This window comes from Serratia aquatilis, from assembly GCF_044865145.1.
Taxonomy (GTDB): Bacteria; Pseudomonadota; Gammaproteobacteria; order Enterobacterales; family Enterobacteriaceae; genus Chania; species Chania aquatilis.
This window is the reverse complement of record NZ_CP173186.1, coordinates 3,738,435-3,853,777: the sequence shown is the minus strand read 5'-3', so window position 1 is coordinate 3,853,777 and position 115,343 is coordinate 3,738,435. Positions and strand designations below refer to the sequence as shown.

Here is a 115,343-nt window from a genome sequence, read left to right as displayed (position 1 = left end):
ACCACTGGTGCTACCGCTACGTTTGAGAACGGCCCGAACATCACTGCCGATGGCAACATGAAAAACCAGGCCACCGTTAACCCGGCGAGCAACGTAGAAGTTCAGCTGCTGGATGCGAATGCGCAGGCAATCAACCTGGCGACCGATACCGTGGTCACCAATATCACTAACCAGGAAGGTACTCTGCAGTTCTACGCACAGTATTTCTCTAAAGACGGTAACGCTTCTGCCGGTCAGGTCAGCTCACACGTTGAGTTCTCTATGAACTACAACTAATTCCTTTTCGGGTGGGGATACCCGGTTTCGGGTATCCCCTTCTTGTTTAAGGGCGTTGGTCATTCAGTGCCCTTAAACAAGAAATTAATCACGTTCCATAGCCTATTACCTATTGCTTTATCGGAGAAATGCCCATGTTTGCAGGCCTTTTAAATGTACTCACTCCTCGTCAGACCCGTCGCACTTTTATGACGAGCCTATTGGCGATGGCAGTCAGTACCGCTGCTTATGCCGCAGACTCGGCTTCTCCAGAACTTGCACAGTTCGATCCTGGCTTTATCCGTGGCCTCAGTGGTCAGGCGGCGGATCTTTCGCGCTTCAGTAAAGGCAACGCGCTCACGCCAGGGCACTATCGCTTTGATGTGTACGTCAATGAGTTATGGGTCGGGCGGCAGGAAGTTGCGGTGACGCATACGGTTCCTGAGGCCAACGTCTCCTATTGCTTTACGCCAGAGCAGGTTCTGCAATGGGGGTTGGATGCCAGCAAGCTTCCTGACGCGACCGCAGCCAAGAAAGCATTGAAGGACGCGGCCTGCTTTGACGCCGAGAAATTCATTCCCGGCTTCCAGCTCAGTGCCAACACTGGCGAACTGATGCTAAACCTGACCGTGCCCCAGGCCTTTATCGGTTCACGCCGTGGCGTTGTGGCCCCCGAACTCTGGGATCATGGTGTCACCGCCGGTTTCGTTGGTTATAACTTGAATGCTTTCCATACCCAGACCCGTGATGCTGGTGACGTGACCCAGTATTTTGGTGGCTTTAACAGCGGCGTTAACCTGGGGAACTGGCGTCTGCGCCACAACAGCAGCTATACCGGCAGCAGCAGCGGGGCAAGCCGTTATCAGTCGATCAGTACCTATGCGCAGCGTGCGGTGGCACCGCTCAGGGCCAATCTCTCCGTGGGGCAGTATTTCACCCCCGGTGATCAGTTTGACAGCGTGCCGTTCACTGGCGTGCAGTTGACCAGCGATACGCGCATGAACCCGGATACCGAGAACGGTTTTGCCCCGGTCATCCGTGGCATTGCCAACTCTAATGCCAAGGTGACCGTGCGCCAGGGCAGCAATGTGATTTACGAAACCAGCGTGCCGCCGGGTCCGTTTGCCATTGACGACCTGCACAGCACCGGTTACTCCGGCGATCTGCATGTGACCATCACCGAAGCGGATGGCCAGACCCGCAGCTTTACCGAGAGCTATGCTGCGGTTCCGCAGATGTTGCGGCCGGGTGTGTCACGCTTCAATGTTACCGCAGGGCGCTATCGCGACAGCCATCTTGACGACACCCCGAGCTTTCTTCTGGGGACGTGGCAACACGGGGTGTCCAACCTGCTGAGCGTCAACACCGGCGGTATCGTTGCCGAACACTATCAGGCATTGCAGGGGGGCTTGGCATTCAATACGCCCGTGGGTGCGTTGGCGCTGGACATTACGCAATCTCGTGCGACCGGTCTGAATGCTAATGGCAGCGGGATAGATGAGCAGATGCAGGGGCAGAGCTATCGTGCAACCTACAGCAAACTGCTGCCGGAGACGCGCACCAACTTTACCCTGGCGGCCTACCGTTTCTCGAGTGACGGCTACTTGAGTTTTGGGGATTTTGCGCAGGCCCGCAACACACAGGCACCAGCGTTTGACGAAGCAGGAAGCCCGCCGGGGATCAGCGGTGAGCGTATCGAATCTGCTCGGCCACGTAACCGCTACCAGTTGAACATTAACCAGCCATTGGGTGAGGGCTACGGCAACCTGTTCTTCAGCGGTTCGGCACAGAACTACTGGAACAACGAGGGCGGCACCAGCACCACGTTTCAGGCCGGTTATGGTAACAGCTATCGTTGGGGCAGCTTCAACCTCGGCGTCAGCCGGACGCAGGGATCGACAGGCAAGTCGGATACGCAGTACCTGGCCAGCGTGAGTATCCCGTTAGGCAGCCAGTCGCGGGCACCGATGCTGACCACCGCGCTGAACTACAGCGACAAGAACAACACTACGGCACAGACCACGTTGAGCGGTACTGCCGGAGAAAACAGTCAACTGAGTTACAACGTTTACGGCAGCAGCACACGCGCTGACAGCCACGGAGCCCATACCGTGGGGGGCAACGTACAGTACAGTTCGCCGTATGCGGTGATGAACGCTGGGGCCAGCAGTGGCAATAACAACCGGCAGTTGAACCTGGGGTTGAACGGCAGTGTGGTGGCGCATCCTGGCGGTGTCAACTTGACGCAATACCAGGGGGAGACCATGGCGATTGTGCAGGCCAAGGGGGCCGAAGGGGCAACCATCAGCAACAACGTGGGTGCTGCCATCCAGAAGAACGGATACGGGGTGGTCTCCGGGCTGATGCCTTACCGCCAGAATGAAATCGCGCTGGATCCGAAAGGGACGTCACAGAACGTGGAGATCCTCGGCAGTTCGCAGCAGGTGGCCCCCAGCCATGGTGCCATTACGATGTTGAAATACGAGACCGAAACCGGTGCGCCGGTGATGCTGCAGGCCACCCGCACGGATGGCAAGCCGATCCCAGTGGGTGCCGAGGTACTGGATGACCAAGGGAAATACCTGGCCATGGTGGGTCAGGGTGACCTGATATTTGCCCGTGGTTTGGCACCGCAAGGGCGGTTGGTGGTGAAGTGGGGGCAAGGAGCTGGCCAGAGCTGTTCACTGCAGTACCGCCTGCCAGCAGGCTCGGCGAAGCAGCAAGACTATCAGAAAGTCACCACCCAGTGCGCGGTGAAGTAAAGCGCTGGTGCAGTTGAGGCCGCTCTGGGCAGGTATGTTTACCCAGAGCGGCTATTATTTAAATCAGAGTCTGTAAAAGCCAGCGTAGTTGGCGCTAACCGTAACGGCAGCGAGGATGTTTAGTGCGGTGTGGAGCGCCAATATGGCAAGTGAATAGCCCTAACGGCATAGGCAGGCTCTAAGCAGGTAGTAGTTTACTCATATTACCCTTTTTTGGATGAGATCAATCATGAACAGAACGCGGATTATTACCTTTCTCTCTGTCTTACTGTGCAGTTGGGTGTTTCAGGTGCAGGCCAACATCGTCATCTCTGGTACCCGGCTGATTTACCCTGCCAAAGAGCGGGAAATTACGGTCAAAACTACCAACATGGGTAAAGAACCCTCGTTAGCTCAGGTCTGGATTGATCGTGGAGATCCGAACGCCCGGGCAGACAACGCCAATGCGCCGTTCCTGGTTACGCCACCGCTGGTGCGGATTGAGCCGGGCAAGGGGCAGGCATTTCGCGTGGTGTTTACCGGTGAATCGTTGCCGAAAGATCGCGAGTCGCTGTTCTGGTTTAACCTGCTCGACGTGCCGCCGTTACCGAAGGACGCGGATGCCAACGTGATGCAGGTGGCTTATCGGACACGCATCAAGCTGTTCTATCGCCCAGACGGGCTCGCGGGGAACCCGGTGAAAGCGGCGGAGTCGCTGACCTGGACGCGGGGTGCTTCGAGCAAGGGCGGTACGGTGTTGCAGGTGCGCAATAACAGCGCGTTTTATGTTTCGCTGGCGTCGGTGAGCCTGAAGAGTGGCACAACCAACGTTAAAACCACCGGGGGATACACCATTGCCCCGTTCAGCACGCAGGACGTGACGCTGAAAGGACCGGGCACGCTGCCTGCGGGGCAGGCTGACCTAGCCTACAGCTGGGTTAACGATTATGGTGCGGCCGTCGAGCAGAAAAGCGCGCTAAAGCTTTGATGAAATAAAGTGCAAAGTACGGAAATGGATACTCAGATGATGATAAATAAGAAACCAGCCGCCAAACTAACGACATGGCTGCTGTGCACGATGGTGTTGGTAGCCATAACTGCGGGCCGAGCGAATGCAGCCTGTGCCCCCGTACCGGACATTGCGATTACGCTCCCTCCCCTGACGTTTGATGGCCCGGCTGATGGTCCTACCATCGGCCAACCGATAGGCGTTAATTGGGGGTGGCAAAAGAGCACGCCTAACTATTTTTCCGGCTGTCGTGTAAAAGAAATCATTACGATCCCGTCGAGAGCCAATATTATTTCAGGCATTACCTATACTGAAAATGGTGTTACTTACCCGATATTTGGCACTAATGTTCCCGGTATCGGTTTAATTGTTGGCTTAAAGCCAACAAATGATCCGAGCTACAAACCACTGGTACGGCCGATACTGTATGTCTTCATTGGGGATTCTTTTGGTGTTGGGATCGACGCTCAGGCTAAGCTAATCGTTGTCGGGCAGTTAAAGGCGGGAGTTTATAATATTGCCGATGACTCTTTAGCCATAATACTCGGGTCTGAGGGTAAGGATGAAATTGGTGGAAGTTTTCTGAAGCTAAACCCAACCACACTGACCATCAGGGCCAGAACTTGCCAGCTGAGTAGCGCTGCAGTGCAGAATGTCACATTGCCTCCGGTTGCTAAGAGCCAATTCTCGGGCGTAGGGTCCTCGCCTAACGTTGGGCAGAATTTTATCGTATCGACCCAATGTGAAGAGGGGGTAAACCTGTATGCCACCATGACGGATGCCACCAATCCCGCCAACACAGGGAATATCCTCACCCTTGGCGAGGGCACCACGGCCTCTGGCGTGGGGGTGCAAATCCTGCGCAACGACATCCCCGTCGCCTTTGGCCCAGACTCTTCGGCGGCGGGAAATCTGAATCAGTGGTATATCGGTTCTGCCAACAATACGGGGAATGACCTCTTTGCCATCCCATTCCGGGCCAGATATGTACAGACGGATACGAATATGACAGCTGGCGTAGTGAAGGCGAAAACCACCATTACTTTCTCTTACCAGTAACGGGAAAATTACCAGAATAACAATCGGCAGATTTCAAACTGATAAAGTGGAAGTTGGCAAGGGAGGTGTTCTCCCTTGCTGTAAAGGTTGTTTGTAAAAATTAATAACATTTTTATTAGAAAAATCCCAACCACTAATGGTGGGTTTAATTCTATTCTCTTACTCCACTATTTAACAATATACCAACGCAGGCTGTTATTTATTGCGCTGGAAGAGACATAGGCTTGATGGTTTTTAACTAACTGCATTAGATAACGTCGAGAAGCATAAATATCGATACCACAGTAATCAGCAATATGACGCGTTTTGGGCCACAGTTCTGGAGAGGGCAATGTATCGGAAGCATCCTCATCGCTGCACAAACTCTGTAAAGCCAGCAAAACTCGGCTTAGCTTTTTATCGTGATTAGTATGATTTTTCATGATTAATCCTCCTTGAGATTGATTCTTATTCTTGCCTCTACCACGTTGTGACGTAAGAAGTGCAAACACATATCTCCTCCCCCATTACCAAGCCAAACATGCCAGGGCAATCTCTAACCCTGGTGCAGATTAGCACATCACTTTTTTCATAATGTCGATGTCTAATGTCGCTAATTTAATTTTTGCTGGCAAAAAACACTGTAATCATAATTTTAGCGACCTTTAAGATCGCTAAAACTTAAAAATAAATATGCAAATAGTTTTTTATATTAAAATCAGATCTTACTCATAGAAATGTCTTTTATAAAAAAACATGACATGTGATAATTAAACTCCTTTTATTAAGAATGTTCTCATTTTTGAATTAATACCTCTGTAATCAGTGCTCTCTGTAGAGAACCTTATTTTTTTGTTGTCTTGGTTGTTTGAATTTTCTTAGGTTGGTTTCTTAGGATGATTTGTTGGGAGTAATGTAAATATGCTGTTGGAATTATGATGGTGTGATATATATACTCGTCATACTTCAAGTTGCATGTGCGTTGGCTTTCCTCACTCACCCCAGTCACTTACTTGAGTAAGCTCCTGGGGATTCGTTGCGTTGCCGCCTTCCTGCAACTCGAATTATTTAGAGTATAGTGCCAAATTGGTTTCGATAACTCATACGCGTTGACGAGTGAGTGGGTTTAAATAACCTATGAAATGAATCAATAAAGGGTTGCATATAGAGTACTTTGAGTTTTAGCGAGTTGAGTTCGAATAGTCTTTGAAAAGGATTATTCGCACTACACTCTGTAATAGGCGTCGAGGGCTTTTCCTAATGAAACGTCTTAAAAAGGAAGAATGTTAATGAATAAGATGATCCTGTCTGTTATTGCTGCAGCTGTTATGTCTGCTGGCGCTGCTCATGCTGCCGACGGCGTTGAGAAGAAGATTGCTATTGTTGCGACAATCAACGATGCCATCTTTGTTTCCAAGCCTGATGGTCATTCCTGGTATGATAAAGAAGAACTGAGCGCCACGAATTACAAGCAGCTCGAATTTGCCTCTAACGATCTGCCGGTTCGTATTTACACTACTGACGATGAGGTAAATGTCTCTCTGGTTGAACCATTGATAGTAGCGCGTGCTGATGGGGCTCAACTGTCTGATGTGACTATTACTTTTGCTGGTAAGCCAGTCGTTCAGGGAACTCCAGTGAATATTAAGCAGACCACCATAGCACCGGGCGGTTATGACAATATTTACACTCTGAAGATCAACGCCAAGAGTCCAACCAATGTTGCCGCTGGCGCCAGCAAAAACGGTCAATACCAGGGTGAATTGGTGATGCTGTTTGAACCGAAGGCATAATCTGATATAGAGCACGGTATTTTATTAATATCATGTTATATCATGTTATGGAATGGGAATAGAGTTATGGAATTAACTCTATTCCCCCCTTTTGGGCGCTATATATCGAGTGCGTAATGAATTTGATCTGCCCTCAATGCTAAACAGATTCTGTAACTTGAAAGTCTAACGAATATTATAAAGCTCTCATTCATTATTTATGTGTCATGGCTGATTTACCATCCTATCCCCTATTAGTACTTGGTTGTTGTGTGCCGACAACCGATGTGGCGAAGGCGATATCTTAATTTATGGAATGGACTCTCATGGCCAACGTTATCCACAGATGGGCGCCAGGCTTGTTACTGTTGACGACAAGCTATACCTATAGTGCCCAGATTGAATACCAGGTGCCGGCTGGTTTTTCCGAGGCTGAGCAAGATGAGTCAATGCAATTTTTGGCCACTCTGGATGGAAAAGCGTTACCAGGGGCTGTCAGCTGGTCAGCCAAGCAGAACCGCCTGGCCTTTGACGAAGAACTGTACCGGCAGAATGGTATTTCTGCAGATCAAGTGGCTCTACTGAATAAAGTCCTGCAACAAATCCCTTACGCGGTGTGCCCGAATGGTTGTGACTATACCGTGAGTGGTCAGACCGTGACGCTGGACAAAGTTAAGCAGTCACTGACCATCACCGATGGTAAACAACGTTATATCCAGCCCCAAACCATGATGGGTTTTATCCATAACCAATCGCTGGATGTACGCACAGCCTCCAATGAGTATCGTGCGCTATCTGCACATGGTGAGGGCTTTTTGGGGTTGCCAGCACAGTCTTACGGTTATTTGAGCTGGTACCACAATGACAGCAAAGATTCCAGTATCCGCACTAAGGACCAAGGCGTCAGTACCTGGTTCTTGCAAAAAAACTTCTCTACCACCTACCTACGCAGTGGGCGACAAGATAGCCGGGATAGCGCGGCTGGCAGCGTCAGCACCTCACTAAACCCGAGTTTTGATCAATTTATTACGCTGGCTAGTCAGGATAATCTTAAACGGGACAATCAGTCTGCTGGCAAGCTGGTGCTGTTTGCCACTGCTGATGGAGATTATGAGTTTTACCGTGATGGACGGTTGATTCGCCGCTTACCGGCGGTGATTGGCCGCAACGAAATTGATTACAACCAGTTACCCGGTGGCTTCTACAGCGTAGAGATCCGCTTGGTGGATCGGGCCGGGCAACTGGTTAGCAGTGAGCAGCAGCAAATAGCCAATATCAATTATGGCGGTGGGAATGGTTGGTACCTTACGCTTGGAAAGGAGCTCGATACACAGCAAAACCTGCTCAGTGCCGGGGTGAGTTTCCACACCAACTGGTTTGCCGCCAGCAGCACCTTGCTCAAGGGAGCTGGCAAAGCGTGGGCTACCGAGCACAATCTGACCCGACCTATACAGGTTGCAGACGTTGAGGTGACGCCGACCATCGGGGTGATGGCGGGTGAAAAACGTATGGGGGGATATGGCAGCCTCAGCGCCGGCAACCTTAATTTGGGCTATCTGACGGTTTCTCAATACCAGAATACTGCGGTCTCAGAATTCTATAATGCCAGTAACAGTAGAACAGCGTCCTATGCTCGCCAGTTTGGGCCAACACGGCTGGCCTACCACTACAGTCTCTATACAAATAGTGAACGCCACCAGTTACAGAGCTCATGGAACTGGCGAAACAACGGCGTTTGGGCGGTCATTACCGCCGGGGTACAGAAGGGCGGATATAACAACGGCAATAATAATTATGGGGTGTTCTTGAACACCACTCTGATGCTGGATCGCAATACCGGCACGCTTAACGCTGCCTATAACAACGGCAAATTGTACACAGGCGGTAGTTACACGCGCGATTTTGAAGACAACTTCGGCACCACCTATGCCGGTGTGGATTTCAGTGATGCGGGGCGTGCCAACAACGTGGGGCTTAACGTACGGCGCAGCGGCACCCGGGGGGATGCGTCGGTTCGGCTGGGTAGTGGTGAGCACATCACCAACGGCGGTTTCAACTATAACGGCATGGTTGCGGCGAGCAAGGAGGGGATCGCACTCGGACGGGTTAGCCCAAGCGGCGCGGCAATGCTGGTGAAGACGCCTGAACTGGGGGAAATCCCTTACGGTTTCAGGGTTGAAGGCCACCCGGTAGCAGGTGGAGGAACCTACGCGGTGCCGTTGGTCAGTTATCAGGATGTCACCTTTGCCCGCGCGATGACGGTAGATCCTGATGTCGATATGAACATTCGTTTACCAGCCAATGTAGTGCGCGCCCATCCAGGGCAGGTCTACCCGGTAAAGGCCGATGTTGAGATGAACCTGCTTTACAACGGCTTTATGGTCGATAACCAGGGGGATCCGGTTAGCGGCACATTAGCCGAGACCGGAGATATCGTTTACCCCAACGGGTTATTCTCGATAGCGACTTCAATGTTGCTTAAAGAGGTTACGGTAAACGGTAAACAGGGGCGCTATCGCTGCGATCTGAGTAGAACCAAAGAGAAAAAATTCGTTTGCGTGACCGATTAACAGCCATTAAGGCTGATTCCATTGTGCGTTGCTAAAGTTGTAACGCGTTTTAATGAACGTATGAAGGTGTGCATGACCATGAAACAGATAACAACCCTATTACATTGTACTTTGCTGGTCGGAATGATAGCGCTGAGCGGAGCAGTTCAGGCAGACGGGCAACTGATGGTCATGCCTGCCCGCAGTACCGTAGAAGGGCTGCAGAATCGCACGGTACAGGTAAGCAACCTTGGTGATAAACCTCTCTATTTGCAGGTAGATCTGCAGCGTGTTGAAAACCCAGGTGAAACTCCGGAACGCAAGACCGCGATTGGCAATATTGCTACACCGGGCATGATGGCCAACCCTGCCAAGCTGACGCTAGGGCCGGGGCAGAAACGTGATATCAACCTGGTTGCATTACAGTCACCAGGCCGGGAAACGCTGTATCGGCTCTATATCGTCCCGGTCTCCAGTATCAAAGTGGTTGGTGATGAGAGTAAAGACAAGATCAGTGCGCCGGTGACCTTTGGTGTTGCCTATGGCGTGCTAGTACACCATCTGCCTTCCAGTGGTGAGCAGAAGCACGGTTGGAGCCATCAGTGTACTGCTGAAGGAATGCAATTGACGGCGACCGGTAATGTCCACACCCTGTTCAGTAATTTGCAGGCAACACCAGCAGGCAATGTCCCCAAGGCGCTAAAAGTTTTTCCGGATACGCCGCGCGTATTTCCGTTGAAGACCTTGAAAGGCCAAGCAGAGGGTAAAGCGTTTGATATCCGTTGCCCATAAGAGTATCGCGCTGTTGCTGTGTGCTCTGCCGTTCGGTGGGGCGCAGGCGTTGATTGATATCAGCCCGAAGATTCTTGAGATGCGCGATGAGAAAGCGGAGGTGCGGGTCAGTAATACCGGTGATACCCCCGAGTTTGTCACCGTCACGTTGTATCTGGTGACCAACCCGGGTGTTCCTGCGGAGGACGAACAGCTTATTCCTCTGGGCATAGTGAAAGATCCGCATTTGTATGCGGCACCGTTCAAGTTGTCGTTAGCACCACGTCAGGAGAAAAAGGTGCAGTTGCAGACCTTAACCCGGCCAGTGAAGGAAAAAGTGTACCGGTTGGCGGTGATACCAGAACAGAAAGTGAACGTGAGCGGTAGCCAAAGCGGTGTGATAGTCGTCGGCCTCGGGTTCAATGGCCTGGTGCGTCAATTACCCTCCCGCCAGGCTGTGACTTGGCAACATCAATGCGGGGTAGGGGAGATAACCTTGGTGGCAACCGGCACGGTGCGAGTCGAGTTCAGGGAACTGATGATTAATGGCAAAGGCGCGGATGACTTCAATGTTTATCCTGACGCCCCACGCCAGTTGGCGGCACGAAGAGTAAGCGGGGAGGTAGAAGGGAAACCTTTCAACCTGCAATGCGATCCAGACAAGCAACAGGAGTGAATCTCATGAGGATGTGGCGGCAGATAGCTGGGGCATTATTGCTAGGCTGGGGTAGCTGGGCCGGTGCAGCAGATATTCCACTGGGCGGCGTGCCGGTAAGTATTACGTTAACCAATCTCCCAAAAATCACCGTCGAGAAACCAGGTGGCGGATGGTATGACACGCTGGTGCTAAGCAATAGTGTGGGCAGTGACACGTCGCGCTATCAGGTACAGGTGCCCATCCAGGTCAGCATCCGCTATGAGCGAGAGTTTACCGTTTCACTGGTGCAGCCGCTGGTACTTGAACATGAAACCAATGCGTCGCTGGCGTTCACCACCGAGCAGGTAGGCTTTGGTGCCGACGGCACAGCCTTGCAGGCTCTGAGTGCGACGCCGCAGGTATTCAGCAACCCACCGCTGGTCGGCGATACTTCAACGGGCAGTTATCTGCTATCGGTGTCCGCACGTCAACCGGCGGGTGTTCTGGGCAGCATTGCTGGTCATTACGTGGGCAATCTGGTGTTGATGTTTGAAGTGAAAGTTTGAAACCAAGTAGGCTGTGTCGCTAAATTGCACGCGAGCGCCGCTGGCGTGCAATTTAGGGGTGCAACCCAGACACACCTAAATCCGTAGGCAATACCACTTATGCGTTAAAAGGGATGATGGTAACCGTTTAATGCAAGATTGAAAGAGGAAGTTATGAAAGTAATTTCAAACCTGTTCAGACTGCTGATGGCGAGCCTATTGGTCTTGGGGACACCAGTATGGGCGGGTATTACCTATAATGCCAGCGTTAGCGATTGTGCTGTTATCAAGCTTAGCCCCACCCAGTGGCGAGCAAAATTTACTTATAAAATTGTAGAGGACTCCAATATCGATTCATGGCCAAATGTTTTTTCTATGGTTCAGCCCAGATTAAACTCGGCTGGGAAAGCCGATCCCGTAAACACAGTAGTGCTGAACTACTCGAATCTACAATTCAGCAAACCATCGATAAAATTAGGTACTATTTATCTGGCACAACTTTTTTTTGAGGGCAATCCCGATCCTGAAGTGATCAAAGAGACCTCAACGGTCTCTATAGATTTCACTACCGACACCGGCGGTTACCCTGCTTTACGATTATTAGTCCGCTTTTACAGTTATCTGGTCCCCTACTATATAGCTACAAGTGGTTGCTACTCTAATAACGAAGAGCTTCCCCCGATTGAAGAAATTGACCCGCCAGAACCAGCATTCCAGCTGAAATCAGCCGCCTGGGAACTGGATACGGTGGATACGGGGGATTTGCCGGAAACGACGGCCCCAGGTGAGGGGTATACCGCAGCAATAAAGAATGTTGCCAACAATAATTTGTGCGTCAGCTACGTCACAGCCGGTGTCAAAAACAAGAACTATGCCTTGAGCGTTACCAACGGTGCCAGCCAATATGGCGGACGGAACCTGTTTGTGATGAATGGCCCTGCAGGCAGCCAGTTGCCATACAATTTACGATTGATAAGTAATGATGGTGTGGCGGGGAAAGACTTTGCTTTCCCGAGCGGCAGCGCAAAATACATTACGCTCTCACAAGCGGCAAGCAGCGTAGAGAAAAGGAGCGAGATGTGTTGGACGCCGCAGGTGAATTTATTTAGGAGCAGCCAGACCAAAGGGGGGCTGCATATGGATACGGTGAATTTTATTATTACTCCTCAGGCGTAGGAATTTAGGTTTATCCCATCCTTTCACAACCCTACACCTCGGAAGCGCTTTTGGGGCGCGACCCGCAGGGCTGGGGCCATTTGTACGCATTGCTGTGTTGTTCGCCGCTTATTTGGTCCACCAAACCTCACGGCTCACGCCTGGCTCTGGGTACAAATGGCCACTAGCGGTGCTTGCGTTCAGTTAAGGGACACAGTCTAGGCTGGGTAACAGGTTGACTACATCAAACCTGGGTGACAATTGCGTTGACACTTCGCGAGTGATATGGGGAATAGCTGCAATGAATGACGGAATTTATTACGTTTCCTTCTTCAGTAATAACCAGGATTTTGGAACCGGGACTATTGTTGTGAAGGATAAGAAAGTTAATGGTGGTGATTATGGTTTCACCTACCGAGGGCATGTGAAAGGCTCAGTGCTAACCCTGCATATTTTACAGCATGACCGCGGCGTGAGTTCTTTTTATGCCGGGATGACCTCCTTCCATCTGATTCTCGATATCAAGAAACTCGGCAACGATTACGTGCTGCAAGGCGGCGTTGAGGGGATGCCATCGACCGGTATAAAAATTCAAGCCAAGTTTATCGGGGATATGGTTTGATTACCTGCTAAATAGTTACTCCTATTACCGCTACACTTTTGTCATATCCTCATCGCCCTTCAAACTGCAGCGGGGTTGGCTGCCCTACGGGCAGCGTAAACGCTGTGCAAATCTGCTCCCGGTTGGTTTATCGCTAGGCAGTGTCCCTTAATTGTCTGTGGTGCCGTCGCAGACCCAAAAGCCCGTCAGCGGCGCTCGCGTGCAATTGAGGTACACAGCCTAGGCCGCTTTCCGTTCCTCAGTCCGGTTGGTGATTAATCCGTTCGTTTAATGCCAACCAAGCTTCCCAACGTGATCTTCCACACACTGCCTTTTTTCAATATGAAAGCGTAATTTACGCGCTTCATCAATAAAATTTAAATTTTATTAAGATTTATCTCATTATATTTTTGTTGTTTTATGAGACTTATCCTAACGGCATTGTACTGCTCAATCTGTTTGGTGATTTATCCGCTCGTTCAATACCGGCTAAGCTCCACTAATGTGTCCTTTTGCACCTTTTTTACAATATGAAAGAATTTTTTTACGCATCACCTCTCTTTTTATTTTAAAATTACTTAAGATTTATCTTATAATGTGTTGAGTTATTAATGGGATTTTTCTGTTTATTTTTATACAGGCGATCGCTATTTGAGCATTTATTTTGTGATTAAAGTTACAATGATTAAAGCTTTTCCTCTTTAATTTCTCACAACTTTCCAAGTAATACATGATAATGATAGGGCCACTGAAAACGACTAAGAGTGACTTTAATTGATGCTTATCTACTCTCATTAATTGTGTGCAAGTTTGTAATAAAAATCTTAATTTAAGTGGGATTGATTAAGTGATAATTTCCTGTTGAAATAAAAAGCTGGAAAGTGTCGCGCCATTAAGCGTAAATATTAAATGAGAATGATCTTATTATGGTTTTTGGGGTTTTTATGGCAAAGATGAGCCTTTTATTTAAATTGTCTTTTAAAGAATAAGGTTTTTTGCGACAATTATTCCGCACTCAAGGAGAGAGATATGATGGACTATTGCTTAATAAAGCCATGCTTTATAAATTCCATGTATTGCAAGGAAAACGAATAAAACCATCACTATGTTATTTAGTAGTGGTGATTTATCTTGGCTAAGATAAGTCCGTACTATTATGGCTTAATATTTTTCTTAATTTATCGGATGGAGTGCCAGATAGTTTTCTGGTATCCCCTTTTGTGCGCAAAGGGGAAGGAAAGGGATGCCTTCTTTTTAAATAAACCGAAAGGATGCAGCTTGGTTTAGCCATAGCGTCACCGACAGTAAATGGGGTCTCACATATAGACGGGGACTCTGTTCATAACTTCGGGGCAGGCTTAATCGGGAACACTCGTTAATTAACGTATTTTAAGGACAAAGCAGAAATGAAATTAACTAAACTTGCACTGGCAGCAGTATTGGCTTTTGGCGTGACCTCTATGGCAAACGCTGCTGGCGGTGGCGGTAACGTGAACTTCAAAGGTTCTATCATTGACGCACCTTGCTCTATCGCGCCAGAGAGCCTGAATCAGGAAGTTGACTTTGGTGCCGTAGCTAATACCGCATTGGTTAACGGCGGTACTTCAGCAGTACAAACCTTTAAAATTAAATTGCTTAAATGCGATATAACCAGCGTTCCGGTTAAAAACAAAGTTAAAGTTAAATTTACTGGTGCAAAAGGTGGAGCAGCTGGTGACAGTGATGAGCTGCTGGGGATCACTGGTGATGCCAAGGGTGCAAGCATCGCGATGTTTGATGGTTCTAACCAGCCAATCAAACTCGGCGTAGATACTGGCGTCACTGATCTGATCGCCGGTGACAACACCCTGAATTTCTCCAGCGTTCTGAAAGGTCATACCGGTACCGTTCTGGCTGATATCAAAGAAGGCACCTTCACTTCGATAGCAACCTTCGCTCTTACTTACCAGTAATAGCCGGTATTGCGTGATTGAAACTGCTGCATGCGAGCGATCGCATGCAGTATTCTGCGCACGCAAAGATGACAGGAGTCTGGAAATGCCAGGGAAAATGTTTGGCGTGATATTGCTGCTGACTTGGAGCCTTCAGGCTTTGCAAGCTCAGGCAGGTGCCTTGTTCGAGATGCGTGGCGCGATCGTCGCTACCGCCTGCGATATTGATACAGCCAGCCAGTACCAGACCATCAATATGGGAACAAGGACCGTTGAGCAACTGATGCAGGATAGTGCCGCCACAGCACAGCCTTTCAGTTTGAAACTGGTCAATTGCGTGCTCGCCCACCGTGACAATCGAGCCTTGAGCCATCAAGTGTTTCAAGTCACCTTTTCTGGTCGTGAAGAGGGGGGGCATTTTGGGCTCGAAGAGCCGGGCCGTGGCGTGGTGTTGATGCTGGCCGATCGCACAGGCAATACGGCAACGCCGGGAGTGCCGCTACCTCCCCAACCCATGCAGCCAGGCGAAACCGAATTGCACTACCGTGCCAGCCTGAAGCCGCTGGGGTCTTCGGTGCAAACCGGGGTATATCGCGTATTGGTCCGCTATCACCTGGATTATTACTGAGTGCCGCAGGCCAGCCTGTCGACCACTTATGCCAATAATCAGGGCGGGCAAGCCGTTAACATATAAAGGTCAATGGATAATGATCACTCCCCCTTCCAAAGCACGGGCTCCGCGTACCCGTCTGTTAACGCTACTGATCGCACTAGCGCTGCTGAACGGCCAAGCTGTTTATGCACAGCCCATCGAATTCAATAGCGAAGTTCTCGATTTGCAGGATCGTTCCCAGATCGACCTGGATCGTTTTTCCCGTGCTGGCTATGTGATGCCGGGCGACTACCGCCTGGAGGTCAGAGTCAACCAATTAACGGCATTGCCGGAACAAACCATCGTATTTTATCCCTCTGAACAGGATCCCGAGGATAGCGAGCCCTGCTTACCGCCAACGCTGGTGGAAACCTTGGGGCTCAAGCCTGAAGCCTTGCGCCAACTCCGCTGGTCGGAAGGGGGGAAATGCCTGGTGCTTGGCAGTATGGAGGGCCTGACTGCGCGTGCCGATCTGGGCGCAGGCTCACTCTACCTCAGCGTCCCACAGATTTACCTCGAGTACAGCGCTGCGGATTGGGACCCGCCGTCACGCTGGGATGAGGGTATTCCCGGTCTGCTGTTGGACTACAGCGTGAATGGGCAGGCTCAGCGCCAGACTAATGATAATCGGGTACAGAAAGGCTACAGCCTGAATGGCAGCGGTGTCGTGGGGGCTAATGCCGGCTCATGGCGTTTACGCGCCAGTTGGCAATCAGCTATCAACCACCAGACTGGATCGGGCGAGCCTACCACTCAGAACTTCGACTGGACCCAATATACCGCTTACCGGGCGTTGCCTAATCTGGGTGCGAAACTGACGCTGGGTGAAGACTTTATGAATTCCAGCATTTTTGATGGTTTCCGTTTTGCCGGGGTGGATCTGGCCACCGACGACGCGATGTTGCCGCCAAACCTGCGCGGCTATGCCCCTGAGGTGAGCGGCGTGGCGCGTACCAACGCGCGGGTGGTGGTCAGCCAGCAGGGCCGTGTGCTGCAGGAAACCCTGGTCGCGCCAGGGCCATTCCGCATCCAGGACCTGAATAATGCGGTGACCGGGCAACTGGATGTGAAGGTGGAAGAACAAGATGGTAGTGTTCAGAGCTTTACCGTCAGTACCGCCAATATCCCTTACCTGACTCGCCCTGGCCGGGTGCGTTATCGCCTCTCTGCCGGGCGACCCACCGATTTTAGACATCACCTGGAAGGGCCGGCCTTTGCCAGCGGTGAGTTCTCCTGGGGGGTGAGCAATGGCTGGTCTCTATATGGCGGCCTGATTGGTGGAGAGAAGTACAACTCCCTGGCGATGGGGATCGGGCGTGATCTGATGGCGCTCGGCGCACTCTCTTTTGATATCACGCGCTCCAGAGCGGATTTACCCGGCCAGATCGTGCTGGCGGGTAACTCATTCCGGCTCAACTACGCGAAACGCTTTGACGAGATTAACGGCCAGCTCTCTTTTGCCGCCTATCGCTTCTCAGAGCGTAACTTTATGAATATGAACGACTACCTGACGTTACGCAATCGCGGTGAGCGCGAGCAAAGCGGCAAGGAACGCTATTCCGCCGCCTATAACCAACCGTTCGAACAGCTCGGTGTCAGTGCTTCCCTGAATTACAACCATGATACCTACTGGGATCGCGGCTCAAGTGACTACTGGGGGCTGTCGCTGACACGTTACTTTGACCTCGGGAAGTTGAAAAACATTAGCCTGTCTCTGACGGGTTACCGCAACCAGTTTAACGGCAAGCAGGACGACGGCATGTACCTGTCGCTTTCCATGCCGTGGGGGAATGCGGGCTCGATAAGTTACAGCGGCACAGTGGACCGGCGGGACAATACCCACCGGGTGACCTATGCGGATCAGATCAACGATCGCAGCCACTATCAGGTCAGCAGCGGTTGGAATCGCCAAGGCGGGCTGGTCAACGGCTATTTCCGTCATGATGCGGACTGGGCGCAGATCAACGCCACGGCGGGAAGCCAACCGGGCAGCTATACCTCGGTAGGGCTCGGGGTACAAGGGGGGATCACCGCCACCCGCGATGGGGCCGCCGCGCACCGCGTCTCCATGTCGGGGGGGACCCGCTTGCTGGTTGATACCGATGGCGTCGCGGGTATCCCGATCCGTGGCTACGGCGCAGTGCTGAAGAGTAACCGTTATGGCAAGGCGGTGGTGGCCGATATCAACAACTATTACCGCAATCAGGTGAACATCGATCTTGATCAGCTCCCTGAGAATGCGGAAGCCTCGACCTCGGTGGTCATGGCGACGCTGACGGAAGGGGCGATCGGCTACCGTAAGTTTGAGGTGATCGCCGGTGAAAAGGCGATGGCGGTGATACGCCTGGCCGATGGACGCATGCCGCCGTTTGGCGCGCAGGTCATCAATCATAAGCAGCGAGAGGTGGGCATTGTTAACGATGGTGGCCAGGTTTACCTCAGCGGTATCGAGCGTGGCGAGCGGATGACGGTGCATTGGGACGATCGTGCGCAGTGCGAGCTGACGCTGCCGTCGGCACTCCCCTCTGCCCTTGACCCGACAGATTTGTTGCTGCCCTGCCGGGAGTTATCCGGCGGTGCACCTAACGATTTGGCCGCAAGGCAAAACAATCCAGAGAAAAGCGAATAATGAGACATCAGATGAAAAGCGTGAAGGCAAGAAATATAGGGCTGTCTGGCGTGGTGCTGTATGCCCTGGCAACCACAGCGGCGCAGGCGGCGATCGCCTTAGACCGTACCCGGGTGGTGTTTGAGGGAGATAAGCAGTCCGTCAGTCTGAACATCAGCAATGACAACCAGCAACTGCCTTACCTTGCCCAGTCGTGGTTGGAAGATGAACATGGTAAGAAGGTGAGTTCTCCGCTGACGGCGCTGCCGCCGGTGCAGCGCGTTGAACCGGGGGCCAAGAGCCAGGTGAAGGTACAGACATTACCGGCTGCGGCTGCGTTACCGCAGGATCGGGAGACGCTGTTTTACTTCAACCTGCGCGAGATCCCGCCCAAAAGTGAGAAAGCCAACACCTTGCAGATAGCCTTGCAGACGCGGGTCAAGTTGTTCTATCGGCCCAAAGCGCTGATCAAAACAACGACAGAGATGGCAACACCGTGGCAGGAGCAACTGACGCTGACCAAGCAGGGCGATCGCTACGTGGCCAACAACCCGACCCCTTACTACATCACGGTGGTAGATGCCTCAAATCGCAAGGATGGGGTCAGTGCTGGCGGGTTTGAGCCGGTGATGCTGGCACCGAAGAGCAGTGCGCCATTGGGCGGCAATCTGGCGTCACTGGGCAATAGCCCGGTGCTGACCTATGTCAATGATTATGGCGGGCGGCCCACGTTGAGCTTCCGTTGTGACGGCACCCAGTGCCAGGTGGTCCCGGAGAAGAAGAGCTGACGGTGGCAACAGGATGTACGCCACTATCTGGCCGACAAGGAGAGAGACTATGCAGCAGGATAATCCGGTGTTGACATCGGCCAATGGCGGCGGATGGAAAAAGGTGGTGTGGATGCTATTGGGGGGGCTGACGTTCTGGTCGCAGGCGCTAATGGCCGATCAGGCTAATCTGTCGCTCAGGCTGACCATTTATGCTCCCCCTAGCTGCACTATCAACAGCGGTTACAGCGTTCCGGTGGATTTCGGTAATGTGCTGAGTACGCAGGTTGATGGTGTCAATTACAAGAAAGTGGTTCCCTACAATTTGAGCTGTAGCAACCTGACAGGTGCGGTGTCGATGTCGCTGTCTGGCGGCACTAATTTTCCCAGTGGTGCGCTAGGTACTTCTCTCCCCGATCTGGGGATTGCGTTCTATACGGACAGTACCAAGTGGAATTTGGGCGAGAGCAGGAGTTTCAGCTACAACAGTCGGCCAACAATGTATGCGGTGCCGATCAAAACCCCGGGTGTCACACTAACCACCGGTGGTGACTTCACTGCGGGGGTAACCCTTGTCATCAACTACAACTAACGGGAGCTATAGGATGAAGCAGATAGCATTTATTGCTCTCTTGTGGGGAGGGATACTCAGCAGCCTGAACGTGCAGGCCGCCCAGACGACGGCCTACGTCTCCCTAAAGGGAAAACTGGTTATCCCGGCGGTATGTACGTTGCAGATGAGCAATAACAACATACATTTCGGGGATGTTCTGAGCACGCGGATTGATGGCGTCAATTATCAGCGTAAGGCAGTTGGCTACACCCTGGCCTGCGACAGAACGCCGACAGGTACGCTAACGATGACCCTCACCGGTACTCCGGCCGGTTTTACCGGTGGGAGTGGCGCGCTAGGTACTTCTCTCAACAATCTGGGGATCGCGTTTTATAGCGGCAGTACCCGGTTAACGCTGAACAGTGCTATGGCGTTCAGCTATACCAATCAACCAGCGTTATACGCCGTACCGATCAAAGCGACCGCAGCAACGTTCAGTTCCGGTGGTTATTTCTCGGCCGCCGCAAACCTGGTCATCAACTACAACTGAGGAGCGCAACGGATGAAACGAAAAACGACGGTACTGCTCCTGACAGGGTTGCTGATAGCGATGCCAGAGACACGGGCAACACAGGAAACCAGCGCATTCACTCTTGATGGTTATTTGATTCTGCCGCCTGTCTGTACGTTGAATAATAACGCGCAGATAGAGGTGCCGTTTGGCAATGTCGGGGTACGTAAGGTGGACGGTGTGCAGTATAAAAAGCCCATCCCTTATACCTTGGTATGCACCGGCGATACCAGCAAACCCTGGACGGTGAGCCTCACCTTTACCGGGACTGTGGCACCGTTTGCGACGGATAACGCTACGCTGTTGGCCAATTCGCCGCAGAATGGTAACCGGCTGGGGATCAAGCTGTTACGTAATGGGGTGGCGCTACCGCTGAATACCGCGATTACCATCGATCCGGCCAGTCCTCCCACGCTGGAAGCGGTACCGGTAAAACAGCCGGGCAGCACGCTGCTGGCGGATCCGTTTAATGCCACCGGCACGCTGCGTGTAACCTACCAGTAAAGGACAAGATTGATGAACGGAAAAATGAGCTTCAGGCGTTACTGGCTTGCCACTACGCTGTTGATATTAAGCGCTTCAGGCCATGCCGAGAGTGTCCGCCTCTACGGCACGCTGATTGCCGACGCCTGCCTGATCGCCCCTGGGGATGAAACGGTGGAACTGAAGTTTTTTGACGTTCGGGATAGGGATCTGTATGCCGACACGCGTGCTCCGAGTCAAAATTTCGACATACGGCTGACCGAGTGTGACCTGACGCTGGGTAACGTGGTGAAGGTAAAACTGTCGGGTACCGAGAGTACGGAACTTCCCGGCATGCTGAAACTGGACGCTGGCAGCGTGGCCTCCGGGGTGGTCATTGGGTTGGAAACGGCATCAGGCCAGCCGCTCGCTCTCAACCAGGGCCAAGCGTCCTATACGCTAACAGCAGGAACTAATCAACTACGCTTGCGTGCCTATATTCAGGGGGAACCAAGCGCGCTGGCGGGGCGCACCATAGGTATCGGCCCGTTTAACGCAACGGCCACTTTCACATTGGATTATGAATAAGGTGATTCCATGGCAGGAAAATTTTTAACAAGAGTGCACAGTAAAGCACTACTACCCCGTTGTTTTACCAAGAGTACGTTAACCGGTTTGCTACTGCTGCTGGCGATGTGCGCCAGCGAGCGTTCAGCCCAGGCGGGTCTGCGCATTGAGTTGGTCCCGGCCTACCCGGATACTAGCAGTGCTAGAATCACCGGCAATATCAATGATCTACCGTCGTTGACAGGGGACCTTATAAACAATGGGGTATATTTTTATAGTATGGGTAATGGAGGGGTCTCTGTCCCGGGATATGAGTCGATTGTTGTCAACTCTTACTTTGGCTCGATTAGAAAGCGTTATTCATTTAGACGAATTACTAACAACATAACCTGTCCTACCAACGCACAAGCTTGGCGCAATTATGCAAACAGCGTCTTAGGCTCGCTGACCCTACCACGCGAAGGTATTTACGGTGACGTGGGAATTAGTTTGTTGAGTTTTCATATGACTTGCAGCATGGTTAGTAACAACATCCACTACATTATGGACGTATTTGTGCGTAGCCCCGGTTATGATATTGAAGTTATCAACCCGCCAGCCCCCAACTCGGTTTGTAGCCTGAATGGGCAAAATATGTCTTTGGATTTTAACTCTACCTCACTGAATGTGAATGGTTTGAGTCAAAGCCAAAATCTTAACGTTTCTTGCACCACCGGCACCGCCAAAGACTACAACCTGCGCCTTACCGGCAGTAATGTCACCGATGGGCGGCTTAATTTTGGTAATGGAGTTTCGGCACAGATTTACCTCAATGGCACGGCGGTGAGCGCCAATGCGGCAACGGGTATCAGGCTGAACGGCCTGACCAACAGAACCGTCTCTGTGAGGGGGGATTTGGTGGGAACTGCTTCCGGGGCCGGGGTGACCAATGCGTATGCTGTGTTGATCCTTGATGCGCTGTAAACTTTAGACGTTCTTTGCACCGAGCCTTGAGTTACCTATGTGCTGGACGTTCGCCATTATGTAGTTTGAGGCCAATCAACGGTTAAAACAGTTCTACTCATCGTATACTGGGGGGCACTAATGAACAATACAAAGGGACACCAGACGGGATTCCCAATTACTGCCCCCACATATGCATTTGACCGGGGTCATTTATTTACTCAATGTTTTACTAAAAAACCATCCTTACGGTTCATTCTATCCCTCATCAGATGCTATAAGTTCTGCGCTACACCAGCGTAAACTATTTTTAACCGAACATGGGCTCACATAGGCTTTCTTTCTTTCGACCAGTTTGATTAAGTAATAGCGCGCGACATAAATTGAAATGTCACAGCATTTCGCAACATCGCGGGTGCAGGGCCAAAGTATTTTGGGTGGTAGAGTTCCCTGTGCACATTCGCGAAGACATAACGCGCGTAAGGCAATCCGTACATTATTTAACTGAAGGTTTTGCTCCGGATTAATGTAAGTCATATTATCCCTCTTTTTATAACGACTATTGTTACAATTTCTTTGAACTATTACAGGTGTGGAAACGACGGGAAAAACGGGTGCTCACAACTTGATAACTAAAATGCCGGCTGACAATCGCCGAACTATCAGTAAACCTTGATGCCCGACGATAATTTTATTCTTCATACAGATAACAACGATTAAGATTTCAGTCATAATCAATATTAAAAACCAGATTCGAGCGAACCTCTCCCGTGCTGATGGTATCCAAGTACTGGTAGAACCGCGCGAAGTATTTCAAGGTGATATGGTGTACTTGATTGTCAGCTAATGTGCCAATCAACTGGGGTTTTCCCAATTCTAGAGGAGTCTGATCTTCGTTTAACACTTGGACTCCTACCCCCTGAGCTGCCTGACTCCCCGTATTCTCGTTAATCAGTACGCTATCTGCCGCAGTAGTTCCGGGTGCCAAAGTACCATCGAAAGTCATCTTGATATCTACGGAACCCGACAGGCTAACCCCGCCGCTGCACTGCAGTTTTAGCTCAAAGTTGCGCCCACCAGCGAAACTACCTTTGCCAGTCAGTTGATTTTGGCGGATGGTACCGATATCAACTCGCTGGTTCTTCCCGCCGCTCACCAGGCAAGATGGGGAGACAATCGTCAAGGCATCGGCGCTGAGAGATGTCGTTAGCGGTGGGTTATCGTCCTCAATGTAGCCGTAGCTGGTATAGGGGCCGCTAGCGACGCGGCCACTGCCGGTGACGGGGGCCGTTTTTATCACTTCGAGTATAAACGTTGTCGATTCAAGCCAGACTTGATAACGGGGTTCGATGTTCGTGATCATTCGCACTCCTGGATAAGTGAGTACGTACCCACTTCCCGTCCTACGTTTAAAACGCAGGCCAATGCCTGGTATGTTGGTAGAAAAAACTTTGTCACTCAGTTCCTGCATACCATTACCGATCACTTTAGAAGCAAAAGGATTTGGCCCTAGACAGAAGTACATGGGGGCACTCTTAGCCAGATACCATTCACGATAGGCTAGCACACTGCCAACCGGAGCATTTGGTTGTACCACTACCTGACCAATATTCATATCCAGGTTAATCGATGGTTCATTCTCATAGCGTGTGCACTCCGCATGAGCTAGAGCACCAATGAATAGCGGCAGTATTGCGGCTAGAGAAAACAGCTTACCTATCGACATATTGCCTCCTGATCCACGGCGTTTTTCAGATTGACACTACACTGGCCACTAGCCCATTTAACCCACACTGGGTTAGCCTGCTCGTCATTGATAAATAGCATGCTGCCTTGACCGACAATGCCGATGGTTTTCCCCTGTTTATTAACCACGTTGGCACCAAATGGCAGGTTATTTCCGCCTGGTAGCACGGCGTGCAGCGTTCGATTTTTCTCCACCCGGGTAGTGAAATTGACCTTTACCACGCTGTTTTCATAGGGCACGACGTTAGCCACGGTCTTATCGAATACGATGTCATCGTCGGCGCCTTTCGGATCAATCTCGACCGCATTGACCCGATAAGGGCGCAGATACGGCAATATGGCGTACCCTCTACTATCAATACGTGTGCCAGGTACGCCGGGTAGTGCTGCGCCCTGGGCATTCTTGGCTTCAATCAGTGCAACGGTATTTCCCGTTTCCGGTGACAAAGTGATCCCGCCTTGATGTACCAGCAGAGAGCCACTGGCGCTTACGCCAGTTTGGCGGTAACTGTTGCCCTGGCCAAAATTAGCCGCCAACGTGGCTTTGGGGTTACGGTAAGTGCCATTGAGGGCAAAGCTATGGTTGCCAGAACGGCTGGATGACTGATTAACGCCATAGCTGAACTCATTTTCATTACCAAGGGCTCCGTTCAGGCCTATCTGAGCATTATTGAAACGTGAGTTGGAAAACATCGCGCCAGAAGTCAGGCTTGCGCTACTACGCTCGCCGAATGAGAGTGGGTAGCTGAAATTGAGTGATACGCGCGTCTCTTGGCCACGGTTACCAAGATAAGAGGTATAGCTGCGCTGCAACGCAACCGAATAAGAGAGACGTTTCCATCCATTGTTGTAACTCAGTTGATACTGCTTCTCTGTATCGTTTCTATTCCAGTAGTGTGAAATTCGGCCATTGAAATAGAGCCCGCCCCAACCATCGGGTAAACTCTGGTTAAGGGTATAGCTCAATCCATATTTTTCACGTGCAAAGGTACTGGGATTTTTTCCCCGTCTCGGGTTATTAACAATCTGCAAGGCGTCGTTGAGCGAAAAGTAGTTCTCTGTTGCATAGCGGTAAGCCGCCAGCACGACGCTGGTTTGGGTACTTGGAAACATTCGGTTAAAGGTGACTCGATAACTTTGCCCGGAATAGGAGGACTTATCTGAGAAAACCGCACTATTTTTCAACGAGGTATACGACTGAATAGCATCCAGTGATAGCGCCCCGAAAGAGGTATTAAAAGCACTACCCAGTAGGTATGCCTGGTAGTCATTAAACGCAGTCAACCCGGTATACCCTGTGAACAGATTATTAACGCCATATTGATAATGAAACTGAAACAATGTTGGCTTGTTATGCAGACTTGGTTCATCCGTTTTACCGACAACAACGGTATAGCGGCCCATTCCTGGGCGCAACAGTTGAGGCACCGAGGAGAAAGGCACGCTGAATTGACGAATCGAACCATCCGCCTCTTTAATCGTCACCTCCAGATCGTTACCGTAACCGGAAGGGTAGACGTCGTCGATGATAAAAGGGCCTGGAGATACCTGAGTCTGGTGTATCACCGAATCATTCTGCCGCACGGTAACTAACGCGTTACTCATGGCGACGCCGCGGATCTCCGGTGCATAAGAACGCATACCGTCAGGCAGCATATTATCGTCGGTGCCCAAGCGCAGACCGCGCAAACTCACGCTGTCAAAGAACTCGCCACTGGTAAAAAACTGACCACCGGTTAAGGTTGATTTTATTTGTGGTAACGAACGTTGAAGATAAGTCTGATTATTTTGCCAATGGGTGCCATAACCCTCTTGAGCATTCAGGTTCCCAACGTATTTGAGCAGCCAGCCATTGTAGCTAAACTTGGAGTTGATCCCTAAATAACCACTACTGCTATTACCATCAGAAGATGTTCTATTACGGTTATAGTAGTTAGCCATATAAGACAGATTCAATGCTGGAATTCCTTTTTCCCAATGTTCGGGTGATACATAGCCCGCGTATTTACGATCCTCATACAGCTGGGGAACGGAAATATCTACCCGCAGTTCTGATATGTTAAACGTATCGTTAACCGTTTCATCTTGCCGCCATTGCGACAGGTAACCACAGAAATCTGCCTGTTTTGCCAATGATGCGTTGAGCTTACTTGCGGAGATGCCAAATCTTTCAAGCATGGCAGCAGAATAACAAACACCCAGTTTGTTGTTATCTGAACGCCGCTCAACCTTCATCTCATAACGGCCTTTCCAATTACCGTTGGTATAGACATCAATGGAATAGGCACCCTCAAAAATGGCAAAGGTACTGAATCTTGAAAGGTCTATTTTATCTTTTTTACCGATAATGAAATCATCGTTGAATTGATAAGATTCTTCCTGCGCTGCCAAAGCTGAAAAAAATGGATAAACCAGCCCCACCATCATTATGGTCGCGCATAGCGGGCACATCTTCTCGGCCGAAAATGTCAGCTTTTCCATTGTGTAACTCCCTACTTTATTTTATCCGGCTACTGACAGAGACAGTGGCTCCATAGTCATTGACGTTTTTTATTAAGATATTGTCTCCACTCTTGAATGCCGCGACGGGTGTGACCCGAGTTGTCGAGAGCGGTGGAGCGACGACGGTTTTACCCAGCAGAGATTTATTATCCGCCTGAAGAATACGCGTAATAGTGATATAGAAAGGCGTTGGATTATTAATCGCCAGTTCTTCTCCTTGCTTGGATAACACCAACAGCTCTGGTGCGGCATCACGATCCCCCAGCCCTGTTGGCCGGTAAATAAATTTAAAGCGTGAGCGAATAGCCAACTGCAGGGAATTATTCCCATGCGTCTGTGCGCTGGTGGGCGTCGGCGGTATTTCCAATAGATTCAACCACCAGAGCTGCTCCCGATCGCCAAGCAGGCCGTTACGATTGGGCAGACGGACCCGCAAGGTCTGCCCGCTTTTACCATCTACCCGTGAGATTGGTGGGGTAATCACAAAAGGGACGGAAATATTGTCTGGGGTTTCTCTGGCATCCCCTTTATCCAACCAAACTTGTGCTACCGCTGGGCGATCGGCAGTATTGTTTAATTGGATAGTGATTTCTTTTTCATTACTAGGGAATATAAAGCGAGTACCATTGACAATGATGTTATTAGCATTCACTTGAAAGCTGATAATAAAAAAAATTGATATGATGCGTAATAGCATAGGTACCTCAACATGCTTTCAGAGTAGCACACGTTATCAAAGCAGCCGGTTAAGGCCGCTTTTTACTCGTCATACTTCAAGTTGCATGGGTGTTGGCTACGCCCGTTCACACCAGTCACATAGTTGTCTATGCTCCTGGTGATTCTCGGACTTGCCGCCTACATGCAACTCGAATTATTTAGAGTATTGAAGATAAGGAATTATTGGTAAACAATTTCGTAGGTAGCGTAACTGTTTAACACACCCGGAGTGACAGTATTTGGTGTATTAGTCGCATAGCCTACATAGTAGGTAAATCGAGCACCTTTATTACCAAGAATGTTCGTGTCTATATTCACGGATGTTGACGGTGGTGTTAATGAACCCGGAATGATTTTGGTCCCAGAAAGGGAACTGTTCCCTCTGGTTGCCAAAACTAATTGAATATCTTTGGCACCTGTGCTTTCGGTATTTGCCAGATATCCCTGCTCGACACCTGTCGCTCCTGTTAGCAAGTTCCCCCCGGTCCAGGTTACAGCGAGTTGATCGCCATCCATGTAATCACCAAGCGCACCATTAACAGACTGGCAGTTGGTAACATCAATGGTGAAAGGCTGTGCTTTCAAAAATGTGTTTGCTGCGGCGCCTTTAGCTTCTGTCAGGCTGATCGGGGGTAAATAAACATTAGCGTCACTGCCTTGGCCATTAACGGAAATTTCGCAGGAAACATCAGTTACTTTGCCATAGAAGTTAATGTTCCCCCCACCGACATTGTCTGTTGCAGCGTAAGTTGACAGAGAAAGGGTGGAACATATCATCATCGGGAAAAGGACTTTTTTCATAATTTGGCCTTTTTGGTTATAGTGAATTAAAAACAACATCGTCCACAGTGGACTATTAAAAATAGTCCACACATATTCCAAGCAACAGGCTAATACAGCATTCTCATTCACGATATGAGCGATTCAGCAATCGTAAATGGTAAATGTGTAATAACTCTGTAACTCGAAGTAATATCGATATATACCCTTCATACTTCAAGTTGCATGGGTGTTGGCTTCATCTGTTCGCACCAGTCACATAGTAGACTATGCTCCTGGCGACTCTCAGACTTGCCGCTTACATGCAACTCGAATTATTTTGGGTATACAACGAAACAGCAGAGTACTGTTTGATTGTATTGCTCCTCAAGGTTCGCCATATATACTCGTCATACTTCAAGTTGCATGTGCGTTGGCTTTCCTCGCTCACCCCAGTCACTTACCGGAGTAAGCTCCTGGGGATTCATTGCGTTGCCGCGTTACTCGGCCCAAAATAGGGCCTCGCCCCTACGGGGCCAGCGCAAGCGCTGTTCAAAAACGCATTGCGTTTTTGTCCTGCAACTCGAATTATTTAGAGCATAGATGGCAAGCCTTTTTACCTTAAGCTGGTTTTGCAATATTAGGCTGTGTCCCTTAACTGCCTGCGTCGCTCATGTTCAATTGAGTGATACAGCCTACTATCCTGTAACCGCCAGGATCGGGAAATTGCCCTCCACATCAGGATCGGGCAATTGCATCGACTTTCTTGTCAATGAAGTATCTAGCCAAAATATAGGCTCTGCCGCGATGAGAAACGACAAGCCTGTGAGGATATCCGTATCACGTTAGGAATATTCTATACTCACCATACTTCAAGTTGCCCTGGTGTTGGCTGCGTACGGCTACTCTACCCGGCCACGGGTCTTGCCCCTGCCGTATAGAATGCCACTCGAATTATGTAGAGTATATTGTGCTTTTTGCTCTTGCCTGGTTTGTGCCGCTCAGGATGCTTAACTGAAAACTTCACACCACAAGCTCCACTTAAAATAAGTGCTTATTACTTATTAATCATGCGTATTTAATAGCCACTTACCATTGAAGCAGAACTGAACTGCTACGTACCAAAATATAGGACGATTCAAATTAACAATCATCCTGATAGGTTGAGCTTGATTGGAGTATATAGCGATAGTTTGCAGGTGGTAAATTAAAATTTCAATAGCTTGCTAATTGTTACTCACGAGATTTTAACTCTGGTTACTTGAATTTAACAAGGTTTTTAATCTGAAAATTGTTTTTTTTAAAAAATTTAAAATTGAAAAAATAGAATAACATCTCGAGATAGATTGTTTCTTGTATTGAAATTGTTTGTTTTCTGAATAGAAACAATTCGCTAGAGAGGATATAAAGCAGCCTGACTGCGAGGCCTTGAGGAGTGTGGTTAAAAAGGCTGGAGTAAGATTTCTTCCTCCCGATAGCTTGTAAAAAATAGAGGAGTGACGGGTCGGATTTTTCTTAAATCATCGCAGCAATGGGCTGGTCAGTCTGTGAGGTACTGCAAATTATGTGATGGAGACCAGGGGGCTGAAGCATGTTATCGATCATTGTGTTTCCGTCTTGCTGGCCTCTGAAGACTGGAGTTTAGTGATGATTGCTCGGGAATTAGGCTATGTCCCTTAACAGCTCATGAGTGCCGCTGGCGGTCATGAGCGCACAGAGCAAGGCGTGAGCCGCGAGGTTTGGTAGACCAAATAAGCGGCGAACAACGCCGCAATACGCGCAAATGGCCCCAGCCCGAAGGGGCGCGCCGCCAAAGCTCGTTCTCTGGGGGATCGGGCTTGAACTGAGCGCAACTATGTCCTTCGCCCTTCGCCTTGATAACGGGCTTTTGGGTCTGCGACGGCACCACGGGCAATTGAAGACATAGCCTAGTGTAATCTAAACCGTATTGTCAGAAAAAGGTTAACATTAATGATATTGAAATAACCTAAGCACCTCAAGTCGGTAATATTTTTTTAACTAATAGGTTTTTTAAATTTAAATAGTTTTAAATTATCATTAGATGTAAAAATTATCAGAGAATGGGTTATCAAAACTCAGTCTCTTTGTTTATATTTTGCTGTGGTGTATCCTGCTAAGGTTAAAAGTAAATTGAGATTATTCCTGCGCTAAAACTTTACTTTTGCAAACCAAAAAAATAGGGTTTTAATCAAGAAAAATTTCAGGTTAAGTTCTTAAGATACCGTATTGTTTTTTACTTATATATACGTTATCGGCATTTCACATGCATGATTTTTAAGTTATCTTTATGTTTTTAATGGCTTTTTAAAACTTACATCATCTGATTTTTTCTTAAGTGCATTTATTTTATTAATTAATGTATTAAAGGTTTTAACTGGTATGGTTTATTGGGGGCAATAAGGTTACAAAACGATGTTTGATATATTTTATAGGGATTATCCTAAAAAATAAGTACATAAAACCCCATTGATGTTTTTTCCATATTTCTGGTTTAAAATTCTATTTTTATTAATTTTATGATTTTTTATTCCATTTATTGTAGTTTAATGGTTGTTTTTTGTGTTTTGTTGCTTTTTGTAAATGTCATTTGTAGGGGTTTAATCTTTTTCTTAAAAAGCGATAATCATCAGGCGGCCTAAAGCTCGTAGGGAAAGAATGACTTGAAGAAGAGGTGGAGCTACTAATAGCTTTATCGGTTACTGGAGTTCATTACTATGAAGGAAACAACTTATGGTTATCGCATTGGTGAAGACATTCAGGTTGATGTTGAGCTAGGGGTTGTCGCGAGACTCTATACCTCCCGAAAATTAAAATTTTATTCAGCGGAGGCGATTTTTCTTGGTGAAACACCTATGCAACTCCTTGTCTATTTACTGGAAAGAGTGGAGCGAGAGGTCGTGCTTTATTCTGATATTTTACATCATATCTGGGACGACCGTGGCTTGATTTCTTCTTATAAAGGTCTCAATAAAGTCGTTGCAGAATTAAGGGAAAAGTTAAAAAACCTCGGGTTGGAAGATGATTTTATTTCTACGGTAAGAGGCAAAGGATACCGATTAAAAACTGCCAATGTTAAACGGCTATACACTAAGTCTATAAAGAGCAAAAACTCACAATTAATAAGTGTTATGTAAAGGTGAGTGGCAAAATAAAAGAAGTGCACCTCTGCAGTGAGGGATTACCTCTCTAGTTTGAGTTTTCACCATAGTGCTGCGAGCGTTTTGTCTTTTGTCCGTCCGCAATAATTGAGGATATACAGACATGCACCCCACGCAAGGGAATTTTTCAATGAGAAAATCAATACGTCTTTCGGTTATCGCCTCATTACTGATGGGCAGTGGTGTGGCACTGGCAGCAGTTATGGAAGGGAATAGTCATTCAGCCTCTTTATCGGCAACACGTATTTACACCGTTCCGACAGACAGCAGTCTATATCAGTTAGCGCTACAAAGCGGTATTTCGGTAGTGGAATTGCGCAAACTGAATAAAGGCAGCCTTGATCGCCGTGACAGACTGAATACAGGTGAAAGTTTATTACTCCCTATCAATTCGCCTCTATTTCCCGCTGAAGATACCAGTGGGGTGATTGCCAGTGACCTGCCTGAATTGGGGATGGGGAATGCTCCGCTACCGAAAGACGGTGTCAGTGCAGCCGAAATGAAAACGGCAGGGGCTGCACAATTTGTCGGGGCACAAAACTGGAACACCATGACCGGTGAGCAGGTGAAGAGTCAGGCAGAGGGGTGGGCTAAAAACCAGGCAAAAAACCAGGTGGTGGCACCGGTACAAAGAGAAGCTCAGGACTTCCTGGGGCAGTTCGGTAAGGCACAGATCAATATTGCTGTCGATGATAGAGGCAGCCTCAAGGGGAGTGGCGGTTCGCTGTTCAGCCCCTGGTATGAAACTGACAACGTGCTGGCGTTTTCTCAGGTCGGCATCCACGGTCAGGATGGCCGCACCATCGGTAACGCGGGGGGCGGGGTTCGTTTTGAACAAGGCGACTGGATGTGGGGCTATAACGCCTTCATCGATCAGGATATCAGCCGCAGCCACACCCGAGGCGGCATGGGGGCAGAGTTGTGGCGTGACAACCTGAAGCTGGCGGCCAACTACTACCATCCATTGAGCAATTGGAAAGATTCCAAGGACTTTGATGATTATCTTGAGCGCCCAGCTAAGGGTTTTGATGTCCGCGCTCAGGGCTACCTTCCCGCCTATCCACAGTTGGGGGCTTCGCTGGTTTATGAGCAGTACTACGGCGATGAGGTAGCGCTGTTCGGTAAGGACAATCTGCAAAAGGACCCAAGCGCGGTCACCGCTGGAGTGGATTACACCCCGGTTCCACTGCTGACGCTCAAGCTCAACCATAAATCAGGTCAGAACGGCCAGAAAGAAGGCAAGGCAGACCTGCAGCTTAATTACCAGATTGGTACTCCGCTGGACAAACAGCTTGACCCGGATCGTGTTGCTCAAGCGCGCAGCCTCAAGGGTAGCCGTTACGACCTGGTGGACCGCAATTACGACATCGTTCTGGAATACAAGGAAAAGGACGGGGTATTCGATCTTGATCTCTCTTCCGTGCCGGGTGATCTGCTGGAAGGAGATAGCTACATGATGCAGCCGCTGGTGAGCAGCAAGTACCGGATAACGGCAGTGAACTGGAATGGGGATGTCATTCCGCTTTCGGTCATGGCCACGGCGGGTACTGATAATCCGCAGGGGTGGACCATCAAGCTGCCAGCTTGGGACTCTGCTCCGGAAGCCACCAACCTATACCACCTGTCTGTCACGCTGACGGATGAGAAAGGGCGCCAGGTCACTTCCAATACCGTTGAGGTTGCGGTGGGCCAGCAGCGCCAAGCCAAACTTGAGGTGGAGAATGGTGCGAGCAAACCGGCTACCGGGCTGGAGAGTGATGCGGTGCAACTGGTGACCTATCTGACCAACCATTTGGGTGAAGCGATCAGCGATCCGGCGTTAGCGCCGAGCTGGGTGATGAAGGACGCCACCACCGGGGCAACGGTGAAGATCAGCGAGAACTGCGCCAGCGACGCGGATGGCAAGGTGCAGCAATGCGTCAGCCTCAAGAGCGACCGTATCGAAGAGCGTGCAGGGGTGAATTATCACGTCAGGGAACTGGTGAGTACGTTGCCAGGGCGTTTCATTATCGCCACCGACTTGGGCAGTTACGGCATGACCACACCACAGGAAATCACCTTTAGCGCCAGTAGCACCATGCCGGAAGTCGTACGGGCAGAAATTCAGGATCCGGACGGCGCTGACATTCTGACGGCCCAGACCAGCCCGCAGATCGGGGTGACCTATACCGTGAAGCTGTTCAACGCGGCTAATGAAGATGTAACTGCCAGCTTCCCGCCGGAAACGCTGCATTGGGCATTGGATGGTAATGCCGGGGCGGCAGGATGCGATGTCACGCTGACCGACCATGATACTGGCGTAACGGGCTACACCTTTATACCGCGTCTGAATGGTAGCAGTAACAGCGGGGTAGCCTGCGGTGATCAAGGCTTTGGCCTGAAGGTGCTGTATTGAGGTTGTTACTCCCGGTTCGGTGAAGCTGGGTATGGCCCGCGACGTGACGGGAAACCATGGAAAGAATAATGACACTGGCTCTGCGCTGAACAGGTAAAGGACGGGAAATGAAACAAGACAAGAAATCGCCACAGGGGCTTGCACTAAAACCGATAGCACTAGTGTTGATGCTCGGCATCGGGATGGCTGGTACTGCCTGGGCAGGTAGCACACCCACAACTTTGGCGGTGAGCGGGAAGTCACCGGTACTGGTTGCTCCCTCCAACAGTAATACGCCACACAGCGTAGATTTCAGCGGGACCTATGCCCGGGCAGAAGTGTTGTCGACGGGTGACACCATAGTGATGACCTATCGCCATGACGACAGTGACGGTGACGAGGATGACTCGCTCTCAACGGTGGTATGGAGCTATACCCCGGCCGGTGGCGGTGCCGAAGTCACGATAACCCCAACCAGCAATGTGCCTGCCATCGGCAGCACACCGGGTACGTCAACCATCACGATCCCTTCAGAGGCATTGGGTGCCACGGCGATCAAAGTAGAGATCTGGGAGCAGTCGAAGACCGGTATCCCACTTCGCGGCCAGCAATCCATTGTGGTGCTGGACACCAGCAAGGGGAGCGCAGCAGAGGGCGGCGGGGGTACAGCGACTCTGCCTGGGCCAATCGCGTTGGGGAGTTCCACCACCGGTATTGCTGGAGGGATATTCCTGGCGTCTGACAACCCGAGTGCGGGCAGTGGCGCGGCGGACTATTCACGCACCGAGGGCAATAACCCGAAAGTGGGCGAAACCTATCTGTTCCGTGCCTGGCAAGACGTTAATGGAAATGGAGTTTGGGACGAAGGAGAGAAAGACGTAACGGCCAATCTGAGCACCATAAGCTGGAAGCTGGATGGCAGCAACACCACGGCTGCGGGCAGTAGCACCCCGGTCACGTTGAGTAACCACATTATTTCTGGCGCGACCGCTGACAGCTATAGCGTTCCGGTCAACAGCCTGTCTGGTTCCGGTGCCGTTTCGGGGGACCAGGGTTTTAGCCTGAAAGTGGATTTTAACTAAGGCGTGCGTCTGCTGGAAAGGACCACTGCCACCATTTACTGATAATCCAAGGAAAAGAGAACGATGCACAATAAGAAACACTTTACATTGAAAAAACTGGTTCTGGCTTTGGCGATAGCCGGCTACTCCATGAGTAGTGCCTATGCGGTACTGACTGCACCGACGGGAACCGTTCAAGGGCGTGTTCCGGTACTGGTTTCTCCGTCTGACAACTCTAAAGAGCATGCAGTGGACATTAGTGGCACCTTTGCCACCACCGGCAAATTAGCGACTGGGGACACCATTACCCTGATCTACAAATACACCGATAGTGACGGGGATAATGATGCCTCCACAACCCGAGTGACGTGGTACTACGTTAAAGGTGGAACGGAGTCCGAGATTGCGACCAGCAATGTGGTCAACACCAATGCCTCAATTGTTGGTGGTAACGGGACCAGCGTACTGACGGTGCCGGGTGCAGCCCTTGGCGCTGAAGCGATAAAAGTAGTGATTCAGGAATACTCTGCGTCGGGTGATCCAAGAACAGGTGAAACCATCACCGTGGCAGACGTCAGCAACAATAGCACCGGTGGGGAAACGACTGTACCGCCAGGAACAGTTGAACCAGGTACCAACGTGGTTCCAGGTATTTACCTGAGCACTGATACCGCGTTTGCCAACAACCTGATTGGCAGCTCGGCGAAACTGGATGTCGGCAATACCTATGTGTTCAAACTGTGGGATGGCGCAGCGGTGGGCACCACCGACCTGACCAGCAGCGTTTCTTACAACTGGCGTCTGGTGGGAACCAGTGCGACGGATAACATAACCGCTCCTGCAGCTGGCTTTGCTACACCAGCAACGGATGCCAACTTCACTGTGCCGGTAAATGCCGCCGGAACAGCGATAACCGGTTCTGTTGACGGCGTACAGGGCTTCAACCTGGCTGTGGATTACAACTAATCCCCAGGCAATACACGGGCGGGTTTCCCTGCCCGCGTATTGTACAGCCTTTCCCTGAGTGCCAGCCTGTCAATTTGACGCTGAGGTAGAGTTTGTAAGCCTGTCAGAAAGGAAGAACAGAGAATGAGAAAAACGATAGAGGCCCCGGCGAAGAGCATACCTGGTGTGATGTTAAAAAAGAGAAGGGCTATCAACCTGCTGGTTACCGGCCTGATGGTGACGTTACCGGCACAGGCAATATTAACGAACAGAAGTGGCCAGATTCAGGGGCGAGCACCTGTCGCCAGTGGTAATGTGTTTATTCTATACCCTGATGGCACCACCAAGGTGAAGGAGGGCGATATGGTTGGCCTCTCGCAAAAGCCGAATGAATTTAAAGCATCAGCTGACACTTCAGCGATCGTTGCTACTGATGCTGATGGGGACACCGGATTACAGCTAGTGCCGAGGATCCCTGGTGCAACCTTAAGCTGGACGTACAACAATGTTGCGTTGACGGCAGCGCAGCTCAATGCGCGTTTTGATGCGCAATTTGCCGGTAAAACCTTGAGTGTAGCAGCCAATGTGCCTGTAACCGCGAGTTCAACTACCGGTAACCCGAAGACATCCGGTGAGAAAGTCCTGGCCAGTCGCTATACGATTAAAGTTCCAGTTCTGGCAGCGCAAATAGTCACACACCTCTCTGCCAATGGCGAGAATCGGGGGGTATTTACCACTACTTCTGGTTTCCCGACCCACGGTTTTGTTGGCGCAACGTTCCAGATTTATGCTGAAAGTAATCAGGCTAATAATGCCAATTATAATTGGGTATCCAGCCATCCAACGTATGCGCAGGTTGATGCTGCGGGTACTGTGACCTTTAAGCAGGATTTCCCTAGCCCGGCGCCAACCATGGTGATCACGGCGACGCCGAAAACTGGCGGGGGAGCGAGTGCGATCAGCTACAGCTTTAAAGTCAGCAAATGGTGGAAAAATCTTGGCACAACCTTGGTGACATGGGAAGCCGCAGGGAAAGCCTGCACCGATAATTTCGGTGCCGGATACCGGATACCTAACGATGTATATAATCCAAGTTCACGTGCGAACAATAATGTTATTAAAAACGGTACGCTGGTTACAGGCGAATTTACCGGGCTTCACGCAGGCACCAATGATACCACCGGGGGCAATAGACGTACGGTAGGAATGCTGGTAACCGAGTGGGGGTTCCTGAATAAATACAGTAATGGATGGGTGGAAATGCCATATTATTATGGTACCTATGGTTATCACAGCTCAATGTCACGCCTTAATCTTGGGAGTTCTAAAAATTACTTTATGATGACTGAAAAAGGTTTATGGCTCACTTATGCTGAGTCGATTAATGCATCATGGGAAAAGACTAACTTCCTTGCCTGTGTGAAGCAAATTTAAATGTTAGCTCATAAAGGCGCCGCAGTATTCATATTTTCATCAGCAAGTTTGAGTGATTGCCTAAATGCCATGGATGTTGTTTTATAGGTAATCAATAAAAGTCCATCCCAACGCAGGATGGAGGTGTGAAAGCAAAGGACAGTGTTAATTAAAGTGGGTGCTTTGGGTTTGTTAAAAATTTAATGTGCTTAATTTTTTATTTAGTGAAAGGTCAACACCTCGGGATTTTATTTGTATTTTTGTATGAGTGTTAATAGTGCTGAATGATTTAGTTGATCGGAAAGTGCTTATTGTTAATTGTGATTTTTTGGGTTCGCCTCCCAGTATTTAATTGATTATGAGGTTTATATTGTGTTAAAGAAAAGCGTTTTCATGTTATTTGCAATGGTAATTTCTCTGAGTGCGTGTTCTGAACCAGAACCAACAGGTACGAAGATATTTGGCGGTGCTGCATATATCGATATGCCTGCTGAATTTGTTGCAATGTCTAAAGAAATGCTGACGGCTAAATATCCTCAGCAAAATGCACCGCAAGAAGCCTATTATGTTGAAAACGGTAATGTCTCCTTTGCTTTCAGCAATACCAAGAATGCCATACCTGATGGCAAACTTGCAGATGTGGCTAATATAATGAAAAAGCAATTCGCTCCCTTTAATCCTACTCTCGAAGAAAAAAGTATTGATGGACGTAAAGTTTTTATTTTGAGTATGGATACACCGAGTGCAGATGGCACTATTAAAAATGTCATGTTGCTTACTGCGATTGATGGAAAAATGGTTATTGCAACATTTAACAGTACGGAGGCTTTAGCGGGAAAATATATGAATGATGGAAAAAATGCATTGTTATCATTAAAGTTTAAGAAATAATGTCCAGTTAATAAAACTGGTTTTATTTTTAGTTGTTAATAGAGAGTGCATTGTCAGTTCTGACACTAGGCTGTGTCCCTCAATTGCATGTGAGCGCCGCTGGCGGTCATTTTCGCGCAGGGCAAGGCGTGAGCCGCGAGGTTTGGTGGGCCAAATAAGCGGCGAACAACGCCGCAATGCACGCAAATGGCCCCAGCCCGAAGGGTCGCGCCCCAAAAGCCCGTTCGAAGTAAAGTCGGGTTTGAACAGAGGGCCACTCTGCCCTTCGCCCTCCGCCTTGATAACGGGCTTTTGGGTCTGCGACGGCACCACGGGCAATTGAGGGACACAGCCTAATACTTCAGTAAACCTTGCCTCATTTGAACGGTAGCGAGGTTAGTTGTGGTACACAGCCTGATTTTTCTACACACATCGGCATCCTTATTACCTGGATGCCGATGTGAAACACCTGTCAACGAGTGTGAAATGGAAAAAATTGTTATTTTAAGTGATTGTATTTTTACCCGTTCAGGGCTGGAAACGTTATTGAGGCCAGAAGCATACATTTTTAGCACATCCAGCTTCAAACAGTGTAAATCGTATCTGATTCAGCAACAGGACGGGGACATTGACCTGATCGTCCTATCTATACGTTACGGTGGAATCGATGCTCTGGTGCAACTGGCCAGCCTGTTACGGTGTTATCACCCTTCCTGTAAGGTATTGCTGGATCCTGGCTCGGCCAGTATTCCGATGCTATGTTTTTACCTCGACTGTTTAAATGCGAAAACTGGATTGATTGACTTGACGCTGCCTCTGCCAAAATTGAAGTGGTTCATTACACGAGTGATTTGCGGGCAGGTAGTGCTGTCTACCCGAGATCTCCTTGGCTTGAAACGCTTGACCGTGCGTGAGCGTACCGTGCTGCTCGGGCTAATGAAGGAGCTGTGTGCGGATGATATCGCAAGAACGCTTATGTTGAGCATCAAGACTATCAGCTATTACAAACGTAGCGGTTTGTGCAAACTGGGCGCACGTAATTTTCAGGACCTGCTATTGCCGGTCGTGAAACGTTACCCACGCGGGTACAGCTCAATACAACCGCGAAGTGCCAGCTATGTGCAAGAGTGTCAGTACGCACTGACAGCGTAACAAGCTCCTCCTGATATGGATGGAGATAGCAGACAAATAGGGTGGCAAGAAACGAAGAAGCTTTTTAAAACAACCAGATTATGCCTGGTGATATCCGAATTGCTTTAGTCGTTAATCGCGAACAGCTTACTTCCTTTATCTGTCTGAATAGAGATTATTTCTGATGAGTGAGTAAAATCTTGGGCAGTAGTAACACCAGGGCTAGCAACATTAATCCAGACGCGGTCAGCGCTACCGTTGCAATATTAAACCCATCGAGTAATACCCCACCGAGAAATGCACCCGAACCGATACCTATATTGAACATGGCAACGTGAACTGAAGAGGGCCTTTCACCGGAGTCTTCAGCAAGATTAAGCACCAATGACTGTAGAGTTACGGTAATGATACAAATACCCGCACCCCATAGAGCCATCATGAATATGCCTGCAACCAGGCTGATGTCGGTAAGCAAACCCATGCTACCAACGGAGAGTGCCATTAATAACAGGGTGATACGCGTGGCTAGAACCAAATTCCTGTCACTGACAAATCCGCTAATAAAATTGCCCACAACCCCGGCAACGCCAAATAACAGTAAGAATAATGGGAACTTTGCATGTGAGATGCCAATCTGGGTTTCAACCAGGGGGCCAATATAGGTAAATGCGCAGTAGTTACCACACAGTGCCAAGGCGGTTACCGGGAAAGTTCTGCGCAGATAGGGTTGTGTGATCACCCGCATCAGCGAAGTGGTTTTTTGCGCCTTATCATGTTGCACCACCGGCATACTTAGCCGCACAAAGATGCTGATAACCAGTGCGGATAGACCAAGAATAAAGAATGACAGTTCCCAACCGATGCGCTGAGAAACCAAAGTAGCCAGTGGAACTACACCAACAGAAGCAATAGCAATACCGCCAAAAACCAACGCGGTTGCTTTTGCTTTGCCCCCTTCTGAGGATAATCGCACGGCCAGCGGCCCGACGATTGACCAGAATATACCGTGGGAAAAAGCCCCGATGACTCTCCCGATGTACAATACGGTAAGATTTGGTGATAGAGAGACGATAATGTTCGATAACCCGAAGGAAATCAGTAGAATAATAATTAATATCCTGCGTTCTATCTTTAAAAATAAAGAGGTCACAAACACGGCAGAGAAGGCGACTACCCACGCATAACCGGTAATAATCAGCCCTATTTTACCTACTGGTTGTTGATAAGTATCTCCGATCTCCTGCAATACCCCGATGGGCAGTAGTTCTGCAGTAACAAAAATGATAGCGGACAAGGATAATACCATGATAGCAAACCAGTAGGTTTTCCTTTCGTTATTGTCATTTTCGAGTTCACATATTCCATCTTGAATCTTCATTTGCTCACCATCTCAGTAGAAAATAGGTGCGAAAAAATATCTAGGGAACATTGAACCTTTGACAGCACTGTCAAAGTCAAGCCGTTGGGTGGAAAAATAAGGTTACACGACTGAAACGGTATAATAGGTTGTTTTTAAAATCATTATTTCAAAATGCGCGTACCGGGCTGTGTCCATCAATTACATATTTGTCGTAAACAAAGCCGGATACAGCCCAATATCCTCGCCAGTCTGCACCAGAACCAGGCTGGGGGCATTTCCCTGAGAATGTAAGATACAATTCTATTTGAAATTTTACCTGTTGCATATTCAGTTCTTGGTAATTATGTGAATTGAACAGAGCAGATTATCAACGTTAAAAGAGCTATTAATGTCAAGTCATTTTACTGACTACTTCATTATAACTATTGGGTATAGGTAACTAATTGATTTGCATTTAATTATCTGATAGATATAGAACGTGGTTTATGGTGTGCAATATTTATCTTTGGTTTATGGGTGCGATATTAAATATAATAGGCTCTAAGCTCTTGCAGGTAGTTATGAGTTATCTTGTGTAGGAATTTTTAGACTCCATACTCGTAAAGTTGGATTTTATATGATGAAAATTAAAGAGTTATCTAAAAATACCGGGGTCAGCCCCCGCATGATACGTTACTACGAACAACAAGGGTTATTAAAACCTGAAAGAACCATGGCCGGGTATCGTAATTTTTCGAAAAAGGATCTGGTAATTATTAAAAGCATCCAATCCTTACAGCGGGTAGGATTAACGCTGGATGCAGTCAAGATATTAATGCCTTGCATTTTAAGTGAGCCGCTTAGGATTTCTCCGTGCCCAATAATTGTTGCGTTGCTTAAGGAGCAGCGAGAAAAAATTCAAAAAGACCTTAGTAAAAATTCTCATGCACTCTTACTTATCGAACAGTTTCTTTCAGAAAGCAAACGGGTAATCCCTCTGGCTTAGTATAATATTTGGGCTTCCTATTTACCCTGATCAAGGTAATGAGGTTAACCCGTGCTCGCCTTCACTCCATTAGTGGTGATAATGCCCATTCTACTGGCAAAAAAATCCGCCCGAATGAAGGCGGATTTTCTATTTATGGCGCAAACAGTCGTCAGCTTACATTGAAAAATGTGGTGAAACTTAGAAGCGATAACCAACACCAATGTTCCAGGCCCCAACGGTTACGTCACGGATACGGCTTTTTTCATAGCCAATATCCAGTGCGATCTGGTGGATTGGGTTGAATTGCAGACCAGTACCATAGCTGAAGCCGTAGCCGGTATCGGTATGGTCGTTGGAACTATTCTGTTGGGAACCGGTGAATCTCCCGTAACCCAGACCGATCACACCATAGACGCTCGCCCAGTCGTTGATACGGTATGTTGGGCCTACGGTGAAGCCGTTATACTGCGCTTTGTCATATAAATCGTTACCCGACCCACTTTGTTTCAGATAGGTGTAAGAACCGATAACACCCAGTTGATCGTCGAGTTCATAACGGTATTTCAGGTTGAAGCCATCGGCTTTGTTTACAACACCTTGGAAATCACCCATGGCATAACCTGCAGATATTGTGCTGTCACCGGCAGCGGCAAATGCTGTTCCGGCGGTTACTGCTAATGCACAAGCTGCTACTGCTGAAAGACATGCGATTTTTTTCATAGCCACCTCAAACACGTTTTATTATAAAAACACATCCGTCTGGTACCACCTTAAAAATATAGCTAAACCAGCGCTAGAGCCTGCCTTTAGGAAGGTAAATTAAGTTTTATATCGTGTAACAAATAATTACAACGCGGCTTGGAAAGCATGTTAAAGAGTATTAAGCATAATATTCAATTGGTTGAGTTAATTATTAACATCAGGCTAAAGGCTTGTATCATGCGGATGTGGCATTTATCCGTGCCCTGATGAACCCAAGGTTTGTGTCGGTGAGAAGGCTCAGTGACATGGTTGTAGACCCAAGCCCATTAAAGTTAAAGGCACGTGGCCAAGGTATACGCAGAATTGTCGCTAGCCAGTTTGACGGCTGCTAGCAGTTGGCTAAAGGGATGATAAACAGCCATAGCCAATGAGCAAGTCAGTGCGTTTAAGATATATGTTACCAGAAGACGTAAAATTCCTAATTGTTCATCACATTGCTCAGGTAGGTATTGCTAAAAAATCCCCTTGTAGGCATATTCTTGCAGCTTAGCTCCAACTGCCTTAGGCTGATGCCTGTTTAGTAGTATTAGCGGTTGTTTCATTGAGAGTTAATGTACTGATAAATGAGATTTTCAGTTCTTCTTCCGACGAACCTGGAGAATCGGTACCCACATTGTGGTTTGCCGTAAGTATGCGTCAATGGTGTGTCCTTGAGTGAAGACGGGTACTTCTGACTATAGTAAACAGATATTCCTGCTATACCTGCCGCCCCTCAAGCTGTATGGGGTTGGTTGTGTTATTCGGCCCACACTGGGGCTTGCCCCTTTACGGCCAGCGTTTTGTCATGCGACTTGAAGTAACTTTGGTATGACTCAGTATTATTCGGAGAAAATGGATGAAAGTAACTAATGCATTGGATGATTATATTCACCTTAGGGCTAACTATTGGATATTAACTGGTGTTAGCGGGATTTCCCTTGGTTTATTTATGATTTCATTTTTCAATCAATGGGGCTTGGTCTGCCTAATATCATTAGGGGGAGTATTTACTCTCAGTGCATTTTATACCATTAAACTCTACCTCAAGAAAAGAAGCGTGGAGTTAAAACTCAGAAATATGCGTCAATAGCTCAAGTATTGAAATTTTAAGGCCAGAAATCCGGTAGAGGTTAATAGCTGGGTACCGCACAAATGCATTTTGTCATCTGTTATTAATTTGAGTTATTACTGTGAGCATTGGCAGCTAGCAATCCCTGAAAATTCTTCTTCTTATCGATTGCCTACTGTCTGCTGCCCACAACCCTCGGCGCGTTCAGCGCTGGAAAAACTCTATCTCGCTGGCTTATTGCGCAAGCGTGGTAGGCGCTATCGCATCAGACAACACCCCTAAACGACTTGCCAATGGTCTAGCTATAAATAGGCTACACCTTCTCAGATTTCCCATCATGCCAGAATTGAGAGCCCCATCCGGTGAACAGGACTTATGTCCTGAAGACTAAAGGCGGGCCTTGCTAGGCTGTACTTGTAAATTACACGATCCTTCCAATACAACCTTGCAGGATGACTCTATGACCGCACACATCAATGCCAACCCCGGGGATTTTGCCGAAACCGTAATCATGCCGGGCGATCCACTTCGCGCGAAGTTTATTGCCGAGCACTATCTGACACAGGCACGTGAAGTGACCAACGTGCGCAATATGTTGGGCTATAGCGGTTTTTATCAGGGTAAACCGATCTCAGTGATGGGCCATGGAATGGGGATCCCGTCTATAGCGCTCTATACCCATGAGTTGGTTCATAATTATGCGGTAAAGCGCATTATCCGCGTTGGCAGCCTGGGGGCGACCCAACAGGATGTCAAAATGCGCGATATCATTCTGGCCGTTGCGGCAGGCACGGATTCCATCACCAATACCAAACGCAGCGGTGGCTATCACATGGCGACTTCCGCCTATTTTCCGCTGCTGCATAAAAGCTGGACGCTGGCGCAACAACTGTCTATCCCGGTGAAAGTAGGCAATGTTTTCAGTGGCGATCTCTATTATGACCCCGATGAAAACCTGATCCCGGCGCTGGAGAAATTTGGCGTATTGGGTATCGATATGGAGGTGGCGGGTTTATACGGCCTGGCACAGGAATTTGGTATTGAAGCCTTGGCTATTCTGACGGTATCAGATCATTGCCTGACCGGCGAGGAAACGACCGCCGAGGAGCGCCAGTTAACCTTCAATCATATGATTGAACTGGCACTGCAAACGGCAATCCAGTCATAACGCAGTACAACAGAAAGGGATAATGCTGATGAAAAATAAATTGGCACTCACTGCGATCAGTTTTCTGGCCAACTTCATTATGGCGGGATTCGCCAGTCAGTTCGGCATGTTGATTGAACCGATAGCAGAGAGTTTTCACGCTGAGACTAATGCTGTCGCATCCATCTTTTCACTGCTCAACGGCGGTGCCCTTGCGGGAACTATCGCTGCGTTTTTCTTGATTGAAAGGGTGGGGATTAAGCGGATCACGCTAATCAGCTACGGTGCGATTTTTCTCTGCGCCCTGGCGATGTACCTGACCAGTTCATTGTGGGTCGTCATGCTTGCCATGACGCTGGTGGGTTTCTGTGGCGGGATTGGTTTGTGTATTGCAGGAACTATTGTGGTATCGGTGTGGCGCGACAAAATGCAAAGTACGATGCTCGTCGTGCAGGATGCGACCTTTAACATTGCCGGGGTGGTATTCCCATTAATCACTACCTACGCACTGACCCATACGTTGGCCTGGAGTTTAAGCTATCTTGCCGTCGGGATTGTGGCGGTTATTACGCTGGGGATTGTCGCTCTGACCAATTTCTCCGCCTGCGAACCCCAGGCAGGAGCTCAACATGAAAGCGTGAAGTCCGAGTGGAACTTCGGCATTATCAGCGGCGGGATTGGATTATTCCTCGGTATGCTGGCACTGTATACTTTCCTGACCTGGGCCCCTTTGTTCGTAAAACAGAAATTCGATATTCCGTTTGAAGAGGCTGGTAATATCATTACCCAATATTGGGCTGCGGCATTGGTGGGCGCATTAGTCTCTACGGTTATCGTGTCAAGAATAAAGATCCACTATTTTCTGATTGTTATTATTACGCTGGCACTGGTGATTACCTCCTGTATCGTAACAACCAATAATATCGAACATGTTGGTTATCTTGCTTACGCCTATGGTTTTGCCTGCGCGGCTTTATATAACTCATTTATTGCCTATGGTGTTTCCTTCGTCAAACAGGCATCAAGCCGTAATGTGTCTTACATTTTATTCAGCGGAAGTGCCGGAGCCATGTTCAGCCCCGCCATCAGTGCGGTGCTTGAGAGCTCACTGGGGTTGCAGATGATCATGTACGCCATTCCCATTTTCTACTTGGTGATTATTATCATGTTATTAGTCTCTTTACGTACATTTAGAGTTACCGTTAGACAAAGTTAATATATTCAGTAAACAACACCAGGCTGTGTCCCTTAATTGCCCGTGGTGCCGTCGCAGACCCAAAAGCCCGTTATCAAGGCGGAGGGTGAAGGGCAGAGTGGCCCTCTGTTCAAGCCCGACAACACAGATAACGGGCTTTTGGGGCGCGACCCTTAGGGCTGGGGCCATTTGCGCGCATTGCGGCGTTGTTCGCCGCTTATTTGGTCCACCAAACCTCGCGGCTCACGCCTTGCCCTGTGCGCAAATGACCGCCAGCGGCGCTTGCGTGCAATTAAGGGACACAGCCTAGGGTTACATAAAAATAAAATCGCACGTAAAAAATTAGTGATATTTACATCAACACCAACCTAAAAGGAACGCATTATGGCGAACGTCCACTTTCGCGCATTAAAACTGGTAGCCATATTATTGGCATCGGCGTTTACGTTTAACACCTCTGCAGCTGACTATAAAAATGGGGATACTCATAAAGATGATTATAAATGGATAAACTTTAACTTGATGCACAGCGTGGATGCCAAAATACCCTATGGTGCACGTAATGATACTTATCTTGAAATGGAGTTTGGCGGGCGCTCGGGAATATTTGATCTCTATGGCTATGTCGATATGTTTGATGTTTTTAACCGCAAGCAGGATGATCGTCACGACGGAGACAATTTCTTTGCCAAAATAGCGCCAAGGATGTCACTGGATGGGTTACTGGGTTACGATCTCTCCGTAGGGCCGGTTCAAGAATGGTATATTGCCACCGTAACCAATATTGGCGACCGCGAACTGTTTGAGCATTTTATTGGCGTGGGGTCGGACGTCAACGTACCCTGGTTTGGCAAGATGGGGGTGAACGTTTATGCACGCTACGTTCGCGAAAATTACGGCGAGGATAATGAAGGTAAGTGGGACGGCTACATGCTTTCTACTAACTGGTTTACGCCATTCTATAACTTTAGTAATGGCAGCTACCTGAGTTATCAGGGGTATTTTGATTACCAGTTTGGAGCCAATAAAATCGCTGATGACAAATTGTACAGCAACAATGCCATCGAGTGGTTTAACGGCCTGTACTGGCATTCCGAGCGTTACGCCGTAGGTTACGGTTTGAAGTATTTCCACAACATGGCGTTGACGCGGGACAACGCTGGCGCAGGGCGAACCACAGGCCTGGGCCACTATTTCAGTCTTACCTACAAGTTCTGATCAACACACTTAACGACGCTCCCCAGCGCTGCGCTGAGGAGCGTTAACTTACTCACCGGCATCATTACCGAGAAACGCTTTCAAACCCGCCAGATCCTTTATTTCCAGACCATTGACGCCGCGCATTACCAATCCACTATCAATCAATTCTTTAACCGCCCGGCGATAGACCCGATCGGTAGTACCGAACCTTTCTGCCTCAAGATAGTTTTTGGTGAAGCCATCCATCGGCAGTTTGTTATGGTATTGGCGGTAGAGATCGTAAGCAACGTTGTGGGCGATGGGATACAACATGCGGTGCAGAAAAATATCCAACGTATCCTGGTAATCGACGGCGATGGCGCTGGCAAAGAAAATCGCCAGCTTTGGGTTCTCCATCAGTATGATCTCTAACCTTTGGCAACTGCACACCGCAACCAAAAGCGGTTCCTCCGCAATAATGTCTAATTGGCAGGGATAGCCGGTAAAAAACTCCATCTCCCCAAACAACTGTTGGTCGCACTCTATAGTACCTAATTGAAAGCGTCGGCCATTTTCGGCGGAATAACCCAATGAAATTTTCCCAGAGAAGACCAGGGTGAGTTGCTCAACGGGTTGCCCCTGTTGATACAGCATTTCCCCCTCATGAATGAGGCGTTTGTCTGTGAAGTTTTCCAGCAGGGTGTGTTCGACCAGTGCGCTGTCATGCTGCCACAAATGGTGAAATCGACCTTTGGATAAGGATTTTATCTGCATAAAGGCAACTCATATGTGGCGTTGATGAATGTTTATTATTAGCAACCCCGGTCTGAAAGTAAACTCGGATGCTGATAAGCGTTTTACCCAGCATCAAGGCCAGCCGTACTCATATCCCAGTGGCGAATAAAAACACGATAAATTTATTGACTGACCGTCAGTCAGTAGGTATTGTGTCGTTATTCCACACAATACCAAGGGGCTTGTTATGGCTCGTATAGTGAAAAAACCAGAGGTGCGCCGGGCTGAAATTCTTCAAGCCGCTGGCGACCTGTTTCAATCTCAAGGTTACGAAACCACATCTGTTGATGAGATAGTCCGCCGCGCCGGTATTGCCAAAGGCACTTTCTACTATTACTTCAAGTCCAAGGAAGAGATCCTCGAGGCATTGGCTCAGCAACTGTGTGCAGATATGGCTAGCCGATCGCAACTGATTGCCGAAAATCCCGATTTGGGGGCGATTGAGAAATTCTGCGCCATCATTGCGGCACAGAACCAAACTGCGGAAGAAGGCCAGTCGATTGTCGAGAATTTACATCGCCCGGAAAACCGTGCGCTTCATGAACGCAGTAATATTGAAACGGTATTGGTTTTCGGGCCAATTCTGGCGGCGGTGGTGGAGCAAGGAAAGCAAGAAGGGGTTTTCCAGGTTGAAGATCCACTCTCTACCGTGCAGTTCATCTTGGCTGGTTCGATGTTTCTGTTTGGCCACCAAACGTTTAATTGGACACCTGAAGAGGAAGCGGCACGCATGCAGGCGATGTTACTGCTGATTGAGCGCGCCTTCGGTGCTGCTCCCGGGTCTTTTGCCGAGGTCCTTGGGGCCACTCTTCAAGGGGAGCAATAAGCGATGACACTGCCATTCAATTATTCCCCGTTGCGCTTTTTTAGTCTGGTTTTTGCAGCAACCTGGCTACCTTGGAGTATTGCTGCCTATTTAAGTTATTTGCCGCAACTGCAGGTATGGGTGATGAGTTTGGCACTGCTCGGGCTACTTGGCCCGGTCTGTGCGGCATCGGCGATGGTCTGGGCCTCTGGAGATAAACGGCTGTGGCAGGATTGCCGTAAACGAGTCTTTTCACTGGGGGGGATCTCGCCAGGTCGCGTATTACTGATGCTTGGCCTGATCCTGATCCCTTTGGTTATGGCCACCTGGTTATCGGTGCGGTTCGGCCAAAGTGCGAGTCAGTTTTCTTTTTCCGGTGGCTTTCTTGCCATGCTGCCGCTAGCGCTGATAGCCGCGTTGTTGGAAGAATTGGGCTGGCGCAGTTATGGCGTGGACAGCCTGAGGAGCATCTGGAAAATGCTGTTGCCTGCCTCTCTTGCGTTTAGCGTACTGTGGGCACTCTGGCATCTACCCTTATTTTTTATTCACAATACTTATCAGAATCAACTGTGGCAGGCTGGCGGTATATATGTTACCAATTTCTTTATCAGTATTTTTCCAGCTACCGTAATGGCGAACTGGTTCTACTATCGATGTCAACGCAGTATCCCGGCAGCCATTCTATTTCACTTTTCTTTGGTCATGGCCTCTGAGTTATTACAGATAGAACCTTTAACTAAGTGTATATGGACAGGTCTATTGTTTCTGGTTGCGGCAATGTTAATTGCCATCGAGCAAGATATTTTCTTTAAAGAATAAATATTCCCTGCTTTTTTAATAGTCACGCCATTATTTGAATTTATTTTTTCTCTGGATGCTTTCCTAATTGATTATACGCGAAGGCCAGGATGTATCTCTATACACTTCATACTTCAAGTTGCTTGGGTGTTGGCTGCGCCCTGTTGCCCCAGTCACATAGTGGGCTATGCTCCTGGGCCTCCAGTGCTTGCCGTCTACAAGCAACTCGAATTATTTTGTGTATAACTATTTTTAATGCAATATTTTAATTAACACCATCAGCTTATTAGGCTTGACGGTATCTTTTAAATAAAAACTCTGGGATTTCAATAATGAATAGTCATATCTATAGCGCTGCGCGTAACTCATTCCTGCCAATATCTACTGTTTCACTGGCAGCACTGTTATTTTCTAATGGCGTTTTCGCCGGTGAGTGGTCAGTCGGTGCTGGTGTTCTGGCCGAGAAATTACCTTATCATCAATATAAGACGCAGTTTATACCGCTGCCAATTGTCACTTATCAAGGTGAGCAGTTTTTTATTAACAGTCAGGGAATAGGGCTCAATATGTTAAATACGGAAAAACATAACCTGCATTTGGCAGTTAATTACTCGCCGTTAAATTTCAACCCATCAGAAAGCGACGATCCGGCAATGAAGCAACTGGATAAACGGCGAGCGACTGCCATGGCCGGTATCGGCTATCAATATCATGCCGATTGGGGAACCCTAAGCGGTGAGGTAGCGACAGATATCTTGGGATACAGCAAAGGATCGATTGTTGACGTTGGTTACCAGTATTCATTTCAGTTCAACAAGTTGCAATTGATTCCCAGCGTTGGGATGCGCTGGCAAAGTCGTTCGTTCAATGATTACTATTTTGGTGTTAGCCAACAAGAATCGCAGCGCAGTAAGCTACGCGAATACCAGGCGAACAGCGGCGTATCTTCTTATCTCTCCCTTGCCAGCCATTATGCGGTGAATGATAACTGGCAACTGTTCCTGCTTGGCCGCTATGAGCAGATGAGTGATGCGGTGAAAGACAGCCCGATGACGGCGCGCGATTATAATGTTCTGGTAGCTACCGGGGTTGTGTACCGGTTTTGATTGGGTAAGTAACGGCTGAGGTCGGTTTTGCGCCGATCTCAGCTTTTTGCTGTTCGGGTATAGATTTCCGGGGCTGCTTCATTTCTCGCTCGTAAGGGCATAACCTCAACCATTAACGGTGGCAATTTTTCTGTTTTGCCTGATAATGATTTTTTGAAACGGCGGTTTGTTTTTTTAGAGGAAGAGGCGTGAAAACTGACGAGTCACTATTCACCCAGAAAAAATTCGTCTGGGCATGTGCGACGTTCTGTTGTCTGCTGTGGGGCAGTGCGTACCCGGCAATAAAAAACGGCTATGAAATCTTTCAGATCGCCGCAGGGGATCTTCCCGGTAAGATCATTTTCGCCGGTTATCGCTTTATCATTGCGGGGGGCTTACTGCTGTTGTTTGCTTTTTTACAGGGCAAGTCTATTGCGCGGCTGTCACGGCACCAATACTCGCAGCTTGCTCTGCTGGGGGGAACTCAAACAGCCTTACAGTATATCTTCTTCTACATTGGCCTGGCCTACACTACCGGGGTAAAGGGGTCGATCATGAACGCCACCGGTACCTTTTTCAGCGTGCTTTTGGCGCATTTCATTTATAAGAATGACCGTTTGAGTTTCAATAAGGTCGTCGGCTGTGCGCTGGGTTTCAGCGGAGTGATGGTGGTGAACTTTAACGGCCAGTTGATGGACTTTAGCTTCAGTTGGTTGGGGGATGGTTTTGTGGTGCTGGCTGCATTTATCCTTTCGGCTTCGTCTTTATATGGCAAACGTATTTCGCAAACCATAGATCCGACAATCATGACCGGCTGGCAATTGGCTTTGGGGGGCGTGGTGCTGACGTTCGGAGGCTATCTGACGGGGGGAACACTGGCATTCCACGGCTGGCAATCGGTGGCGATCCTTGGCTATCTGGCACTTCTGTCATCGGCGGCTTTTGCCCTCTGGAGCCTATTGCTGAAATATAACCGCGTGGGAATGGTGGTGCCTTTCAACTTCCTGATCCCGGTTTCTGGCGTGCTGCTATCTGCTATGTTCTTGCAGGAAAGTATTCTGGAGTGGCGTTACGCCATTGCTTTGGTATTGGTATGCCTGGGTATCTGGTGGGTAAACGTGGTGCGTCAAGAAAAGCGCAAAAGCCTGCTGAAGGAAGGTTGTTGACCACAGAAGGCAGGTAACGCTGTGTTTATCTGGCGGTGTCGCTTCTGATTGCTGGTTTTATTGCCGGCCTATTTGCCACAGGTGGGCAAAGCGTACTTAATCTCAACCGGAAGGCTGGGGACTGAGGGACACAACCTGACTGGAGAATAAGGTGGAACTGAGACAGTTACGCTATTTTGTGCGGACCGTGGAATTGGGCAGTATGGGCCAGGCGGCGCTCGATCTGAATATTGGTGTTTCGGCGTTAAGCCAGCAGATCAGCCGGCTCGAAAATGAACTGGCAATCCGCTTATTGCAGCGAACCTCGCGCGGTATTGTGGCTACGGACGCCGGTTTGGCCTTTTTCTCTCAGGCTCAACTGACGCTGCGCCATGCCGACGATGCCGTACGCGCGGCAAAACAGGCGCGTTTATCCGGGCATGTCAGCGTCGGCATGGCACCAAGTACCGCTTCAGTGCTTGGGTTGCCATTTATTCTGGCGATGCGCGAACGTTATGGGGATATCCGCCTGCAGGTGGTGGAGAGTCTATCCGGTAATCTGGCCTCGATGATTAAGGCCCGCCAGTTGGAATTGGCGATAGTATTCCAGCACAAGAAGTTGCAGACCTGGAGTGCCATTCCGGTGTTGGAAGAGCGGTTATTCCTCATCGGTCCACAAGACCTCATTGGTCGCTTTCAAGACGGCCCGATCACGCCAGAGGACTTTTCCTCGCTACCACTAATCTTACCTAGCCAGACCCACGGACTGCGTGCCTTGCTCAATTCCAGCTTTGCCCGGCAACAGTTGGAATTGAATATTGTGGCTGAGATCGACGGTTTGGCAATTTTAATGGATGCCGTTCGCCAAGGGCTTGGCGCCACTATTCAACCAGGGGCCGCTATTTCACGTATTCTGGATGACAACCTGAAAGTGGTGGAGATACACAACCCGGTATTAAGCCGCCCCAATTTTCTGGTTAGCCTTTCCGACGATGAACTTTCCCCGGTTGGCTTGGCCGCCAGGGTGGTACTGCAAAACGTGATCCGCCAGCTGGTGACGCAGGGTAACTGGCCGGGGGCGACCCTTTACTGATGCTAAACCCCCGTTAAGCGTTACCCGCTAGCTGCTTGTTAAAGCAAAAGTTACATTTTAGTCACAAAAAAACGACACAGAGTATGTGGCTATGTTTGATGTGGTGGTGGTTGGTGGTGGTAATGCAGCACTGTGTGCCGCCTTGACCGCGCGGGAGAGCGGGGCTTCAGTTCTGTTGCTGGAGGCTGCGCCCAGAGAGTGGCGTGGTGGTAATTCTCAACACACGCGTAATTTGCGCTGCATGCATGATGTGCCGCAGGATGTGCTGGTCGACAGTTATCCCGAGGAAGAGTTCTGGCAAGATTTGGTGAAGGTTACCGGTGGATTGACTAACGAATGCCTGGCCAGAATAGTGATCAGAGCGTCATCGACCTGCCGTGGTTGGATGAAAAAACAGGGTGTGCATTTTCAACCGCCACTTTCCGGTGCCCTGCATGTGGCTCGCACCAATGCCTTTTTTATGGGGGGCGGCAAAGCGCTGATTAATGCCTATTATCGCAGTGCTGAAAAAATGGGTGTGGTTATTCGCTACAGCTCCCCGGTAGATTCCCTCGAGTTACAGAATGGGCAATTCGTTGCGGTACGGATAGGTGGGCAGCGTATAGCGGCACGAGCCTGCGTGCTGGCGGCAGGTGGCTTTGAATCCAATAGCGATTGGCTGCGTGAAGCCTGGGGGCAGAATGCTTCTGGTGAATGGCCGGCAGACAACTTCCTGATCCGTGGTACTCGCTTCAATCAAGGGGTATTGCTCAAATTTATGATGGGGGCGGGAGCCGATGTGATAGGCGACCCTTCGCAATCCCACTGCGTGGCTATCGATGCCCGAGCCCCCTTGTATGATGGCGGGATCTGTACCCGCGTTGATTGCGTTTCGCTAGGCGTAGTGCTCAACCGCGATGGGCAGCGTTTTTATGATGAGGGGGAGGATTTCTGGCCTAAACGCTATGCCATCTGGGGGCGCCTGGTGGCACAGCAGCCCGGCCAAATCGGCTACTCCATTATCGATAGCAAAGCCATCGGGCGTTTTATGCCGCCGGTATTCCCCGGGGAAAAAGCGTATAGCCTGCAAGAACTGGCGGTTAAACTGGGTTTGCCTTCAGAGCAATTTGTAGCGACCCTGAAAGCTTATAACCGGGCTTGCCAACCGGGAACATTCGATCATACCGTACTGGATGATTGCCACACTCAAGGCCTTACCCCTGCTAAGACTCACTGGGCCTTGCCGATAGATACGCCGCCTTTTTACGGTTATGCGCTGCGGCCTGGTATCACTTTTACCTATCTGGGCCTGAAGGTGAATGAGCAGGCTGCGGTGCATTTTGCTGGTCAACCCAGCCGCAATCTGTTTGTTGCCGGGGAAATGATGGCCGGTAACGTGCTGGGTAAGGGATATACGGCGGGGGTTGGCATGTCCATCGGCACGGCTTTTGGACGTATTGCCGGCCATCATGCTGCGCTGGCCGCACAGCGGGAGGCCGAATATGCAACAGCTTGAGATGCTTATTCATCAAGCGCAATCTTTGACCGCCAACGAGCAAGAAGTGGAACGGATGATGCAAATCTGTAACGCCTGCCGTTATTGTGAAGGTTTCTGCGCTGTCTTTCCCGCTATGACGCTGCGTCTGACGTTCGGTAAGGCGGATATCAACTATTTGGCAAACCTGTGCCACAACTGTGGTGCTTGCCTGCACGCCTGCCAATACGCACCGCCCCATGAGTTCGGCGTGAATGTGCCGCAGGCGATGGCCAGAGTGCGTGTCGAGACCTATCAGGAGTATGCGCGGCCAGCACTATTCGGCACTTTGTATCGGCGCGCGGGGGTTGCCGTGGTGCTGGCTCTGGCGTTTGGCATTGGGTTGTTTCTGTTACTGATGATGGCCATCAACGGCACTTTGCTTCATCCTCCGCTAGCCGGTGATTTTTACCAGATATTTCCCCATAACCTGTTGGCAGCGATGTTTGGCAGCGTATTCGTTTTCTCTCTCTGTTCATTGCTGTTTAGTGTCAGTAAGTTCTGGCGTGAGATCTCCTCAGGGGCGGGGAGTTTGCCTGCGCTAGTAGAAACCGCCAACAATGTACTGACCCTAACCTATCTGGATGGGGGGCACGGTGAAGGTTGTAACGATGAGGATGACGCTTTTACCTTACGACGCCGTCGCTTTCATCACTTCACGTTTTACGGCTTTATGCTCTGTTTTGCCTCCACGATAGTCGCAACCGGTTATCACTTTTTGCTGGGGCAACAGGCACCCTATGATCTACTGAGTTTGCCAGTGATCCTGGGTACGCTTGGCGGCATTGGGCTGATTATTGGCCCGCTGGGTTTGCTCTGGCTGAATCTGCGTCGCCATCCGGCTCACGGTGATGCGGCGCAAAAGCCGCTGGATCGTGGTTTTATCCTGTTACTGCTGTTGGTGAGCATTACCGGTATTGCCTTATTGATTGGCCGTAATACTTCGCTGATGGGCGTGCTACTGGCGCTACATTTGGGAACTGTAATGGCGCTTTTTATAACGCTGCCTTACGGCAAGTTTGCACATGGTTTTTACCGTACTGCGGCACTATTAAAGTGGGCGATAGAAAAAAGATCTAAAGCCTGATTTTGACTTTCAGTACTCTTAACAATGGCTGCGCTCCGGTGCGGCCATTGCTATTTATTAGCCGCTCAAACTAACAGCGAGTTGGCTAATTTGCGAACTTGATCACTTGACTGATCAACTGATCCTAAACTATGTTCAAGCTACCTTCTTTTCCGCACCGGGGCACTTTTGTCATGGGTTCTATCCGCACGTTAAACGGTGATATTGCTGCCAACCAGCTCGGCGTAACTTATAGCCACGATCATATCTATTGCATTCCGCCCTATTGGGCTGAGCGCAAGGATGACGATCTGTTATTGGATGATCTGCAGGCCTCGGAACGGGAATTAGCCGACTTTCGCCAGGCCGGTGGAAATGCCATTTACGATGCTACAGCACCGGACTATGGCCGCCAGATTGTAGCGGTGGCCGAGATGGCCAAGCGCCAGCAACTGCACGTTATTGCCACGGCGGGTTTTAACAAGGGTTTCCTTTGGAGTAGCCATAAGCCTGGTTCGACGCAAACCTTCGCCGACTGGATCGAGAACGCCTCGGTCGATGAGTTGGTGGAGCACGTCAGTCGCGAAATCACCGAGGGGATCGAAGGCAGCCATTATCGGGCTGGGGTGGTGAAGTGCGGTACGGGGTACAACACCATTTCCCCGCTGGAACGAAAAACCATGGAAGCGATCGTAAGGGCACAGCAATGTACTGGCGCCCCGATGCATAGCCATACGGAAATGGGCACCATGGGGTTGGAACAGGTAAGGATTTTCAAACAATTGGGGCTGGATTTGTCCCGTCTTTGTTTTGCTCACATGGATCGCAATCCCGATCCTTGGCTCCACCGTCAGATTGCCAACACCGGGGCATTTCTCTGTTTTGACGGTATGAGCCGCATCAAATATTACCCCGAACATATCCGTACGCAGGCCATATTGGCGCTGTGCAAACGGGGCTATCAGAAACAGATTCTGATCGGCGGTGATTTTGCCCGTAAGTCTATGAGTGCTCACTACGGCAAAGGAGGATTGGGGCTGAAGTTTATTCTGGCTGACTGGCGGCCAAGGTTTATTGATGAGGCGCAGGAGGCGGGACTGGATGGCGAGGCGTTGCTACATGACTTCCTGGTAGAAAACCCAGCCCGCTACTTTGCTTTTGGCTAAGGAGGCGTAATGAAGTTGCATGAGCTGAATGAGCTTCAAGCCAAGCAGGCGCTGGCAGCAGCGCAGATCGCCCTGCTTCCTTTGGGGGCGGTTGAACCCCATGGCGATCACTTGCCGTTGGATACCGATAACCTACTGGCAGAGCGGTTTTGCGCCTTGCTGGACGAACAATTGGGGAGTGCAGCCATTAGTCTGCCGGTAGTGTCCTACAGCCAGGTGTGGTCACTGCGTGGGCACGCCGGGGCAATAGACATTGGCAACGATCTGCTGGCGCAACTGTTGATGTCGTTGGCTCGCAATATGGCCGGTTACGGTATCGCGACGACGGCGGTGATCAATGCACATTACGGAAATTTTGATGCGATTAAGGCTGCCGCACGCCAGTTAAAAGAAGAGGGCATTACGCTGCTCAGCTATACCTGGGCTGGCATGGAAAGCTGCGTCAGCCAACTGCGAACCTCCGCCGTTGCCTATCCCGGCTATATGCATGCGGACGAAATTGAAACCTCGCTGATGCTGGCACTGGCACCTGAACAGGTAGAAATGACGCTGGCACGCCCGCACTACCCAGAGTTCCCGAATAATTTCCGCTATCAACCGGTGCACTGGACGGAATTCTCAGATTACGCCGTGCTGGGTGATCCCGCTTGTGCCAGCAAGGAGAAAGGGCAGGCATTGGTGCAGCAGGCATTGGCGACCACGCTGGCTTCAATTCGTTACCATTTGGCCACAGGAGGCCCCCATGATCGTCCGGCAAGCCATCAGTATTGATAACCCCGCCAGTAATGCAGAAGAGGCTATTCACGCGGCGGGCCAGGCACTGTACCAGTCTGGTGCCTGTAGCCTTGAGTATGTTCAGGCGATGGTAGCCAGTTATCTGGAGTTTGGCCCCTATTTTGTGATCGCTCCTGGTTTGGCGATGCCACATGCCCGCCCGGAGCAGGGGGCGATTAAGGCGCAATTGAGTTTGGTGCGGCTGCGCGAGCCCGTGGTGTTTGGGCATGCCGAAAACGATCCGGTACAGGTTTTACTGGGGTTGTCTGCAACCAGTAGCGATAAGCATATTCAACTGATCCAGCACATCGTCACACTGCTGGCGGATGAAAAGAACCTGCATACCTTAATGAATTCCCGCGATCCTGAGCAGCTATATCAGCTGATCACCAGTGCGACGTAAATCTACCCATCGTCTTTCAGGGTGGCGCAACTTGAAATCTATACCCAAGTTACTTCAAGTTGCATGCAGGCGGCCACTGAGCGACAAATCTGCCGGGAGCAGATTTGAACAGTGCTTGCGCTGCCCGTAGGGTGAGCCTCAGGGATGAGGCTCATTAACCCCCAGGAGCTTGGTAAACCAAGTGACTGGGGTGAGTGACAAATCTGCCAAGCAGATTTGAACGCTGCTTGCAGCGGCCCCGAAGGGGCGAGGCCCAGCATGGGCCGAGTAACGCAGCCAACACCCATGCAGCTTGAAGGGCGACGGGTATATAGGGTAACGATCTTGGTAGTTCAACATGGAGTGAAAGGCAATGAAAATTCTGACGGTATGTGGTTTAGGTATGGGTTCCAGCCTGATATTAAAAATGAACGTGGAGTCGGTATTAAAACAGTTTGGTATCCAGGCATCGGTCGAGCATATGGATGTTTCCTCTGCCGCCTCCGCTAATGCCGATCTGGTGATCACTAATGCTGAGCTGGTGGATAACCTGCGGCATCTCGCTTGTCCGGTGGTGATTGTTAATAATTATATTGATAACCAAGAGATCGCTCAGGCACTGCAACAGGCCGGCATTCTGCAGCAGGGAGAATAACCATGAGCGAGTTTCTGGGGGTATTGCGCTGGATCACGGTCAATATTTTTGGGGAAGCCTCTATTTTAATCGGCCTGATCGTGTTGTTGGGGTTGGTATTACAAGGGAAACCGCTGGCGGATATTGTCTCAGGGACGCTGAAAGGTATTCTCGGATTTCTGATAATTGGCGCAGGGGCAGGCATTATCGTCTCGGCCTTGCTGATCTTTCAACCCATCTGGACCGAAGTATTCGGTCTGAGCTCGATGAACCTGACCAATATTATCGGCCAGGTGCACTTTACCGAGCGCTATGGCAGCAGCGTGACCATTGCCATCGCCGGGGGATTTGCCTTGAACCTGCTGCTTGCCCGGCTGACCCGGTTTAAATATATCTATCTGACCGGCCATATGATGTTCTGGACCACGATGATTTTTGCCGGTGTGATGGTCAATAGCAACTCAGCCATTTCCAACGTGCAACTGACGCTGATGCTGACGGTGATTATGGGGCTCTATTGGACGCTACAGCCTGCGCTGGTGCAGCCTTGGGTACGAAAAATCACCGGCAATGATAATGTGGCATTAGGGCATACCTCGGCATCTGTCGCTCTGTTGGGGGCGCTGTTCGGCCAGATTTTCGCAGCGAATAAAGTCAGTTCAGAAGATATCAAAGTGCCGAAGAAACTTGGCTTCTTGCGGGATTCCAACGTGGTGACGGCGCTGACCATGTCGCTACTGTTCTTTGTTGGCACCTTTATCCTGCAGATCAAAGGCACGCCGAAGGCGGCTGAAATACTCGCGCAGTCTGGGGATATCAGTTTCTATATCTATGCACTGAAACAATCGCTGATGTTTACCGGTGGCATCGCCGTCGTATTGCTTGGCGTGCGGATGTTTATTGGTGAGATGGTACCGGCATTTAACGGCATTGGTTCGCGTTTGGTGCCCGGTGCTAAACCGGCACTCGACTGCCCGATCCTGTTTAACTTTGCGCCCAACGCCGTGGTCTTGGGGTTCGTCGGGGCGTTTGTCGGCTCACTGTTGTGGCTTACCCTGATTGGCCGCTATACCGGCTATGTATTTATTCCAAGCATGATCGTGATTTTCTTCCACGCAGGTACGGCGGGGGTGTTTGGCAATATTACCGGAGGGTATAAGGGCGCACTGCTGGCCGGATTTATCACCTCTACCGTAGTGGCATGGGGGCAATACTTCTGCGTTAACTACTTCATCAGCAGCACTATTCCCGACACTGCGCTGTGGGCCGGTGACAGCGATATGTTCGTTCTGGCACCGTTGATCGCCGCCCTGACCAAGCTGTTAACATTTTAACTCTACGGGGGATGGTATGAGTAAGGCATTGAACCAATACTACGAGCAAATCCGGCAGAAGTTGGCGTTGTTGGAACAGCAGGCAGATACCATCGAGCGTGCGGCGGAAATAATGACTGAGACGGCGCTGGCAGGCCGTAACCTGTTTGTTTTCGGTGCCAGTCATGCAGGTATTCTGGCGGAGGAAATGAGCTACCGGGCAGGCGGGCTGGCCATTGTCAACCCTCTGTTCACACCTGCACTGATGCTTAACGTCCGGCCATTGACGCTGACCAGCGCGGTAGAGAATGTGGCCGGGTTGGGGCGGGTACTGATTGAGCAGTCACCGCTGAAAGAGGGGGATACGCTGCTGATCCATTCGGTTTCTGGCCGCAATGCCATCACCATCGACGTTGCTCTGGCTGCACGGGCCTGTGGGGCTCATGTGATTGCTATCACCAGCCTGGCTACCGCAGCGCGCGTCAGCTCCCGCCATGCCAGCGGTAAGTTGCTGGTGGATATCGCCGAGATGACGATTGATAACCAGTGTGAGTATGGGGATGCAGCGGTCAGCCTGCCGGGGCTGGCACAGAAAGCGGCCCCACTGTCGACCATTATGGGGGCGACCATCGCCAACAGTCTGGTATTGCGGATCTGCGAACTGATGCAGGAGAAACAGCGTACGCCGCCAATCCTGGCGAGTGCAAACATAGACGGTAATCAGAAGATAAATCAGGATATACTTGACGCCTACAGGAGCCAAATACACTACCTCTGAGTGGAGCATGAGTATGTTTGAGTCTGATGGACTCCCACTGTATCTCAGGATTAAAGGCATTATCCTGCAACGGATCATCACCTTTACCTACAACGATAAACTGCCCGGCGAGCTGTTGCTCGCCGATGAGTTCAAAGTTGCCCGTGGCACCATCAAGCAAGCGATAGATTCGCTGGTCAGCATTGGTATGCTGTACCGGGAACAAGGTAAAGGCACCTTTATCAATCGCGATGCGCTGCATAAATACTATACCGACCTGCCCGATGCTCTGGTGACCTTCAACGCAGCAATGCCGGTGGAAGTAGAAATCCTCTCTTTGTTATCAACCATGGCCAATCAAGAGCAGGCAGATCGTATGAATCTGGATTTGGGGAGCCAATTGATGCGCCTCGAGCGGCTGTTTATGCAGGGGGAGAAGGTGATGGGGCACTCGATCACCTATCTGAATAGCCGGGTTTATAACGATCTGAGCCATGTTGACGAGGTGAGCCCGTTGTATCAACAACTGCGGGAAACTTTCGGCTATTCCCCAACCAAAGCGACGGAACGCTTTATGCCGGTTATCTGTGATGCCAAGCTGGCTGGTTTATTGAATATCGATCAGGGGAGTGCATTGTTCAGAATTGAGCGTACTGCCAGTAATCTGGATGATTTAGTGCTTGAGTACAGCATTACTCATACTCAGGATGCCACGTTGTCGTTGCAGATTGTCGCGAATCAGAGCGTGGTAAACCAGCAGTGGAACTGTACCGTCAGTAAAGCTCGGTAACTCGCCCAAGCCGGCCTCACTGCAGCTAGATTGGATGTTTGAAAGCCAACAGGAATTACACTACCGGGCGGATAAACGCCCATATCCGCTCCCAGTTAATCAGTACCAACAATACTGTGGCGGCGAACATGATGAACACGATCCTTGAGAACATATCAACATTCCTTGTTAATTAAGTAGGGGAGTTCGAGCAATCAAGGCCCTTGTAAAACAGTTTACAAGCGAAGCGTGTGGCTATACACCGTCTGTTAATTTTTTCGGAAAATGGCTTGGTTAACAAATGTTCATTATGGAGCAAAGGATGAGTTAAAGGGCGGGTTAAGCACCCGCCCTGAGGTTTTAATTCAGAATGCCATTCAGCACCAGCATGGTAATCATGCCGCCTGCTGCCGGGATGATCGTGCGGCGAACGATCATAAACGGTGAACATTCCCCCGCTTTGCTGACTGCAATGATCACACCGGCTACCGGGGAAATCGATCTTCCCATACCTGCCATTAACTGCATCGGCAGGATCATGCTTACGGCACTTTCACCAAACTTGGCGGCAATACCGGGTGCCAATCCTGAGAAGGAGAAGAACGCGGCAACGCCTGAACCGGTTAGAGCCGCGGTGACACACACCAGCAGCGCCATAACGACGGTCATGTTGCCAAAACCAAAGCCTGCGGCCTGAACGGTCTGAATGATGAAATCAACGGCACCGATAATTTGCAGCCCTTGAGCAAAAACGTCGGCGCAAACCAGTAAAGAGACGATACTGGTAAACATTGAGCCCATACCTTTGAAGAACACCTGAACACCTTTACAGGCCACCTTGAAATCCCTGCGCACCAGTAGTTCGCAGAAAAATGCCAGCAGGGTACCGATGATCATCGCGGTCACTACGTCAACCTTGATATTGCTGACCACTAACGGGCTAAATACGATCACCAGAATGACCGGGAAAACCGGCAAAAAGGCATAAAATGCCGGTACTTTTTCGCGTTCTTCGCTTGTACTCTGATCCTGTTGTATCTGGGCAGCCACATGACCGTCTTTAGCATCAAAATAACGTGCGGTGAAGAAGATCAGCACTGCGACCACTAACATCACACCCGTCGCCACTGGCAACTGGTAGTGAGCAAAATAAATCGCAGTTTCCATACCCGCATGTTTTGCCGCCAGGTTGGCAGTGCCCACTGCTGGGCCGAGATCCATAAATGCCGACATACCAATCATGGCGGCAGCAGCGGCTTTACTGACTCCCAACCGCACCAGCACCGGGAAGAACGTGACCAATAGCAGCATCGCCAAACCGGCAGCACTGGAAATGGCTACGTGCAGCAGTTGGGATAATATGTAGCCGATTGCCAGGATCAGGTAGGGCGCTCTGATCATCTGTAAGGGTTTGATGCACAGGTTCACCATCGAATTCGATGCTTTGATGTGATCCATATAATCAGCAAACCCGCCTGCGGCCATGATGATCAAACCGATACCTGCTACCTGAGTCGTTAACGACTCTTTTACGAAGGCAAAAATATCCCCGCCGACCCAGCCGATGGATTTTGACTTGCCATACAGTATCGACTGCTCTGGAAAGAAGACTGCGGTGATCAGTAATAAACTCAACCCGGCCAGCAGTAGAATGGTCTGCGGCTGATAGTTTTTAATAATGAACCAGGCGGCCAAGACGGTAATGACCATGCCTATGATAAATCCAGTCATCATTACTCCCTCGTGATTTATTTGTTGGCAACGAACTCTTGCAACAGCGCGTTGTAATATTCCGGCGCCTGGAAATAAGGTGCGTGGCCGAGTCCCGGCATTTCAATGTGCTGGGTATAGGGAACCAACGCCAAGAGATCGGCTTTCAACTGCGGCTGAACAACCCCATCTTTTTCGCCGGTCAGTATCAATGTTGGCATTGAGATCTGTGGCAAAAGTGGGCGGTTGTCGGCCAGTTGCAGCATGCGCGTCGCGCGTCTCAGCCCTTCCAGATTGGTTTCTGCCGCAATTGAGGCTGCGTAGTCCAGCACAGAGGCGGGCACGTCTGGGAACGGCAGCAGATCGCGCGCGCGGTTTCTGCCGTAGGCTTCCCGGCCGATTTCGGCCAGTTCTTGCAGGCGTTTTTCCAGCTTTTCTGACATTGGGGCCGTCGCGGGCGCCCCATAGCCTGGGTGAGTACAGGATAGGATCAGGTTTTTTACTCTGTCTGGATGCCGTGCAGCATAGCGGCTGGCAATCGTTCCCCCCATTGAATGCCCCACCAGAGTGACCTTCTTGTCGCCGCAGGTTTGCACCAGTTCATGCAGCATCTGTTCATAGGCATCTATATCGGCTGGGATTAATGTTGAGTCGACATAGCCAGGTGCATCCCAGGCTACGACCCGGTAATTAGGGGCGAAGGCTGCAAACTGGAATGGCCAGGCTTTTGAACTGCCCAGAATGCCGTGTAAGAAAATAATGGTTTCACCTTCGCCACAGGTACGGAATGATAAGTTCCCTTGTGATGTGGTGATGATTTGTTGCTCAGGACAAACAGGGATTTCTCTGTTTTCACTGCTCATGTTAAACCTCTTTTAATATAATTTCTGTCAAAGATTGATTGCTGCATGGAATCAAGGCGTGTTTATGCAGAGCTGTAAATGGATATAACTGTCGGAATTCACCCATACTCTATTTCAGGAGTATTGTCTGTACTGGTATATACTCTAAATAATTCGAGTTGTATGCAGGCGGCAAGCCTGCAAGTCCCCAAGAGCATAGATAACTATGTGACTTGGTGAGGAGGCACAGCCAACACACAGGCAACCTGAAGAATGACGAGTATAACTCGAATTATTTATGCTGCTACTTATTAAAGACGTTAAAAGCCTCAAATAAAGATTCCATAACATGGAAGTTATCGCTTAACTCACTATTTTTTACTTCACCCATATAATTCACCAGCGCTTCGATCAGCACAAAGCCCGCACTGCGGCTACTGAACAGCCCGCTATGCTTGCTCTCCATCAGTAACATCGCGGTGGCAAAGTGGCTGAATGGGTTAACCGCATTATCGGTAATGACAATAGTATCCCCACGGTTTTGATAAAACCATTTGATTAGCCGCGTTGTAACACTGGAAAATCGATAATAAGAAATTGCCAGCAAAACATCGCCTTTTCTGGAATCGATTAATTTATGCGGTAAATTAGCAATATTGGCATCGAGTAAAACAATATCTTTTTTGATATACCTGCCGAGTAAATAAAAATATTCAGCTAAGGCGTGTGCCGTGGCACTGCCAATGATATACAGCCTTTTCTCTGGGTCGCAAATCAGTGAAATGGTTTTTTCCAGATCCTTGCGGTTAATGTTTTTCAACGTATTACTGATATTGTCAGTGATCTCACCACAATGTTTCTCAATATACTCAATGCCGTTGTTGGTATTTTTCTTGTTGTTAAAACGCTCTATCGGTGAAATATTCCTGCGAAGATCGGGTGCAAACGTCGACTTTTTAAAATCACGAAAGCCGGTAAAACCGATTTTCATCATAAAGCGCCCAAGCGTTGACTTGGCAATATCCACTTCATTACAGATATCAATCACTTTGCTGTAAGGGATGGACTCAAAATGCTTGTCAAAGTAGTCAATGATACGCCTGTCAGTTTCCGTCAGGTTATCGAGGCCTGCAATGCGCAGAGAGAATTCGGCTCTGTTCATGTTTGATCATCTCCCTACGCAGTGTTTTTATTTATTCAACATTAATAGCAAAACTGAAGGCTGAAAAAAGGGGAATCGAAAATTCCCTTGTCAGAAGTGTGTGTCATCTCTCATATCCTTCTGACCTGCGCTGCTGCCTGTGGCAGGCAGCAGCGCAGCCTGCGGCTAAGGCTTAACGTTGAATTCACCGTGTTGCTCAAACCAGGCAAATTGCTCAGCTCCGTAAGCAGACATTTTCGATCCGCTATGTGCTACACCTGGGAGAGTGCTAAAGCGCCAGTTGAATTCCACCTTGTAGCGCGTCGCTTTCTGCTTCGCCGTCAGGAAGTAAGTCTGCGCTCGGGTTAACCGGCTGTCCCCCTGAGCCATCGCTTCATAGGAGCGGCGCAGCAACGGGTGGTAAGGATCGTTATCCTGATCCCCAACGGTAATTAGAACAGGTTTGGCAAAATAGTCGGCTAGCTGTTTTTGCGTCACTTTTACCGGTGCGTTAGCCAAACCATAGGGCCATGGGTTTTCGATATCCGGCATGGTCCACCACCCTGCTGCAGCGCAGATGGCGGCTTTGACGTTGGCTTCCGGTACGAAGGTCAGCATTCTGTGGACAAACTGGCAGCCAGCACTGTTACCAAACAGATAATAGCTTTGTTGCTGGGTAATGCCTTGTTTACGCATATCGTTGAACAGATCGTCGATCACCGTGAATGCCCATTCGCCTTTGGGATTCACTTTATGGGTTTTGGGATTTTCTATATTGCCCAGATTGTACCCATCATTACCAGGGTAATCCTGTTCGGAAAATAGCGGTGCGATGACGATAAGTTTGCTTTTTTTGGCATTTTCTACCCAGGAGTCACGGTACTCATCGGCGTTACGATTCAGACCGGTAAGAACAAATACGACCGGTGTATTGGCATCGGCATTCGGCGGCTGGTAGCTGAACACTTCCATCTTTTTGCCGGTTTGCGGCACAGTGAAACTGAAACTACCGCTCTCTTTTGGCAATGCGGCGGCATGGCTAAGACCGGCACTTAACGCTAGCACGGCTAATAAACTGAGTTTGTTGTTCATGTTTTCAATCCTTTGGTGATTAAAATTCGTAACGTAACCCGAGTACCCACAGGTTTTCTGCCGATTCGTAGCTTTCCCGATCGTCGTAAATATAGGTTGCAGAGAAATGAACATTCTTTTTCAGCCGATATTCCGCCTCGGTGATCCACTGTTTGCGGTGAACGTAGTCGTTATCAGACTCAATCAGTTGTGAATAGCCGCCGCGCAGCGCGACTTTGCTGGTAAACCAGTATTCTGCCAGTGAGTCGAAGGCATCATAGTCTTTGTCTGGTTTTCCTTTTTGCTCATAGGTTTGTCTGCCAACGTTAATACCCAGATAGGCTTTGCCGTAACTGAGGCGCACACCAGCCCCTTGCTGCAGGTAATCGGTATAGTTACCACTCAGCGAGGTATCATTTGGGTCTTTGGTCATTTTCTGCCAGGCGATAACCGGCTTGATTTTCAGTGGGGTGCCCGCAACGGGGAATTCAAACGCATAGCCCAGGCTGGCCATATAACCGTTGTCGATGGTGCTACTACTTGAGCCATTGCCCATGACGTATGCAGTACGAATATCGAGCCCGCCATTTACGTATTCATACTGCAAGGTTCCGTCCTGGCGGTTCCACTGGTAAGAAGAGTCGATCCTGGTTCCAACCCAGTTGGAATAGACATTGGAGGTATAATTCATATACCGGTCAGTAATGCCCATCCATTGATACATTGGGTTCCGTGTGCGGCCCGCCATAATTTTGCCGAACTTTTTCGCATCAACACCCAGGTAGCCGTAACGGATGTCCCAGGTATTATTGGGATTTTTGGTGTCATTTTTTTGCGTGTTGACCTGCCATTCCAATTTGCCGAAAAGGTCGAATTGTTCATCCAGCTTCTGCTGGGCTTCAAAACCGAGGCGGCCTGTGAGGTTGGTTGCACTGTTGTGTTCTGCCGTCCACTCATTGCCGGCTTGTGCTTCGATACGGCCGTAAATATCGAGTTGGCTTCCTTTGCTGTTATATACCGTCACCGCCTGTGCGGCACTTGTGGCGAGTAGGGCGGGAAAGAGTAAGGCCAGAGGTATTATTTTCATATTATTATCCTGTGTTAAGTAAAATATTATCTTTAATCGCGTGCAATGTTTTTATTAGTGATGTTTTATTTTTAATTGACGAGCCTATTACGGCTGGCTGTAAATAAAGCTGGCGCAGTGTTTTTGGTTTGTTTTGATAACGGTTTCTCAGGCTATTATTTTTAAATTAATAAGGGTAATAGCAGCCCGGTATGCATTTAACTTTGCACGTTATATAATTTCTTAAAAAAGAGTTCGGTCAGGTTTTATTCATTACCCCTCCCATCTATTATTCATTACTCACACTATATGAAGAGGAAAGTTGTTGTGAATGGGAATTAGGAATTCCCTGATTAAATATGTGAGTGCCGACACATAATAAAAATCTATACAATAACGAAAAGGCTTTTCATTTTTGCAATATGATGTTTTTAAAGGAATAACGTCTTTGATTGGGAAAAGTCGAGGTGAGTGCAGAGGAGAATGTAGGGTTAAAATTTGTTGGGAAAAGTCGCAAAATGACGCAATGGCCGCAAAATAGGGCATCAAATTGCACTTATCCATCGCACTTTGAGGCGTTTGGTGAAGCTTTGGTATGAGGTGTTTGCTGTTTAGTCAAAACACTCACACAACGTTGGTTTGCAACATTGCGTGAGTGACTTAATAGCTTGGTATGACTACTTTTTTTCTACGGCAGCCTGAATAGCATCTGCAAGGGAACTGATGTATTTTTCTGCCGTCTTCAATTGGTACTCGACACCATTGCCATCGTTGGTGTCAGACAGCGTCGCTTTCAACAGTTCCAGTGATGCCTGCACGGCCAGTAATCTGCGCTTTTGCTCTTCTGTTGGGTTGAGCCCAGAGCCAAAATAATTTTCTAACATAGTTATTTCCCTTCGCTAGACCTACCGAAATGGCAGACAACACCGGTTACATGGGGGAGATGCTGGGCTTTTTCAAGGTGTCAGGTTGATAGACAGCCTTGCTGTACCTAATTTCCCCATGTGGGCGCGCGTTTTAGATCCATACTTGCGATTTGATTTTACTAAGCGCTGATATGCCATCGCCTCGCTGTTTTGCGAGGCGATGGCGATTGATATTATCAGAGCGTCTTGGAACACAATGTAAAATACGTATAGCTACTGGTTGCTGTATCTGAACCCGTATATTGAAACGCCGTACCCGCATCGGCATTGTACCATGCTACTACGGTACCGTAGTTTATCGCATAGGCTTTTGATACATCCCAACCAAAGGCACTTAGATTCCCCCATTCTGCCCATAGAGATTGGCCCCCGCGGGTTGGCGTATTACTACTCCAGATGGAGGTTAGCGGAGGTTGTGTTCCGCCATTGGCAGTACACCAGGCTGCCGCCTGAACGTTAGTTCTTAACACTGATGTGTCGCGGGTCAACCATCTTGCTAGTTTGAGATTATAAACAATATCTTTTCTACCGGCTCGGCTGGCTTTAATCACAACGGAATTGGTTGCAGACGTGATCTCGGACGCTAAGGTTACCTCTCCGGTAGTTGGATTTACACTGACCAATGAAGGGTTAGAACTGCTCCAGGTATAAGTATTATTGGTTGCCCCATCTGCATTCACCAATAATTTGAACTTGCCGCCAGCAAAACCATTTTTGGGGAAACTGGCAGCGGTTTTCATGTCGGAGGTGACTGCAAATGTTGCTCCGTTGACCGTAGTATTACCGATGTTGACGAAGTTAGTATTGATGCTTTGCTGAGTGCCGTTACCCAGCTTTGCAGTAACCTGAGTGGTTCCCCAGGTCTTGTTATGTATCTTCGCAATCACCACACCATTGTCATCGGTCTTCCCGTCGTTATCAATAGTGACGGTTGCTCCGTTGGTAGCGGTTATGGTCACTGGTGCATTTTTCACCTTGTTATTTTTGGCATCTACCACGGTAAAGGTTATCTGATTAGTATCACTATTATCAGAAACCGCATCATTGACGGACACTTTAAAACTATTGGTTAAAAAGCTTGCTGTTGCCTGGTCAGCAATGAATGTACTGTTGACCGTCTGACTCGTAGTGCCTGTTTTCGTCGAGGTGACTTCGGCTTTTATACTGTAAATTGTCGCGATAGCACTGTTGAGGCTATAGCTGACATTACCAAAGTCATCTGTTTTGAAGGTCGCCGATACGCTGGCTCCCGGAGGACTCTGGTCAGTGGCCGTAAACTTCACATCGATGCCAGGGAGAGGGTTGCCGTTGGCATCCACAATGGTCAGGGCGACCTGATTGTTTGCTGTTGCATTAGCAATCTGACCGTCAGTCACGGTATGCAGTACATGGCTGGCATTATTACTCACCTGAGCTGTGCTGATATCGGCTTTAAAGGTGACATTTTCATAATCTGAGGTGGTGCCCGCCGTTGGTGAGGTCACTGTTGCTGTAACTTTAAAGGTGCCCGCCTTGGTATTGGCAAATTCCAGCAGTGCCATGCCATCAATGCCTGTGGTGACCTTCTGGTTATTGACAGTGCCCGCGAGTGTGGTCTCCGGTGTGGTAAAGGTGACTTCAACCCCAGATACAGGGTTACCCTTGGCATCAAGGACTTTGGCCTGAACCTTGTTTTTGGCCGCACCATCGGCAGCTTGATTATTCGTTAGTGAGGTCAATCCATTGGCGACGATTATCGCGGTGCTGCTGTCGGCTTTAAAGGTGACATCTTCATAATCCGAGGTGGTGCCCGCCGTTGGTGAGGTCACTGTCGCGGTAATTCTAAAACTGCCCGCCTTGGTATTGGCAAATTCCAGCAGTGCCATGCCATCAATGCCTGTGGTGACCTTCTGGTTATTGACAGTGCCCGCGAGTGTGGTCTCTGGTGTGGTAAAGGTGACCTCAACCCCAGATACAGGGTTACCCTTGGCATCAAGGACTTTGGCCTGAACTTTGTTTTTGGTCACACCATTGGCAACTTGATTATTCGTTAGTGAGGTCAATCCATTGGCGACGATTATCGCGGTGCTGCTGTCGGCCACAAAGTCGATCTCGACGCTGGCCTCCTTGCCGCCGACGCTGGTTTCCACGGTGACGGTACCCGCTTTGTCGCTGGTGACCGGCAGGGTAGCAATACCGTTCTCGTCGGTGGTGGCGGTAACGGTAGTTTGATTCCCGCCGGCATCGGTAACGGTAAAGGTGACTTCATAATCCGGCAGCGGGTTGCCCTTGGCATCGGTGACCGGCAACGAAACGGTGTTGCTGGCAGTACCGTTAGCCACGGTGTCGCCGCCGTTGCCGGCGGTCAGGGCATTATCCGCAATGGTCGCGGTGCTGCTGTCGGCCACAAAGTCGATACCGACGCTGACATCCTTGCCGCCGACGCTGGTTTCCACGGTGACGGTCCCAGCCTTATCGCTGGTGATCGGTAGGGTAGCGATACCGTTCTCGTCGGTGGTGGCGGTGACGGTGGTTTGATTCCCACCGGCATCGGTAACGGTAAAGGTCACCTCATAATCCGGCAGCGGGTTGCCCTTGGCATCGGTGACCGGCAACGAGACGGTGTTGCTGGCCGTGCCGTTAGCCAGGGTGTCGCCGCCGTTGCCGGCGGTGAGGGCATTATCGGCGATGGTCGCGGTGCTGCTGTCGGCCACAAAGTCGATCCCGACGCTGACATCTTTGCCGCCGACGCTGGTCTCAACCGTGACGGTGCCGGCCTTATCGCTGGTGATCGGCAGGGTTGCGATACCGTTCTCATCGGTGGTGGCGGTGACGGTGGTTTGATTCCCACCGGCATCGGTGACGGTAAAGGTCACCTCATAATCCGGCAGCGGGTTGCCTTTGGCGTCGGTAACCGGCAACGAGACGGTGTTGCTGGTTGTGCCATTAGCCAGGGTATCGCCGCCGTTGCCGGCGGTGAGGGCATTATCCGCAATGGTGGCGGTGCTGCTGTCGGCGATGAAGCCCAGATCCAACGTATTGGTTTTTCCTCCGACTTCCACCGCAACGTTAACGGTCCCGGCCTTATCGCTGGTGACCGGCAGGGTAGCAATACCGTTCTCGTCGGTGGTGGCGGTAACGGTGGTTTGATTCCCACCGGCATCGGTGACGGTAAAGGTGACTTCATAATCCGGCAACGGGTTGCCCTTGGCGTCGGTGACCGGCAACGAGACGGTGTTGCTGGCGGTGCCGTTAGCCAGAGTGTCGCCGCCGTTGCTGGCGGTGAGCGCGTTATCGGCAATGGTCGCGGTGCTGCTGTCGGCCACAAAGTCGATCCCGACGCTGACATCCTTGCCGCCGACGCTGGTTTCCACGGTGACGGTGCCGGCCTTATCGCTGGTGATCGGCAGGGTTGCGATACCGTTTTCATCAGTGGTGGCGGTGACGGTGGTTTGATTCCCACCGGCATCGGTGACGGTAAAGGTGACTTCATAGTCCGGCAGCGGGTTGCCCTTGACATCGGTGACCGGCAACGAAACGGTGTTGCTGGCGGTGCCGTTAGCCAGGGTGTCACCGCCGTTGGTTGCGCTGAGCGCATTATCCGCAATGGTCGCGGTGCTGCTGTCGGCCACAAAGTCGATACCGACGCTGACATCTTTGCCGCCGACGCTGGTCTCAACCGTGACGGTGCCGGCCTTATCGCTGGTGATCGGCAGGGTGGCGATACCGTTTTCATCAGTGGTGGCGGTAACGGTAGTTTGATTCCCTCCGGCATCGGTGACGGTAAAGGTGACTTCATAATCCGGCAACGGGTTGCCCTTGGCGTCGGTGACCGGCAACGAAACGGTGTTGCTGGTTGTGCCATTAGCCACGGTGTCGCCGCCGTTGCCGGCGGTGAGGGTGTTATCGGCAATGGTCGCGGTGCTGCTGTCGGCCACAAAGTCGATACCGACGCTGACATCCTTGCCGCCGATGCTGGTTTCCACGGTGACGGTGCCAGCCTTATCGCTGGTGACCGGCAGGGTAGCGATACCGTTCTCATCGGTGGTGGCGGTGACGGTGGTTTGATTCCCTCCGGCATCGGTGACGGTAAAGGTGACTTCATAATCCGGCAGCGGATTGCCGTTGGCGTCGGTGACCGGCAACGAGACGGTGTTGCTGGCGGTGCCGTTAGCCAGGGTGTCGCCGCCGTTGCCGGCGGTGAGGGTGTTATCAGCAATGGTCGCGGTGCTGCTGTCGGCCACAAAGTCGATACCGACGCTGACATCTTTGCCGCCGACGCTGGTCTCAACCGTGACGGTGCCGGCCTTATCGCTGGTGATCGGCAGGGTGGCGATACCGTTTTCATCAGTGGTGGCGGTGACGGTGGTTTGATTCCCACCGGCATCGGTGACGGTAAAGGTGACCGCGTAATCCGGCAGCGGGTTGCCCTTGGCGTCGGTGACTGGCAGAGATACGGTGTTGCTGGCAGTACCGTTAGCCAGGGTGTCGCCGCCGTTGCTGGCGGTCAGCGCGTTATCGGCAAGGGTCGCGGTGCTGCTGTCGGCCACAAAGTCGATCCCGACGCTGACATCTTTGCCGCCGACGCTGGTTTCCACGTTAACGGTGCCAGCCTTGTCGCTGGTGATCGGCAGGGTAGCAATACCGTTCTCGTCGGTGGTGGCGGTGACGGTGGTTTGATTCCCACCGGCATCGGTGACGGTAAAGGTGACTTCATAGTCCGGCAGCGGGTTGCCCTTGGCATCGGTGACCGGCAACGAAACGGTGTTGCTGGCAGTGCCGTTAGCCACGGTGTCGCCGCCGTTGCCGGCGGTCAGGGTGTTATCAGCAATGGTCGCGGTGCTGCTGTCGGCGATGAAGCCCAGATCCAGCGTATTGGTTTTGCCTCCGACCTCCACCGCGACGTTAACGGTGCCGGCCTTATCGCTGGTGACCGGCAGAGTGGCAACGCCGTTTTTATCAGTAGTAGCTGTGACGGTGGTTTGATTCCCTCCGGCATCGGTGACGGTAAAGGTGACTTCATAATCCGGCAGCGGGTTGCCCTTGGCATCGGTGACCGGCAACGAAACGGTGTTGCTGGCATTAGCGTTAGCCACCGTGTCGCCGCCGTTGGATGCGGTGAGGGCATTATCGGCAATGGTCGCGGTGCTGCTGTCGGCCACAAAGTCGATACCGACGCTGACATCCTTGCCGCCGACGCTGGTTTCCACGGTGACGGTACCCGCCTTATCGCTGGTGACCGGCAGGGTAGCGATACCGTTCTCGTCGGTGGTGGCGGTGACGGTAGTTTTATTCCCATCCGGGTCGGTGACGGTAAAGGTGACTTCATAGTCCGGCAGCGGGTTGCCGTTGGCGTCGGTGACCGGCAACGAGACGGTGTTGCTGGCGGTGCCGTTAGCCAGGGTGTCGCCGCCGTTGCCGGCGGTGAGGGCATTATCCGCAATGGTCGCGGTGCTGCTGTCGGCCACAAAGTCGATCCCGACGCTGACATCTTTGCCGCCGACGCTGGTTTCCACGGTGACGGTGCCCGCCTTATCGCTGGTGATCGGCAGGGTAGCGATACCGTTCTCGTCGGTGGTGGCGGTGACGGTCGTTTGATTCCCGCCGGCATCGGTGACGGTAAAGGTGACTTCATAGTCCGGCAGCGGGTTGCCCTTGGCGTCGGTGACCGGCAACGAGACGATGTTGCTGGCGGTGCCGTTAGCCAGGGTGTCGCCGCCGTTGCCGGCGGTCAGGGTGTTATCAGCAATGGTCGCGGTGCTGCTGTCTGCGATGAAGCCCAGATCCAAGGTATTGGTTTTGCCTCCGATCTCCACCTCGACGTTAACGGTGCCGGCCTTGTCGCTGGTGACCGGCAGGGTGGCAATACCGTTCTCGTCAGTGGTGGCGGTCACGGTGGTTTGATTCCCTCCGGCATCGGTGACGGTAAAGGTGACTTCATAGTCCGGCAGCGGGTTGCCGTTGGCGTCGGTGACCGGCAACGAGACGGTGTTGCTGGCGGTGCCGTCTGCCACCGTGTCGCCGCCGTTGCTGGCGGTCAGGGCATTATCCGCAATGGTGGCGGTACTGCTGTCGGCAACGAAGTCGAGCCCGACGCTGACATTTTTACCGCCGACGCTGGTTTCCACGGTGACGGTGCCGGCCTTATCGCTGGTGACCGGCAGGGTAGCAATACCGTTCTCGTCGGTGGTGGCGGTGACGGTGGTTTGATTCCCACCGGCATCGGTGACGGTAAAGGTCACCTCATAGTCCGGAAGTGGGTTGCCTTTGGCGTCGGTGACCGGCAACGAAACGGTGTTGCTGGCGGTGCCGTTAGCCAGGGTGTCGCCGCCGTTGGTTGCGCTGAGCGCGTTATCGGCAATGGTCGCGGTGCTGCTGTCGGCGACGAAGCCGAGGCTGACGCTGGCCTCCTTACCGCCAACGTTGGTCTCAACCGTGACGGTCCCAGCCTTATCGCTGGTGATCGGCAGGGTAGCGATACCGTTCTCATCGGTGGTGGCGGTAACGGTGGTTTGATTCCCACCGGCATCGGTGACGGTAAAGGTGACTTCATAATCCGGCAGCGGGTTGCCCTTGGCGTCGGTGACCGGCAGGGAGACGGTGTTGCTGGCAGTGCCGTTAGCCAGAGTGTCGCCGCCGTTGCTGGCGGTGAGGGCATTATCCGCAATGGTCGCGGTGCTGCTGTCGGCCACAAAGTCGATCCCGACGCTGACATCTTTGCCGCCGACGCTGGTTTCCACGGTGACGGTACCCGCCTTATCGCTGGTGATCGGCAGGGTGGCGATACCGTTCTCATCGGTGGTGGCGGTGACGGTGGTTTGATTCCCACCGGCATCGGTGACGGTAAAGGTGACTTCATAGTCCGGCAACGGGTTGCCCTTGGCGTCGATGACCGGCAGGGAGACGGTGTTGCTGGCGGTGCCGTTAGCCACGGTGTCCCCGCCGTTGCCGGCGGTCAGGGCATTATCGGCAATGGTGGCGGTGCTGCTGTCGGCCACAAAGTCGATACCGACGCTGACATCTTTGCCGCCGACGCTGGTCTCAACCGTGACGGTGCCGGCTTTGTCGCTGGTGACCGGCAGGGTAGCAATACCGTTCTCATCGGTGGTGGCGGTAACGGTGGTTTGATTCCCTCCGGCATCGGTGACGGTAAAGGTGACTTCATAATCCGGCAGCGGGTTGCCCTTGGCATCGGTGACCGGCAGGGAGACGGTGTTGCTGGCAGTGCCGTTAGCCAGAGTGTCGCCGCCGTTGCTGGCTGTGAGGGCATTATCCGCAATGGTCGCGGTGCTGCTGTCGGCCACAAAGTCGAGGCTGACGCTGGCATCTTTACCGCCAACGCTGGTTTCCACGGTGACGGTGCCCGCCTTATCGCTGGTGATCGGCAGAGTAGCAATACCGTTCTCGTCGGTGGTGGCTGTCACGGTGGTTTGATGACCGTCCGGATCGGTGACGGTAAAGGTGATTTCATAATCCGGCAATGGGTTGCCGTTATCATCGGTGACCGGTAACGAGACGGTATTGCTGGCGGTACCGTTGGCCAGGGTGTCGCCGCCGTTTCCGGCGGTGAGGGCATTATCGGCGATGGTGGCAGTGCTGTTGTCGGCCACGAAGTCGAGGCTAATGCTGGCCTCCTTGCCACCGACGGTCGTTTCCACGGTGACGGTGCCGGCCTTATCGCTGGTGACCGGCAGGGTGGCAATACCGTTCTCATCGGTGGTGGCGGTCACGGTGGTTTGATTTCCATCCGGGTCGGTGACGGTAAAGGTGACTTCATAGTCCGGCAGCGGATTGCCCTTGGCGTCGGTGACCGGCAGGGAGACGGTGTTGCTGGCAGTGCCGTTAGCCACGGTGTCGCCGCCGTTGGTTGCGCTGAGCGCGTTATCGGCGACGGTCGCGGTGCTGCTGTCGGCGATGAAGCCCAGATCCAAGGTATTGGTTTTGCCTCCGACTTCCACCGCAACGTTAACGGTGCCGGCCTTGTCGCTGGTGACCGGCAGAGTGGCAATACCGTTCTCGTCGGTGGTGGCGGTGACGGTGGTTTTATTCCCACCGGCATCGGTGACGGTAAAGGTGACTTCATAATCCGGCAACGGGTTGCCGTTGGCATCGGTGACCGGCAACGAGACGGTGTTGGTGTCGGTGCCATTAGCCACCGTACCGGCGGGGTTAGTCGCTTTCAGGGCATTGTCGGCGAGGGTCGCGGTGCTGCTGTCGGCCACAAAGTCGATCCCGACGCTGACATCCTTGCCGCCGACGCTGGTTTCCACGGTGACGGTGCCTGCCTTATCGCTGGTGACCGGCAGAGTGGCGATACCGTTCTCATCGGTGGTGGCGGTGACTGTGGTTTGATTCCCTCCGGCATCGGTGACGGTAAAGGTGACTTCATAGTCCGGCAGCGGGTTGCCGTTGGCATCGGTGACCGGCAACGAGACGGTGTTGCTGGCGGTGCCGTTAGCCACGGTGTCGCCGCCGTTGGTTGCGCTGAGCGCGTTATCGGCGACGGTCGCGGTGCTGCTGTCGGCGATGAAGCCCAGATCCAAGGTATTGGTTTTGCCTCCGACTTCCACCGCAACGTTAACGGTGCCGGCCTTGTCGCTGGTGACCGGCAGAGTGGCAATACCGTTCTCGTCGGTGGTGGCGGTGACGGGGGTTTTATTCCCACCGGCATCGGTGACGGTAAAGGTGACTTCATAATCCGGCAACGGGTTGCCGTTGGCATCGGTGACCGGCAACGAGACGGTGTTGGTGTCGGTGCCATTAGCCACCGTACCGGCGGGGTTAGTCGCTTTCAGGGCATTGTCGGCGAGGGTCGCGGTGCTGCTGTCGGCCACAAAGCCGAGGCTGATGCTGGCCTCTTTACCGCCGACGCTGGTTGTCACGCTGACGGTACCCGCTTTGTTACTGGTCACTGGCAGGGTAGCAATGCCATCCTTGTCGGTTTTTGCTGTGAACGTGGTTTTATCGCCAGCGGCATCGATGACGCTAAAGGTGACGTCATAACCCGGCAGTGGGTTGCCGTTGGCGTCGGTGACCGGCAACGAGACGGTGTTGCTGGTAGTGCCATCGGCCACGGTGTTGCCGTTGTTGCTGGCGGTCAGCGCATTGTCAGCGAGGGTGGCAGTGCTGCCGTCGGCCACAAAGCCGAGGCTGATGCTGGCCTCCTTGCCGCCGACGCTGGTTTCCACGATGACGGCCCCTGCCTTATCGCTGGTGATCGGCAGGGTGGCGATACCGTCTTTATCCGTTTTGACGCTGACGGTGGTTTTATTACCGGCAGTATCGGTGACGGTAAAGGTGACCGCATAATCCGGCAGTGGATTACCGTGGGTATCGGTGACCGGCAACGAAACGGTGTTGCTGGCGGTGCCGTTAGCCAGAGTGTCGCCGCCGTTGCTGGCGGTGAGGGCATTATCCGCAAGGGTGGCGGTGCCGCTGTCGGCGACGAAGCCCAGATATACGGCAGCGGTCTTGTTGCCTATCTCCACAGAAACAGAGACGGTTCCGGCTTTGTTGCTGGTCACTGGCAGACTGGCGATACCGTCGTTATCTGTTTTTATCGTGGTGGTGGTTTGTTGACCAGTGGTATCGGTAACGGTAAAGGTGACCTCATAGCCTGGCAGCGGGTTGCCGTTGGCGTCGGTGACCGGCAGCGAGACGGTGTTGGACGTGGTGCCATCGGCCACGGTGTCGCCGTTGTTGCTGGCGGTCAGCGCATTGTCAGCGAGGGTGGCGGTGCTGCTGTCAGCCACGAAACCGAGGCTGATGCTGGCCTCCTTGCCGCCGACGCTGGTCTCGACGGTGACGGTGCCCGCCTTATCGCTGGTGACCGGCAGGGTGGCAATACCGTTCTCGTCGGTGGTGGCGGTCACGGTGGTTTGATTCCCTCCGGCATCGGTGACGGTAAAGGTGACCGCATAATCCGGCAGTGGATTGCCGTTGGCATCGGTGACCGGCAGCGAGACGGTATTGCTGGCGGTACCGTTAGCCAGGGTGTCGCCGCCGTTGCTGGCGGTGAGGGCATTATCGGCAATGGTCGCGGTGCTGCTGTCGGCCACGAAGTCGAGGCTGACGCTGGCCTCCTTGCCGCCGACGCGGGTTTCCACGGTGACGGTGCCGGCCTTATCGCTGGTGACCGGCAGGGTGGCAATACCGTTCTCGTCGGTGGTGGCGGTGACGGTGGTTTGATCCCCATCCGGGTCGGTGACGGTAAAGGTGACTTCATAGTCCGGCAGCGGGTTGCCCTTGGCATCGGTGACCGGCAACGAAACGGTGTTGCTGGCATTACCGTTAGCCAGAGTGTCGCCGCCGTTGCTGGCGGTGAGGGCATTATCAGCAATGGCGGCGGTGCTGCTGTCGGCCACAAAGCCGAGGCTGACGCTGGCCTCTTTGCCGCCGACGCTGGTTTCCACGGTGACGGTGCCGGCTTTATCACTGGTGACCGGCAGAGTGGCAATACCGTTTTTATCGGTGGTGGCGGTGACGGTGGTTTGATCCCCATCCGGGTCGGTGACGGTAAAGGTGACCGCATAATCCGGCAGTGGGTTGCCCTTGGCGTCGGTGACCGGCAACGAGACGGTGTTGGACGTGGTGCCATCGGCCACGGTGTCACCGCCGTTGCTGGCGGTCAGGGCATTATCCGCAAGGGTCGCGGTGCTGCTGTCTGCTACAAAGCCGAGGCTGACGCTGGCCTCCTTGCCACCAACGTTGGTTTCCACGGTGACGGTGCCGGCTTTATCACTGGTGACCGGCAGGGTGGCAATACCGTTTTTATCCGTGGTGGCGGTGACGGTAGTTTGACTACCGGTGGTATCGGTGACGGTAAAGGTGACCGCATAATCCGGCAGCGGATTGCCGTTGGCGTCGGTGACCGGCAGCGAGACGGTATTGCTGGCGGTGCCGTTGGCCGGGGTGTCGCCGCCGTTGCTGGCGGTCAGCGCGTTATCGGCAAGGGTCGCGGTGCTGCTGTCAGCCACAAAATCGACGCCGACGCTGACCTCTTTGCCGCCGACGGTCGTTTCCACGGTGACGGTACCGGCTTTATCACTGGTGACCGGCAGGCTGGCAATGCCGTTTTTATCGGTGGTGGCAGTCACGGTGGTTTGATTACCGTCCGGGTCGGTGACGGTAAAGGTGACCGCATAATCCGGCAGCGGATTGCCGTGGGTATCGGTGACCGGCAGCGAGACGGTATTGGCGGTAGACCCATCGGCGACCGTCGTACCACTGTTGTCGGCTTTTAGCGCGTTATCGACAATCGTTGCGGTGTTGCTATCAGCCACAAAGCCGAGGTTGATGCTGGCCTCTTTGCCCCCAACGTTCACTGAGACGTTAACAGCGCCCGCCTTATCACTGGTGACCGGCAGGGTGGCAATGCCGTCCTTGCCGGTCTTGGCGGTGACGGTGGTTTGACTACCGGTGGTATCGGTGACGGTAAAGGTGACCGCATAATCCGGCAGCGGATTGCCCTTGGCATCGGTGACCGGCAGGGAGACGGTATTGCGGGTGGCGCCGTCGGCCACGGTGTTACCGCTGTTGCTGGCGGTCAGCGCATTATCGGCAATCCGCGCAGTACTGCTGTCGGCAACGAAGTTGACGCCGAGGCTGGCGTCTTTGCCCCCCACGCTGGTCTCAACGGTGATGGTGCCGGCTTTATCACTGGTGATCGGCAGGCTGGCAATGCCGTTTTTATCGGTGGTGGCGGTAACGGTGGTTTTATTCCCAGCCGTATCGGTGACGGTAAAGGTGACCGCGTGATCCGGCAACGGATTGCCGTTGGCATCGGTGACCGGCAGCGAGACAGTATTGCTGGCGATATTATTGGCCAGGGTATTGCCGCTATTGCTGGCGGTCAGGGCATTATCGGCAATCGTGGCGGTGCGGCTGTCGGCCACAAAGTCGACGCCGACGCTGACGTTTTTACCGCCGACGCTGGTACCGACCAACACAGTACCCGCCTTGTCACTGGTGACCGGCAGGGTGGCAATACCGTCCTTATCGGTGGTGGCGGTGACGGTGGTTTTATTACCGGCCGTATCGGTGACGGTAAAGGTGACCGCATAGTCCGGCAGCGGATTGCCGTTGGCATCGGTGACCGGCAGCGAGACGGTGTTGCTGGTAGTGCCGTCGGCCGGGGTGTCGCCGCCGTTGCTGGCGGTCAGCGCGTTATCGGCAAGGGTCGCGGTGCTGCTGTCAGCCACAAAATCGACGCCGACGCTGACCTCTTTGCCGCCAACGCTGGTTTCCACGGTGACGGTACCGGCTTTATCACTGGTGACCGGCAGGCTGGCAATGCCGTTTTTATCGGTGGTGGCAGTCACGGTGGTTTGATTACCGTCCGGGTCGGTGACGGTAAAGGTGACCGCATAGTCCGGCAGTGGGTTGCCGTTGGCATCGGTAACCGGCAGGGAAACGGTGTTACGGGTGGTGCCATCGGCGACGGTAACGCCGCTGTTAGCCGTGAGGGCATTGTCGGCAATCATCGCGGTGCGGCTGTCGGCGACAAAGCCCAGATCCAGAGTGGCAATCTTGCCGCCAACGTTTACCGAGACGTTCACCGAGCCTGCCTTGTCACTGGTGACCGGCAGGGTGGCGATGCCGTCTTTATCGGTGGTGGCGGTGACGGTGGTTTTATTACCGGCCGTGTCGGTGACGGTAAAGGTGACCGCATAGTCCGGCAGTGGGTTGCCGTTGGCGTCGGTGACCGGCAGCGAGACGATATTGGCGGTAGTTCCATCGGCGACGGTAACGCCGCTGTTAGCCGTGAGGGCATTATCGGCCACGGTCGCGCTGCTGCTGTCGGCGACGAAGCCTAGCGCTACGGAAGCCGTCTTGCCGCCAACGCTGGTTTCGACGGTGACAGTCCCTGCTTTGTTACTGGTGACCGGCAGGGTGGCGATCCCGTCACTGCCGGTTTGGGCTGTTACAGTGGTTTTATTGCCGGCGGCATCGGTGACGGTAAAGGTGACTTCATAGTCCGGCAGTGGGTTGCCGTTGGCGTCGGTGACCGGCAGCGAGACGGTATTGGCGGTAGTGCCATCGGCGACGGTAACGCCGCTGTTAGCCGTGAGGGCATTGTCGGCCACGGTCGCGCTGCTGCTGTCGGCGACAAAGTCGAGACTGATGCTGGCATTTTTACCCCCGACGCTGGCCTCGACGGTGACGGTCCCGACTTTATCGCTGGTGACCGGCAGAGTGGCAATCCCTTCCTTGTCCGTTTTGGTGGTGACGGTGGTTTGATTACCCCCGGCATCGGTGACGCTAAAGCTGACTTCATAATCCGCCAACGGATTGCCGCGGGCATCGGTAACTGATAACGAAACCGTATTCGGGGTAATGCCATCGGCGATAGAGGGCCCTTGCTTGGCTATTTTGCTGGCGGTGAGCCCTTCATCGCCGAGGGTCGCGGTGCTGCTGTCGGCAACGAAGCCGAGACTGACACTGGCGTTTTTGTCACCGACGCGGGTCTCAACGGTGACGGTCCCGGCCTTGTCACTGGTGACTGGCAGGGTAGCCATGCCGTCCTTATCCGTCTTGACGCTGACGGTGGTGGTATTGCCTGCGGTGTCAGTGACGGTAAAGGTGACTTCATAGTCCGGCAGGGGAGCACCGTTGGCATCGGTGACCGGCAGGGAAACGGTATTCGAGGTGGTGCCGTCGGCCACGGTGCTGCCGCTGTTACTCACTGTGAGGGCATTGTCGCCGATGGTGGCGGTCGATGAGGCAGGGAGCAGGGTCACTTTGGCATTGGTGTTGGCAAGGGGCGTGCCTTCCACGATCGCCGTAATGTTAACGACGCCTTCCTGGTTACCTGCCGTCAGCGTAGCGAGGTAGGTCCCGGGCTTTTGTGGCGATTCGGTAACGCTGCTTATCGTATGCATTTGCGCACTCGGCTTGCTTGCCGCGTTCTCGGGTTCACTCAGCTTGCTCTTCTTGCCGATACGCGCGTTAGCCGGCGTGACGGACGCCGTTGTCGGGGGCTGCGGTTGAAACTCGCTCACCAATTGGACGTATTGTGCGATGCCGGAAAGGGGTTGCTGAGACACATCGGTCAAGGCCAGTTCGAGGGTGGTGCTCGATTGGCTGTCTGCCAGCAGGGTGTCCTGGTTAGACCTAAGGGTGGCCTGCAGACCCTCAACACCGTATCCGGTCACCGTGATCTGCGTCTGGGCCGCCTGGGATTGATTACCGGCGTTATCGTAGACCACCAGACTGAGCGGGTAGCCGTTGTTACCCCCGGGCACATACGCGGGCAGCGTGACCTGCCAGTTAGCGCCACTGCCGATAATCTTGCCGCCAGCGGCGGTCAACAGGCTGTCATCCCACGCGTAGCGTGCCACCCCGTTTTTACTGGTGGTTTTAACCTCTAACGCGAGCGTTTGCCCGGTATTTCCCTGTAGCGTTGGCGGCAGGGAGACGCTGAGTTGTGCCTGTTCCTCATACTGCAGGATGATTTCATTATTGCGATTGACCAGCTCATAGCGGCTGCCTTCCAGGCTGCGTTTGGCCGCCACGCTCGAGGCCTGTGTCTGTTTTGACAGCGACGTCCCAAAGGCATAGTTAAACGCGAGATTGAAGTGGGTATCCTGCAGGCCTTCAGTCCCTTGCTTATGGTCAACGCCGAAGGTAATCAAGGGGATCGGTGTGTAATTAACGCCAAAGGTAATGGCACGCGGATTGGACTGGAGCTTGTCTTTGCCGAACAGCCCCACTTTATCGCCGAAATATTGCTCATAGTTTACCTTACCGCCCAATTGCGGCAGCGAAGGCAGATAGCCCTCAGCACGCACATCAAAACCGCTGGCGACTTTTTCATTGTATCCGGCCAGGTTTTCCGAGTCTTTCCACCCGTCCAGAGCCAGGTAGGTATTGGTTGAGAGCCGCAGGTTGTCGCGCATGTATTCGGCACCCAGCCCACCCCGTGAGTGATGCCCCTGAATATCGCGATCTAGAAACAGGTTGTAGCCTAACATTTGGTCCGCAAGAAAATGGCGTTTCCCAAAACCCAGGTTTAGCGTGAGGTCGCCATCAGTATTGCTTGAGTGGATCCCCAATTGGCTGAAGGTCAGGGCGCTCGGGGTGTCCTCGATGGAAAAAAGGGCATCCACCTCGCTGCCTTTGAGCGTCATGTCATCGTCAAGATCCAATTGGACCCTGGCACTGCCGAACTGGTTTAGCCATTGTTCGACGGCTTCATTGCCCTTGCTGGTTGCAACACCACGGGCAAGGGATTCGGCCGACTGCGTCGCATCGTTGCTGGAAAGGACATTTGCCAGTCGGGTGGCGGCCGTTGCCGTTGCCTGCTCTTCTCGCGTCGACGCGCGCTTTTTGGTTGACGTTTCTGCCATAACAGCTGGGGTGAAGGCGACACCCAGCGGGAACAGTGCCTGTGTGACAATATTGGCCCAGGCTAATGAGACGGATAAGTTTGATTTTCTGAATATTTTTTTGAAGGGCTTTGATTTTGAAAGGCGACGTTTCTTCATGTTTATTGCCCCATTCTAGTTTATGGCACAGTAGTTCATGTTCCGTATTAAACGGTTTACTTAAGTAAGGCAGATTGTTGAACACAACGTCAGGCAGTCAAACAGACACACAAGCAAAGTGTAAATTTATTCAAGATTAACAGGCGTGTAAAAAGTATAGACACGAATACTGTACGATGCACAGATGCTGGTAACTTTCAGTCAACTTGGTCACCTATTCAATGTTCAGCACTCGATGCTTTATTGATTTCTCAATTAGTTATGGGAAGATAAATGCCCATCAGGCTGATTATTTGAAATAAATGAACACAAATTTAATAGCGTAGATTAACTTAATGAATAATACTGATAATTGTAGGCTTGTTTTTATTATGGTTATTTTGGAGCCTGAAGTTTGAATAAAGTCGGTCAGAAAATATTGAAGTGTTGCCTGATGAGATCATGAATACCTAAGGTTTTTTAAAGTTTCTCTACACGTAACAACGTGAACCGATGAAAAAGCCGCTAACCCGCTCAGTAACAGTGATTAGGAGTGTTCGCTTCTTTACGAATGGATGAAGTTTTACGGGATTTATCATTGCTCTTCTGCGCTATTTACAGGAAAATAACTGTAATGGTTAGAGATTTCTAAATGCATGCTCAATATTGTTTTGATTTCTTACTTTTTGATAATTTTCCGAGCTATACCCAAAATAATTCGAGTTGCTTGTAGGCGGCAACTGAGCGAATCCCCAGGAGCTTACTCAGGTAAGTGACTGGGGTGAACGAAGGCAGCCAACAACCAAGCAATTTGAAGTATGACGAGTATATATCATCTTGATACTATGCTTGTCTGTGTTATGAAGGGGTCAAGAAGGATCCTAAAACATGCGAACTGCTTAACGTGTTAACCTGACTTGGTTAAATATGGCATTAGGCGGTTTTTAACAGGTTTACTCAGTTGTTTTTAATGATGATTATTTCAATTCTTACTTTGCCGGGAATGTGTCTATGCTAATAGTCATTGCGGTTGTCATCACCTCATGGATTAGACTATGAGTGTTGAGACATATCCCAAACAGCGTCTACCTGCGACGATACTACTGGTTAATATATTCCTGCTGACGTTCCTGCTTTCTTTGTTCGGCATTCTTACCAGCCCGTACGGGGCGCTTGCTCTGTTTTGGCCAGTGAATGCCATATTGCTTGGCTTGATGATACGCAAACCTGCCTATGCTACTCCGGCAGGGTGGACAGCGATGTACATAGGGATGGTCGCCGCTGACCTGATAACTGGAGAGAGTTGGTCACTTTCGATTTGGCTGAATGTTTGCAATATGGCGCTGATTGCGACTGGCTATGGGGTGATGCTTATATTGCCGCAGTCCCAGCGGCGTATGGGAAAGCCTCAGGCAATCCTCTATGTCTTCACTGCCTGCCTGCTAGGGGCTGTAGTGGCTGCTTCGCTGTCATTATTGAGTACCGACAGCCGCTATAGTAATACGGTATTTAATGCCTGGATGGCTTGGTTTACCGAGCAGTTTTCTACTAACTTATTGATTTTGCCAGTTTGTCTGGCTGCTCCCCGCCTAAGGCACTTGCTGCGCGTTCGGTTAAGCGGACAGTGGCGGGCTTGTCTCCCTCTATTGGCGTTGCTGTTTTCGTTGGCTTTCAGTGTGTACATTGGTGGACCGGGGGCAATTGCTTTTCCGATCCCTGCATTGTTGTGGTGTGCCGTTCGTTATGAGCTATTTACGGTAACCCTGTTGGCACTCCTCACCGGTATGACAGAAATTACCAGTATTTCTGCCAATCTGATGCTGTATGGAACACCGGGAACCCGTGGAGCAATCATGGATACGCTGATGTCGGCACGATTAGGTATTGCTATGCTGGTCATGGGCCCGTTGATTTTATCCAGCTCTATTGCTGTCAACCGCAAATTGCTACGCAGGCTGGAACACAGTGTCAATCATGACTTTCTGACGGGGGCAATGGTGCGCAGTGCCTTTATGCGGCAGGCCAGGTTGATGCTGGAGCATAAAAATCAGTCGAAAGAAGCCGTGTCACTGCTGTTGATCGACATCGACCATTTCAAATTGCTCAACGATACGCATGGCCATGCCATTGGCGATCGCGTTCTGGTGGCTTTCTCACATATGTTTCGACGTGAAATACGTCATGACCAGTTGTTTGGCCGTCTGAGTGGCGGGGAATTCGCCATCATGATGCCTAGAGCATTAGGCATGCAGGCGCTTGCATTGGGAGAGTATTTGCGCAAAAGGATAGAAAACGACGAAATGAACCTTGATGGTAATGTGCAGTTACGCATCACCATTAGCGTTGGTGTCGCAAGTTTGGCAATGAATGAAGTGAAATCATTGGAACAATTAATGAATATGGCGGATATCGCACTTTATCGAGCCAAAACTCAAGGCAGGAATCGCGTTGAGTCATTTAACTCGTCCACCGGTAAACGCCAGAGTCATGTCATATTCAAATAGTGTATTAACCCTGTTTAGGAGCAAATTGGGTGCCGCAATTAGGGCAAATCAGTGTGTTGTGTTGACGCAGTTTTGAGCACTGTTGTTGCGTTACATAAGCACACTTGGGACAGACAATTTGGGTGGTACGGTTATTGAAGCCTTTAACGCTCTTGGATTCAGACATGGCGTGTACCTGTGTCAGGTGAAAACCTACGCTAACACAGGTCATGGTAAATTGCTTTGATTGTTTTTCCGCTTTATATACTCTTCATACTTCAAATTGCTTGGTTGTTGGCTGCGTTACTCGGCCCATGTCGGGCCTCGCCCCTTCGGGGCCGCTGCAAGCAGCGTTCAAATCTGCCAAGCATATTTGTCTTTCACCCCAGTCACTTACCTGAGTAAGCTCCTGGGGGTTAATGAGCCTCATCCCTGAGGCTCAGTTGCCGCCTACAAGCAACTCGAATTATTTTGGGTATAGCGCTTTTAATGCTCGTAATGTTTCATCAATATCGATCTCATGTTCTGAGAAGGTGTGCGTAATCTTCTGGAAGGTCAAGATCGATAGCATTCGCACTGTTTCCATAGCTTTGGGCGTTTCCGCTGCCTGCGGACGGATACGATTCATCAGCAAACCCACTGAAAGTACCGTATTTTCTTTATCTACATCCGCTTTTACCGGTAGTTCTTTGGTGAAGGTATGGAAGGATTGAATGCTGGAGATTTTAATTCTCTCATTGGCAATAGTGATGTATTTGCTTGGTGCCTGGATTTTTACAGCGAAGGCTGACGGCCCTTTAGCGTTGTTGGTTGGTTCAAAAGTCACCAGAGCATTTTTTTTAATCAACTCAGGGTTTTGCACTTTAATCACGTGAAAATAACGATTTTCCCCGTTTTCATCGGTGATAAAACCGAAGCCTTTGTCTTCAAAAAAAGTCGTTATCTTGCCGTTCATTGTCTTTCTCATAAAGTCGTTCGAAACAGTATTTATGATAGCGCGGAATGCCCTGTAGTGACAGGGCTTAGAATTGAGTCGCGCTAGGTGGTAAAGGAGCTCTCTTTCAAGTCGACGCTGGAGGATCTGGTTGCTCTATCGCCAATCGGTAGCCGTAGAAATTACTAAATCTTCATGATTGCGGATTTTTTCACTTTTTATCGATTTTATGTGATCTAGGTTGTGGACAAAATCCCATCTAATTGCTGTACTGTACATGACACACATTTTGTGTCTTACATTCACGTTAAAGGTAAGTTTGATGTCTAAGATTAAAGGTAGCGTTAAGTGGTTTAATGAATCCAAAGGTTTCGGCTTCATTACTCCGGAAGATGGTAGCAAAGACGTTTTTGTTCACTTCTCTGCCATCGCTAGCAATGGTTTCAAAACTCTTGCTGAAGGCCAGCGTGTAGAATTTGAAATCACGAACGGTGCCAAAGGGCCATCTGCTGCTAACGTTATCGCTATCTAAGCTACAGTAGCCAAAATTCTTAAAACCCGCTCTATGAGCGGGTTTTTTATTGGCTATTTGCCAGGTGTGGCGCAAGATACGCCGACTCGTGTATCTTGGAAGGGCGCAATCTATTGCCCGCAGATCCAACGAATCAGCATAAAGGCCAGCAGTGTCATCGCCAACGAGCCGGCAAGATTGATCAACATATTCGTAATAGCCCAGAAAAAGCGCCCGTCCTGCAGTAAATACACCACTTCAAGCGAAAAAGTAGAAAACGTGGTTAGGCCACCGCAAAAACCGGTAGTGATCAGCAGTTTCAAATTGCTATCGATATGCGTCATGCGGGCAAACAGCGCCATGGCCAGGCCGATGATAAACCCCCCCAGAAGATTGACAGACAGCGTGCCTAACGGAATATGCTGATGTAATGGATTCATTTTGAGGCTTACTGCCCAACGCAGCATACTTCCCAAACCACCGCCAACGAAAACTGCCAGTAAAGAACTCAACATGCTTGATAAACCCTTTAGGAAATAGATAAACCTCAGAAAGGTTTGGGCGTAACGCTACGCACCTCTCTGAGAGATTGCGTAGACATCATCAGCCAGCAATGGCGGTTATGGAGGAATGCCATCTCCGTTTTCTGCCTGGTTGTTTTCACCAAGCATCATGAATTTTACACCTTGGCGCATCCCTTTTGTAGTATCGACGGTTTTCACGTAAGGAAGCCATGCGAGACCCGCTGATTGATCGCCTGCTATGTTCATAAGCAGGCAAGAGAAATGGCTGGGTTAACACTGTGATACTGCATGCTCCAGGCGGTTGCGACCATTTTTCTTGGCCCTATACAGAGCGTTATCTGCGGCTTTCAACCACTCTTGGTAGCCCCCCATTTCTGGTCGGTAATCCGCTACACCGGCACTGATATGCAGCTTCAAATCCGGCGCCTCGCGGAAGGTCATTTCATTCAATCTATCCTGGATACGTTTTATTGCCTGACTCGCCTGCTCGGCCGTTGTGTTAGGCAGCACAGCACCAAATTCGTCGCCGCCGTAGCGGCCAACAATATCTACGGTACGGAATCCCAGCACCAGTTCTTCTGCCAGGACGATCAGGGCTTCATCACCCAGAGCATGACCAAAGGTATCGTTGATCATTTTGAAACGGTCAACATCCATCAGGATCAGCGTGGCTGCGTGCTCATAGCGTTGGCAACTGTCAAATTGATTATGTAATAGGTGTTCCCAATGACGACGGTTGTAGAGGCCAGTTAAGCCATCGCGCATGCTGATTCGTAGTAGCTCCTGCTTCTTTTCCGCCAGGCGCTTTGCAGTACGATAGGTAACTAGACCAAGAAATACCGGATAGATGAAAATCATCGGTAAACAAAGGTATACCTGCTGCAGGGAGGTTTGGGGATTGAAGTGAAAACCTAGCAATGCGCTGGTGACTACTGCCCCAATGATTTGGGCTGCCAATCCTTTGAAAAACAGGTGTTGTCCGCCGGAGGCAATATTATTCATTCCCATCATAGACAGGATCACCACAGTCGGTAGCGCGTTGAAGCCCATTATCGCAATCCATACGCCGCCCATTAGCGAATCTATCAAAAGATTACGGATCTCTGTTGAGAATGGATTTTCGGCACGGATTGACAATTGATAAGCGATATGCGGCCAAATAAAACCATTAAAAAATAGCAGGACCCAAACAATAACGGGTGGATGCAGAGGATAAAGAGCGGCAAGCACGCAAAAGAAACCAATCCCCAGGCCAACGATGCGAGGTTGATAGATTCGCTTGGCAAAACTGAGGCCTGAACGCCGGGTATTAGTGTTCGATAGCGCGATTGGCATCCAACGACTCCCTGAGTTTAATTAAACTAGACTATCATGTCCTTAATAAAAGCAGAATAGCTGGAAACATGCCTTATAATTAAAGCATATGCCCAAAATAATTCGAGTTTCATGTAGGCGGCATGTCTGAGAGTCGCCAGGAGCATAGCCACTATGTGACTGGTGCCTGGAGCAGATTTGAACGCTGCTTGCAGCGGCCCCGGCGGGGTGAGGCCCATCAAGTAGCCGGACGAAGCTAACACCCATGCAGCTTGAAGTATGGTGAATATAGAACGCCTCTGGAAGATCTCACTCTGTTACATGTTCACTTTGTTTTAGCCGGTGGAAAGTCGCTTAATACTCTTAAACGATGTTTGTTTCCTCGCCGCTTTCTGCGGCATAGTTGAATAAAGAAGGTGAATATGGAAGGTATCAGTATTACCAAGCTACTGGTTATTGCAGTGTTGATTGTCTTGCTGTTTGGTACCAGCAAATTGCGAACTTTGGGGGCGGATCTGGGAGCTGCGCTGAAAGGTTTTAAAAAGGCTGTCGGTGATGATACTCCTCCTGCGCAAAACTTGGCTGAAAACCAATCTGCTCAGCAGAGCGTGGAAAAGAAAGACATTTAAGCATACTTTCCATTTGAAGAATAAAAAACGGATACCTGAAGGCATCCGTTTGTATATTTTATTATTCGGTGAAGCGTAACAAAATATTACCCGATTTACTTCACTTCTATCCCTTTCGCCTGCAAATCTGCATGGTACGAAGAACGGACAAACGGGCCGCATGCTGCGTGGGTAAATCCCATAGCCAATGCTTCTGCTTTCATCTCATCAAATTCCGCTGGGCTGACATAGCGTTGTACAGGGAGATGATGGCGGCTTGGCTGCAAATATTGGCCGAGCGTCAGCATAGTCACACCATGACGGCGCAGATCCCGCATGACTTCCACGATTTCCGCATTGGTTTCCCCCAAGCCAACCATTAAACCCGATTTGGTCGGGATATCCGGATGGCTTTCCTTAAAACGCTCCAGCAGTTTTAGTGACCATTCGTAATTGGCCCCTGGGCGTACCTGGCGATAAATACGTGGTACGTTCTCCAGGTTGTGGTTAAACACGTCGGGTGGCGTGGCGGTGAGGATCTCCAGTGCGCGATCCATTCTGCCCCGGAAGTCTGGCACCAGGGTTTCAATCCTGATATTCGGGCTCTTTGCACGGATGGCCGCAATACAGTCTGCAAAGTGTTGGGCACCGCCATCGCGAAGATCGTCGCGATCAACCGAGGTAATAACCACATAACGCAGGGCCATATCGGCAATGGTTTGTGCCAGTTTTTCAGGTTCATTGGTGTCTGGCGCAACCGGACGGCCATGGGCCACGTCACAGAATGGGCAACGACGGGTGCAGATCGCCCCCAGGATCATGAAGGTGGCTGTACCGTGGTTAAAACACTCTGACAGGTTTGGGCAAGAGGCTTCTTCGCAAACCGAGTGCAGACCGTTCTTACGCATTGCGGCTTTAATGCCTTGAATGCGTGTAGAGTCGGCAGGGAGTTTGATTTTCATCCACTCAGGTTTACGTAACAGCTCCTGCCGCTCGGTGACCACCGTTTTTACCGGGATCAACGCCATCTTATCTGCGTCGCGGTATTTAACGCCGCGTTCCATCTGAATCGGTTTACTCATAATTGTGCAGGTTCCAGTTACGAAGCTCGACCATCTGGTAGCCGAGTAAATGAACAAATTCCTTGATCAGAATTGGATGTACATCTGCTATGCCAATACCAGGTACCAGCGCGCTGACTTGGGTCATTTGCATGCCTGCATAACCACAGGGATTGATACGCTGGAAAGGGGACAGGTCCATCTCAATATTCAGGGCCAAGCCGTGAAACGAACCGCCTTTGCGGATCCGTAAGCCTAATGAACAAATTTTCTGTTCACCGACGTAAACACCGGGTGCGTCAGGGCGCGCACGAGATTCGATCTTGAAGTGAGCGAGCGTATTGATAACGGTATCTTCGAGGGCAGAAACCAGTTGGCGTACGCCCACTTTGCCGCGTTTCAGATCCACCATCACATACAGCACCTGTTGGCCGGGGCCATGGTAGGTGACTTGGCCTCCGCGATCGCTCTGTATCACCGGGATATCGCCAGGAGCCAACACATGCTCTGCTTTACCTGCCTGGCCTTGGGTGAACACAGGATAATGCTCAACCAGCCATAACTCATCAGGTGTAGATGCGCTGCGGTTATCGGCAAAGTAGTGCATGGCTTGGGATACAGGTTCATAGGGCTGTAACCCCAGTTGGCGCAGAATGATCTTATTGTGTTGCAAGCAAGGCATCATCAGGTTACGGAAGTGGTAAAAAGTATTATACCGGGCGCTCTGGTCTGCGACCAGCGTTTATCCCTCTACCTGTTATCGACCACCACGGCTTAAATAGACAACCCGGACAAGTGAAGGCTTGTACCGGGTTGCAAAGCGGTTTTTACGCAGAAATTACAGCACCATGCGAACAATCTCAAGGTTGCCCAACTCTTCATACAGAGTTTCCACCTGATCGATATCGGTGGCGGTGATAGTGATAGAAACGGATTGGTAATTACCTTTGCTGCTTGGTTTAACCTGTGGATTGTAATCACCAGGAGCATGACGTTGCACCACTTCAACCACCTGGTCTACCAGCTCGGGTTGTGCCAGCCCCATGACTTTGTAAGTAAACGAGCAAGGGAATTCGAGCAGTTCGTTCAGTTTAGTTTTTTGCATGTGAATGCGCTCCATGGGTGTCGCTAGTCTAAAAATTATAACTCCCGCAGGAGCGGGAGTTAATATTGATCATTATGTGGGGTCGAAATCGCCCAATTCAAGGGTTAACCGAACCAATGGTGGAACATCAGTCGGATGTAATCCACCATGCGGCTGAAGAAACCGCCTTCTTTCACTTCGTTCAATACGACCAGCGAACGCTGATCGATCGTTTTGCCATCCAACTGGAAGTTGATGCTGCCAACAACCTGGTTTTTAGCTAGCGGGGCATGAATTTCTGGGGTGGTAAGCACATAGCTGGCTTTCAGGTCTTTCATACGGCCACGTGGAATAGTCAGATAGACATCTTTGTCTACGCCCAATTCAACGCGGTCAGCATCACCAAACCATACGGGCTCGGAAGCGAATTCTTTCCCAGCCTTCAGCGGTGAGACGGTTTCGAAGAAGCGGAAACCCCAGGTCAGCAGTTTTTTGCTTTCCGTTTCACGGCCTTTAAACGTTCTGCCACCCAGTACGGCGGAAATCAGGCGCATCTGACCTTCTGTCGCCGAAGCCACCAGGTTGTAGCCTGCAGCATCAGTGTGGCCGGTCTTAATCCCATCCACATTAAGGCTGGTATCCCACAGCAGACCATTACGGTTTAGCTGGCGGATATTGTTAAAGGTGAACTCTTTTTCTTTATAGATGGCATATTCATCAGGGACGTCGCGAATCAACGCCTGGCCGATCAGGGCCATATCACGTGCTGAACTGAATTGCCCTTCGGCATCCAGGCCATGCACGGTCTGGAAGTGGGTGTTTTGCAGGCCCAGTTGCTTGACGTAGGTATTCATCAGGTTAACGAAGGCATCCTGGCTGCCAGCGACGTAATCTGCCATTGCAACACAGGCATCATTGCCAGATTGCAAATTGATGCCGCGGGTCAGTTTGGAAACGGGTACGCGATCGCCCGGCTTCAGGAACATCAGCGAAGAGCCTTTGAATACCGGGTTGCCCGTCGCCCAGGCATCCTGGCCGATAGTTACCATGTCTTCCTGGCCAATCTTACCGGATTTCAGTGCCTGGCCGATAACGTAACTGGTCATCATTTTGGTTAGGCTGGCGGGATCACGGCGCGCGTCGGCATTCGATTCTGCCAATACCTTGCCTGAGTTGTAATCAATCAGGATGTAAGCTTCCGCATCAATTTGCGGCACACCTGGGATCATGGTTTTGATATTAACGTCGTCTGCATGTGCAATTGACGCTGCGCCTATCGCGATGACGGTGCCGAGCGTGATGCTCTTGATTAAGCGGAAAGAAGTTACATATTTCATGAGTGAGACTACAACATCCATGAGATTAAATTGAAAACGAGCCACACTATAGCAGATGGGCTCACGGCAGGCATTAGTCATTCATCCGACTGATGGTGGTTTACACACATTTAGCTGAAAGGAAATGTTTCAGCTAAATATTAGGCTGAGCCTCTCAATTTCCCGCCAGCGGCGTTCACGTGCAATTGAGAGTTGCACGTGAACGCCGCCACTGGGCTTTACGCCTTAAGGTGCAGCAGTGATAAAGGACTGTTGCTGTGCTTCGCTAGCCAGGCGTTGCTGCAACAGGGCTGCCTGTTGGCGGTTATCGAACGGGCCCATTTGAACGCGATAGACGCTGCCATTGGCTGAGACGTGACCTGGCACCCCAAATTGCTGGCTCAACTGTTGCTGCCAACTTTGCGCACGTTCGGCACTGCTCAGTGCTCCAACCTGAACTACAAATCGGCCGCTTGTGCTGCTTGCTGTTGCGGCAACCGCGGTTACGCTAGCGGGAGCACTGATGACCGGTTGAGGCTCCGAACCCTCCAGAACACCTGCTGGTAGAGGCCTTGGTGCACCCAGAAACCCGCCACTGCGGGGAGCGTCGGACACTGTTGCATCATTGCTGCTGTCGTCGTTGTTCAGTGCGCTATTGTCAACCGGGAGGACGGCGACACCCGAGGCCGCTGGAGTTTCTTGCTGTATTGGCGTACCCATATTGCTTGAACCAAGACTCGGGCGCGCGGGCAGGGCGTAGCTCTGTTTGGCGACGACCGTACCTACGGTGCCAGGACCGCTCAAGGAGCCATCTGGAGCAACGTTGATAAAGTCGACCTTCACCTTGGTATTGCTGGATAAATTGAGGCGGTCGGCAGCGGATTTAGACAAATCGATAATACGGCCTGGAGTGTAAGGGCCACGATCGTTTACGCGCACCACCAGTTGACGGCCATTAGCCAGGTTAGTGACACGAACGTAGCTCGGGATCGGCAGGGTAGGATGCGCGGCTGTCAGGGCATTGGGATCGAACTGCTCACCAATGGCGGTTGTGTTGCCGTTCGCTTCTTCACCGTACCAGGCAGCAAGACCGGTTTGCGAGAAGTTTTGTGGATCTTGGATAATGCGATAAGTATTGCCATTTACCTCATAATCCTGCAGTGCGCGGGGGTTATACGGCTCATAGCGTGGCTCAGCACCGCCAATTTCAGTCACCGGCCCGTTGTAGGGTTGTTGTGGGGCGGGTGTTTCCTCCATCGTGGTCGTACAGGCTGAAAGTAATACCGCCATTGCCATTGCGCCGACCCAAAGCCATTCCTTACGCATTAATCACCTCTTATAGATTCTTAGATAGCATTTTCCGATGCGTGTGGATCGACATCACAATGCCGAATCCCGCCATGAGCACGATCAATGCAGATCCCCCATAGCTGACCAAAGGCAAAGGTACGCCAACCACCGGTAAAATGCCACTTACCATGCCAATGTTAACAAATACATAGACAAACAGGATCAGCATCAACCCCCCGACCATCACGCGGCCAAAAGTCGTCTGTGCCCGTGCGGCGATCATCAGCCCACGGATAATCACCATCAGATACAGCACCAGCAACACCAGAACGCCGATCAGGCCAAGCTCTTCCGCCAACACGGCAAAGATGAAGTCGGTATGGCGTTCCGGTAGGAATTCCAACTGAGACTGCGTGCCGTGTAACCAGCCTTTACCCGATAGGCCGCCGGAGCCAATAGCGATTTTTGACTGAATTATATGATAGCCGGCACCTAGCGGATCGCTTTCCGGGTCAAGCAGCATCATCACACGGTCACGCTGGTATCCGTGCATCAGGAAGAACCATAACACCGGAATAAAGGCTGCCAACAACACTGCGGCGAGGGCAATCAGTTTCCAGCTCATCCCCGACAGGAACAGCACAAACAGGCCGGATGCGGCGATCAGAATAGACGTGCCCAAATCAGGCTGTGCTGCCACCAGCAAGGTTGGCAAGAAGATCAGTACCAAGGCAATGCCGGTATTCTTCAGCGAGGGGGGGCAGACATCGCGGTTCATGAAACGCGCAACCATTAACGGTACGGCAATTTTAGCAATTTCTGAAGGCTGGAAGCGCACAAAGCCTAGATCCAGCCAACGCTGTGCCCCTTTACTGATCTGACCGAAAGCATCCACCAGGATCAGCAGGATCACACAGAAAATATAGAGATAGGGGGCCCAGCTTTCATAGACACGTGGCGGGATCTGCGCCATCACTCCCATCACAATCAGCCCCATTAGGATCTGGCCGATTTTGCGTTCCATCATGTCGACATCCTGGCCGCTGGCGCTCCACATAACGATGGCGCTATAGACCAGCAACGCTAGAATGAATAACAGAAATGTGGGGTCGATATGGATTTTGGTCCAGATAGAGCCTTTTTGTTGGCTTTCAGTCATGTTCTACCTTAATCACCTTCGGTACCTGGCGGCAGCAGTGCTGCATCCGGTAGTTGTGTATTGTTGTCGCCCAACAGGATGTGGTCGAGGATCTGGCGCGTGATGGTCCCCACCGCTGGGCCTGAACCGCCGTTCTCCAGAATGATAGCTACTGAAACCGTTGGGTTATCAAAGGGTGCAAAGGCGGTCATCAATTTGTGGTCGCGCAGGTGCTCGGCGAGCTTGTGGGCGTTATAGGTCTCATAGCCAAATACCTGAGCAGTCCCTGATTTTGCTGCGGCTTTGTAGGGTGTTCCCTCAAAGAACTTGCGCGCCGTACCGTTTGGCCGGTTGGCGACACCATACATACCGTCCTTGGCAATTTCCCAGAAACCGGAATGAATATCCCCGATCTGTTTGTTCTCTTCCTGGCGATAGGGAACAAGTACGCCGTTGACTCTGGTACTTAGCATCAGGTGCGGTATCTTGACATTGCCGTCGTTGATCAGGGTGTTCAGCGCCTTGGCCATCTGAACCGGCGTTGCGGTCCAATAACCCTGGCCGATGCCGACCGGAATGGTATCCCCTTGATACCACGGTTTTTTGAACCGTTTGAACTTCCAGTCACGCGTAGGCATCAGCCCTGAACGCTCTTCGGAAAGATCAATACCGGTATAGTCCCCGTAACCGAACTTGCTCAACCAGCTCGACAGGCGATCAATGCCCATATCGTAAGCGACTTGGTAGAAGAAGGTATCCGCAGACTCTTCCAGCGCTTTGGTGACATTAAGGCGACCATGGCCCCACTTTTTCCAGTCGCGGTAGCGTTTTTCAGAACCAGGCAGTTGCCACCAGCCAGGATCGAACACCACGGTATTTTTGGTGATCACCCCGGCACTGAGCGCTGAAACGGCAATGTAGGGTTTTACCGTTGAGGCTGGCGGATAAACACCTTGTGTGGCGCGGTTAATCAGTGGGCGGTTGGCATCATTGAGTAAACCCTGGTACTCCTTGTTGGAGATACCGTCAACAAACGGGTTTGGGTCGTAGCTTGGGTTGGACACCATGGCCAAGATACCCCCGGTGCGCGGATCGCTGACCACCACGGCTGCTCGGCTGCCAACCAATAATTGCTCGATATAGCGCTGCAGGTTGAGATCGATCGTCAGATAGATATCCTTACCGGCAGAGGGGGGCTGCTCGTGCAACTGGCGGATCACTCGGCCCCGGTTATTGACTTCAACTTCTTCATAACCGGTTTTACCGTGCAGGGTGTTTTCGTAATAGCGTTCGATTCCCAGTTTGCCGATATCGTGAGTGGCGGCATAGTTAGCCAGAAGGCCGTCTTTATCCAGGCGCTCCTCATCGCGATCGTTGATCTTCGAAACATAACCGATAACGTGGGTGAGGGCGGAGCCGTAAGGGTAGTAACGGCGTTGATAGCCTTTTACTTCAACGCCTGGGAACCGGAATTGATTGACCGCAAAACGGGCGACCTGAACTTCGGTCAGTGCCGTTTTGACCGGGATGGGGACGAAGCGGCGTGAACGTTTACGCTCTTTTTCAAAGTTGGTGATATCGTCATCGGTGAGATCAACCACCGAACGCAAGGCCTGTAGCGTGGCCTTGAGGTCGTCAACCTTTTCAGGCATCAGTTCCAACTGGTAAATAGTGCGGTTCAGCGCTAGCGGCGTTCCGTTACGATCGTAAATAATGCCGCGGCTGGGGGCGATAGGCACCAGTCTGATGCGGTTTCCGTTTGAACGGGTGCTGTAATCTTCAAAACGAACGATTTGCAGATTATACAGATTGACAACCAGGACGCAGGTAAGCACCAGAATGATAAAAAACGCCACCAGGGCGCGGCGCACAAACAGGGCGGCTTCGGCCGTATAGTCGCGAAAAGGGTTACGTTCTATTTTCATCCCGCTGCTTTATTTCACTCTGTTGCTGTCACTACCGGCTATTCCCGGTGGTAAGGATGATTTGTAGTAATACTCCACGCACGGTAGAGGCTCTCTGCCACAAAAACACGCACTAAAGGATGCGGTAACGTCAGTGGAGAGAGTGACCAACTCTGCTCAGCGGCGGCTTTACATGCCGGAGCCAAGCCTTCAGGGCCGCCGATCAACAGGCTGACGTTACGGCCATCCTGCTTCCATCGTTCGAGTTGCTGCGCCAACTGTGGTGTTTCCCACGGTGTTCCCGGGATATCCAGCGTGACAATCCGGTTGCCTTTTCCTACCGCAGCCAGCATCTGCTCGCCTTCTTTTTCCAGAATGCGCTTGATATCCGCGTTTTTACCGCGCTTGCCTGCCGGGATTTCGGTCAGTTCGAACGGCATATCTTTTGGAAAACGGTGCAGGTAATCCATAAAGCCGGTCTGAACCCAGTCAGGCATCTTGGTACCGACTGCAACCAATTGCAGTTTCACGGCTTAACTCCAGAGCTTTTCCAGTTCATACAGGCGGCGGCTCTCTTCCTGCATCACATGCACAATCACTTCGCCCAGGTCAACGACCACCCAGTCAGAAACAGCCTGGCCTTTCATACCAAACAGCTCCATGCCAATGGCACGGGATTCCTGGATGACATACTCTGCAATCGACATCACATGGCGGGTAGATGTTCCGGTGCAGATGACCATACAATCGGTGATACTGGATTTTCCCTTAACATCCAGGGTGATAATATCTTGGCCTTTCATGTCATCAATTTTATCGATGACGAAATCTTGGAGCGCTTTACCTTGCAAAGGTTCCCCCCTCGGGAGTGTTCTGTTCATCAGGCTGCCGCGGGCAACTGCTCGCAATTACGACCTGAATGATGATGGTGTTGGCAGGATGCCACTGTACGCCTTTTGGCCACAGTCCGATCCACAAAGGTCTCCGGGCTTGTCGGCGGATACCTGAAAAATAGCGGCGCAGTATAGCATGTGGCCTAGCGATATAAACCCTGTAACGCGATATAACGCTGAACAGAGCGCGGCAGTAAATCGTCACAACTGATGCCTTGATGGCGGCGCTGGCGTATCTCGGTGGCTGAGATCTCCAATAACGGCGTATCTGCCAGATAGATGTAGCCGTTTGGCCGCTGACTTAGCTGGTCAGCATCGGCAACCAGATGTTGTTCCAACCACTGCTGCAACTCTGGTGTATCCATCTGCGCATTATAGCCAGGCCGCGCGAGCACCAATAGATGACAAACGCCCAATAGTGCTTGCCATCGATGCCATTTATGCAATGTCAGCAGAGAGTCCTGGCCAATGATAAACGCCAAAGGCAATGTTTCGCCACGTTCTTTACGAATCGTTTCTAACGTATCGATGGTGTATGACGGTGCTGTGCGATGTAATTCGCGATCGTCAACGGTAAACAGCGGATTATCGGCAATCGCCAGTGTGACCATTTTAAGCCGTTGCTGTGCGTTGGCGATGGGTTGAGGACGATGAGGCGGCACATGATTGGGCAACAAAGTAACCTGACTCAGGCCGACTTCTTTTGCCAATGCTTCGACCGGGCGCAGGTGGCCGTAATGGATCGGGTCAAAAGTCCCCCCGAAAAAGGCTTGAAGAATATGAGAGTTTTTCGGGTTAGCGGGCATCAGTGAAACTCATGGCCAGAGGTTTGCCGCAAAGCAGCATTGATAGGGTTTCGAGCTCCGGCCAAACCGACTGACCGTAGTCCTTCTTGAGTGTTATCTCTAATTGCGCCAGTAAACGTACCGCTTGCTGAAGTTGCTGCGCTGACAAACGCTGCAATGCCTGAGTGATCAGGTTACGCCGATTTTGCCAGACTTTTTGCTGATCGAACAACGTGCGCAACGGGGTATTTGCCATCTTGCGCTGCAGGGTCAACAGCATCAGTAATTCGCGTTGTAACGTACGCAGCAGGATCACCGGTTCAACATCTTCTTGTTGCAGCTGCTGTAGGATATGCCAGGCACGTTTACTTTTGCCAGCCAACAGCGCATCCATCCAGTGGAAAGGCGTAAAATGGGCGGCATCGTTTACCGCCTGCTCAACACGGGGCAGGGTAAGCTTGCCGTCGGGATGCAATAACGCCAGACGCTCCAGCGCTTGCGACAGCGCTAACAGATTACCTTCATAGCAATAACACAGCAGTTGGTTAGCCGCATCGTCAAGATCAAGCTGCATGGATTTTGCCCGTAGCGAGACCCAACGCGGCAATTGAGCCAGTTCTGGAGTCTGGCAACTGATCAACACCCCTTTGGGGCTGAGCGCCTTGAACCAGGCGCTGTTCTCCTGCGCTTTGGTCAGCCGGGGGCCGCGCAATACCAGCAGAATATCCTCATGCAGCAGCCCTGCCAGTTTGACCAATTGCTCGCCTATCGGGGCCGTAGGACCATTTTCAGGGAAGGTCAATAACAGCGTCTGCCGGCTGGCAAACAGGCTCATCGCCTGGCACAGGCTGAAAATAGCGTCCCAGTCGGTTTGAGCATCCAGAGCGATACTGTAGTGTTCGGTGAATTCTTGCTGCTGGGCGGCCTGACGGATGAGGTCTTGGCTTTCCTGCAGCAACAAAGGTTCGTTACCACTCAATAAATAACAGGCGCGCACTCCTTCACGGAGTTGCGCGGCGAGTTGTTCAGGATAAAGGCGAATCATTGTGCGCTGGCACTGGCAACTTTTTCACCGGCGGCGGCAGCCTTTTGCTGAGTTTCCACCAGTGCAGCATGAATGGATACCAACTTACGTATGAGCTGCTGCGCTGCCTGCTTGCGCATTTCCTGCATAATCAGCTCTTGTTCAGCGTCTTTAGCGAGCGCGGTCAACGGGTTATCAAAGAACGAACGGAATATTTTGACGTTGATGGGATAAAGGTCTTGCCCAGGTATTAATACCTGCGCCTGAACCGTCATCACCATCTGAAACTCCGCTGTTTTACCATCCTGGAAGATGGAAACCGTGTCCTGGCTTTGCGTTGAACTGACAATGCGCAATGAAGGGATATCTTTGCGCAACGGATCACTCTTGACAATCTCGGCACCGCTGAGGCGCAACTGTTCGCGCACCGCACGTGTCAAGGGGCCGAAGGGATCGTAGCTATCCAATATCAGCGTATGCAATTCTGTAGGTACCTGCGTGTTGCCACGCAGGTGAAAACCGCAGCCAGCGGTGACCAGCACCGCCAACCCCAGCAACAACGTCAGAATACGATGCTGCACAAAGCCTCCTTGGGTTAACCCACGACCAGGTTAAGCAATTTGCCTGGAATATAGACCACTTTTCGTATGGTGACCCCTTCCAGATATTTAGCCACCAGATGCTCTTGGGCGGCGCTATCACGCACTTGTTCTTCGCTGGCATCGGCAGGCACAGTGATTTTGGCGCGTACCTTACCGTTAACCTGAACCACAACCAGTTTGGAGTCTTCTACCATCGCTGCATCATCGGCCAGTGGCCACGCAGCGGTGTCCACATCACCTTCGCCGTTCAAGGCCTGCCACAGGCTGAAGCAGACGTGCGGAGTAAACGGATACAGCATACGGACCACCGCCAGTAATGCCTCCTGCAGCAGCGCACGATCCTGTTCGGTTTCCTGTGGTGCACGGCCCAACTTATTCATAAACTCCATCACGGCGGCAATCGCAGTGTTGAAGGTCTGGCGGCGGCCGATATCATCGGTCACTTTAGCGATGGTTTTATGCAAATCACGGCGCAACGCTTTCTGATCTTCATTCAGTGTGGCGACATTCAGCGGCTGAACGGCCCCTTTTGACACGTGATCGAAGGCCAGTTTCCAGACGCGTTTCAGGAAGCGGTTAGCACCTTCAACACCAGACTCTTGCCACTCCAGCGTCATTTCAGCCGGCGAGGCAAACATCATGAACAGACGAACGGTATCTGCACCATATTTCTCTACCATGACTTGCGGATCGATGCCGTTATTCTTCGACTTCGACATTTTGCTCATGCCGGCATAAACCAGTTCATTGCCATCAGGATCGGTAGCCTTGACAATGCGGCCTTTCTCGTCGCGTTCGACCGTGGCATCAACCGGAGAAACCCAGATACGTTCGCCATTCTTGCCGGTGCGGTAGAAGGCATCTGCCAGAACCATTCCCTGACACAGCAGGCGTTTGGCAGGTTCATCAGAATCAACCAACCCAGCGTCACGCATCAGTTTGTGGAAGAAGCGGAAATACATCAGGTGCATGATGGCGTGTTCGATACCACCAACATATTGATCGACCGGTAGCCAGTAGTTTGCTGCAGCCGGATCCAGCATGCCTTCATCGTACTGCGGGCAAGTATAGCGAGCGTAGTACCAGGACGACTCCATAAAGGTATCGAAGGTGTCGGTTTCACGCAGTGCCGGCTGGCCGTTAACCGTGGTTTTAGCCCACTCGGGGTCAGCTTTGATGGGGCTGGTGATACCATCCATAACCACATCTTCCGGCAGGATCACCGGCAGTTGATCTTCAGGTGTAGGAATAACGGTACCGTCTTCCAGTGTCACCATCGGGATCGGGGCTCCCCAATAGCGCTGACGGGATACTCCCCAGTCGCGCAGGCGATAGTTGACTTTACGCTGACCAACACCCTTGGCGACCAGCTTATCGGCGATAGCGTTGAAACCTGCCTGATGCTCCAGACCGTCGAATTCAGCGGAGTTAAAGAGAGCACCCTTTTCAGTCATCGCTTCTGCGCTGACGTCGGGTTCGCTACCGTCAAGATTGAGGATCACCGGCTTGATTTGCAGGCCGTATTTGCTGGCGAACTCCCAGTCACGCTGATCGTGGGCGGGAACCGCCATTACGGCACCTGTGCCGTACTCCATCAAGACGAAGTTGGCAACCCAGATTGGCAGTTTTTCACCGCTCAACGGATGAATGGCAAACAGGCCGGTAGCCATGCCTTTCTTTTCCATGGTGGCCATTTCGGCTTCAGCTACTTTGGTGTTGCGGCATTCGTCGATGAATTCAACCAGCGCCGGATTGTTCTCCGCACCAAGCTGCGCCAGTGGGTGACCCGCAGCAACGGCCACATAAGTCGCCCCCATGAAGGTATCCGGGCGAGTGGTATAAACGGTGACTTTCTCATCGCTGTTGGCCACATCGAAGGTGATCTCTACCCCTTCAGATCGACCAATCCAGTTGCGCTGCATGGTTTTCACCTGCTCTGGCCAGCTTTCAAGCGTGTCCAGATCGTTTAGCAACTGATCGGCATAGTCGGTGATTTTAATGAACCACTGTGGGATCTCTTTGCGTTCAACTTTGGTATCGCAACGCCAGCAGCAGCCATCAATAACCTGTTCGTTGGCCAGTACGGTGAGATCGTGTGGGCACCAGTTCACCGCAGAGGTCTTTTTGTAAACCAAGCCTTTTTCATACAACTTGGTAAAGAACCACTGTTCCCAACGGTAGTAGTCGGGTTTGCAGGTGGCAATCTCACGATCCCAGTCATAGCCGAAGCCCAGCAGTTTGAGCTGGTTCTTCATATATTCGATATTGTCGTAGGTCCAGGGGGCCGGGGCGGTATTGTTTTTTACCGCAGCCCCCTCCGCTGGCAAACCAAAAGCATCCCAGCCGATTGGCTGTAGTACGTTCTTACCCAACATACGCTGGTAGCGGGAGATCACGTCGCCAATGGTGTAGTTACGAACATGACCCATGTGCAGGCGACCTGAAGGGTATGGCAGCATGGATAGGCAGTAGTACTTTTCCTTGCTGGCGTCTTCGGTAACCTTGAAAGTTTGCTTCTCTTGCCAGTGAAGCTGTACGTTCGGCTCAATATCTTCGGGGCGGTATTGCTCTTGCATGGCGGCTGGTGGTCCTATTGGTGTAAACAGCTATCCCTTTGTCTTTCAAGCCACAGCGTGGTTGGCTGTGTACCTTCAACCCAGTCAAAGGGTTGACGTACTGGCGCTTTCGCCGCGTTTTGAAATCTACCGGGGATATTCCGTAGCATTCTGTTGAGTACTGATAGATCCGCATAGCATAGCTGATAAGACCTCCCGGCAACAACACCAAGCACCTTGACTCGGTGTATTAATCAAAAGCGTGTCATGATGTGACTCACAATCTGTCGATCCCTCACCTTGCACCCTACATCAGTGATTTACGGCTAAAATGATAGAGAGTAGTTTGGGAAGGGGAGTCCTATCACTGTATTTCATTGAGGAGGGGCTATGAACAAGGTTGCTCGGTATTACCGCGAGTTGGTGGCATCGCTGACGGAACGTTTGAAGAACGGTGAGCGTGACATTGACGAACTGGTCAGCAGCGCTGAGAAGCGGCTGAACAAGTTAGGGGAGTTGACCCACACGGAGGTAGAGCAGTTGACCCAGGCCGTTCGTCGCGATCTGGAGGAGTTCGCACGCAGCTATGGGGAGAGCCAGGAGGCCTTCACCGATAGCGTGTTTATACGAGTGATTAAGGAAAGCCTGTGGCAAGAACTTGCCGATATCACCGATAAGACGCAGTTGGAATGGCGTGAAGTGTTCAAAGATGTTAGCCACCATGGGGTATATCACAGCGGAGAGGTTGTTGGGTTAGGTAACCTGGTCTGTGAGAAATGCCATCATCATCTTGCTTTCTATACTCCCGAAGTATTGCCAGTATGCCCGAAGTGCGGACACGATCAGTTCCATCGTCGGCCTTTTGAGCCTTAATGGCAACGACGGTCCATAATAGATAAGGGGCTGGAACGCCCCAGAGAAAGTCAGCCTGATATCAAAATGCGCCCGAAAGCCGGGCGCATCTCAGGATTAATGCAGGATTTTCGCCAGGAAGTCTTTGGCGCGCTCGGATTCCGGGTTGTTGAAAAAGTCGTCTTTATTACGATCTTCCACAATTTTGCCTTCATCCATAAAGATAACCCGGTGGGCAACTTTGCGGGCAAAGCCCATCTCGTGCGTAACCACCATCATGGTCATTCCTTCCTGCGCCAACTTCACCATAACATCCAGCACTTCATTGATCATTTCGGGATCCAGTGCCGAGGTGGGTTCGTCGAACAGCATCGCTATGGGGTCCATACACAGAGCTCGGGCGATCGCGACGCGTTGCTGTTGACCACCGGAAAGTTGCCCAGGGAACTTGTTTGCGTGGGCTGAAAGACCCACACGCTCCAGCAGTTTAAGGCCTTTCTCGCGTGCGGCGGCTTTGTCGCGTTTCAGCACTTTTACCTGTGCCAGCGTCAGGTTTTCAAGGATCGATAGGTGGGGAAACAGCTCGAAATGCTGGAACACCATACCCACTTTGGAACGCAGTTGTGCCAGATTGGTACTTTTGTTGTTGACCTGTATGCCGTTCACTTGGATATCGCCTTTCTGAATTGGCTCAAGTCCGTTGACGGTTTTTATCAGGGTCGACTTGCCTGAGCCTGAAGGACCGCAGACTACTACCACTTCGCCTTTTTTGACTTCGGTGGAGCAATCGGTCAGAACCTGAAAGTGACCGTACCACTTAGAAACATTTTTCAGGGATATCATCAAACAGTCCTTTTCTTCAAATAGCTTACCAGCGCCGAGGCGGCAAGGCTGATAACAAAATAGACAAAACCGGCGAACAGGATCATTTCAACCTGCGTACCGTCACGCTCACCAATGGTTGATGCCGTGCGGAAGAAGTCTGCCAGACTCAATACGTAAACCAGAGAGGTATCCTGGAACAGGACGATCCCCTGAGTCAGCAGCAATGGCACCATGGCACGGAATGCCTGCGGCAGTATCACCAATTGCATCGATTGCCAGCGTGTCATCCCCAATGCCAATGAGGCAGAAGATTGACCACGTGAGACGCTCTCGATACCTGCACGGATAATTTCCGAGTAATACGCGGCTTCAAACAGTGCAAAGGCTACCATAGCCGAAATCAGGCGAATATCGGCTTTTGGTGACAGCCCTAGAACCTGTTGTAATAAGCTTGGAACCACCAGATAGAACCACAACAGCACCATCACCAGTGGGACGGAACGGAACAGGTTGACGTACAGCGCGGCAAACCAACTTATCGGTTTTATCGGTGACAGACGCATTACGGCCAGAATAGTGCCCCAGATAATGCCGAACACAATAGCCGTCACGGTAATTTTCAGTGTTACGCCAAGCCCTTGCAGCAGATACGGGAAGCTTGGGATAATCGATCCCCAATCAAACTCGTGCATTATTTACTCCCCATATTGCCAGGCAACTGCACTTTCTTCTCGACGAACCGCATAAACACCATGATAACGGCATTGATAAAGACATAAGCGAGCGTAATCGCGGTAAAGGACTCATAGGCATGCGCCGAATAATCCAGTAGCTTGCCGGCCTGCGCGGCCATATCCACCAACCCGATGGTTGATGCGATAGCGGAGTTTTTCACCAGATTCATCATTTCCGAGGTCATCGGTGGCACAATCACCCGGTAGGCGTTTGGCAGCAACACATAGCGATAGGTTTGCGGCAGCGTCAGGCCCATTGCCAACCCGGCAGCGCGCTGGCCGCGGGGAAGGGACTGGATCCCGGCGCGGACCTGTTCACATACGCGTGCTGCGGTGAACAACCCAAGACATAGCATTGAGGAGACGAAGAACTGAACGTTGGGATCAAGTTCGGTTTTAAACCACATGCCAATATCGATGGGCAGCAGTTCGGGTATCACCAGATACCAGGTAAAAAATTGCACGATCAACGGCACGTTACGAAACAGCTCGACGTAACAGGTCCCCAAGGCGGAGAGAAAGCGGTTAGGTACGGTACGCAAGATACCGAACAGTGAACCGACAAATAAAGCGATAATCCACGCACAGACTGAGAGGGCAACCGTTACCTGAAAACCAGACCAGATCCAGCCCAGGTAAGTGGTATTCCCAAACGGGGCCTGCTGCAGAAAGATACCCCAGTTCCAATCTATTGACATAACAAACTCCGTTAAACAGGTGCAGAGCACCTTAAAGCGTGACGACTGTTCAGTGGCTGCAGCACGCTAGACGCGATGCTCAATACCTTGAGCGATTCCAGAAAGGGTGCGGGAGGGGAACGGCCTCCCGCATTCCTGCCTGTCTGATTGCCAGTCATCAACTGAACCGGTTGCCTACAAGGGTATGTACCCTCCAGTGACCACAAGCATTGCTTACTGGCAATGAAAGGGCACAATCCAAGTATTCCGGCCTTATCTTTTATGTTAGTTCAGTGCTTTGTCGTTAGGCTCTTTGAACAACTGCTTCATGTCATCGGACAATTCGAAGTTCATGTTAAGGTTTTTCGGTGGGATAGGCTGTTTGAACCAAATCTCAAACGATTTGGCAGCCTGACCAGAAGTCTGGGCCTGTGCGATGGTTTCATCGACCAGTTTTTTGAATTCCGGGTCGTCTTTACGCATCATGCAGCCATAGGCTTCTTTGGATTGCGGAGTGCCGACAATTTCCCATTGATCGGGTTTCTTGGCTTTCGCACGTTCACCGGCCAACAGTGCATCATCCATCATAAATGCCACAGCACGGCTACTTTCCAGGGTGCGGAAAGAGTCACCATGGTCTTTGGCACTGATGATGCGCATTTTCATCTGATCTTTTTCATTCAGCTTGTTGAGCAGCACTTCAGAGGTGGTGCCTGAAGTGACCACTACGGCTTTGTCCGCCAAATCTTTAAATTCTTTGATATCAGTACCTTTCTTCACCAGTAGGCGAGTACCGACAACGAAGATGGTATTGGAGAACGCAGCCTGTTGCTGACGCTCAAGGTTGTTAGTGGTGGAACCACACTCGAAATCGAAGGTACCGTTTTGCAGCAGCGGAATACGGTTCTGCGAGGTGATTGGCAGCATCTTAACTTGCAGATCAGGTGCATTCAGTTTTTTCTTGACGGCATCAACGATTAGGTTGGAATAGTCTTGGGAGTAACCCACAACTTTCTGCTGATTATCGTAGTAGGAGAACGGAACAGAGGATTCACGGTGGCCAACAACAATCACGCCATTATCTTTGATCTTCTTTAGCGTACCGGTCAGTTCTTCCGCATGGGCTACGCTACTTGCCATACCGATTAGCAGTAACGATAACGCCAATTTACGCATTTGCATGGTCCAGCTCCTTTGCTGTTATGGTTGCCCGAACTCAAGGAGTATCGGGCTAAAACGTTATTTAGAGATAGAGTCTTATAACCGATTACCGTAAGAAAATAGCCGATTGTGAACAGTATGAAACTAAGTTGTTTCATTTTTTGCGACGTCACGCGCACCAAATCAATGCAATAAAGTGCCTGTGCACCATCAAGGTGCGCATTATGCCCTTGGCTTGTGCACAAATACGTCGAAAGGTCTGTAAATGTAAATCAGCAATAAACCCCATAGTATTTTTGCAAGGAGCGTGCCAAAAGCAGGGGGGAGATAAGATGTTACAACGCGGTAATAAGGGCACGGTAAGGCACCGTGCCCAGAGAAGGGCGGCAGTTATCTACGGCGCCAGGCAGCAAACAGCGCCATGACACCCAGCACAAGGGTAAGGATCCACACAGGTGCAGAGCCAAAACGGGCATAAGGCGTGACACCGGTAGTTGGTGTTACCTTCACTTCCAGTACTTTGCGGGTGAATTGCGGGATCATTGCAATTACTTCACCCGTTGGGCCAACGGCTGCCGTAACACCATTATTGGTACCTCGTAACAGAGGTCTGCCTAATTCCAGCGCCCGCATGCGTGCTATTTGAAAGTGCTGCCATGGGCCAATAGAGTGGCCAAACCAGGCATCGTTCGAAATGGTCAGCAGGAAGTTGGTATCAGGCCGGAAATTATCGCGTACCTGTTGCCCCAGTACTATTTCATAGCAGATGGCGGCAGTCAGGTTGTAACCACGCACGCTAAGCTGTGGTTGCACGTAATTGCCACGGTTGAATGATGACATAGGCAGATTAAACAATGGCGCCAATGGGCGTAACAGGGTTTCCAGCGGGACAAACTCGCCAAATGGCACCAGGTGGTGCTTGTCATAGCGATTGGCTGCCGGGTAGCTGTAGGGTGTTTCTTCGCCGAGCACGATCACGCTGTTGAAGAACCGGGTTCCCTGAGGAGTCGCCCGTGCGTCAACAATACCGGTGATCAGGCTGCTGTTTTTGGCGCGCATCAGGTCGTCCATCATGGTTAGAAAGCCGTTCTGATTGCTTTCTACGTCTGGAATGGCTGACTCCGGCCAGATGATGATCGGGGCTTTGCCCATAAACGGACGGCTTTCATCCAGGTATGCCTGAAGCGTGGTAAGCAGCGCTTTCGGATCCCACTTCATCGACTGTTCGATATTGCCCTGCACCAAGGCAATGTTCACCGCTTTTTCCGGTTGCGGGGTAAACCACTGTAGTTGGCGCAGTGGCCAGGGTAGCAGAAGCATCGCTACGGCAATAACTGCTGGGGTGATGCGGCGTTGATGAATAGCAAAAACCAGCAGGCCGCTGAGTGACATTAGGATGAATGTTATGGCATCAACCCCCAATAAAGGCGCAATGCCTTTCAATGGGCCCTCTATCTGGCTGTAGCCAAACTGTAACCAAGGGAAACCGGTAAGCACCCAGCCACGCAGGAATTCAGTCAGTTGCCATAAAACTGGCGCGGCAATCGCCAGCCGCCGCCAGGTGGTACGCGGCCATATCCGTGCCAGTAATCCGGCAAAAAGACCGGTATAAAGGGAAAGATAGGCAGCCAGCAGAGCGACCAGAAAGATATTTATGGCAAACGGCATACCACCGAAATCGGCAATGCTGACGTAAACCCAGTTCACACCCGTGCCGAACAGCCCCATTCCCCAGCAGAAACCGAGTACAGCGGATTGTTTGGTGGTGCGGTTGAGGGTTACGGCCAGCAGGCCAAACAGCGAGGCAATAGCAGCAGGCCAAATATCGTATGGGGAGAATGCCAGCGTTCCGCAGGCACCTGACAATAGCGCCAGCAGGGCGCGAACCCGCTGGCGTTGCAGTAATGAGGCTTTAGCCATGTGTAATTTATTCTTCCAGTTTCGGTTGCGGAGAATCGTCCGGAATTTTGACATGAACCTGGATGATACGTCGACTGTCAGCCATCGCGACCTTAAACAGGTAACCTTCGATTTCGATGGTTTCCCCACGCGCAGGAAGGTGGCCGAAGGCTTGCATCACCAGGCCGCCGATGGTGTCTACTTCATCGTCACTGAAGTGGGTGCCGAACGTTTCGTTGAAATCTTCGATGGAGGCCAGCGCCCGTACGGTGAACATATGGCGGCTCAGTTGGCGAACATCACGATCTTCCTCATCGTCATATTCGTCTTCAATTTCGCCGACAATCAGCTCCAGAATATCTTCAATGGTAACCAGACCGGATACGCCGCCGAATTCGTCAATGACGATCGCCATATGGTAACGCTGGGAACGAAACTCCTTCAGCATCCGGTCAACCCGTTTGCTTTCCGGCACCACTACGGCAGGGCGTAATACTTTGTCGATGCTGAACGGTTCAGAATCTGTGCGCATAAACGGCAGCAAATCCTTGGCCATCAGAATGCCTTCGATGTGATCTTTATCTTCGCTGATCACCGGAAAGCGTGAGTGCGCGGATTCTATTATCACGTCCAGACACTCTTCCAGCCGTTGGTTACGCTTGAGCGTTACCATCTGGGAGCGTGGGATCATGATGTCGCGCACGCGCTGTTCGGCGATATCCATCACGCCTTCCAGCATGTCGCGGGTATCGGGGTCGATCAGATCGTTTTGCTCGGAATCACGGATCAGCTCTACCAGATCGCCACGGTTTTTAGGTTCACCGTGGAACAACTGGTTAAGGATAAGAGTAAAGAACCCCTTTTTGGGACTGGGGCTGTCATTGTTTTGAGAATGGTCGTCGCTCATGGCGTTTTAGTTAGTATCACTCATGTCAGAGTTATCAAAGTTAGCGACAGCCCCATTGGGGCTGCGGGAAGCACAGCTAACGTCAGGTGGGATCTTTTTCCGCGAGGTAAGGGTCAGGATAACCCATACCCTGCATAATCTCGGTTTCCAAAGACTCCATTTCTTCGGCTTCATCGTCTGCGATGTGATCATACCCTAGCAGATGAAGGCAGCCGTGAACAACCATATGCGCCCAGTGTGCTTCCAGCGCTTTCTGTTGCTCAATAGCTTCCATTTCAACCACCTGGCGGCAAATGATCAGATCGCCTAGCAAGGGTAATTCGATCCCCGGCGGTGCCTCGAACGGGAATGATAACACGTTGGTGGGCTTGTCTTTACCACGGTACGTCAAATTCAGTTGGTTGCTTTCCTCTTCATCTACCACACGGACGGTGACTTCCGCGACCTCCTGAAACTGCGGCAACACGCTTTCCAGCCAACGCTGGAAAGTGGCTTCATCCGGCAATCCTTCGGTATTGGCACAGGCGATTTGTAAATCCAGAATGACCTGACTCATGGTATTTCCTGCCCAGAGGTGGTTTGCATTTCACGTTTGCGCTGCTCGGCAACGGCATCTTTACGCTTCTGTTCGGCGGCTTCCCAGGCTTCATAGGCGATAACCACCCGAGCGACAACCGGATGCCGCACAACGTCTTCGCTGTGGAAGAAGTTAAAGCTGATCTCTTCCACTTCAGACAATACTTCCACCGCATGGCGTAAACCGGACTTCTGGTTGCGTGGCAGATCGATCTGGGTCACATCACCGGTGATCACCGCTTTCGAGTTAAAACCGATACGCGTCAGGAACATTTTCATCTGTTCGATGGTGGTGTTCTGGCTTTCATCCAGAATGATAAAGGCATCATTCAGCGTACGGCCACGCATATAGGCTAAGGGGGCCACTTCTATTACATTACGTTCGATCAGCTTTTCAACACGCTCGAAGCCCAGCATTTCGAACAGCGCGTCATACAACGGGCGCAGATACGGGTCAACTTTCTGGCTCAGATCCCCCGGCAGGAAGCCTAGCTTCTCACCCGCTTCTACCGCTGGTCGGGTTAATAGAATACGCCGGATTTCCTGGCGTTCCAGCGCATCAACCGCTGCAGCAACCGCCAGGTAGGTCTTGCCTGTTCCCGCCGGGCCAATGCCGAAAGTAATGTCGTGAGCAAAAATATTGGCGATGTATTGTGCCTGATTTGGCGTGCGGGGTTTGACCATGCCACGCTTGGTCTTGATATTTACCGCTTTACCATAATCAGGAACGTTGTCGGCAACCTGCTCCAGAACCCGGCTCTCTTTGATCGCCAGGTGGATCTGTTCTGGATCGATATCCGGGATCACGCCGCGGATAGGGGCGGTATCTACATACAGATGGCGCAGGATATCAGCGGCAGCGACGACACAAATGTTCTTGCCAACCAGTTTGAAGCGGTTGTCGCGGCGATTGATTTCAATGCCCAGCCGACGCTCGAGTTGTTTGATATTGTCATCAAACGGGCCGCACAGGCTAAGTAGGCGTGTGTTGTCTGCGGGCTCTAACAGAATTTCTTGTGTTGCGACGTTCAAATGATTCCTCAAGGCTCAAATAGGGCCTGGTTGATGTCACGTAACGCGCTTTCTGCGCACACGTTCAGAGTAAACCTGGAGTTCTCTGTCTTGAATTATTCATGGAGTGCGGCACTGGCGCAAGTATACCCTGAACTATCTGTGCGTCTTAGTAGGAATTCAAGAGGGGGAAGGTAAAACAGGCCAAATAGTTTGGCCCGTAAACATGCAGTAACGTGGCTACCCGGTGGGATCAGTTCTTTTTAACAAATTCGGATTTCAGCTTCATCGGGCCAAAACCGTCGATCTTGCAATCGATGTTGTGATCGCCTTCTACCAGACGGATGTTCTTCACTTTGGTACCGATTTTCAGCATTGAAGAACTGCCTTTGACTTTCAGATCCTTGATTACCGTTACGGCATCACCATCCGCCAGCAGGTTACCGTTAGCATCTTTGACAACCAGGGAGTCTGCGTCTTCTGCCAGTGCACTGTCGCTCCATTCATGGGCACATTCTGGGCAAATGAACAGATCGTTGTCCTGATAGGTGTATTCGGAGTTGCACTTCGGGCAGTGTGGGAGTTGCATTATTGTGTCGCCTCATAAACAAAATAAAAAAAGAAAAACAGCCGGGCGGAAACCACCCGGCAGAGAAAAGAAAATGTCAAAATGGCGGGGCAGAAAAACCGCCCATCGGGTTAAATCAGCATCAAGGCTGGAAAGTACCGACGCCCAGTTCATCTTCCTTGCGGGTCCGTGCGATCACCGATAGGGGCGATTCATGCACGCGCAGTTCCATTTGCTGCTCGGTACGTATCACCTTACCGCTTAGTGAATTGGTTCGAGCCTCGGTAATTTCGATATCCACAAACTGGCCGATCATATCTGGCGTGCCTGTGAAAGTGATCCCACGGTTGCACTCAGTACGACCAAAAAGTTCCATAATGTTTTTGCGCGCCGGTCCTTCGACTAAAACCCGTTGAACGGTACCGAGCATGCGGCGACTGAACTGCATCGCTTGTTGGTTGATCCGCTCTTGCAGGATATGCAGACGCTGTTTTTTCTCCTCTTCGCTGACATCATCGACCATGTCTGCAGCCGGAGTACCAGGGCGTGGAGAAAAAATGAAGCTATAACTGTTATCGAAATTGACTTCAGCGATCAGGTTCATGGTCTGTTCAAAGTCTGCCTGCGTCTCCCCAGGGAAACCGACAATGAAGTCTGAACTGACCTGGATATTGGGCCGCGCTTTGCGCAACTTGCGAATAATAGCTTTATATTCCAGTGTGGTATGCGTACGTTTCATTAGGTTCAGGATTCGATCTGAACCACTTTGCACCGGCAGATGCAGGAAGCTGACCAGTTCGGGGGTGTCCTCGTAAACTGCAATGATATCGTCGGTAAATTCGATAGGATGGCTGGTGGTGAAGCGAATACGGTCGATACCATCGATTGCCGCAACCAGGCGTAATAACTCGGCGAACGAGCAGATCCCGCCATCGTAGGTTGGGCCCCGATAAGCATTCACGTTCTGGCCGAGCAGGTTCACCTCGCGCACACCTTGTGCGGCAAGTTGAGCGACTTCGAACAGCACATCGTCGCTTGGGCGGCTGACTTCTTCACCACGTGTGTAGGGCACCACGCAGTAAGTGCAGTACTTGTTACAGCCTTCTATGATCGAGACAAAGGCAGTCGGGCCATCTGCCCGTGGTTCCGGCAAACGGTCGAATTTTTCGATTTCCGGGAAGCTGATATCGACAATCGGGCTGTGGGTGCCTTGGACGTGGTTGATCATTTCCGGCAGGCGGTGCAGCGTTTGTGGCCCAAAAATGATGTCGACATAGGGGGCTCTGCTGCGAATAAGTTCACCTTCCTGTGAAGCTACGCAACCACCTACGCCGATGATTAGTGCCGGGTTCTTTTCCTTCAGCTGTTTCCAGCGGCCAAGCATACCGAAAACTTTTTCCTGCGCTTTCTCGCGAATCGAGCAGGTATTCATCAGCAACACATCAGCTTCTTCGATATTTTCGGTCCACTCATAACCATGCGTGCTTCCCAGTAAGTCTGCCATTTTCGATGAGTCATACTCATTCATCTGGCAGCCCCAGGTTTTGATATGTAGTTTTTTCGTCATTGACTTGCCATTACTCAGTGCGGAGAGAAAATTACGTTACATGTCATGCAGGAAGCGCATTGTAAACATTTGACGCGGTTGTGACCAGCGAAGCGAAAGCAGTATGCGACCTGAAGCCAGATTAAAAATCCGGTACACTAATCCGACATGCCGTAACCGGTCGCACGGCTCTCAATTAACGAACAAGTATAGCCAAAATGATGACTTATCAAAAACAGGTTGATGCCGTTGTGGTTGGCGGCGGGATGGTCGGTGCCGCTGCGGCACTGGGGTTGGCGCGAGCTGGGCTTTCGGTGGCGTTATTGGAACATCAGGCGCCTGAAGCCTTCGACCCCCACAGTTCACCGGATCTGCGGATCTCGGCGATTGGTTGTACCTCGGTCGGTTTGTTGAAACAGCTTGATGCCTGGGCGGCAGTGGAAAAGATGCGCTTGGCGCCTTACCGCAGGCTGGAAACCTGGGAATGGGAGGCTTCGCGTGTGGTGTTTGATGCCGCATCATTGGGGCTGCCTGAACTTGGGTTTATGGTGGAGAACCGTATTTTACAACTTGCGTTGTGGCAGCAGCTCGAACAGTGCGAAAATTTAGCGCTGTACTGCCCTGCCAAGCTTCAGTCGATGCAGCGTGAGCAAGACCACTGGCAGGTCACTTTAAGCTCTTCTGAGGTGCTTCAGGCGCGTTTGGTAGTCGGTGCCGATGGGGCTCACTCACAAGTGCGTAAGTTGGCGGCTATTGGCACCAGCGGCTGGCAGTATCGCCAAGCGTGTATGCTGATAACCGTAGAAACAGCGGCTCCGCAGCAGGATGTCACTTGGCAGCAATTCTTTCCTTCAGGGCCACGAGCTTTTTTACCGCTGTACGATCAATGGGCTTCGCTGGTTTGGTATGACACCCCTGAGCGCATTCGCCAATTGCTGGCGTTACCCATGGCACAGCTCGAAAATGAGATTGCCGCCGCTTTCCCCGACCGCTTGGGAGCCGTGAAAGCCCATGCTGCGGGGGCTTTCCCTCTGGTACGCCGCCACGCACAGCGCTATGTGCAGCCTGGGTTGGTGTTGCTTGGTGATGCTGCCCATACCATTAACCCACTTGCCGGGCAGGGGGTTAATCTCGGCTATCGCGATGTGGATGCCCTCTTGGACGTTGTAACCGCCGCACGTGAGCAAGGGGAAGATTGGGCTGGGGAAGACGTCTTGATGCGTTATCAGCGCCGTCGTCGCACCGACAATCTGTTGATGCAAAGTGGCATGGACCTTTTCTACGGCGTATTCAGCAATGACCTGGCGCCGTTGGGTGTGGCACGTAATCTGGCACTGATGGTGGCGCAACGGGCGGGTAAGTTGAAGGAACATGCGCTGAAGTATGCACTGGGTTTGTAATAGGTCTTGATTCAATCTGGCTCAGCAGCACGAGCCAGTAAATCACTGGATACCAAAAAGCAAAAAGCCCGCCTAAGCGAGCTTTTCTAAATTTGGCTGGGGTGCCAGGATTCGAACCTGGGTATGCTGGTATCAGAAACCAGAGCCTTACCGCTTGGCGACACCCCAATTGTAGTGCAGATGCACAGCATGGTGGCTACGACGGGATTTGAACCTGTGACCCCATCATTATGAGTGATGTGCTCTAACCAGCTGAGCTACGTAGCCATTTATCTAGACTTATTGTTACTAGCCGAGAGTGCTGTATGGCTGGGGTACCTGGATTCGAACCAGGGAATGCCGGTATCAAAAACCGGTGCCTTACCGCTTGGCGATACCCCAATAAT

94 protein-coding genes, 3 tRNA genes and 1 riboswitch (1 of these 98 only partly in view) are annotated in these 115,343 nt (G+C 51.1%); of the genes, 51 read left to right on the top strand and 46 right to left on the bottom strand.

Annotated elements, in window-relative coordinates; genetic code table 11:
• The 4 genes from SAQUA_RS17445 to SAQUA_RS17430 all read left to right on the top strand — a co-directional run.
• A protein-coding gene (locus SAQUA_RS17445; RefSeq protein WP_380674933.1) for a fimbrial protein crosses the window boundary here: on the top strand, positions 1 to 276 show its 3' portion. 255 nt of this gene lie to the left of the window's left edge; only the last 276 of its 531 coding nucleotides appear in the window; its start codon lies beyond the left edge, outside the window; the stop codon is at positions 274 to 276.
• A 134-nt stretch (positions 277 to 410) separates the two neighbouring features.
• Entirely contained in the window at positions 411 to 3,017 is a 2,607-nt protein-coding gene (locus SAQUA_RS17440; protein ID WP_380674935.1) for a fimbria/pilus outer membrane usher protein, read from the top strand.
• 229 nt (positions 3,018 to 3,246) lie between these two features.
• Positions 3,247 to 3,984, top strand: coding sequence for a molecular chaperone (locus SAQUA_RS17435; protein WP_380674937.1), 738 nt, complete (start codon positions 3,247 to 3,249; stop codon positions 3,982 to 3,984).
• 36 nt (positions 3,985 to 4,020) lie between these two features.
• Complete coding sequence (locus SAQUA_RS17430; RefSeq protein ID WP_380674939.1) at positions 4,021 to 5,064, top strand: fimbrial protein; 1,044 nt, start codon at positions 4,021 to 4,023, stop codon at positions 5,062 to 5,064.
• A gap of 167 nt (positions 5,065 to 5,231) precedes the next feature.
• On the opposite strand, the gene SAQUA_RS17425 is transcribed toward SAQUA_RS17430, so the two are convergent.
• Entirely contained in the window at positions 5,232 to 5,486 is a 255-nt protein-coding gene (locus SAQUA_RS17425) for a FaeA/PapI family transcriptional regulator (protein WP_380674941.1), read from the bottom strand.
• An 846-nt stretch (positions 5,487 to 6,332) separates the two neighbouring features.
• Between SAQUA_RS17425 and SAQUA_RS17420 the strand changes: the two genes are divergently transcribed.
• The 16 genes from SAQUA_RS17420 to SAQUA_RS17345 all read left to right on the top strand — a co-directional run bounded on the left by SAQUA_RS17420 (position 6,333) and on the right by SAQUA_RS17345 (position 22,147).
• Positions 6,333 to 6,836 (top strand): CS1 type fimbrial major subunit, encoded by a 504-nt coding sequence (locus SAQUA_RS17420; protein ID WP_380674943.1) that lies wholly within the window; start codon positions 6,333 to 6,335, stop codon positions 6,834 to 6,836.
• A gap of 290 nt (positions 6,837 to 7,126) precedes the next feature.
• Positions 7,127 to 9,385: a TcfC E-set like domain-containing protein gene (locus SAQUA_RS17415; RefSeq protein WP_380674945.1), complete on the top strand. Its 2,259-nt coding sequence runs from the start codon at positions 7,127 to 7,129 to the stop codon at positions 9,383 to 9,385.
• A 78-nt stretch (positions 9,386 to 9,463) separates the two neighbouring features.
• On the top strand, positions 9,464 to 10,156 hold the full coding sequence (locus SAQUA_RS17410; RefSeq protein ID WP_380674947.1) for a pilus assembly protein: 693 nt from the start codon (positions 9,464 to 9,466) through the stop codon (positions 10,154 to 10,156).
• Entirely contained in the window at positions 10,137 to 10,811 is a 675-nt protein-coding gene (locus SAQUA_RS17405) for a hypothetical protein (RefSeq protein WP_380674949.1), read from the top strand. Before SAQUA_RS17410 ends, SAQUA_RS17405 begins: the two co-directional genes overlap by 20 nt.
• A gap of 5 nt (positions 10,812 to 10,816) precedes the next feature.
• Positions 10,817 to 11,338, top strand: a complete 522-nt coding sequence (locus SAQUA_RS17400) for a hypothetical protein (RefSeq protein ID WP_380674951.1) — start codon at positions 10,817 to 10,819, stop codon at positions 11,336 to 11,338.
• A gap of 153 nt (positions 11,339 to 11,491) precedes the next feature.
• Positions 11,492 to 12,493, top strand: coding sequence for a hypothetical protein (locus tag SAQUA_RS17395; protein ID WP_380674953.1), 1,002 nt, complete (start codon positions 11,492 to 11,494; stop codon positions 12,491 to 12,493).
• Positions 12,494 to 12,773: 280 nt separating this feature from the next.
• The gene (locus SAQUA_RS17390; protein ID WP_380674955.1) at positions 12,774 to 13,094 is read left to right on the top strand and encodes a GrlR family regulatory protein; all 321 of its coding nucleotides are present in this window, start codon (positions 12,774 to 12,776) and stop codon (positions 13,092 to 13,094) included.
• Between the two features lie 1,385 nt (positions 13,095 to 14,479).
• On the top strand, positions 14,480 to 15,025 hold the full coding sequence (locus SAQUA_RS17385; protein ID WP_380674957.1) for a fimbrial protein: 546 nt from the start codon (positions 14,480 to 14,482) through the stop codon (positions 15,023 to 15,025).
• 85 nt (positions 15,026 to 15,110) lie between these two features.
• Positions 15,111 to 15,632, top strand: coding sequence for a fimbrial protein (locus SAQUA_RS17380; protein ID WP_380674959.1), 522 nt, complete (start codon positions 15,111 to 15,113; stop codon positions 15,630 to 15,632).
• A 79-nt stretch (positions 15,633 to 15,711) separates the two neighbouring features.
• Complete coding sequence (locus tag SAQUA_RS17375) at positions 15,712 to 18,285, top strand: outer membrane usher protein (RefSeq protein WP_380674961.1); 2,574 nt, start codon at positions 15,712 to 15,714, stop codon at positions 18,283 to 18,285.
• A gap of 11 nt (positions 18,286 to 18,296) precedes the next feature.
• A complete protein-coding gene (locus SAQUA_RS17370) occupies positions 18,297 to 19,052 on the top strand; it encodes a fimbria/pilus periplasmic chaperone (protein WP_380674963.1) in 756 nt (251 codons plus the stop codon).
• 49 nt (positions 19,053 to 19,101) lie between these two features.
• Positions 19,102 to 19,623, top strand: coding sequence for a fimbrial protein (locus SAQUA_RS17365; protein WP_380674965.1), 522 nt, complete (start codon positions 19,102 to 19,104; stop codon positions 19,621 to 19,623).
• Between the two features lie 13 nt (positions 19,624 to 19,636).
• On the top strand, positions 19,637 to 20,134 hold the full coding sequence (locus tag SAQUA_RS17360; RefSeq protein WP_380674967.1) for a fimbrial protein: 498 nt from the start codon (positions 19,637 to 19,639) through the stop codon (positions 20,132 to 20,134).
• 12 nt (positions 20,135 to 20,146) lie between these two features.
• On the top strand, positions 20,147 to 20,659 hold the full coding sequence (locus SAQUA_RS17355) for a fimbrial protein (RefSeq protein ID WP_380674969.1): 513 nt from the start codon (positions 20,147 to 20,149) through the stop codon (positions 20,657 to 20,659).
• Positions 20,660 to 20,671: 12 nt separating this feature from the next.
• Positions 20,672 to 21,205: a fimbrial protein gene (locus SAQUA_RS17350; RefSeq protein WP_241680001.1), complete on the top strand. Its 534-nt coding sequence runs from the start codon at positions 20,672 to 20,674 to the stop codon at positions 21,203 to 21,205.
• Between the two features lie 495 nt (positions 21,206 to 21,700).
• Positions 21,701 to 22,147 carry a hypothetical protein gene (locus SAQUA_RS17345; protein WP_380674972.1) on the top strand — a complete coding sequence of 149 codons (447 nt, stop codon included), beginning with the start codon at positions 21,701 to 21,703 and terminating at the stop codon, positions 22,145 to 22,147.
• Positions 22,148 to 22,384: 237 nt separating this feature from the next.
• On the opposite strand, the gene SAQUA_RS17340 is transcribed toward SAQUA_RS17345, so the two are convergent.
• The 5 genes from SAQUA_RS17340 to SAQUA_RS17320 all read right to left on the bottom strand — a co-directional run bounded on the left by SAQUA_RS17340 (position 22,385) and on the right by SAQUA_RS17320 (position 27,892).
• Positions 22,385 to 22,663, bottom strand: a complete 279-nt coding sequence (locus tag SAQUA_RS17340) for a FaeA/PapI family transcriptional regulator (RefSeq protein ID WP_380674974.1) — start codon at positions 22,661 to 22,663, stop codon at positions 22,385 to 22,387.
• A 187-nt stretch (positions 22,664 to 22,850) separates the two neighbouring features.
• Positions 22,851 to 23,852: a fimbrial protein gene (locus SAQUA_RS17335; RefSeq protein ID WP_380674976.1), complete on the bottom strand. Its 1,002-nt coding sequence runs from the start codon at positions 23,850 to 23,852 to the stop codon at positions 22,851 to 22,853.
• Positions 23,843 to 26,353 carry a fimbria/pilus outer membrane usher protein gene (locus SAQUA_RS17330; protein WP_380674978.1) on the bottom strand — a complete coding sequence of 837 codons (2,511 nt, stop codon included), beginning with the start codon at positions 26,351 to 26,353 and terminating at the stop codon, positions 23,843 to 23,845. The genes SAQUA_RS17335 and SAQUA_RS17330 overlap by 10 nt, the downstream gene beginning before the upstream one ends.
• A 16-nt stretch (positions 26,354 to 26,369) precedes the next feature.
• Positions 26,370 to 27,071 (bottom strand): molecular chaperone, encoded by a 702-nt coding sequence (locus SAQUA_RS17325; RefSeq protein ID WP_380674980.1) that lies wholly within the window; start codon positions 27,069 to 27,071, stop codon positions 26,370 to 26,372.
• A 200-nt stretch (positions 27,072 to 27,271) separates the two neighbouring features.
• A complete protein-coding gene (locus SAQUA_RS17320; protein ID WP_380674982.1) occupies positions 27,272 to 27,892 on the bottom strand; it encodes a fimbrial protein in 621 nt (206 codons plus the stop codon).
• 2,693 nt (positions 27,893 to 30,585) lie between these two features.
• Here SAQUA_RS17320 and SAQUA_RS17315 point away from each other — a divergent pair.
• The 7 genes from SAQUA_RS17315 (at position 30,586) to SAQUA_RS17285 (ending at position 38,844) form a co-directional block, all read left to right on the top strand.
• On the top strand, positions 30,586 to 31,005 hold the full coding sequence (locus SAQUA_RS17315; RefSeq protein WP_380674984.1) for a transcriptional regulator: 420 nt from the start codon (positions 30,586 to 30,588) through the stop codon (positions 31,003 to 31,005).
• A gap of 154 nt (positions 31,006 to 31,159) precedes the next feature.
• The gene (locus SAQUA_RS17310; RefSeq protein WP_380674986.1) at positions 31,160 to 33,424 is read left to right on the top strand and encodes an inverse autotransporter beta domain-containing protein; all 2,265 of its coding nucleotides are present in this window, start codon (positions 31,160 to 31,162) and stop codon (positions 33,422 to 33,424) included.
• Positions 33,425 to 33,531: 107 nt separating this feature from the next.
• Positions 33,532 to 34,485, top strand: coding sequence for a SinI family autotransporter-associated protein (locus SAQUA_RS17305; RefSeq protein WP_380674988.1), 954 nt, complete (start codon positions 33,532 to 33,534; stop codon positions 34,483 to 34,485).
• A 63-nt stretch (positions 34,486 to 34,548) separates the two neighbouring features.
• Positions 34,549 to 35,430, top strand: a complete 882-nt coding sequence (locus tag SAQUA_RS17300) for a SinI family autotransporter-associated protein (protein ID WP_380674990.1) — start codon at positions 34,549 to 34,551, stop codon at positions 35,428 to 35,430.
• Positions 35,431 to 35,553: 123 nt separating this feature from the next.
• Positions 35,554 to 36,843: a hypothetical protein gene (locus SAQUA_RS17295; RefSeq protein WP_380674992.1), complete on the top strand. Its 1,290-nt coding sequence runs from the start codon at positions 35,554 to 35,556 to the stop codon at positions 36,841 to 36,843.
• Positions 36,844 to 37,194: 351 nt separating this feature from the next.
• A complete protein-coding gene (locus tag SAQUA_RS17290; protein ID WP_380674994.1) occupies positions 37,195 to 37,713 on the top strand; it encodes a hypothetical protein in 519 nt (172 codons plus the stop codon).
• 465 nt (positions 37,714 to 38,178) lie between these two features.
• Complete coding sequence (locus tag SAQUA_RS17285; RefSeq protein WP_380674996.1) at positions 38,179 to 38,844, top strand: LuxR C-terminal-related transcriptional regulator; 666 nt, start codon at positions 38,179 to 38,181, stop codon at positions 38,842 to 38,844.
• A gap of 154 nt (positions 38,845 to 38,998) precedes the next feature.
• On the opposite strand, the gene SAQUA_RS17280 is transcribed toward SAQUA_RS17285, so the two are convergent.
• Entirely contained in the window at positions 38,999 to 40,201 is a 1,203-nt protein-coding gene (locus tag SAQUA_RS17280; RefSeq protein ID WP_380674998.1) for an MFS transporter, read from the bottom strand.
• 598 nt (positions 40,202 to 40,799) lie between these two features.
• Between SAQUA_RS17280 and SAQUA_RS17275 the strand changes: the two genes are divergently transcribed.
• Positions 40,800 to 41,168 (top strand): MerR family transcriptional regulator, encoded by a 369-nt coding sequence (locus tag SAQUA_RS17275; protein ID WP_380675000.1) that lies wholly within the window; start codon positions 40,800 to 40,802, stop codon positions 41,166 to 41,168.
• Between the two features lie 180 nt (positions 41,169 to 41,348).
• Here SAQUA_RS17275 and ompX read toward each other — a convergent pair whose 3' ends face one another.
• On the bottom strand, positions 41,349 to 41,870 hold the full coding sequence (gene ompX, locus SAQUA_RS17270) for an outer membrane protein OmpX (protein ID WP_380675002.1): 522 nt from the start codon (positions 41,868 to 41,870) through the stop codon (positions 41,349 to 41,351).
• Positions 41,871 to 42,747: 877 nt separating this feature from the next.
• Here ompX and SAQUA_RS17265 point away from each other — a divergent pair.
• The 4 genes from SAQUA_RS17265 to SAQUA_RS17250 all read left to right on the top strand — a co-directional run bounded on the left by SAQUA_RS17265 (position 42,748) and on the right by SAQUA_RS17250 (position 46,520).
• On the top strand, positions 42,748 to 42,981 hold the full coding sequence (locus SAQUA_RS17265; RefSeq protein WP_380675004.1) for a hypothetical protein: 234 nt from the start codon (positions 42,748 to 42,750) through the stop codon (positions 42,979 to 42,981).
• A gap of 439 nt (positions 42,982 to 43,420) precedes the next feature.
• Positions 43,421 to 44,128: a purine-nucleoside phosphorylase gene (gene deoD, locus SAQUA_RS17260; protein WP_380675006.1), complete on the top strand. Its 708-nt coding sequence runs from the start codon at positions 43,421 to 43,423 to the stop codon at positions 44,126 to 44,128.
• Between the two features lie 28 nt (positions 44,129 to 44,156).
• Positions 44,157 to 45,323, top strand: a complete 1,167-nt coding sequence (tsgA, locus tag SAQUA_RS17255; protein ID WP_380675008.1) for an MFS transporter TsgA — start codon at positions 44,157 to 44,159, stop codon at positions 45,321 to 45,323.
• A 363-nt stretch (positions 45,324 to 45,686) separates the two neighbouring features.
• The gene (locus tag SAQUA_RS17250; RefSeq protein WP_380675010.1) at positions 45,687 to 46,520 is read left to right on the top strand and encodes an outer membrane protein OmpK; all 834 of its coding nucleotides are present in this window, start codon (positions 45,687 to 45,689) and stop codon (positions 46,518 to 46,520) included.
• 48 nt (positions 46,521 to 46,568) lie between these two features.
• Here SAQUA_RS17250 and SAQUA_RS17245 read toward each other — a convergent pair whose 3' ends face one another.
• Complete coding sequence (locus tag SAQUA_RS17245) at positions 46,569 to 47,255, bottom strand: Crp/Fnr family transcriptional regulator (RefSeq protein ID WP_380675012.1); 687 nt, start codon at positions 47,253 to 47,255, stop codon at positions 46,569 to 46,571.
• Positions 47,256 to 47,463: 208 nt separating this feature from the next.
• On the opposite strand from SAQUA_RS17245, the gene SAQUA_RS17240 reads away from it, so the two are divergent.
• The 14 genes from SAQUA_RS17240 (at position 47,464) to SAQUA_RS17175 (ending at position 60,597) form a co-directional block, all read left to right on the top strand.
• A complete protein-coding gene (locus tag SAQUA_RS17240; RefSeq protein ID WP_380675014.1) occupies positions 47,464 to 48,102 on the top strand; it encodes a TetR/AcrR family transcriptional regulator in 639 nt (212 codons plus the stop codon).
• Positions 48,103 to 48,105: 3 nt separating this feature from the next.
• Entirely contained in the window at positions 48,106 to 48,900 is a 795-nt protein-coding gene (locus tag SAQUA_RS17235) for a type II CAAX prenyl endopeptidase Rce1 family protein (protein WP_380675016.1), read from the top strand.
• Positions 48,901 to 49,211: 311 nt separating this feature from the next.
• Positions 49,212 to 49,985: a MipA/OmpV family protein gene (locus SAQUA_RS17230; RefSeq protein WP_380675018.1), complete on the top strand. Its 774-nt coding sequence runs from the start codon at positions 49,212 to 49,214 to the stop codon at positions 49,983 to 49,985.
• 188 nt (positions 49,986 to 50,173) lie between these two features.
• Positions 50,174 to 51,130, top strand: coding sequence for a DMT family transporter (locus SAQUA_RS17225; RefSeq protein ID WP_380675020.1), 957 nt, complete (start codon positions 50,174 to 50,176; stop codon positions 51,128 to 51,130).
• Between the two features lie 151 nt (positions 51,131 to 51,281).
• Entirely contained in the window at positions 51,282 to 52,202 is a 921-nt protein-coding gene (locus SAQUA_RS17220) for a LysR substrate-binding domain-containing protein (protein ID WP_380675022.1), read from the top strand.
• A gap of 91 nt (positions 52,203 to 52,293) precedes the next feature.
• The gene (tcuA, locus tag SAQUA_RS17215; RefSeq protein ID WP_380675073.1) at positions 52,294 to 53,697 is read left to right on the top strand and encodes an FAD-dependent tricarballylate dehydrogenase TcuA; all 1,404 of its coding nucleotides are present in this window, start codon (positions 52,294 to 52,296) and stop codon (positions 53,695 to 53,697) included.
• Positions 53,684 to 54,802, top strand: coding sequence for a tricarballylate utilization 4Fe-4S protein TcuB (gene tcuB / locus SAQUA_RS17210; protein ID WP_380675024.1), 1,119 nt, complete (start codon positions 53,684 to 53,686; stop codon positions 54,800 to 54,802). The genes tcuA and tcuB overlap by 14 nt, the downstream gene beginning before the upstream one ends.
• Positions 54,803 to 54,975: 173 nt before the next feature.
• Complete coding sequence (locus SAQUA_RS17205; RefSeq protein WP_380675026.1) at positions 54,976 to 55,947, top strand: phosphotriesterase; 972 nt, start codon at positions 54,976 to 54,978, stop codon at positions 55,945 to 55,947.
• 9 nt (positions 55,948 to 55,956) lie between these two features.
• Positions 55,957 to 56,718, top strand: coding sequence for a creatininase family protein (locus SAQUA_RS17200; protein WP_380675028.1), 762 nt, complete (start codon positions 55,957 to 55,959; stop codon positions 56,716 to 56,718).
• Positions 56,690 to 57,124: a PTS sugar transporter subunit IIA gene (locus SAQUA_RS17195; RefSeq protein WP_380675030.1), complete on the top strand. Its 435-nt coding sequence runs from the start codon at positions 56,690 to 56,692 to the stop codon at positions 57,122 to 57,124. The genes SAQUA_RS17200 and SAQUA_RS17195 overlap by 29 nt, the downstream gene beginning before the upstream one ends.
• Positions 57,125 to 57,476: 352 nt before the next feature.
• Positions 57,477 to 57,758, top strand: coding sequence for a PTS sugar transporter subunit IIB (locus tag SAQUA_RS17190; RefSeq protein WP_380675032.1), 282 nt, complete (start codon positions 57,477 to 57,479; stop codon positions 57,756 to 57,758).
• Between the two features lie 2 nt (positions 57,759 to 57,760).
• Positions 57,761 to 59,071 (top strand): PTS ascorbate transporter subunit IIC, encoded by a 1,311-nt coding sequence (locus SAQUA_RS17185; protein ID WP_380675034.1) that lies wholly within the window; start codon positions 57,761 to 57,763, stop codon positions 59,069 to 59,071.
• A gap of 16 nt (positions 59,072 to 59,087) precedes the next feature.
• Positions 59,088 to 59,828, top strand: coding sequence for a sugar isomerase domain-containing protein (locus SAQUA_RS17180; protein ID WP_380675036.1), 741 nt, complete (start codon positions 59,088 to 59,090; stop codon positions 59,826 to 59,828).
• A gap of 13 nt (positions 59,829 to 59,841) precedes the next feature.
• A complete protein-coding gene (locus tag SAQUA_RS17175; protein WP_380675038.1) occupies positions 59,842 to 60,597 on the top strand; it encodes a GntR family transcriptional regulator in 756 nt (251 codons plus the stop codon).
• 339 nt (positions 60,598 to 60,936) lie between these two features.
• On the opposite strand, the gene dcuC is transcribed toward SAQUA_RS17175, so the two are convergent.
• From dcuC to SAQUA_RS17140, 7 genes are all read right to left on the bottom strand, one after another.
• Complete coding sequence (gene dcuC / locus SAQUA_RS17170; protein ID WP_380675075.1) at positions 60,937 to 62,307, bottom strand: C4-dicarboxylate transporter DcuC; 1,371 nt, start codon at positions 62,305 to 62,307, stop codon at positions 60,937 to 60,939.
• Positions 62,308 to 62,324: 17 nt separating this feature from the next.
• The gene (locus SAQUA_RS17165; protein WP_380675041.1) at positions 62,325 to 63,149 is read right to left on the bottom strand and encodes an alpha/beta fold hydrolase; all 825 of its coding nucleotides are present in this window, start codon (positions 63,147 to 63,149) and stop codon (positions 62,325 to 62,327) included.
• A gap of 283 nt (positions 63,150 to 63,432) precedes the next feature.
• Positions 63,433 to 64,290, bottom strand: a complete 858-nt coding sequence (locus SAQUA_RS17160) for a MurR/RpiR family transcriptional regulator (protein WP_380675043.1) — start codon at positions 64,288 to 64,290, stop codon at positions 63,433 to 63,435.
• A 165-nt stretch (positions 64,291 to 64,455) separates the two neighbouring features.
• Positions 64,456 to 65,361 (bottom strand): hypothetical protein, encoded by a 906-nt coding sequence (locus tag SAQUA_RS17155; RefSeq protein ID WP_380675045.1) that lies wholly within the window; start codon positions 65,359 to 65,361, stop codon positions 64,456 to 64,458.
• 19 nt (positions 65,362 to 65,380) lie between these two features.
• Positions 65,381 to 66,427, bottom strand: a complete 1,047-nt coding sequence (locus tag SAQUA_RS17150) for a porin (RefSeq protein WP_380675047.1) — start codon at positions 66,425 to 66,427, stop codon at positions 65,381 to 65,383.
• A 656-nt stretch (positions 66,428 to 67,083) separates the two neighbouring features.
• Positions 67,084 to 67,290, bottom strand: a complete 207-nt coding sequence (locus tag SAQUA_RS17145; RefSeq protein ID WP_380675049.1) for a hypothetical protein — start codon at positions 67,288 to 67,290, stop codon at positions 67,084 to 67,086.
• 218 nt (positions 67,291 to 67,508) lie between these two features.
• The gene (locus SAQUA_RS17140; RefSeq protein WP_404413080.1) at positions 67,509 to 82,796 is read right to left on the bottom strand and encodes an Ig-like domain-containing protein; all 15,288 of its coding nucleotides are present in this window, start codon (positions 82,794 to 82,796) and stop codon (positions 67,509 to 67,511) included.
• 1,034 nt (positions 82,797 to 83,830) lie between these two features.
• Here SAQUA_RS17140 and SAQUA_RS17135 point away from each other — a divergent pair.
• Positions 83,831 to 85,279: a diguanylate cyclase gene (locus tag SAQUA_RS17135; RefSeq protein ID WP_380681168.1), complete on the top strand. Its 1,449-nt coding sequence runs from the start codon at positions 83,831 to 83,833 to the stop codon at positions 85,277 to 85,279.
• A gap of 4 nt (positions 85,280 to 85,283) precedes the next feature.
• On the opposite strand, the gene SAQUA_RS17130 is transcribed toward SAQUA_RS17135, so the two are convergent.
• Positions 85,284 to 85,445: a YnfU family zinc-binding protein gene (locus SAQUA_RS17130; protein ID WP_380681165.1), complete on the bottom strand. Its 162-nt coding sequence runs from the start codon at positions 85,443 to 85,445 to the stop codon at positions 85,284 to 85,286.
• A 279-nt stretch (positions 85,446 to 85,724) separates the two neighbouring features.
• Positions 85,725 to 86,213 carry a cold-shock protein gene (locus SAQUA_RS17125; protein ID WP_380681160.1) on the bottom strand — a complete coding sequence of 163 codons (489 nt, stop codon included), beginning with the start codon at positions 86,211 to 86,213 and terminating at the stop codon, positions 85,725 to 85,727.
• 301 nt (positions 86,214 to 86,514) lie between these two features.
• Between SAQUA_RS17125 and cspE the strand changes: the two genes are divergently transcribed.
• Positions 86,515 to 86,724, top strand: a complete 210-nt coding sequence (cspE, locus tag SAQUA_RS17120) for a transcription antiterminator/RNA stability regulator CspE (protein WP_002210315.1) — start codon at positions 86,515 to 86,517, stop codon at positions 86,722 to 86,724.
• A 110-nt stretch (positions 86,725 to 86,834) separates the two neighbouring features.
• On the opposite strand, the gene crcB is transcribed toward cspE, so the two are convergent.
• Positions 86,835 to 87,218: a fluoride efflux transporter CrcB gene (gene crcB, locus SAQUA_RS17115; protein ID WP_380681148.1), complete on the bottom strand. Its 384-nt coding sequence runs from the start codon at positions 87,216 to 87,218 to the stop codon at positions 86,835 to 86,837.
• Between the two features lie 72 nt (positions 87,219 to 87,290).
• A riboswitch (Fluoride riboswitch) is annotated at positions 87,291 to 87,353 on the bottom strand.
• Between the two features lie 144 nt (positions 87,354 to 87,497).
• Positions 87,498 to 88,562, bottom strand: coding sequence for a diguanylate cyclase (locus tag SAQUA_RS17110; protein WP_380681145.1), 1,065 nt, complete (start codon positions 88,560 to 88,562; stop codon positions 87,498 to 87,500).
• 401 nt (positions 88,563 to 88,963) lie between these two features.
• On the opposite strand from SAQUA_RS17110, the gene tatA reads away from it, so the two are divergent.
• Positions 88,964 to 89,170: a Sec-independent protein translocase subunit TatA gene (tatA, locus tag SAQUA_RS17105; protein WP_380681142.1), complete on the top strand. Its 207-nt coding sequence runs from the start codon at positions 88,964 to 88,966 to the stop codon at positions 89,168 to 89,170.
• A 95-nt stretch (positions 89,171 to 89,265) separates the two neighbouring features.
• On the opposite strand, the gene lipA is transcribed toward tatA, so the two are convergent.
• The 13 genes from lipA to leuS form a co-directional block, all read right to left on the bottom strand.
• A complete protein-coding gene (gene lipA / locus SAQUA_RS17100; RefSeq protein ID WP_380681139.1) occupies positions 89,266 to 90,231 on the bottom strand; it encodes a lipoyl synthase in 966 nt (321 codons plus the stop codon).
• Entirely contained in the window at positions 90,224 to 90,895 is a 672-nt protein-coding gene (gene lipB, locus SAQUA_RS17095; protein ID WP_380681136.1) for a lipoyl(octanoyl) transferase LipB, read from the bottom strand. Before lipB ends, lipA begins: the two co-directional genes overlap by 8 nt.
• A 153-nt stretch (positions 90,896 to 91,048) precedes the next feature.
• Positions 91,049 to 91,315, bottom strand: coding sequence for a DUF493 family protein YbeD (gene ybeD / locus SAQUA_RS17090; RefSeq protein ID WP_380681133.1), 267 nt, complete (start codon positions 91,313 to 91,315; stop codon positions 91,049 to 91,051).
• Between the two features lie 104 nt (positions 91,316 to 91,419).
• Positions 91,420 to 92,631 carry a D-alanyl-D-alanine carboxypeptidase DacA gene (dacA, locus tag SAQUA_RS17085; RefSeq protein ID WP_380681130.1) on the bottom strand — a complete coding sequence of 404 codons (1,212 nt, stop codon included), beginning with the start codon at positions 92,629 to 92,631 and terminating at the stop codon, positions 91,420 to 91,422.
• A 225-nt stretch (positions 92,632 to 92,856) separates the two neighbouring features.
• Positions 92,857 to 93,936 carry an endolytic peptidoglycan transglycosylase RlpA gene (rlpA, locus tag SAQUA_RS17080; RefSeq protein WP_380681127.1) on the bottom strand — a complete coding sequence of 360 codons (1,080 nt, stop codon included), beginning with the start codon at positions 93,934 to 93,936 and terminating at the stop codon, positions 92,857 to 92,859.
• 10 nt (positions 93,937 to 93,946) lie between these two features.
• Positions 93,947 to 95,059 carry a peptidoglycan glycosyltransferase MrdB gene (mrdB, locus tag SAQUA_RS17075; protein ID WP_380681124.1) on the bottom strand — a complete coding sequence of 371 codons (1,113 nt, stop codon included), beginning with the start codon at positions 95,057 to 95,059 and terminating at the stop codon, positions 93,947 to 93,949.
• 8 nt (positions 95,060 to 95,067) lie between these two features.
• Positions 95,068 to 96,963 carry a peptidoglycan DD-transpeptidase MrdA gene (gene mrdA / locus SAQUA_RS17070; RefSeq protein WP_380681121.1) on the bottom strand — a complete coding sequence of 632 codons (1,896 nt, stop codon included), beginning with the start codon at positions 96,961 to 96,963 and terminating at the stop codon, positions 95,068 to 95,070.
• Positions 96,964 to 97,001: 38 nt separating this feature from the next.
• Positions 97,002 to 97,472: a 23S rRNA (pseudouridine(1915)-N(3))-methyltransferase RlmH gene (rlmH, locus tag SAQUA_RS17065; RefSeq protein WP_380681118.1), complete on the bottom strand. Its 471-nt coding sequence runs from the start codon at positions 97,470 to 97,472 to the stop codon at positions 97,002 to 97,004.
• Positions 97,473 to 97,475: 3 nt separating this feature from the next.
• Positions 97,476 to 97,793 carry a ribosome silencing factor gene (gene rsfS, locus SAQUA_RS17060; RefSeq protein ID WP_380681245.1) on the bottom strand — a complete coding sequence of 106 codons (318 nt, stop codon included), beginning with the start codon at positions 97,791 to 97,793 and terminating at the stop codon, positions 97,476 to 97,478.
• A gap of 185 nt (positions 97,794 to 97,978) precedes the next feature.
• Entirely contained in the window at positions 97,979 to 98,641 is a 663-nt protein-coding gene (gene nadD, locus SAQUA_RS17055; RefSeq protein ID WP_380681115.1) for a nicotinate-nucleotide adenylyltransferase, read from the bottom strand.
• The gene (gene holA / locus SAQUA_RS17050; protein ID WP_380681111.1) at positions 98,631 to 99,665 is read right to left on the bottom strand and encodes a DNA polymerase III subunit delta; all 1,035 of its coding nucleotides are present in this window, start codon (positions 99,663 to 99,665) and stop codon (positions 98,631 to 98,633) included. The genes nadD and holA overlap by 11 nt, the downstream gene beginning before the upstream one ends.
• Complete coding sequence (gene lptE, locus SAQUA_RS17045; protein ID WP_380681108.1) at positions 99,662 to 100,225, bottom strand: LPS assembly lipoprotein LptE; 564 nt, start codon at positions 100,223 to 100,225, stop codon at positions 99,662 to 99,664. Before lptE ends, holA begins: the two co-directional genes overlap by 4 nt.
• A gap of 14 nt (positions 100,226 to 100,239) precedes the next feature.
• Positions 100,240 to 102,822 carry a leucine--tRNA ligase gene (gene leuS / locus SAQUA_RS17040; protein WP_380681105.1) on the bottom strand — a complete coding sequence of 861 codons (2,583 nt, stop codon included), beginning with the start codon at positions 102,820 to 102,822 and terminating at the stop codon, positions 100,240 to 100,242.
• 369 nt (positions 102,823 to 103,191) lie between these two features.
• Between leuS and SAQUA_RS17035 the strand changes: the two genes are divergently transcribed.
• Positions 103,192 to 103,674, top strand: coding sequence for a zinc ribbon-containing protein (locus SAQUA_RS17035; protein ID WP_380681102.1), 483 nt, complete (start codon positions 103,192 to 103,194; stop codon positions 103,672 to 103,674).
• A 96-nt stretch (positions 103,675 to 103,770) separates the two neighbouring features.
• Here SAQUA_RS17035 and SAQUA_RS17030 read toward each other — a convergent pair whose 3' ends face one another.
• From SAQUA_RS17030 to miaB, 10 genes are all read right to left on the bottom strand, one after another.
• Positions 103,771 to 104,496, bottom strand: a complete 726-nt coding sequence (locus SAQUA_RS17030) for an amino acid ABC transporter ATP-binding protein (RefSeq protein ID WP_380681099.1) — start codon at positions 104,494 to 104,496, stop codon at positions 103,771 to 103,773.
• Positions 104,496 to 105,170 carry a glutamate/aspartate ABC transporter permease GltK gene (gene gltK / locus SAQUA_RS17025; protein ID WP_380681096.1) on the bottom strand — a complete coding sequence of 225 codons (675 nt, stop codon included), beginning with the start codon at positions 105,168 to 105,170 and terminating at the stop codon, positions 104,496 to 104,498. The genes SAQUA_RS17030 and gltK overlap by 1 nt, the downstream gene beginning before the upstream one ends.
• Positions 105,170 to 105,910, bottom strand: a complete 741-nt coding sequence (locus SAQUA_RS17020) for an amino acid ABC transporter permease (protein ID WP_380681093.1) — start codon at positions 105,908 to 105,910, stop codon at positions 105,170 to 105,172. Before SAQUA_RS17020 ends, gltK begins: the two co-directional genes overlap by 1 nt.
• Positions 105,911 to 106,174: 264 nt before the next feature.
• Positions 106,175 to 107,071 (bottom strand): amino acid ABC transporter substrate-binding protein, encoded by an 897-nt coding sequence (locus SAQUA_RS17015; RefSeq protein WP_380681090.1) that lies wholly within the window; start codon positions 107,069 to 107,071, stop codon positions 106,175 to 106,177.
• A 369-nt stretch (positions 107,072 to 107,440) separates the two neighbouring features.
• On the bottom strand, positions 107,441 to 108,970 hold the full coding sequence (lnt, locus tag SAQUA_RS17010; protein ID WP_380681087.1) for an apolipoprotein N-acyltransferase: 1,530 nt from the start codon (positions 108,968 to 108,970) through the stop codon (positions 107,441 to 107,443).
• Between the two features lie 7 nt (positions 108,971 to 108,977).
• Complete coding sequence (gene corC, locus SAQUA_RS17005) at positions 108,978 to 109,856, bottom strand: CNNM family magnesium/cobalt transport protein CorC (RefSeq protein WP_380681084.1); 879 nt, start codon at positions 109,854 to 109,856, stop codon at positions 108,978 to 108,980.
• A gap of 82 nt (positions 109,857 to 109,938) precedes the next feature.
• Positions 109,939 to 110,412: an rRNA maturation RNase YbeY gene (gene ybeY / locus SAQUA_RS17000; RefSeq protein ID WP_380681081.1), complete on the bottom strand. Its 474-nt coding sequence runs from the start codon at positions 110,410 to 110,412 to the stop codon at positions 109,939 to 109,941.
• Entirely contained in the window at positions 110,409 to 111,464 is a 1,056-nt protein-coding gene (locus SAQUA_RS16995; RefSeq protein WP_380681078.1) for a PhoH family protein, read from the bottom strand. The genes ybeY and SAQUA_RS16995 overlap by 4 nt, the downstream gene beginning before the upstream one ends.
• Before the next feature lie 232 nt (positions 111,465 to 111,696).
• Positions 111,697 to 112,032: a zinc ribbon domain-containing protein YjdM gene (locus tag SAQUA_RS16990; protein ID WP_380681074.1), complete on the bottom strand. Its 336-nt coding sequence runs from the start codon at positions 112,030 to 112,032 to the stop codon at positions 111,697 to 111,699.
• 121 nt (positions 112,033 to 112,153) lie between these two features.
• A complete protein-coding gene (miaB, locus tag SAQUA_RS16985; RefSeq protein WP_380681070.1) occupies positions 112,154 to 113,578 on the bottom strand; it encodes a tRNA (N6-isopentenyl adenosine(37)-C2)-methylthiotransferase MiaB in 1,425 nt (474 codons plus the stop codon).
• 197 nt (positions 113,579 to 113,775) lie between these two features.
• Between miaB and ubiF the strand changes: the two genes are divergently transcribed.
• Positions 113,776 to 114,957 (top strand): 3-demethoxyubiquinol 3-hydroxylase, encoded by a 1,182-nt coding sequence (gene ubiF / locus SAQUA_RS16980; protein ID WP_380681067.1) that lies wholly within the window; start codon positions 113,776 to 113,778, stop codon positions 114,955 to 114,957.
• Positions 114,958 to 115,050: 93 nt separating this feature from the next.
• On the opposite strand, the gene SAQUA_RS16975 is transcribed toward ubiF, so the two are convergent.
• The 3 genes from SAQUA_RS16975 to SAQUA_RS16965 all read right to left on the bottom strand — a co-directional run bounded on the left by SAQUA_RS16975 (position 115,051) and on the right by SAQUA_RS16965 (position 115,338).
• A tRNA-Gln gene (locus tag SAQUA_RS16975) sits at positions 115,051 to 115,125 on the bottom strand.
• Between the two features lie 22 nt (positions 115,126 to 115,147).
• A tRNA-Met gene (locus SAQUA_RS16970) sits at positions 115,148 to 115,224 on the bottom strand.
• Between the two features lie 39 nt (positions 115,225 to 115,263).
• Positions 115,264 to 115,338 (bottom strand) — tRNA-Gln (locus SAQUA_RS16965).
• Positions 115,339 to 115,343 lie beyond the last annotated feature (5 nt).

Coding starts and splice junctions, on each gene's coding strand:
- SAQUA_RS17440 (WP_380674935.1), top strand. CDS start 411: ATGTTTGCAGGCCTTTTAAATGTACTCACTCCTCGTCAGACCCGTCGC.
- SAQUA_RS17435 (WP_380674937.1), top strand. CDS start 3,247: ATGAACAGAACGCGGATTATTACCTTTCTCTCTGTCTTACTGTGCAGT.
- SAQUA_RS17430 (WP_380674939.1), top strand. CDS start 4,021: ATGATGATAAATAAGAAACCAGCCGCCAAACTAACGACATGGCTGCTG.
- SAQUA_RS17425 (WP_380674941.1), bottom strand. CDS start 5,486: ATGAAAAATCATACTAATCACGATAAAAAGCTAAGCCGAGTTTTGCTG.
- SAQUA_RS17420 (WP_380674943.1), top strand. CDS start 6,333: ATGAATAAGATGATCCTGTCTGTTATTGCTGCAGCTGTTATGTCTGCT.
- SAQUA_RS17415 (WP_380674945.1), top strand. CDS start 7,127: ATGGAATGGACTCTCATGGCCAACGTTATCCACAGATGGGCGCCAGGC.
- SAQUA_RS17410 (WP_380674947.1), top strand. CDS start 9,464: ATGAAACAGATAACAACCCTATTACATTGTACTTTGCTGGTCGGAATG.
- SAQUA_RS17400 (WP_380674951.1), top strand. CDS start 10,817: ATGAGGATGTGGCGGCAGATAGCTGGGGCATTATTGCTAGGCTGGGGT.
- SAQUA_RS17395 (WP_380674953.1), top strand. CDS start 11,492: ATGAAAGTAATTTCAAACCTGTTCAGACTGCTGATGGCGAGCCTATTG.
- SAQUA_RS17390 (WP_380674955.1), top strand. CDS start 12,774: ATGAATGACGGAATTTATTACGTTTCCTTCTTCAGTAATAACCAGGAT.
- SAQUA_RS17385 (WP_380674957.1), top strand. CDS start 14,480: ATGAAATTAACTAAACTTGCACTGGCAGCAGTATTGGCTTTTGGCGTG.
- SAQUA_RS17380 (WP_380674959.1), top strand. CDS start 15,111: ATGCCAGGGAAAATGTTTGGCGTGATATTGCTGCTGACTTGGAGCCTT.
- SAQUA_RS17375 (WP_380674961.1), top strand. CDS start 15,712: ATGATCACTCCCCCTTCCAAAGCACGGGCTCCGCGTACCCGTCTGTTA.
- SAQUA_RS17370 (WP_380674963.1), top strand. CDS start 18,297: ATGAAAAGCGTGAAGGCAAGAAATATAGGGCTGTCTGGCGTGGTGCTG.
- SAQUA_RS17365 (WP_380674965.1), top strand. CDS start 19,102: ATGCAGCAGGATAATCCGGTGTTGACATCGGCCAATGGCGGCGGATGG.
- SAQUA_RS17360 (WP_380674967.1), top strand. CDS start 19,637: ATGAAGCAGATAGCATTTATTGCTCTCTTGTGGGGAGGGATACTCAGC.
- SAQUA_RS17355 (WP_380674969.1), top strand. CDS start 20,147: ATGAAACGAAAAACGACGGTACTGCTCCTGACAGGGTTGCTGATAGCG.
- SAQUA_RS17350 (WP_241680001.1), top strand. CDS start 20,672: ATGAACGGAAAAATGAGCTTCAGGCGTTACTGGCTTGCCACTACGCTG.
- SAQUA_RS17345 (WP_380674972.1), top strand. CDS start 21,701: ATGGTTAGTAACAACATCCACTACATTATGGACGTATTTGTGCGTAGC.
- SAQUA_RS17340 (WP_380674974.1), bottom strand. CDS start 22,663: ATGACTTACATTAATCCGGAGCAAAACCTTCAGTTAAATAATGTACGG.
- SAQUA_RS17335 (WP_380674976.1), bottom strand. CDS start 23,852: ATGTCGATAGGTAAGCTGTTTTCTCTAGCCGCAATACTGCCGCTATTC.
- SAQUA_RS17330 (WP_380674978.1), bottom strand. CDS start 26,353: ATGGAAAAGCTGACATTTTCGGCCGAGAAGATGTGCCCGCTATGCGCG.
- SAQUA_RS17325 (WP_380674980.1), bottom strand. CDS start 27,071: ATGCTATTACGCATCATATCAATTTTTTTTATTATCAGCTTTCAAGTG.
- SAQUA_RS17320 (WP_380674982.1), bottom strand. CDS start 27,892: ATGAAAAAAGTCCTTTTCCCGATGATGATATGTTCCACCCTTTCTCTG.
- SAQUA_RS17315 (WP_380674984.1), top strand. CDS start 30,586: ATGAAGGAAACAACTTATGGTTATCGCATTGGTGAAGACATTCAGGTT.
- SAQUA_RS17310 (WP_380674986.1), top strand. CDS start 31,160: ATGAGAAAATCAATACGTCTTTCGGTTATCGCCTCATTACTGATGGGC.
- SAQUA_RS17305 (WP_380674988.1), top strand. CDS start 33,532: ATGAAACAAGACAAGAAATCGCCACAGGGGCTTGCACTAAAACCGATA.
- SAQUA_RS17300 (WP_380674990.1), top strand. CDS start 34,549: ATGCACAATAAGAAACACTTTACATTGAAAAAACTGGTTCTGGCTTTG.
- SAQUA_RS17295 (WP_380674992.1), top strand. CDS start 35,554: ATGAGAAAAACGATAGAGGCCCCGGCGAAGAGCATACCTGGTGTGATG.
- SAQUA_RS17285 (WP_380674996.1), top strand. CDS start 38,179: ATGGAAAAAATTGTTATTTTAAGTGATTGTATTTTTACCCGTTCAGGG.
- SAQUA_RS17280 (WP_380674998.1), bottom strand. CDS start 40,201: ATGAAGATTCAAGATGGAATATGTGAACTCGAAAATGACAATAACGAA.
- SAQUA_RS17275 (WP_380675000.1), top strand. CDS start 40,800: ATGATGAAAATTAAAGAGTTATCTAAAAATACCGGGGTCAGCCCCCGC.
- ompX (WP_380675002.1), bottom strand. CDS start 41,870: ATGAAAAAAATCGCATGTCTTTCAGCAGTAGCAGCTTGTGCATTAGCA.
- SAQUA_RS17265 (WP_380675004.1), top strand. CDS start 42,748: ATGAAAGTAACTAATGCATTGGATGATTATATTCACCTTAGGGCTAAC.
- deoD (WP_380675006.1), top strand. CDS start 43,421: ATGACCGCACACATCAATGCCAACCCCGGGGATTTTGCCGAAACCGTA.
- tsgA (WP_380675008.1), top strand. CDS start 44,157: ATGAAAAATAAATTGGCACTCACTGCGATCAGTTTTCTGGCCAACTTC.
- SAQUA_RS17250 (WP_380675010.1), top strand. CDS start 45,687: ATGGCGAACGTCCACTTTCGCGCATTAAAACTGGTAGCCATATTATTG.
- SAQUA_RS17245 (WP_380675012.1), bottom strand. CDS start 47,255: ATGCAGATAAAATCCTTATCCAAAGGTCGATTTCACCATTTGTGGCAG.
- SAQUA_RS17240 (WP_380675014.1), top strand. CDS start 47,464: ATGGCTCGTATAGTGAAAAAACCAGAGGTGCGCCGGGCTGAAATTCTT.
- SAQUA_RS17235 (WP_380675016.1), top strand. CDS start 48,106: ATGACACTGCCATTCAATTATTCCCCGTTGCGCTTTTTTAGTCTGGTT.
- SAQUA_RS17230 (WP_380675018.1), top strand. CDS start 49,212: ATGAATAGTCATATCTATAGCGCTGCGCGTAACTCATTCCTGCCAATA.
- tcuA (WP_380675073.1), top strand. CDS start 52,294: ATGTTTGATGTGGTGGTGGTTGGTGGTGGTAATGCAGCACTGTGTGCC.
- tcuB (WP_380675024.1), top strand. CDS start 53,684: ATGCAACAGCTTGAGATGCTTATTCATCAAGCGCAATCTTTGACCGCC.
- SAQUA_RS17205 (WP_380675026.1), top strand. CDS start 54,976: ATGGGTTCTATCCGCACGTTAAACGGTGATATTGCTGCCAACCAGCTC.
- SAQUA_RS17200 (WP_380675028.1), top strand. CDS start 55,957: ATGAAGTTGCATGAGCTGAATGAGCTTCAAGCCAAGCAGGCGCTGGCA.
- SAQUA_RS17195 (WP_380675030.1), top strand. CDS start 56,690: ATGATCGTCCGGCAAGCCATCAGTATTGATAACCCCGCCAGTAATGCA.
- SAQUA_RS17190 (WP_380675032.1), top strand. CDS start 57,477: ATGAAAATTCTGACGGTATGTGGTTTAGGTATGGGTTCCAGCCTGATA.
- SAQUA_RS17185 (WP_380675034.1), top strand. CDS start 57,761: ATGAGCGAGTTTCTGGGGGTATTGCGCTGGATCACGGTCAATATTTTT.
- SAQUA_RS17180 (WP_380675036.1), top strand. CDS start 59,088: ATGAGTAAGGCATTGAACCAATACTACGAGCAAATCCGGCAGAAGTTG.
- SAQUA_RS17175 (WP_380675038.1), top strand. CDS start 59,842: ATGTTTGAGTCTGATGGACTCCCACTGTATCTCAGGATTAAAGGCATT.
- dcuC (WP_380675075.1), bottom strand. CDS start 62,307: ATGACTGGATTTATCATAGGCATGGTCATTACCGTCTTGGCCGCCTGG.
- SAQUA_RS17165 (WP_380675041.1), bottom strand. CDS start 63,149: ATGAGCAGTGAAAACAGAGAAATCCCTGTTTGTCCTGAGCAACAAATC.
- SAQUA_RS17160 (WP_380675043.1), bottom strand. CDS start 64,290: ATGAACAGAGCCGAATTCTCTCTGCGCATTGCAGGCCTCGATAACCTG.
- SAQUA_RS17155 (WP_380675045.1), bottom strand. CDS start 65,361: ATGAACAACAAACTCAGTTTATTAGCCGTGCTAGCGTTAAGTGCCGGT.
- SAQUA_RS17150 (WP_380675047.1), bottom strand. CDS start 66,427: ATGAAAATAATACCTCTGGCCTTACTCTTTCCCGCCCTACTCGCCACA.
- SAQUA_RS17145 (WP_380675049.1), bottom strand. CDS start 67,290: ATGTTAGAAAATTATTTTGGCTCTGGGCTCAACCCAACAGAAGAGCAA.
- SAQUA_RS17140 (WP_404413080.1), bottom strand. CDS start 82,796: ATGAAGAAACGTCGCCTTTCAAAATCAAAGCCCTTCAAAAAAATATTC.
- SAQUA_RS17135 (WP_380681168.1), top strand. CDS start 83,831: ATGAGTGTTGAGACATATCCCAAACAGCGTCTACCTGCGACGATACTA.
- SAQUA_RS17130 (WP_380681165.1), bottom strand. CDS start 85,445: ATGTCTGAATCCAAGAGCGTTAAAGGCTTCAATAACCGTACCACCCAA.
- SAQUA_RS17125 (WP_380681160.1), bottom strand. CDS start 86,213: ATGAACGGCAAGATAACGACTTTTTTTGAAGACAAAGGCTTCGGTTTT.
- cspE (WP_002210315.1), top strand. CDS start 86,515: ATGTCTAAGATTAAAGGTAGCGTTAAGTGGTTTAATGAATCCAAAGGT.
- crcB (WP_380681148.1), bottom strand. CDS start 87,218: ATGTTGAGTTCTTTACTGGCAGTTTTCGTTGGCGGTGGTTTGGGAAGT.
- SAQUA_RS17110 (WP_380681145.1), bottom strand. CDS start 88,562: ATGCCAATCGCGCTATCGAACACTAATACCCGGCGTTCAGGCCTCAGT.
- tatA (WP_380681142.1), top strand. CDS start 88,964: ATGGAAGGTATCAGTATTACCAAGCTACTGGTTATTGCAGTGTTGATT.
- lipA (WP_380681139.1), bottom strand. CDS start 90,231: ATGAGTAAACCGATTCAGATGGAACGCGGCGTTAAATACCGCGACGCA.
- lipB (WP_380681136.1), bottom strand. CDS start 90,895: ATGATGCCTTGCTTGCAACACAATAAGATCATTCTGCGCCAACTGGGG.
- ybeD (WP_380681133.1), bottom strand. CDS start 91,315: ATGCAAAAAACTAAACTGAACGAACTGCTCGAATTCCCTTGCTCGTTT.
- dacA (WP_380681130.1), bottom strand. CDS start 92,631: ATGAAATATGTAACTTCTTTCCGCTTAATCAAGAGCATCACGCTCGGC.
- rlpA (WP_380681127.1), bottom strand. CDS start 93,936: ATGCGTAAGGAATGGCTTTGGGTCGGCGCAATGGCAATGGCGGTATTA.
- mrdB (WP_380681124.1), bottom strand. CDS start 95,059: ATGACTGAAAGCCAACAAAAAGGCTCTATCTGGACCAAAATCCATATC.
- mrdA (WP_380681121.1), bottom strand. CDS start 96,963: ATGAAAATAGAACGTAACCCTTTTCGCGACTATACGGCCGAAGCCGCC.
- nadD (WP_380681115.1), bottom strand. CDS start 98,641: ATGCCCGCTAACCCGAAAAACTCTCATATTCTTCAAGCCTTTTTCGGG.
- holA (WP_380681111.1), bottom strand. CDS start 99,665: ATGATTCGCCTTTATCCTGAACAACTCGCCGCGCAACTCCGTGAAGGA.
- leuS (WP_380681105.1), bottom strand. CDS start 102,822: ATGCAAGAGCAATACCGCCCCGAAGATATTGAGCCGAACGTACAGCTT.
- SAQUA_RS17035 (WP_380681102.1), top strand. CDS start 103,192: ATGAACAAGGTTGCTCGGTATTACCGCGAGTTGGTGGCATCGCTGACG.
- SAQUA_RS17030 (WP_380681099.1), bottom strand. CDS start 104,496: ATGATATCCCTGAAAAATGTTTCTAAGTGGTACGGTCACTTTCAGGTT.
- gltK (WP_380681096.1), bottom strand. CDS start 105,170: ATGCACGAGTTTGATTGGGGATCGATTATCCCAAGCTTCCCGTATCTG.
- SAQUA_RS17020 (WP_380681093.1), bottom strand. CDS start 105,910: ATGTCAATAGATTGGAACTGGGGTATCTTTCTGCAGCAGGCCCCGTTT.
- SAQUA_RS17015 (WP_380681090.1), bottom strand. CDS start 107,071: ATGCAAATGCGTAAATTGGCGTTATCGTTACTGCTAATCGGTATGGCA.
- lnt (WP_380681087.1), bottom strand. CDS start 108,970: ATGGCTAAAGCCTCATTACTGCAACGCCAGCGGGTTCGCGCCCTGCTG.
- corC (WP_380681084.1), bottom strand. CDS start 109,856: ATGAGCGACGACCATTCTCAAAACAATGACAGCCCCAGTCCCAAAAAG.
- ybeY (WP_380681081.1), bottom strand. CDS start 110,412: ATGAGTCAGGTCATTCTGGATTTACAAATCGCCTGTGCCAATACCGAA.
- SAQUA_RS16990 (WP_380681074.1), bottom strand. CDS start 112,032: ATGCAACTCCCACACTGCCCGAAGTGCAACTCCGAATACACCTATCAG.
- miaB (WP_380681070.1), bottom strand. CDS start 113,578: ATGACGAAAAAACTACATATCAAAACCTGGGGCTGCCAGATGAATGAG.
- ubiF (WP_380681067.1), top strand. CDS start 113,776: ATGATGACTTATCAAAAACAGGTTGATGCCGTTGTGGTTGGCGGCGGG.